We start from the raw sequence: 113,461 nt of genomic DNA on the forward strand, positions 1-113,461 counted from the left end.
CCGCCCCGGTCGCCCCGCCGCTGGCCGCGCTCAGCCCTGGCCCCACGCCGGCCCCGCGCGCGCGCAAGCGGCGCAAGGTGCTGCTGGCGGAAGACAATCCGGTCAACGTCGAAGTCGCCAGCGCCATGCTTGAAGGGCTGGGGCTGGAAGTGAGCCGCGCCTGCAACGGCGAGGAAGCGCTGCATTCGGTGCAGGCCGGCGAATTCGACCTGATCCTGATGGATTGCCAGATGCCGGTCATGGACGGTTTCGCCGCAACCACGGAAATCCGCCGCCACGAGCAGCAGCGCGGGCGCGCGCGCAACCTGCCCATCATCGCCATCACCGCCAACGCGCTGCAGGGCGACCGCGAATCCTGCCTGGCCGCCGGCATGGACGACTACCTGAGCAAACCCTTCACGCAGCAGGCGCTGGGGCAGACCATCGCCCGCTGGATCAGCCTGCCGCGCGCGCCTGCCGCGCAGGAAGCGCCCGTGCCGCCCGCGCCAGAGCCCGCCCCAGCCGCCACCGCGTTCGGCGGCGAGATCAACCGCCAGGCGCTGGACAACATCCGCGCCCTGAGCGCCAGCAACGGCAACGCGCTGCTGGAGCGCGTGCTGCAAGCCTATCTCGACGACACCCCCAGCCACCTGCGCGCGCTGCAACAGGCCATTGCCACCGGCAATACCGTGCAGCTGCGCAAGGCAGCCCACAGCCTCAAATCGAGCAGCGCCAACGTCGGTGCGGTCGCGCTGGCGCAGCACAGCAAGGAGATGGAGCAACTGGGGCGCAACGACACCACCGCCGGCGCCGCCATCCTGCTGGCCGAGATGGAACGATCTTTCCAGGCCGTGCGGCAGGCGTTGGGAGCTATCCTGGAAAAGGAAATATGACATGGCGACGCCCACCTCCCCCAAGCGCGGCCTGGTCCTGGTCGCCGACGACGATCCCGTGATGCGCCTGCTGATGCTGGAAATGCTGGCCCAGGTCGGCCTGGACGCGGTCGAGGCCGAAGACGGCCTGCAAGCCGTGGCCTGCTACCAGCGCCTGACGCCGGACCTGCTGCTGCTCGACGTCGACATGCCCGGCATGGACGGCTTTGCCGTGTGCCGCGAAATCCGCCGCATGGAAACCCAGTCCACCGTGCCCATCATCATGGTGACGGGCGGCGACGAGCTCGAATCCGTGACGCTGGCCTATGAGGCCGGCGCCACCGATTTCGTCTCCAAGCCGATCAACTGGCCCATCCTCGGCCACCGCGTGCTGTACGTGCTGCGCGCCAGCGACGCCATCACCCGCCTGCGCATCGCCGACGCCCACCACCGCGCCGTGCTGGCCGCCATCCCCGACACCTTCTTCCGCATGAACAAGGAAGGCTATTACCTCGACTACGAACAGGGCCACGAAGCGAGCAGCGTGTTCGCCAGCGAGCAGTGCGTCGGCCGCCACCTGAACCAGGTGCTGCCGGACGACATCGCCCAACACATGCTGGAACAGGTGCAGACCGTGCTCGACACCCAGCACATCCGCTCGCTCGACTACGAACTGCCCATCCCCGGCGCGGCCGCGCGCGTGCGCCAGGGCGAGCACGCGGTGCCGGCGCCGGTGCGGCACTTCGAAGCGCGGCTGGTGGCCACCGGCCCCGACGAGGTGCTGGGCCTGGTGCGCGACATCAGCGAGCGCAAGCGCACCGAGGAACAGATACGCCGCCTGGCCTACTGCGACAGCCTGACCGGCATCCCCAACCGCCAAGCCTTCCTGGAAACGCTGGAGGCCGAACTGGTGCGCTCGCGCAAGGGCAACAAGAAGTTCGCCGTGCTGTTCATGGACCTGGACGCCTTCAAGCGCATCAACGACACGCTGGGCCACGATGTCGGCGACCATCTGCTCAAGGCCGTCTCCGAGCGCCTGCGCGAAACCACGCGGCCCAGCGACCTGGTCTCGCGCACCGAAGTCGGCAGCAACAACCTGGCGCGCCTGGGCGGCGACGAATTCACCATCCTGATCCCCGACCTGGAGCGGGTGGAGAACGCCCTCAACGTCGCCCACCGCGTCAAGGAAGCGATGCGCCGCCCCTTCCTGCTGGACACGCACGAAATCTTCGTCACCGCCAGCATCGGCATCTCGCTATACCCCGAGGATGGCGAGGACTGCAACTCCCTGCTCAAGTACGCGGACACGGCGATGTACCACGCCAAGAACTGCGGCAAGAACAACGCCAAGCTGTACAGCTCGTCGCTGACGATGCAGATCATGAGCCACGTCCAGCTCGAAGTCGGCCTGCGCAAGGCCTTGCAGAACGACGAGCTCTACCTGCTGTACCAGCCGCAGATCGACGTCTCCAGCGCGCAGATCGTCGGCGTCGAGGCGCTGGTGCGCTGGCGCCACCCGGAGCGCGGCATCATCTCGCCGACCGAGTTCATCCCGCTGGCCGAGGAGACCGGCCTGATCGTGCCGATCGGCGAATGGGTGCTGCGCACCGCCTGCCAGCAGGCGATGGCGTGGCAGCAGATGGGCCAGCGTCCGGTGCGGGTGGCGGTCAACCTGTCGGCCAAACAATTCAAGGATGAGAACCTGACGCAGATCGTGCTGTCCACGCTGCACGAGACCGGCCTGCCGGCCGAGCTGCTGGAACTGGAGCTGACCGAGGGCACGCTGATGGACGATGCCCGCGCCACCATGGTCACGCTGGAGCAGTTGCGCGGCATCGGCGTCTACCTGTCGATCGACGACTTCGGCACCGGCTACTCGTCGATGAACTACCTCAAGCGCTTCGACGTGCGGGCGCTGAAAATAGACCGCAGCTTCATCAGCGGCCTGCCGCAGGATTCGGAAAACGCCGCCATCACGCGCGCCATCATCGCGATGGCGCATGGCTTGAAAATGGCGGTGGTGGCGGAAGGCGTGGAGACTGGCGCCCAACTGGTGCTGCTGGAACAGTTCGGCTGCGACATGGCGCAGGGTTACTACCTGGGCCACCCGTCGCCGCCGGAATCGATCCACCTGATGCTGGGCCAGCAGTTCGCGCTGAACGGCGTCATGAGCGGCGACAGCGGACGCTCGATGAAGTCCGCCCAGATCTAAAACCGGGCTAGAGCGCGCCGTCTTCCTTCATCGCGGCGATGTCGGCGGCGCTGTAGCCCAGCGACTGCAGGATCTCGTCGTTGTGCTCGCCCAGCGTCGGCCCCATCCACTTGGTGTGGCCGGGCGTGGCCGACAGCTTGGGCGAGATCGCCGGCAGCTTGACCGGCGTGCCATCGGCGAACTGGTGCTGCTCGAACATGCCGCGCGCCAGGAATTGCGGATCGACCATCATGTCGCGCACCGAGTAGATTTTCCCGGCCGGCACATCGGCCGCCTTCAGCACGGTCAGCGCGCTGTCGATGTCCTGCGTATCGCACCAGGCCTGGATCGCAGCGTCGATTTCCTGCGTGCGCTGCACGCGGCCGTCGTTGCGTTCCAGTTGCGGATCGCCGGCCAGGTCGATGCGGCCCATGGCCAGCATCAGCCGCTTGAAGATCGCGTCGCCGTTGCCGGCGATGACGATGTTCTCGCCGTCGCGGGTGGTGTAGGTGTTGGATGGCACGATGCCCGGCAACGCGCCGCCGGTGCGCTCACGCACCACGCCCGCGTGGTCGAACTCCGGCACCAGCGATTCCATCAGGTTGAATACGGATTCGTACAAGGCCACGTCAACCATCTGGCCCTCGCCCTTGAGCTTGCCGCCGGTGGCGTCGCGGTGGCGCAGCGCCATCATCGCACCGATCACGCCATGCAGCGCCGCCACCGAATCGCCGATCGATACACCGACCCGCACCGGCGGCCGATCCGCATGGCCGGACACGTAACGCAGCCCGCCCATCGATTCGCCGATGGCGCCGAAGCCGGGCAAGTCCTTCATCGGCCCGGTCTGGCCGAAGCCCGACAGGCGCACCATGATGGTGGCGGGATTGACGGCCTTCAACTGCTCGTAGCCGAGGTCCCACTTCTCCAGCACGCCGGGGCGGTAGTTCTCGATGATGATGTCCGCTTCCAGCGCCAGCTGGCGCGCGATGGCGCGGCCGCGCGCATGCTTCATGTTCAGCGTCAGCGATTTTTTATTGCGCGACTGGACCGACCACCACAGCGAGGTGCCGTCCTTCAGCACCCGCCATTTGCGGATCGGATCGCCGCCGTCGGGCGACTCGATCTTGATCACCTCGGCGCCGAACTCGCCCAGCATGCGCGCACAAAAAGGGCCCGCGATCAGCGTGCCCAGTTCTAGTACCTTGATGCCGGCCAATGGGCCGGAATTGTTCGTAGTCATGTCGCCCTTCGGTCCAGCATGGCGCGGGCGATGGTGCCCGCGTCCACGTACTCCAGTTCGCCGCCAACCGGCACGCCGCGCGCCAGCCGGCTCACGCGCAGGCCGCGCGCCTTCAGCATCTCGCTGATGTAGTGCGCGGTGGCCTCGCCCTCGTTGGTGAAATTGGTGGCCAACACCACTTCCGTCACCAGGCCGTCGGTGGCGCGCGCCACCAGTTTTTCCAGATGAATGTCCTTGGGACCGATGCCGTCCAGCGGCGACAGCCGTCCCATCAGCACGAAGTACAGGCCCTTGTAGGTCAGGGTCTGCTCGATCATCAGCTGGTCGGCCGGCGTCTCCACCACGCACAGCAGGCGGCGGTCGCGCTGCTCGTCGTTGCAGGTGTCGCAGACGTCTTCTTCGGTGAAGGTATTGCACAGCGCGCAGTGGTGCACGGCGTTGACCGCCTGGTGCAATGCGCGCGACAACATGTCCGCGCCTTCGCGGTCATGCTGCAGCAAGTGAAACGCCATCCGTTGCGCCGACTTGGGGCCGACGCCGGGCAGACGGCGTAACGCTTCCGTCAGAAATTCCAGCGATTTGGACATGGAGTGCTAAGCGGCAGCTGCCCTTAGAAAGGCATCTTGAAGCCGGCCGGCAGGTTCATGCCGGCGGTCAGGCCGCCCAGCTTCTCGGCGGAGGTGGCTTCGGCTTTGCGCACGGCGTCGTTGAAGGCGGCGGCGACCAGGTCTTCCAGCATGTCCTTGTCGTCGGCCAGCAGCGACGGGTCGATCAACACGCGCTTGACGTCGTTCTTGCAGGTCATCACGACCTTGACCAGGCCGGCGCCGGACTGGCCTTCGACTTCGATCAGGGCCAGCGCGTCCTGCGCCTTCTTCATGTTGTCCTGCATTGCTTGCGCTTGTTTCATCAAGCCGGCCAGTTGGTTCTTCATCATGATGGAATTCTCCGTGTATTGAAAGTTAAGGACGTGATCAGTTGGCTGCCGCTGCCGCGATGGCGGGCGGCGGCGTGATGGAGCCCGGCACCACCCAGGCGTCGAACTCGCGTATCAGGCTGTTCACAAAGGGATCGTTGGCGACGGTTTCCTCGGCGGCGCGCTGGCAGGCTTCGCGATGCGCCTGGGCTTCGGCGCTGGCGGTGTACCAGACGGCGCCCAGTTCGGTCTCCACGCGCACCGCGCGGCCGAAGCGTTCGGTCAGCGCGACGGTGAGCTTTTCCACGTTGCCCGGCGTGCGCCAGGTTTCGATCGGTACGCGGACCTTGAAGACGACCGCGTTGCCGTCGATGCTGCATTCGATGAGTTCGGCCTGCATGGCCAGTTGCTGGGCCACGCCGCGCAATGGCAAGGCGGCGGCCACAGCGGGCCAGTTGCCGTCCCAGTTCAGTTCCGGCACCGGCGTGATGACGTAGGCGTGCGGCGCCTTGGCCGGCGCAGGCGCGGCACGGGCCGGCATGACGACGGCTTGCGCTTCGTCGGCGTAAGCCAGCGGTGGCGGTGCCTGGTGGTGCGATGCCTGGCTCGACGGCTGTTGCTGCTGTGCGGCCTGTGGCGCATAGGGCTGCCCTTGCGATGGCGCGGACGAACGCGACGGCGCGTAGGCCGGTGCAGGCGCGGATTGCGCTACCGCGCTGTCGTCGGAAAATTCAGTGACCCAGGGTGGTAGGTCATCCTCTTCGTCGGCCTGCTGGGGAGCAGGCTTGGAAGCGGGCGCGGCTTGCGGCGCCACCTGCTGCGGCGCGACCTGGCGGACAGGCGCTTCCAGCACGGCAGCTTGCGAGTCGCCGCCCATGGCCATCGTTGGCGGCATGTCTTCCCAAGGCGCAGGGCGCGATGGCGCGACGGCAACCGGCGCGGCAGGCGGCGTGTACGCGGCGCTTGGCGCCTGCGGTTGCGAAGGCGCGCTGGACGCAAAGCCGGCAGGCTGCGAAGCCGCTCCCGCCCCGAAGTCCGATGGCGGCATTGAGCCGCCGGGCGCCGCTGGCGCAGAGCCGGGCGCGGATGCGGCCGGAGACGATGGCGCGGCAGCCGGCGTCACTGCCGGGGCCGCAGCAGCTGGTGCTGCGCTGGCCGACGACGAACGCGCACCCGGCTTGGATGCCGCGCGTGCGGCCTCCAGTGCAGCATTGATTGCAGCGCGTGCTGGACTCATCGGCGCAGATGATGCCGCCGGTGCAGGCACCGCTGCGGGTTCAGGCGCCGCCGGCGCCGCATGTGCCGGCATCGCCGACGGTGCGGCGACAGGTGCGGGCGCCGCTGGCGCGCTCATTACGGGCGGCATCGCACTGGCAGACGGGGCAGCAGCGGCCGGAGCCACAAACGCCGCCGGAGCAGGCGCCTCGCTGCGCGCCATCGCGGCCGCAGCACCGGCGACCACCGCAGCCGGCGTCACGCTGGCATGGCTAGCCTGCATATGCGCCGCCGCCCGCGCAGGCGGAGCCGCGGCAGCGCGTGCCGCCGCCACCGCACCCGAGCGCGACATGGCCGGCGCCGCCGCAGGCTGCCCCTCCGCGCCGCCTACGCCGGGCCGAAAGGCCAGCATGCGCAGCAAGGTCATCGAGAAGCCAGCATATTCATCCGGCGCCAATCCCAACTCATTCCGGCCATGCACAGCGATCTGATAATACAGCTGCACCTCTTCCGCATCGAAGGCGGCAGCCAGACGCACGATATCGGCATGCTCAGGCAAATCTTCCGGCAGCGCGGCCGGCACCGTCTGCGCCAGCGCGATCCGGTGCAGCAAGGTTCCCAGATCCTGCAAGGCGCCGTTGTACGACAGACTGCGCGTCGCCATCTCATCGGCCACGGCCAGCAGATCCGCGCCATCCTGCGCAGCCAGCGCATCGAGCAGGCGGATCAGATAAGACTGGTCCAGCGCGCCCAGCATGCCCTGCACCGCATCCAGCGTCACCGCACCGGCGGCGTAGGCGATCGCCTGGTCGGTCAGCGACAGCGCATCGCGCATCGAACCATGCGCGCCGGCGGCCAGCAGACGCAAGGCAGGCGCCTCGAAGCTGATGCCCTCCTGCCCCAGGATATTGTCCAGATGGCCGATGATGTGGCCCGGCGGCATCTGCTTCAGATTGAACTGCAGGCAGCGCGACAGCACCGTCACCGGTATCTTCTGCGGATCGGTGGTCGCCAGGATAAACTTGACGTGCTCCGGCGGTTCCTCCAGCGTCTTCAGCATCGAGTTGAAGGCGTGGTTGGTCAGCATGTGCACCTCATCGATCATATAGACCTTGAAGCGTGCATTGCTCGGCGCGTACACCGCCTGCTCCAGCAGCTGCGCCATCTCGTCGACGCCGCGGTTCGACGCCGCATCCATCTCGATGTAATCGACAAAGCGGCCGGCATCGATCGCGGTGCATGCTTCGCACACGCCGCACGGCGTCGGCGTGATGCCGCCGTTGCCGTCCGGGCCCACGCAGTTCAGCGATTTGGCCAGGATGCGCGACAAGGTGGTCTTGCCGACCCCGCGCGTTCCGGTGAACAGATAGGCATGGTGCAGGCGACCGCTGTGCAAGGCGTGCGTCAACGCGCGCACGACGTGCTCCTGGCCGACGAGCGTTTCGAAATTCTTGGGGCGGTATTTACGGGCGAGGACTTGATAGGACATGCTGGGATTTTACCGTAGATAGCGGGTGCAAAGGGCCTATCCTGCTCCGCCTAGCTGCTGCGGCGTCAGGGTCGCCAAAACGGCAATTGTAACAAGGCATGAGCAGATTTGGTAATCAGGCATAAGCGTCTTACAATTTGTTTTCCTTTTAACATGGAAACATATGATGAAACTTGTCTTGCTGCCGTTGCTGTTGCTGTCCCTCGCCGCCCACGCAGACGAACGCGAATGGGTGCCATATAAGAAGCTCGTGGAAGATACGCGCATCGACCGCTTCTACGCCCTGCCCGCCGCAGAGCGCGACAAGCTCAGCGTTTTCCTGGCCATCAAGCCCAAGAACAAGAACTACAAGCCATCCGATGTCGTACTGACCGTGGTCCATGGCGGCGAACGCCAGCAGCTGCCGCCGCTATCGGGCGACTTCCGCATGGCCCTGGTGCCGAATCCAAAATGGATGACAGACGACACCAAGATCATGACCAGCCTGCCGAAGGAAGAAAAGTCGGCCGTCGCGCTGGAGGTGCTGGCGCTGCTGCCGGAAGGCACGCAATGGAACTACGCGCAAGTCATGGGCAGCATAGGCCAGATGAATGCCGGCATCAAGAAGGTCGCCGGGGCCATGAGCATGTTCGTGCCGAACGTTAAGACGGTGGTGTTCAAGTTCAGCAAGCCGGCGCAGCTGAAGGTGGGCGCCACGGCCTACAACACGGATGCGAAGAACCTGATCAAGCTCAAGCCTGATGCCGCACTGTTGAAGGAGAACCCGCTGATGGTGGCGTCGGAACGGCCACTGGAAGCGGCGCTGGACGACGAATAAGGGAATGGACCAATAAAAAAAGCTGCCCTTGGCAGCTTTTTTATTTTCCCGAAGGAGGCGAGCCTGATCTGCGGCACTTATGGTTAATAGCCGTGGCTGCTTCGTTCCCGACCTGACCAGGTTAGCCATGCCACAATGCGCAGGGGCCCGCCGGGATCAATTATAACCTACAGCCCCAACTCCTGCCAAATCTGATCCACCCGTGCCTTCACGTCCGGCGACATGCTGATCACGGTGCCCCATTCGCGCGTGGTTTCGCCCGGCCACTTGTTGGTGGCGTCGATGCCCATCTTGCTGCCCAGGCCACTCACCGGCGAGGCGAAGTCCAGGTAATCGATAGGCGTGTTGTCGACCAGCGTGGTGTCGCGGGTCGGATCGACGCGCGTCGTGATCGCCCAGATCACCTCGTTCCAGTCGCGGATGTTCACGTCCTCGTCCACCACCACGATGAACTTGGTGTACATGAACTGGCGCAGGAAACTCCACACGCCGAACATCACGCGCTTGGCATGGCCTGCGTACTGCTTCTTGATCTGCACCACCGCCATGCGGTAGCTGCAGCCCTCGGCTGGCAGGTGGAAGTCGGTGATCTCGGAGAACTGCTTCTGCAGCAGCGGCACGAACACCTCGTTCAGCGCCAGGCCCAGGATCGCCGGCTCGTCGGGTGGCTTGCCGGTGTAGGTGGAGTGATAGATAGGATCGCGGCGCATCGTGATGCGGTCGATGGTGAACACCGGGAACGAGTCCTGCTCGTTGTAATAACCGGTGTGGTCGCCGTACGGGCCTTCCAGCGCATGCTCATAGCCGCTCGGATGGTTTTCATCAGGATAGATATGGCCTTCCAGCACGATCTCGGCCGACGCCGGCACGCGCAGCTCGCTGCCGATGGCCTTGACCAGCTCGGTGCGGCTGCCGCGCAGCAGGCCGGCGAACTGGTATTCGGACAGGCTGTCCGGCACCGGCGTCACCGCGCCTAATATAGTAGCGGGATCGGCGCCCAGCGCGACGCAGATCGGATAAGGCTGACCCTTGCTCTGTATGGCGTGCTCGCGGAAGTCCAGCGCGCCGCCACGGTGCGCCAGCCAGCGCATGATGACCTTGTTCGGACCCAGCACCTGCTGGCGGTAGATGCCCAGGTTCTGGCGCTTCTTATTAGGGCCCTTGGTAATCACCAGGCCCCAGGTGATCAAAGGCGCGACGTCGCCAGGCCAGCAGTGCTGGATCGGCAATTTCGACAAATCGACATCGGCGCCCTCCCAGACGATTTCCTGGCACGGCGCACCGCGCAGCTCCTTGGGCGCCATGTCCCACACGGCTTTGACCAGCGAGCCCATGCCCATCAAGTCCTTGAAACCCTTCGGCGGTTCCGGCTCCTTCAGGCGGGCCAGCACGTGGCCTATCTTGCGCAGCTCACTGACGCTGTCCGCTCCCATGCCGAGCGCGACGCGGCGCTCCGTGCCGAACAGATTGCCCAGCACCGGCATGCTGTGTCCGGTCGGATTCTGGAACAGCAAAGCCGGTCCGCCGGCCCGCAAAGTGCGGTCGCAAACCTCGGTCATCTCCAAATATGGTGAAACGGGCACCAAAATGGGCTTAAGTTCGTCCATCCGTTGCAGTTGAGAAATAAAATCTCGCAAATCAGAATATTTCATCGTTTTTTAATTTTTTCTTACAACGCAGCATACTGTTTAAAAAGACAGGTCAAGTAGTTGATTTTATTGGTTTTAGCCGCAATACAAGCAAAAAAGTAAGATTTAAAAGTTATAGCTTTCAATTGCGTTAGTATTGACTTGATATAAAACGGCTTCTACAATTTGCCCTACTTGAAGAGAACACGGTCCAGCACGGGTTGAACCCGGAACGCGGTCCACACAAATGTGTTGCTCATTCATTCACGGAGTCGGGGCTCCACATGACATTTTAAGGAGTGTTTTCAAAAGGCGTCTGCCTTACCCCCGAAAGAAGTTGTATTGCGACTGATCGAATACCACAGGGAAACATCAGCTCTAGCAAGCAATGACGGCGTCCAACGCGCGCTCCCAGCGGCGGCGGACGATGAGAAATTTCTGATGCACGGCATTAGCACCCGGTTAGCTGCGTTCAACGCTGGCGGGGACCCGCTTTTACGGACATTTCAGGGGAACTATATGATCAATCGCATCACCGGCGCAACGCAGTTTGCCCGCACCATGGCTCGCCAGCCAGCAGCGTGGTTTTCCACGACTCGCGTTTCGGCAAAAGGCGTGCTGACCACCGCCCAACACACTCTGACCATTCTGGGTGTGACCGCTTTAGTAGTAATGGCAGTACTGTTTGTCCGTCCCGACCTGGCCAAGGCACTGAGCAACAGCCTGAACCACGAACCGGAAGTCGAAACCGTTGCCGTCGTGGCGCCGCCGCTGTCGGCCCTGATGGAAACGCCGTCCTCCACCCCGGCCGCCAGCACCGCACCGCTGACCGCCGAAGAAAAAGCCCTGCTGGGCACGCAGAAGCAGCAGCAATGGGTTACCTCCTGGCTGTCCAAGCGTTACCGCGTAGCGGGCGACGCCGCCAACATGCTGGTGTCCACCGCCTACCTGACGGCACGCGAGATCAAGCTCGATCCGCTGCTGATCCTGGCAGTGATGGCGATTGAGTCGGGCCTGAATCCGTTCGCGGAAAGCCCGGTCGGCGCGCAAGGCCTGATGCAGGTGATGTCGAAGGTGCACCACGATAAATTCCAGGAAATGGGCGGCCTGCAAGCAGCGCTGAACCCGGTGGCCAACATCCGTGTCGGCTCGCTGATCCTGAAGGACTACGTCACCCGTGGCGGTTCGGTCGAAGCCGGCCTGAAGATTTATGTCGGCGCCGCGGCGTTCGAGCATGACGATGGCTACGGTTCGAAAGTGCTGGCCGAATACCAGCGCCTGAAGCAGGTTTCGGCAGGCAAGAAAGTACCGACCATTACCCCGATGATGGCGGCAGCGCCAGCCAAGCCTACCCCGCCGGTCGCGGCGGTAGACAAGTCGGTCAGCGGCACCCAGATCGCCGGTCTCTGATCTGATCGCAGATAAAACAAAGCCACCTTGCGAGGTGGCTTTTTTACGTCTGTAGCAATAGCAATCAGCGCGAGCAGGAGGTTATCTTGGTCTTGATGCCGTCGCGGAAGGGATCGCGGCCGCCGGTCACGCCGTTCGACTCCTTGACCGCGCAGAAAGTGCTGCCGTTCGCCATGCGTATCTTGGTCATCACGCGGCCGTCGTCGAGCGTGATGCTCTCCTGGGTCGTGCCTTCCCTGCCGACATAGGCGCTTCCCAACTTATCGGCCAGCACGGTGGTGTCGTTGGCGATCTTCTTGTCGCGCGGGTTCCAGGCTTCCTTGCGCAACTGCCGGTCGGCAGCGGCGGCGCCCTTGATCGAGCGCTGCAGCAGATCGTCGGACGGCTTGGCTGCCGGCAGCGCAAACGGGTCTGGAGGTGGCGTGGTCTGGGTGATCGCCTGAGGCGTCCGTGGCTCCACGGGAAGCGGAACAGCTTGCGGCGCAACGGGCGCCAGCGTCATGCGCGGCGCCACCGGTTCACGAACGGGCTGGGCCAGCCTGGGCAGCGGCTTCGGCCGCTCCGGCGGCGGCACAAACGGCGGCAGGATGTAAGTGATGCCCGGCTGCGGCGCCAAAGGCAGTGAGGGATGCAGCCGCTCGGGCGAGCGCCAGCAGATAAACCCCAGCACATGGACGCCGCCTATCAGCGCCAGCCAGCCACGGCGGCGCCAGGCCGGCGCCGCGTTCAAGGTATGCAGTTCGATAACGGGCTTTCGCAGTTAATTTAAAAACAATGCATGATGGGGCAAGGCCCTCTTGCCGTCAAATATGCCGGGCATCTACTTGCCGAAGGGTTTCGGGCAAGTGGCGACAAAGGTTTTGACGCCATCGCGGAAGGGATCGATGGCCGTGCTGTTGTTCGACTGCTTGGTGCCGCAGTAGGTGCTGCCGCCCAGCGTGCGCACCTTGGTCATCATGCGCCCATCCGGCGTGGTCAGGTTTTCCGTGGTAAAGCCCTGGTCGTTGCCGACGTAGGCGCTGGCCACGGCCGCGCTCAGCGGCGTAGCGTCGTTGGCGATCTTCTTCGCGTCCGGATGCCAGGCTTCCTTGCGCAATTGCCGGTCGACCGCAGCGGCGCTCTGGAGCGCGCGCTGCCGCAAGTCCTCGACCGGTTTTGCGGCCGGCAGCGCGAACGGGTCCGGCGGCGGCAAGGTCTGCGTGATCGCCTGCGGGGCCGGCGGCGCAGCGGGCTGCACCGCCGGCCCCGGCTGCGGCGTGGGCGTCCGCAGCGTCATGCGCGGCGCGGCCGCAGGACGAGGCGCCTGGACCGGCGCCGGCCGCTTCGCGGGCGCCAGAATATAAGTGATGGCCTCGTGGCGCCCCAAAGCGGCCGCCACGGACCGCTCAGGCGCGCGCCAGCACAGGAAGACCAGCAGATGCAGCCCGGCGATCAGCGCCAGCCAGCCACGGCGGCGCCAAGTCCGCGCCAAGCTCAGGGAATGCAGTTCGATGATGCGCCCTCGACATTGATTTAAAATCAATGGATTCTGCGGCGCAGCCCCCTCCCCGTCAAACCCCAAATAAAAAAAGCCACCACAAGATACCTTGGGTGGCTTGGCACAGTACCGAACGCTGCTTAGCGTTTTTTGTCGGCGGCGACTTCGTCCGGACGGACACGGGCGGCCAGCTTGTCCAGCACGCCGTTGACGTATTTGTGGCCATCGATACCGCCGAACGACTTGGTCAGCTCGACCGCTTCGTTGATGACGACGCGGTAAGGGATTTCCAGGTTGTTCTTCAGTTCGAACGCACCGATCAGCAGCACCGCGTGCTCGATCGGCGACAGCTCGCCCACGCCGCGGTCGACCAGCGGCGCGAAGCTTTCGCGCAGCGCTACGGAATCCTTGATCGCGCCGTACAGCAGCACGGTGAAATGGTCGCCGTCGGCCTTGTCGAAGCCGTGCGCGGCGCGGATGTTGTTCACCACGGTGGATGCGTCTTCATTGTTCAGCAGCCACTGATACAAACCCTGCAACGCAAACTCGCGCGCACGATGGCGCGGCGTGCGGTTCTTGCTGGGGTTGGCGTGCAAAATTTTATCTGTCATGGTTATACCTGTTCTTAAATACTTACAAAATCCGGCTCAGTGCGCCGGCGCATACCGGCACACTGCGCCGTTTCCTACTGGTTCTTACTCGTCGTCGCCTTGGTCCTGGTTCAGCTCTTCCAGGGCGATGGTCAGGTTGGCCATTTCCACCGCCACGCGCGCCGCATCGGCGCCTTTTTCGGCCATGCGGACTTCGGCTTGCTCGTCGTTCTCGGTGGTCAGGATGGCGTTAGCGATAGGAATACCATAATCCAGGCCGATGCGGGTGATGCCGGCGCCGGATTCGTTCGAGACCAGCTCGAAGTGGTAGGTTTCGCCACGGATCACTGCGCCCAGTGCGACCAGCGCATCGAACTGCTGCGACTCGGCCATCTTCTGCAGCACCAGCGGCACTTCCAGCGCGCCTGGCACGGTCACGTGCAGCACGTCTTCATCGGCCACGCCCAGGTGCTTCAGTTCGGCCAGGCAGGCCGACAGCAGGCCGTGGCAAACATCTTCGTTAAAACGGGCTTGAACGATGCCGATGCGCAGGCCGTCGCCGGACAAATTGGTTTCGTAGCTTCCTACAGTCATGGAGTGCCTCTTGTGTGTTGGTTGAATTAGTTGGGTTTGGCCATGTAGCCGGTCACTTCCAGATCGAAGCCCGTCATCGACGGCATCTTGCGCGGGCTGGCCAGCAGCTGCATCTTGCAGACGCCGACTTCGCGCAGGATCTGGGCGCCGATACCGTAGCTGCGCAGGTCCATGCTGGCAGCGCGGCCCTTCGGCTTGGTTTCCGGCTTGCCCAGCGCGTCGAACTGGGCGAAGAACTGCTCCGCCGTTTCCTCGCAGTTGAGCAGCACGATCACGCCGCGCTCGGACGCCTTGACCGCCGCCAGCGACGACGACAGGTTCCACGAGTGGGTGGTCGCTTCCGATTCCAGGATGTCGAGGATGGACACCGGCTGATGCACGCGCACCAGGGTTTCCTTGCTCTTCTCGATATCGCCGTGCACCAGCGCCAGGTGGGCCGAGCCGCTCGGCTTGTCGCGGAAGGCGATCATGCGGAAGTCGCCCTGGGCGGTCTTCAGCGGACGCTCGCCGATCTTCTCGACCAGCGACTCGTTGCGGCTGCGGTAGTGGATCAGGTCGGCGATGGTGCCGATCTTCAGGCCGTGTTCCTTGGCGAATTCCAGCAGGTCCGGCAGGCGCGCCATGGTGCCGTCGTCCTTCATGATCTCGCAGATCACGGAAGCCGGGGTCAGGCCGGCCATCGCGGTCAGATCGCAACCGGCTTCGGTATGGCCAGCGCGCATCAGCACGCCGCCCTTTTGCGCCTTCAATGGGAAGATGTGGCCGGGCTGGACGATGTCCGACGGCTGGGTATCCTTGGCGACGGCGACCTGGATGGTCTTGGCGCGGTCGGCCGCCGAAATGCCGGTGGTCACACCCTCGGCCGCTTCGATCGACACGGTGAAATTGGTGCCGAAGGCGGTGCCGTTACGGGCCGACATCATCGACAGGTTCAGCTGGTCGCAGCGCTCTTCGGTCAGGGTCAGGCAGACCAGGCCGCGCGCATGCTTGACCATGAAATTAATGGCTTCAGGCGTCACAAAGTCCGCCGCGAGCACCAAGTCGCCTTCGTTTTCCCGGTCTTCTTCATCGACCAGGATCACCATGCGGCCAGCGCGCAATTCGGCGACGATTTCTTCGGTGCTGGAAATTGACATTTTTAATCCTTTGTAGCGGAGCTAGAACAGGGCGCTATTTTAAAGGATTTACGCCCGTCCCACCGTAAAAGGCCGCTTTTATCCGCCAAATGACCGGCTTCGCAGCCCGTCCCATGGATTTCTTATCAACATTCCAGCGATTGCATTGAAAAAGTATTTGAATCCAATCACCTTCCTGTTGCGTACAAGCAATAAGAACAACTATTTGACGAGGAATGCCATGTTACCCACCACCCGCTTGCTGGCTCTGCTGTCCATGGCGCTGCTGTGCGCCATGGCCCGTGCCGAGCCGGACCGGCAAGTCGCCGAGGGGCAAAAACTCTGGCAGCAACGTTGTGCGGAATGCCACGCCGTCGACAGCAACGAAACCGGCCCCATGCATCGAGGGCTGGTCGGCCGCCGCGTCGGCAGCGTCAAAGGCTACGATTACTCGCCGGCGCTGCGCCAGGCCAAGGCGCGCTGGGATGCCGCCGCGCTGGACCGCTGGCTGACCGACCCCGAGCAATTCATCCCCGGGCAGAACATGGACTTCAAAGTCACCGACCAGGCAGAGCGCGCCGCCCTGATCGCCTACCTGAACACGCTGTCCGCGCCCCAGGTCGCCGGCGTACGCTAGACAGCAATATTACTCATCTGTAATAAAATTTACCGCCGGGACTCTGATACATAGCGATACAAACCGCTAGAATAAGGCTTGCAAAGCTAACAATGTATCTCATGATCAATTATCACATCTGCTATAAATCGTTTGAAGTCCGCTCGTTCAGCAGTAAAAATGAACAAGATAAATGGCAAGGCCACTGGGAGCTGTATCGGCAAATCGGCAGAATTGACTCCAGCACCGTCGTGACGGAGTTTGAAACGTCGGCGGAAGCCAGCCAAAACGCTTTGGCTGTCTGCTGCCAACTGATAGACGAAGGCCGTATCCGCAACCCAGCTTTGCTTGCCACCGGTTTTTAGGCGCCCCGGGCATTACACGGCTTATTTTCCCGCTGCACCGACCGAAACCATGCGTTCGACGTAGCGGGCGATCAGGTCGATCTCCAGGTTGACCTGCTTGCCCACTTCCAAGTGCTTGAGCGTGGTCATGGCGATGGTGTGCGGGATCAGGTTGATCGAGAACTGGCAGACCAGATCCTTGCCGGCGCCGATATCGGTCACGCGGTTCACCGTCAGCGACACGCCGTTGACCACGATCGAGCCCTTGAAGGCCAGGAACTTGGCCAGCTCATGCGGCGCTTCAATCACCAGCTCCCACGACTCCCCCACCGCTTCGAATTTGCGCACCACGCCCAGGCCGTCCACGTGGCCGGACACCAGATGGCCGCCCAGTCGCTCGTTGAGCGTCAGCGCTTTTTCCAGGTTCACTTCGGTCAGCGTATCGAGGCCGACGGTGCAGTTCAGGCTCTCGCGCGAGACGTCGACGCGGAAGCTGCTGTCATCCTTCTCCACCACCGTCATGCAGGCGCCGTTGATGGCGATCGAATCGCCCAGCGCGACGTCGGCCAGCGGCAGGCCGCCGGCGTGGATGTTCAGGCGCACGCCCGCGAACGAGCCGCCTTCGAGTGGCTTGACGGATTCAATTTTGCCGATAGCGGCGACAATTCCAGTAAACATGTGAGTGCTCTTATTGATGAGTGAATCGTGCAAGGATACGCAAATCTTCGCCGATCTGCTTAACCTCGTGAAATTTCAACAGCTGCTTGTGCGACAGGTCGGTCAACGCCGGCAAGGCGAACATGCCCTGCGCATCGCCCAGCAAGGTCGGCGCCAGGTAGACCAGCAGCTCGTCCACACAGCCCTCGCGGATCAGCGAGCCGTTCAGCTTGCCGCCCGCTTCGACGTGCAGCTCGTTGATCTGGCGCCGGCCCAGCTCGCGCATCAGCTCGGGCAGGTCGACCTTGCCGGAGGCATTGGGCAGCAGGATGATCTCGGCGCCCGCAGCGCGCAGCGCCGCTTCCTTTTCGGGATCGCTCACCGCCGCGGCGATCCACGTCCCACCGCCCTGCAAGACCTTGGCGGACGGATCGATATCGAGCTTGCTGTCGACCACGATGCGGCGCGGCTGGCGCGGCGTCTCCACCGCGCGCACGTTCAACTGCGGATCGTCGGCCTTGACGGTGCCGATGCCGGTCAGGATGGCGCAGGCGCGTGCGCGCCATGCATGGCCGTCGGCGCGGGCTTCCGGGCCGGTGATCCACTGGCTGACGCCGTTGTGCAGCGCCGTCATGCCGTCCAGGCTGGCGGCGGACTTCATGCGCACCCACGGCAGGCCGCGCGTCATGCGCGAGAAGAAGCCGATGTTCAGTTCGTACGCCTGCCCGGCCAACAGGCCGGTGCTGATCTCGATGCCGGCGGCGGCCAGCTTGGCCATGCCCTGCCCGGCCACCAGCGGATTCGGATCTTCCATCGCCGCCACCACGCGGCCCAGGCCGGCGCGCACCAGCGCATCCGAGCACGGCGGCGTGCGGCCGTGGTGGTTGCACGGCTCCAGCGTGACGTAGGCCGTGGCGCCTCGCACGTCATGGCCGCGCGCCTGCGCATCCTTCAGCGCCTGGATTTCCGCGTGGTCGCTGCCGGCCTGCTGCGTGACGCCGGCGCCGATCACCTGCCCGTCGCGCACGATCACGCAGCCTATGTGCGGATTCGGCGACGTCGTGTACAACCCTTTCGCGGCCCATTCCAGCGCCAGCGTCATGCCTTCGAGATCGTTGCTGATGTTCACGTTGTCCTTAGTCAGTCGCGCTGGCGCAGCTTGCACCGTCCACTGCCGGATCGCACACGCGCACCCGGCCCAGCATATTGATTTTGATGTTGCGCACGTTCTCGCCTTGCGTCAGCGACAGTGTGCCCCAGCGCGCGGCCAGGCTGTTGCTGGCGCTGCAAGCACGCCCTGCAGCATTATAAGCAAGGTAGAGCGGCGCTGCACCGGACGAGAAAACAGACGCGACGACTATGCCCTCGGCGATGGCGCCATGCTGGAACAGCAGCCGCTCGCCGGGATCGGGGCGGCGGTTGCCATTATCGTCGATAAACACGACCCAGCCGTGGCGCCACGAAGTGCCGGAAGCCTCCAGCGGCGCCAGCAGCACCTTGCCGCCGCGCGCCATCGCATGCGACCGCGTCAGGTTGATGGCGGCGACCAGGTCGTTGACGGCGATCTGCAGTTGCTGGCGCTTGAGCGCGACCTGATAGCTGGGCACGGCCACGCCGAACAGCAGCGTCGCCAACACCAGCACGACCAGCAGTTCGGTCAGCGTGTGGCCGTGGCGGGTGGCTAGTCCTGGCATCGCGCGCGTCTCACGGCCAGCAGCGGGTGGAGGGGCCGGTGGCGAGGCGCAGGCCGCTGCTGGTCAGCTTGAGCTGCCGACAATCCTCGTCGCGGAAACTGGCGTCGACCATCGCGGTGCCCGGCGTGGCGATCAGTTGCACGCACTGGGAGATCAGCTCGCCGTCGCAGGCCTTGCCCTCGATTTCGTAGGCGCTGGTCGATGCGCCGTTGCTGCTCCACCATTTGAACTGGTGGGCTTCCGGGTCCGTCGCGCCGGACGAGAAGGCGATGTAGGTATTGGCCTGCGTGTAGAAACGCTCTTCCTGCTGCATCAGTTGCAGCAGCGCGGCTTGCGCTTCGGAGCGGCGCGAGCGTATCACGTGCTGCCGGAAGCTGGGCAGCAGCTGCGCGGCCAGCACGGACAGTATCACCAGCACGACCAACAGTTCGATCATGCTGAACGCGCGGACATGGGCGCGCTTCATTTGACGGCCTCGTGCAACTCGCGCCAGTTGGCCACTTCGCGCCAACTAAGCCGGCCGGATCGCAAGCGTACCTTGACGCTGCCGACCACCGCAGTCTCGCGCGCCGACGCGTTGACGACCGCGTAGCCCTTCTCCACCACGACCAGTCCGGTCGGATCGGGCGGGCCGCGGCTCACCGACTGCTGCACAAGCGACGGAACGGCAGAGTAAGTCGGTTGCAGCACGCCGACGATGGGCGCAGCGGGCGCAACACTGGCCGCACTGAGCCCGCCGGGCAAGCCACTCAGCGCTTGCAGCACATAGCTTCGGCTGCGCGATGCATCGCACTTGTCCGCTCCCGGCAGCAAAGTGTTGAAGACGACCGCACCGCCAACCAGCCCGCCGCCGCCAATGCTGCGCTCCCCCGTGCGCGCGGACTGCAGAAAGTCGACATACCAGCCTTTGCTGCCGGCCTCCAGCGTGCCACCGCCGATGCTCAGCAGATCGCCGCCTGACGCCGCCAACATGCGCTCGGTGAGTTGACGTCGGCCGGAGACGACATCCATCGGCACGGACAGGCTGTCATGGATGGCATAGAACGATTGCGTGGTGAAGCTGGCCGCAGCCAGGTCGCTCCTGTCGAACAGCCTGCCCGTGCCGAACAGGACCAGGTAGCCGCCGCCCGATGCGTAGGCCACCATCGGCTGCTGCGCGATGGGTTGGCGATTGCCGTCGCCATCGCGGGCGATGAACAGCGCCTTGGCCGCCGCGCCCGGCCAACTGCTGAAATCGAAACGCCACAGATTGCCTTGCAGGTCGCCGGCATAGGCGTAGTTCAACGCGCCATCGCGGTCGGCGATCAACGCCGGGGCGCTCAGGCCGTTGGCCATAGCCGGATCGGATATCGGCGTGACCATCCGGAAGTAGTTGACGTTCAGCCGCCACGGCGCATCGCGTGCCTTGTCCAGCGCCAGCAGGAACAAGGCGCCCTTGCCCGCGCCGCTCAAGTGGCCGTCGCGGGCGTAATTATTCAGACCGCTGGAGACGACGGCGAAGTAGCGGTAAGTTGCCGCGCCCGCGCCACGGCTGGTGCGCACCTTGATGACTTGCGGCAGCGTGGTGATGTTGCCCATCATGGGATCGTCGCGGTCGGTGAACTCCCAGAGTACGGCGTGCTCGTCCAGCGCTTCGGGATCAGTGATATCCAGCGCGAACAGGCCTTGCGCACCGCCGCCCATCGCGGAGACAAGCACCGTGCGCCAGTTACCCGCGATCAGCGCGTCGCCGCTGCTGGCGGGGCCATCGACGTAGGCACGGTGTACATAGCCAGGGTCGGGCAAGCGGTTGAGCGCTGATATCAAGGCGTCAGGAACATAGGCGTAAAGTTCACCGCCATTGCCGGCATCGAAGGCGTGCAGCATGCCGTCGTTGGCGCCGAGGTAGATCACCGGGCGGCGGCTTTTGTGGCGTTCGAGGAAGGCAAGGTAGTCTGCATCCCGCGAGGCGCCGGATGGCGGGCCGACCAGCACCGGCGTGCTGTTGATGGAGTCGCCGAGTACGCTGGTGCGGCGGCGGAACAGCGTTCCTTCATCGCCCCGCTCGCCACGCAGATAGGCGACGCGGCGTTCACCCAGCCCGTCGGCGGCGTGCGACGACGGTGGTAGATCGAGCAACGCCCGCTGGCCATCCGACAAGGCCAGCCAGGAAAAGGGAATGCCGGTAAGTTTTCCATCGGCCTGCACGACGGCCGTGTACACCTTGCGCGCCTCAGGCGTCGGTGACGGTGCACGTCCAGCCACACCGGTGAGGAGCGCACCGGCATCCCATAACGCAGCGGCTGACGGCGGCAACGCGACGCCCGCCGCAGGCAAGGCAAAGCGCTCAAAGTGCCCGCCCCAGTCCACCGCGTCGAGCGTCGCGCCAAACAGGTCGCCGCCGGATGCCGCTGACGCCACAGCAGGCGCCGTGGCCAACAGCGACGCCCCAGCAATTCGCACGCCGCCCGGCGGCCGGCAAGCAGCAGTAAGCGGCTCGCTCGCCAGATCGAGCACCGGCGTCGCAGCGCGCACGCCGACCGCCAGCATCGGCAACAGCATCAACAGCGAGCCGATCAGCATCCACGACAACATGCGCGCCGCAGTCCGCAACCATCGCCTGCCATGCCTTGGCAGCGGACTATCGCTCGCAACTCGCATACCCACCTCCTCACTCCAGCTTGCTGTACACGGTTTGCAAAACCAGCTCCGTGCCAGGCCGCGCACCGAAGCCGATCACCGTCACGCGATAACAATGCGCAACCGCCCCGCCAGCCGACGCATCCTCGCCCGGTTGATGGCACTCCATCCGCTCCACCACATAGCGCGGCTTCTTGAACGGCAGCACACCTTCAGCCGTCAGCATCGCCGCGCCGGTATGCGCGCCGTAGCCGAGCGTGCACGCGCCGCCATCCTCCACGCCGGACAAATCCACCCGCTGCCAGACCGGCGGCGCATCGCAGGCACTGACCTCGCCCGTGCCATCCTGAATATCGTGCTCCGCATCCGCCAAGGCATCCTCCGCCGCCTGAAACGCCACGTCCCGATCCCGCTCGCCGCGCGTTGCCTTCTCACCCTGCAAGCTCATCTGCGCCGCCGAGACGCCCAGCAACATCGCCAGAAGCATCATCATCAGACACATCAACACCACCACACCGCGCTGCCGTTGGACCGCCATGATCTAGCCGCCCCGGTTGCGCAAAGCCACCGTCATGCCCACCACCCGCCGCGCCCGCGCCCGCTGCGCCGACGGCAAGCTCGCCTCCGTGACGCGCACGCCCTCGTCATCGCCATGCGCTTCGGAATACGCGGGGCCGAACAGATCGAAACGCGTCGCCACCGTATCGGCGCGGGTATTGCTGTCGCCGTGCAGCAGCAAGGCCACCTTGACGCTGCACACCCGTTTCCAGAAAGTCTTGCGGCGCAAATCGCGCAGGCGTTCGTCCGGCGTCGCGCCAGACAGCACCAGCGCGGCATCCATCGCATCGACGCCGCTGGCGTTGACATAGGCATTGGGAATATTGTCGGCAGGCGTATCGGTATCCACGCCATACAGCACCTGGAAGGAATCGACACCGCGCACGATGGCGTCCGCGCCCCAGCCGGATGCGCCGCGATATTTGCAGCGCAGCTCGGCCTCGCCGTCGCCATTGGCCGCGACATAGAAAATGCTCCAGCCACGACCATCCTCATCGTGCGGAACGGCGACGCCAAAGCCCGCGCAATTGAGGCTGGAACCATCGCCATTGCCGCCCTCGCCCGAGCCGGAAAAGCGCAGCGCCAGCACATCGCTGCCATGCGCCACAGCCGGCAGCACTTCCGAAATATCGGCACTGCTGCGGCCGATACTGTGGGCATCCAGGCCGGCAATCGGCGCCGGGGCGGCGTCATCCAATTCGATAGGCGCCACCTTGCTGTCCCAGTTGATGTAAGCGCCTTGCCGTATCGCCCGCGCCATGATGTCGAGCGCATGGCGGCCGCCGTCGTTGAGGCCGATGTTCTCACTGTGATTGCGATAACCGCTGCCGGCCGACAGCAGCAAGCCGCTGGCCAGCAAGACCACGATCAAGCCCAGCGCCAGCGCAATGGCGAACTCGATCACGGTCCAGCCGCGCGCAGAGCAAGGCCGCGCGCTCATCGCGTCGCTCCCACGGCGTAGGCCAAGGCAGGCGCGAACTCGCCGCCTGCATCCTTGCGTGGTGTGCCATCGGGATTCTTGTCATGCCATCCAACCTTGACCACCACCGGCGCTCCCGCACTGCCGCCGCACGCCCAGCGCAAGGTGGCGCCACCGTCGCGACACACCCGTACGCGGCCTGCGGGCAGATACAGACTCACCTGCATTTTGATTTCGTACAGATCGAACATCGCCAATTGCATGGCGTCGCACGCGGCGCCATAGCACAGCGACGACGGCGCCGGCGGCAACGGTTCGGTCAGCGCATCGTAGTCCAAGGTCAGATAGGGATTGGCGCCATCAGCCAGGCGCATTTGCACGGCGTTGGCGCGCATGCGTTCGGCCAGGCCTGTGGCCACATACGCCGCTTGCGACAACATCGCCGCCTGATGCCGCGCACGCAGCGCCGACAGCTGCATCGCCACGCCGCCCGCGATGCCAACCGCCAGCAACAGCACGGCGACCAGTATCTCCAGCAGTGTAAAGCCCCGCATATCAGCGCGTGCACGCACGGCACACCTCCGCAAGTCGACAAGACTGAGCTAGAAGTTAGCAGTGGCTACTGTAGGGAATATGAGGTGTATCAAAGGTGCGCCAGCCGTAGGCCGGCGTACAACATGCACGAAACTAAGCCTTGCGTGGCTTGCGTTCCTGCCCGACTTCGGCAATCGCATCCTGGAACTCGGCCAGGTCTTCGAAGTTTTTATAAACCGATGCAAAACGGATATACGCGATCTTGTCCAGACGCTTCAACTCCTGCATCACCAGCTCGCCGATGTAGCCGGTGTCGACTTCGCGCTGGCCGCTGGTCAGCAGCTTTTCTTCGATTGACAATATCGCCGCGTCAACGGCGGGCGCCGCCACGGGACGTTTGCGCAAGGCCAGCGTCAGGCTGCCGCGCAGTTTGGCGGCTGCGTACTCAGTACGGCTGCCGTTCTTCTTGACCACATACGGCATCACCAGTTCGATGCGTTCATACGTGGTAAATCGTTTATCGCATTTACCGCAGCGCCGGCGCCGGCGTATCGAATCCCCTTCCTCGGATACACGCGTATCGAGAACCTGGGTATCTTCATGCTGGCAAAACGGACATTTCATATGGGCGCTATTCGGTGACGCGACACCGGCACAGGCCGGTGTCGCGGTACTGCAGATTACTTGGCGTAGACAGGGAACTTGTCAGCCAGAACCTTCACGGCCGCTTTCACGCGGTCGATGGTCGCTGCATCGTGCGGGTTGTCCAGCACGTCTGCGATCAGGTTGCCGACTTGTTCCGCTTCCGCTTCCTTGAAGCCGCGGGTGGTGAACGCTGGCGAGCCCAGACGGATGCCGGAAGTCACGAATGGCTTCTGCGGATCGTTAGGGATGCCGTTCTTGTTGCAGGTCATGTGGGCCGTACCCAGGATCGCTTCCGCTTCCTTGCCGGTCAGGTTCTTTGGACGCAGGTCCACCAGCATGACGTGCGACTCGGTGCCGCCGGAGACGATGCGCAGGCCGCGCTTGATCAGGGTCTTGGCCAGCACGTCGGCGTTGATGACGACTTGTTGCTGGTAAGCCTTGAACTCAGGGGTCAGCGCTTCCTTGAACGCGACAGCCTTACCGGCGATCACGTGCATCAGCGGGCCGCCCTGGATGCCTGGGAAGATGGACGAGTTGATGATCTTCTCGTGCTCGGCCTTCATCAGGATGATGCCGCCGCGTGGGCCGCGCAGCGATTTGTGCGTGGTCGAGGTGACGAAGTCGGCGTGCGGCACAGGGTTAGGATACAGGCCAGCGGCGATCAGACCGGCGTAGTGCGCCATGTCGACCATGAAGTAGGCGCCCACAGCTTTGGCGACAGCGGCGAAACGCTCGAAGTCGATCTTTTTCGAGAAGGCCGACGCGCCGGCGATGATCAGCTTAGGCTTGTGTTCCTTGGCCAGCACTTCCATGGCGTCGTAGTCGATGTCTTCTTCGGCGGTCAGGCCGTAGGAAACGACGTTGAACCATTTGCCAGACATATTCAGCGGCATGCCGTGGGTCAGGTGGCCGCCTTCGGCCAGCGACATGCCCATGATGGTGTCGCCTGGTTTCAGCACGGCGAAGAACACGCCCTGGTTGGCTTGCGAGCCCGAGTTCGGCTGCACGTTGGCCGCTTCCGCGCCGAACAGCTGCTTGACGCGGTCGATCGCCAGTTGCTCGACGACGTCGACGTACTCGCAACCGCCGTAGTAGCGCTTGCCTGGGTAGCCTTCGGCGTATTTGTTGGTCAGCTGGGAACCCTGCGCTTCCATCACGGCTGGCGAGGTGTAGTTCTCCGACGCGATCAGTTCGATGTGATCGTGCTGACGGGTGTTTTCGTTTTGAATCGCGCCGAACAATTCCGGGTCAACGCTGGCGAGGGTGTGATCTTTTGCGAACATGTAAAAACTCCAATCAAATTGAGTAACTTGTTACTGGCAGGTTGGATCGAATGAGGGAAGCCGATAGCGGACAGGCAGCCTCTTCGTGCATTTCCATCGATGGCTGCCCAGGCGAACGGCTGTTGAAATCTCACGTTTCCCGGTGGATGCCCACCTTTCGCTGACCGATCGCCACGCACCAAAACGGTGACTATCGGAGCTTTTCGCCAGTTACGTGAGACGTAATGGAAGCCCGATTGTAATTTATGCGCCAGATTTGAGCAAGGAAATGATTGCTTAAAAGGCAATCTTATGCCGATTTTGATAGGAGAGATAAGCCATACTGCCATTTCGGCTACACTTGACCATCGTTTCCACTCTGGCTTTCACTTAACCGCAAGGATAGAACATGATCGTCTTCATCACCGGCGCCACTGCCGGCTTCGGCGCCGCCATGGCGCGCACTTTCGTCCAGAACGGCCACAAAGTCCTGATCAGCGGCCGCCGCGAGGACCGCCTGCAAGCCCTGGCGGCCGAGCTGGGGGCGGCAGCCCGCCCCATCGTGCTCGACGTCACCGACAAGGCCTCGATCAAGGGCGCGCTGGACAGCCTGCCGGCCGAGTGGTCGCAGATCGACGTGCTGATCAACAATGCCGGCCTGGCGCTGGGCGTCACCCCGGCGCACGAATCGTCGCTGGAAGACTGGGACACCATGATCGCCACCAATTGCAGCGGCCTGGTCGCCATGACCCGCGCCATCCTGCCGGCGATGGTGGCACGCGGCAGCGGCACCGTCATCAACCTGGGCTCGGTGGCGGGCGACACGCCCTACCCTGGCGGCAACGTCTACGGCGCGACCAAGGCCTTCGTCGAGCAATTCACGCTGAACCTGCGCGCCGACCTGGTCGGCACCGGCGTGCGCGCCACCAACCTGGCGCCCGGCCTGTGCGGCGGCACCGAGTTCTCCAACGTGCGCCTGAAGGGCAACGACGCGGCGGCGGCCAAGGTCTACGAAGGCACCGAGCCGCTGACGGCCGAAGACATCGCCAACACCGCCTACTGGATCGCCACCCTGCCGGTCCATATCAACATCAACCGCATCGAAATGATGCCGACCTGCCAGGGCTACGGCCCGTTGACGATCAAGCGCAATCTGTAACTGAGTTTCGGCCCCTCTTGTTTAAGAGGGGCTTAGCCAGCGTTTCATTCCTGAAGCGATTCGTAAGCGGTTGTTACAATCCTTGGCAAGTTGCTGGGAAAACGCTTTACTGTCGCAAGTGCAATCTTTTGCGCGCCAGTTGAAAAATCCGCACAAAGATCGGATTTGACGTGAATTACCCCGTCCTAGCTTCAACGAAAACAATAAAATCGCGTAGAATGTTGCTCAATCTCACTAGTAGTCAAAATAACATGCCAGCAGAGTTTATCTGGAACGTACGGGTCTATTACGAAGACACCGACGCCGGCGGTATCGTCTATTACGCAAACTACCTCAAATTCTTTGAGCGCGCCCGCACCGAATGGCTGCGCGCCATCCATGTCGAACAGCACGCTTTACTGCAGGAACATGACGTCTTGTTCGTCGTCAAAAGCGTCAGCGCGGAGTATCATGCGCCTGCCAAGTTGGACGATGAACTAAAATTAACACTTAGTATCGAAAAGTTAGGCCGCGCCTCGATCCAGTTTGTGCAGCAGGCGTGGTGTGGCGAACGTTTGCTGAACACTGCCCGCGTCAAGGTCGGCTGCGTCGGCTCGAACCTGAGCCCGCGCGCCGTGCCACCAGCGGTTGCTGAAAAAATGCGTAGTACCATCAAAACAGACTGAACACATACATGAACGTCACCCAAGACCTCTCCTTCCTGTCCCTCATCACCAACGCGCACCTGATCGTGCAGTTGATCATGGCGCTGCTGTTCGTCATTTCGCTGACCAGCTGGACCTACATCTTCAGCAAGATGTTCGCCGTGCGTTCGGCCCGCCGCCTGACCGTCGAATTCGAGAAGACCTTCTGGGCCGGCGGCAACCTGCACGCGCTGCACCAGAACGCCGGCAAGGACCGCGCCAACAGCGGCCCGCTGGCGCGCATCTTCGAAGCCGGCATGGGCGAGTTCATCAAGAGCAAGGCCGCCTACACCTCGGCCCGCGAAACCATGGACCATGGCGCCATCCTGGACGGCGCCCGCCGCGCCATGCGCGCAGCCTTCCAGCGCGAGATGGATGTGCTGGAATCGCACCTGGCCTTCCTGGCTTCGGTCGGTTCGGTGTCGCCGTACATCGGCCTGCTGGGCACCGTGTGGGGCATCATGAACGCCTTCCGCGGCCTGGCCAATGTGCAGCAGGCTACGCTGGCAGCGGTCGCCCCCGGCATTGCCGAAGCGCTGATCGCCACCGCCATCGGCCTGTTCGCGGCGATCCCGGCCGTGGTCGCGTACAACCGTTTTTCGCACGATATCGACCGTCTGGCGATCCGCTTCGAAAGCTTTGTCGAAGAGTTCTCCAACATCCTGCAACGTCAGTCGCGTTAAGAAGGCAGAGCAATCATGGCTTCCTCTTTCTCCAGCAGCATGCGCGGCGGCCGCGGCCGCAAGTTCAAGTCCGAGATCAACGTCGTGCCCTACATCGACGTGATGCTGGTGCTGCTGATTATTTTCATGGTGATGCCGTCGGCGAACGACCCGAGCGTGGTCGACCTGCCGAGCGCGGAAAAATCCACCAAGCCGCCAAGCGACTACGTGCAGGTGGTGATCAAGCCGAACGGCGCGCTGTCGATCGGCGTCAAGGGCAAGGGTGAAGAGGCGCCGGAAACCGCGCCCAACCGCGACGCGCTGGTCAAGAAGCTGCGCGCCATCCACAGCGACCATCCGGACTATCCGGTGCTGATCGCCGGCGACAAGGAAAGCAAGTACGACGACGTGATCCAGCTGATCTCGGAAGCGAAGAAGATGGGCATCAACCGGGTCGGCTTGTCGACCAAGTAAATCACAGTGCATACGATGAAACCCGCAACAGCAGGCGGCCCCTACAAAGTACCGCGACAGAATGAAGGCTGGCGCTCCGTCGTGCTGGCCGCGGCCATGCACGCCGTGCTGTTGCTGTTCCTGTGGGTGGGCGTGAGCTGGCAGAACAATCAGCCGACCGAAGTGCAGGCCGAGATCTGGGACATGAAGGTGCAGGACGCCGCGCCGCCGGCCCCGCCCGTCGTCAAGCCCGAGCCGGAACCCGAACCGGAGCCTGAGCCGGTGGTCAAGGCCGCCCCGCCGAAACCGGTGGAAGCACCGCCGACGCCGAAGGAACCGGACATCGCCCTCGAACGCCTGAAGGCGAAGAAGAAGCTCGAACAGGAAAAACTCGAAGCGGCCAAGGAAGCCAAGCTGAAGAAGGAAGCCGACGAGAAGCAGGCCAAGCTGGAAGCGAAGAAACTGGCCGACAAGAAGGCCGCCGAGCAAAAGCTGAAGGACGAAAAAGAACAGGCCGAGAAAGACAAGAAGGAACTGGCCGAAAAGGACAAGAAAAAACTCGCCGCTGAAAAGGCCGCCAAGGAAAAAGCCGAGAAAGCCGAGAAAGCCGCCAAGGACAAGGCCTTCGCAGCCGAGATGAGTCGCATCACCGGCAACGCCGCCAAGGGCAGCACCGGCACCGCCGCCACCTCGACCGGCGGCCGCGTCGACGGCGGCTACCAGGCCGCGATCCGGGCCAAGATCAAGAGCAACCTGGTGTACGGCACGGTCGACGATACGCTGAGCGCGACCTACCAGATCACCCAGCTGCCGACCGGTGAAATCATCGGCGTGCGCAAGATGAAGAGCAGCGGCTCTGCCGCTTACGATAGCGCGATTGAAAACGCGATTGCCAAATCGTCACCACTGCCGAAGAAAAAAGATGGTACGGTAGAGCGCGAGTTTGTCGCCGATTTCAACATGAAGGATATGCACTGATTATGAAAAACCTGAAACTAGCAATCCTCTCCGCCACGCTGGCGCTGGCCGCCGGTGGCGCCCTCGCACAGATGCGGATCGAGATTTCCGGCGTCGGCAGCAACCAGATCCCGGTCGCCGTGGCCGGCTTTGCCGACGAAAACATCGCCCCGCAACAGATCTCGGCCATCATCAAGGCCGACCTGGAACGCAGCGGCGCCTTCAAGCTGATCGACGCCGGCGTCATCACCAGCATGAGCAATATCGACTACGGCAACTGGAAAGCCAAGGGCGCCGACGCGCTGGTGGTGGGCACCGTCGCCAAGTCCGCCGCCGGCGACTTCGAAGTGCGCTACAAGCTGTTCGACACCGTCAAGCAGAGCGAGCTGTCGCAACTGAACGTCGCGCGCGCGCCGCAGTTCACCCGCCTGACCGCCCACAACATCGCCGACGATGTGTACCTGAAGCTGACCGGCATCCGCGGCGCCTTCTCGACCCGCATCGCCTACGTGAAGGAATACGACAAGCGCCACTACGAACTGCTGGTGGCCGACGCCGACGGCGAAGGCGAACAGATGGCGCTGCGCTCGAACGAGCCCATCATCTCGCCGTCGTGGTCGCCGGACGGCACCAAGGTCGCCTACGTGTCGTTCGAACAGAAGAAGCCGGTGGTCTACGTGCAGAACCTGATCAACCGCGCGCGCACCGTCGTCGCCAACGAAAAAGGCAGCAACTCGTCGCCGGTGTGGGCGCCGACCGGCAACAAGCTGGCGGTGTCGCTGTCCAAGGACGGCCATACGCAGATCTACACCGTCAACGCCGACGGCGGCAACCTCAAGCGCGTCTCCAACAGCGCCGGCATCGATTCCGAAGCCAACTTCGCGCCGGACGGCAGCATCTACTTCATGAGCGACCGCAGCGGCGGCCCGCAGATCTATCGCATGAACGGCGACGGCGGCGAAGCCAAGCGCGTCACCTTCACCGGCAACTACAACATCAGCCCGCGCGTATCGGCCGACGGCAAGACGCTGGCCTACATTTCCCGCCGCGACGGCAACTACCAGCTGTACGCGATGGACCTGGCCAGCGGCCAGGAACAGCGCCTGTCCGACAGCACCGACGACCAGTATCCAAGCTTTGCCCCGAACGGCAAATACATCATGTACGCCACTCAAGCCGGCGGCCGCAAATCGCTCGCTGTGGTCTCGGTGGATGGACGTGTGAAGCAACGCCTGACCACACAGGCGGGCAACATCAAGGAGCCCACCTGGGGTCCATTCATGCAGTAATTTTTACCCTTCATTACTAGGAGAATCAAATGCGTAAACTCAGCAGCTTAGCTTTCATCGTCACCACCGCCGCCATCCTGTCCGCTTGCTCGACTCCGGTCAAAATCGCCGAGCCGGCGAAAGTGGAAGAGCGTCAAGTCGAACAAAAACCGCAGCCGCAGCCGGACACCCGTACCGTCGCTCCGGTCGAAACCAAATCGCTGGATCCGCTGGACGATCCTAAAGGCGTGCTGGCCAACCGCAGCGTCTACTTCGACTTCGACAGCTACGTCGTGCGCGACGACGGCAAGCCAGTGGTGGAAAACCACTCGGCCTACCTGGCCAAGAACAAAGCCCGCTCGATCCTGATCCAAGGTAACACCGACGAACGCGGTGGCGCCGAATACAACCTGGCCCTGGGCCAGAAGCGCGCTGAAGCCGTGCGTAAAGCGATGACCACGCTGGGCGTGCCGGAATCGCAGATCGAAGCCGTATCGCTGGGCAAAGAGAAGCCTAAGGCATCCGGTTCGAACGAAGAGGCATGGGCACAAAACCGTCGTGCAGACATCGTCTACAAGTAATCGAAAGCACTACCCTTTTGCCGGGTCACAGGCATAATACGGGGCGGCGCGCGGATAACACCGCGCCCCGCCCCGTTTCCTTTTAGATTTGTGTGAAAGCGCCCGACATGATGAAACTCTCCAAATCCGGCCTGAGCGCCGCCCTGCTGGCCGCGCTGACCTGGCTGCCGCTGCAAGCCCATGCCGGGCTGTTCGACGACGACGAAGCCCGCAAGGCCCTGCTCGACCTGCGCGCCAAGGTCGAAGCCATGCGCAGCGAGCTGAACGCCCGCATCGACACCAAATCCGACAAGTCCAGCACGCTGGACCTGATCAATCAAAACGAAGTGACCCTGCAGGAAGTGGCCAAGCTGCGCGGCCAGATCGAAGTGCTGAGCAACGAGCTGGCGAACGCGCAAAAGCGCCAGAAAGATTTCTACGTCGACCTGGACGCCCGCCTGCGCAAGCTGGAGCCGCGCGAAGTGACCATCGACGGCAAGACCGCGCAGGTGGATCCGAACGAACAGAAGACCTACGAGGCGGCCTACAAGATCTTCCTCGCCGGCGACTACAAGGCCGGCGGTACGGCGTTCTCCGAGTTCCTGCAGCGTTACCCAGGGTCGAGCTACGCGGCCAACGCCCAGTACTACCTGGGCAGCTCCTACTTCGCGCAGCGCGACTGCAAGGGCGCGATCTCGGCCCAGCTGCTGGTGCTGAAAAACTACCCGGACAGCCCACGCGCGCCGGAAGCCATGCTCAACATCGCCAGCTGCCAGAGCGAGCTGAAGGACAAGGCCGCCAAGAAGACGCTGCAGGACCTGATCAAGGCCTATCCTGACTCGGCGGCAGCAGCGACGGCAAAAGAACGCCTCAGCGGCAAATAATTACCCGGGGGTATTTGACAGCAAGAGTCATTACCCCCTATAATCTCGCTTCTTCGGGGGTCGTTAGCTCAGCTGGTAGAGCAGCGGACTTTTAATCCGTTGGTCGCAGGTTCGAATCCCGCACGGCCTACCAATCGAAGAAAACCAAGGTTTCATACCTTTGGGTCGTTAGCTCAGCTGGTAGAGCAGCGGACTTTTAATCCGTTGGTCGCAGGTTCGAATCCCGCACGGCCTACCAAGAATACTCAAGGAAGCCCACGAATTTCGGTTCGTGGGCTTTTTTGTTGCCCATCGCCCAGCCTCGCGATTTGCCATAGCGCGTCGCGAGCGGCAGCGCGCCCGCGACGTTCTCCCTGATGCACAGGAACTTTACGCTGCTGCGGCAGCGGCCTTCGGCTTGCGCGGAGCGCGCGGCTTTTTCGGTTTCTCTGCAGGGGCAGCGGCAGCGGCCTCGCGGCCTTTGACCGCTTCGATCAGGGCATTGGCATAGGCGTTGCGAGCGGTCTGGGCGAAGGCAGTTTGTTGCTGCAAGCGGGCCAGTTCCGCATCGACGGCCTGGATGTTGGCGGCCTGAATCCTGGCAGCCTCGTTCAGGTTGGCGGAGGCGTAGGAGGTTCCATTGATGGTAACGTATTGCGGTAAAGTCATCTTCTTCCTTGATTATCGTATCCGGGCCGGAAGTCCCAGTCGGCCATGATTGTATGTCTAACCGGCACGCCTCGCCAAGGGCGCCTGAGCCTTCCTGCGACATTTTGGGCTTGTCAGATTCCGTTCCGCGCATTATGATGCTGGCCCCTTGGGTCGTTAGCTCAGCTGGTAGAGCAGCGGACTTTTAATCCGTTGGTCGCAGGTTCGAATCCCGCACGGCCTACCAAGAATTATCAAGGAAGCCCACGAATTTCGGTTCGTGGGCTTTTTTTATTTCCGGCCTTGTCCACAAAATCCTCATTGATTCCGGCAGGACGAAGTAACTGACGCGACTTCCCATCTCCAACAGGTCGCTGCATTGCGATGCCACAAGCCATCAGATCCCAACACTCAATACGCTAGCCAAACGTATATTTGAGGACCATCTTATGGAACAGAGTAAAGTCAGTGACGAGGAAGCGCTTTTCGAACGTACGATAAAGTCGCTGGAAAGTCAGATCACCAATGTTGGCGCCCATCTAACTATCGATACTCAGGCGCGCTTGCTCTATATTCGGGAAATCAAACGAATGGCGGACAACTTGCAGGCCAACGCGACTGCTGGCAGGATCACGTGGGCTGCAGCAGCCCGTGAGGCACAGGAAACACGCAATCTCATCATGGGTATCGTGCGTGCGCGGAGCACTCCCGTGGGACGGTCGTTTGCAGAAAAGATGAAGCTCAAGGGATATTCGTTAAATCAACTGATCGCAACCAAGACCATTGAATTACACGGCGAGAATGCTATTTTCTCTCGTCTATCGAACGCCAAACAGAATGGTATTTATGCGAGCATAGTTACATCCGCAGGCAAATCAAACTTGCGAGTCACCCGCGCAATGGCAAGTCTTACTTATGCTGGGCGAAGTGTGCTTTTTCTAGGTATAGCTCTCTCCGCTTATCACATCGCAGCTTCGTCAAACAAGGTAGCAGCATTTCGGAAAGAGCTTACAATAAATGGCGCCAGCGTCGCAGGCGGCATTGCTGGCGGGGCTGTGGCCGGCTTGGCGTGCGGCCCTGCTGCACCGGTTTGCGTTACAGTTGGAGCGTTTGCAGGGGGAGCGCTTGCAGCGTTTGCGGCAAGTTATAGCTGGTAGAACTTCAATGAAATTAGTACACGCGCCAGACTACTCAATACGCGTCATCACAGAATCGACCTCGGATGCGGAGCCGATGTGTGAAGTCATTATCGCAGGAGCAGCTACGGGTAAAGTCCTCCAAGGCGCCGTGTTTGAAGCAGGCCTTAGGTGGAACGAATATACCCTGCTCTTTATCACCAACGATGTGCCTTTTGAAGACACGCTGAACATCTATCTGCTCGACCAGCATTTGAATATCGCTGACTATGCGCGGATGTACTTCATGTACTCAACAGGTATTTTTTCCGATCTGGACCTGACGGAAGCAGATACCGTTCGCTTCAGATTCCTGGGGGAGATGACCTGGAAACTCAAGCTCTTCCCCGAGAAAAGGTTTGCCATCCCCATATTCTCAGCCCCCCTAGGAGTGCACCGTCCGTTTACATTTTCACAAAGATTTCAGCTATCGGCACATCCCTTACCCAAACATAGCAAGCCGCAGGATCATCAAACAATCCCGTCACGCCGCGCAACGCGGATGAGAGTTACGCCAAAGGGATAAGTGCATACGCCCGCTTCGCAGAAACGCAGCGCGCCCCCTCAGTGAGATAGCGTTCTGATCCTGCCTGGCCTGTGCTAAAGTTGGCAATTTCACAGCAAAAGTTCAACGCATGCACGCCATACCCGCCCGGATGACCTACCTGCGCAATGCCGAAGCAGTCTGCAGCTTCGCCTTGCCTGCCATCTTCTGCTACGACTGGCAGAGGTCGGGCGATCCAGTCACATGGGGGATGCGGGGAGCGGCGCTCGTGCTGATCAGCTACATCTTGCTGCAGGGCGTGCTGTACTGGCATCTCAAGTTGCAGTCGGTCGTGCAGCGCCAGCCATTGCCGGCGTATTTCCAGCCGCTGTACCGCTTCTTCAAATACTCGAACTTCCTGGCCATCGCTGCCGTGGCCGCGTTCATTGCAGCGATGAACGACGCCACCACCTCGACTGCGGACCTGTTGTGGTCGTATGGTTTGCTGACGCTCGCAGTGCTGGAGCAGATCAACTACTACCACTATCAACTGATGTACGACACGCGCGCCGCCTTCGCCTATCTGCGCCGCAACGGCCGCCTGCGCAAAGCAGCGCTGGGACTGGACCTTGAGCGGCAGAAAGCCATATAAGCGCTCCAAGGAAGTCACCAATATCATTTTCGGTATCAACCGATCATATTTCCGCTAGGAAGCGTTTTCGACGGCGGCGTAACCACCCTGTCATATGAGGCCACTACCTTGGTGCGTTTTCCACCATCGTACGGTCCTTATATGCAATTGTTTTCAACGCGTCCCCACATCCTGGCCCTGAGTATCGGGTTGGCCCTGAGCGCCTGCGGCGGCTCCTCCACGGAAGAACCGCTGGTGATTCCGGCTGCGCCAGCCGACCAGGGCACGGCTGAAGTGGCGTCGCTGCCATCCGCCACCGCCTTTGTCGACACCATCGCCACCAACCAGCGCGGCGATGCCCGCTACGCGACGTTGGCCACCAACGCCGGCGTGCGCATCCTGGGCGGCTTCCTCGATGTGTGGAAACCGCTGACCGAAATCGTCGATGCCGGCGTCACCGCACCCGCCGTCGACAGCTTCCCTGCCGTGGTCGCCTCCACCTGGACCGGCGTGCCCAACGACGGCACCCCGGATGGCAAAGTGGTCAACGCCGCCGTGCATCAGGCCAATATCGACTATGTCGTCAAAGCCACCGCCAACCGTACGGCGGATCAAGCCACGCAAGCCTATCTGGACGACCGCCGCGGCAAAGGCTACAGCGTCACCGACGGCATGGGTCCGCTGACCAGCGCCTGGCGCACCGCCGCCCAGCAGGCCACCAGCATCAACGGAGTCGCGGCCGACGCCACCAGCGTGCTGTACAACGACAGCGGCAACAACACCGGTGTCGCCGGCAGCGCCAACGCCAGCTTCGGCAGTGTGGTCGACCTGGTCAACCTCGTCGGCGGCAACGCCTCCACCGAGCCGGCCAAGCGCTTCTACAAATACGCTCGCCCTTACCGCTGGAGCAGCAGCGTGCAGGTATTGCCGACGCTGGTTCCGGCCAAGAGCAGCACGCCGGCCACCGACGGCGGCTTCACCAGCGGCCACTCGGCCGAAGCCGCGCGCGATGCGGTAGCCATGGCCTATGCGGTGCCGGAGCGCTTCCAGGAGATGCTGAGCCGAGGCCTGGAACTGGGCGAATCGCGCATCCTGGCCGGCATGCACTCGCCGCTGGATGTGTTGAGCGGCCGTATCCTCGGCCAGGCCAGCGCCGCCGCCAATCTGGCGGATCCGGCCAACGCGGCCAAGAAAGCCGCCGCCTTCATGCAGGCGCACGCCACGCTGATGGCCGCAACCGGCACCACCGCCGACAACTTTGCCGCTTACGCACAGTCCGGCACTGCGGCCAACGACCGCTTCGCCGACTACGCGACCAACAAAGCCAACTACCTGCGCCGCAGTACCTACGGCTTCGCGCCGGTCGCCGCCACCAATGTCGCCGCCGCCGTGCCGAAAGGCGCGGAAGTGCTGCTGGAAACCCGCCAGCCTTACCTGAGCGACGCCCAGCGCCGCGTGGTGCTGAAGACCACCGCGCTGCCATCGGGCTATCCGGTCATGGACGATGCTGAAGGCTGGGGCCGCTTGAACCTGTTCGCTGCGGCGGACGGCTACGGCGCGTTCAACGGCAACGTCACCATCGTCATGGACGCCAGCAAGGGCGGCTTCAACGCGGTGGACCGCTGGCGCAACGACATCAGCGGCACCGGCAAGCTGATCAAGCAAGGCACGGGCACGCTGAAGCTGGCCGGCGCCAACAGCTGGACCGGCGGCACCGAGCTGGCCGCCGGCACGCTGCAAGGCGATTCCGCCGCCGCGTTCGGCGCTGGCGACGTCTACGTCAGCGGCGGCACGCTGGTGGCCAACGCCCCTGCCCCGCTGAAGGTCGCCGGCAAATATACCCAGCTGAGCGGCAGCACCACGCTGGAGCTGGACCTGGGCGCCGCCGGCAGCCAGGGCAGCCTGGCCGTGGCCACCACCGCCACCATCGCCGGCGGAACGCTGCGCGTGAAATTCGTCAACGGCTACAAACCCAAGGCGGGCGACGTGCTGACCGTCATCACAGCGGCCAGCCTGAAGGGCAAGTTCACGACCATCGCGGTGGATGGCTTTGCCAACGTCACGCCCAACTACAGCGCCACCACGCTGACATTGACCGTCGGCAGCTAAGCCGCACGAAGCCCGGGCGCGAGCCGCCCGGGCAATTGCCCGATGCGTGACAATAGCTGCGTTTATCGGAGACGCCGACCATAAGGGACAGTAATGACATTGAAGCCCAAGCACATACGCGAAATGCTCTTGCTAGCCCTGTCACTTTTCTACCTCCTCCTGGCATCCGCCAGCGCAAGCACGTGTTACGGCACAATCGCCAACGGCCGCCTGCAAGATCAAACAGGTCATCTTCCAAAAAGAGCTCGTGACGCTGCTGCTGCAGACGAAACGCGGCAGCTACCTGCGCAACAACGTGGCCTTCATGAAGGCCACACCATGGATCAGGCACGATGAGCACTATCACGTGGACTTTTCCATACCCTGCCGCCGCCTTCAACCGCCATAACAACTGATGCACTTTGACAACAGCTAATTGTTAAAGTGAAAATCCGCGTGTATTGTGGTGCTCTTGATGTTGTTCAACACCCAACATGAAACAGCCCCTTTCCTTCCGCATGCAGCCCGGCCCAGGCTGGCTGTTGGCCTTGGCCCTGGCGGCCTGCCATCCCCTGACAGCCTCCGCGACCACGCCGGAAGACGAAGACCTGGCCCTGTACGGCATGGACCGCTCCGCCATCAGTCTGGCAACCGGCTCCACCCAGCTCCTGCGCCGTGCGCCGGCGGTGGCCTCCGTGGTGACGGCCGAGGATATCGCCGCCATCGGCGCCACCGACCTGAACCAAGTACTGGAAACCGTGGCCGGCATCCACGTCACGCGCGGGGCGCCGCTGTATCCGCCGCTGTACATCATTCGCGGCATCGGCAGCGGCGGCCCCACCAACCCGCAAGTGCTGGTCATGCTCAACGGCCTGCGGATGAGCACCGACTACACCGGCGACAAAGGCAATATGTGGGTCAGCATGCCGGTGACGAATGTGGCGCGGATCGAAATCATCCGCGGCCCCGGCTCCGCCCTGTATGGCGCCGACGCGTTCGCCGGCGTCATCAACATCATCACCAAGACGGCGGACCAGATCCCGGGCCTGCACGCGGGCGTGCAAGCGGGCTCGTTCAAAACGCGCAACGCCTGGCTGGAGTACGGCCACAAGCAAGACCAGCTGGCCATCGCGGCCTATCTGCAAGCGGGCCGCACCGATGGCCCGGACGGCGTCATCGAAGCCGACGCGCAAACGCTCAACGACAGCCGCTTCGGCACCCATGCCAGCAAGGCGCCCGGCAAGATGAGCGCAGGCTACAGCGCCTACGATGGCGGCCTCGACCTGTCCTATCAGCGCTGGCGCTGGCGCACCAACCTGAAATGGCGCGGCGACGTCGGCACCGGCCCCGGCGTCAACTCGGCGCTGGACCCGGACCACAAGACCCGCACCGGCATGGCGCTCAGCGAACTGGCCTGGACTGCGCCCGACTTTTCCGACGCGTGGAACGTGGGCGCTACGCTCAGCTACATGTTTTTCACCGAACAGTCGCCCGATGGGCTGGGACTGTTTCCGGCCGGCGCGCGCATCGGCCCCAACTTGTTCCCGAACGGGATGATCGGCGGCCCCAGCCGCTGGGAGCGCAATCTGCGCAGCGCGGCCTACGCCACCTACAGCGGCTGGAACCACCACGCGCTGCGCCTGGGCATCGGCCATGACGACCTGTATCTGTACCAGGTCAGCACGATGAAGAACTTCCTGCTCAACCCGGCGGGCGTGCCGATACCGACCGGCCCGGTGATCGACTACGGCGCCATCCAGCCGCACATCCTGCCGCAGCGCCGCAAGATCAACTATGCCTACATCCAGGACGAATGGCAGTTCGCGCGCGACTGGGCGCTGACGGCCGGCGTCCGCCACGACGATTACTCCGACTTCGGCGGCACCACCAATCCGCGCCTGGCGCTGGTGTGGGATGCCGACCTGAACGTCACAGTCAAGCTGCTGCACGGCCGCGCCTTCCGTTCGCCCAGCTTCAACGAACAGACCGGCATCAACCCGGTCAACATGGGCAATCTGAAGATCGAGCCGGAGACCATCGCCACCACCGAAGCGGCGCTGGCGTGGCAAGCGCGCCATGACCTGGCCGTCAACCTCAGCCTGTTCCGCTACAAGATGAAAGACCTGATACGCTCGGTGCCGAATCCGGCGCCGGCGCCGGGCGCCACCTACCAGAACAGCGGCAGCCAGGACGGCAACGGCGGCGAGGTCGAGCTGACGTGGGATGTGGACGCCAACCTGCGCTGGCAAGCGAACTACGCGCGCCAGAACGCGCGCGATCCGGGCTATGCGCCGCGCCATCACGCCAACACCCGCGTGGACTGGAGCTTCAGCCCCGGCTGGCGCCTGACGCCGCAGCTGAACTGGGTGGCCGGCCGCCGCCGGGCGCTCGGCGACGCGCGCGCGCCGATTGCAGACTACCGCACCGTCGACGCCACGCTGACGCGGCGGCTGCCGCATGGCTGGACCGTGTCGGCCAGCGTGCGCAATATGTTCGACGCCGACGCCCGCGAACCCAGCCTGACGCCGGGACTGGCGCTGCCGTTCGATATTCCGGTATCGCCGCGCGCGGTGGAGCTGATGCTCAGCGTGAAGCTGTAACGCGCCCGGTCAGCGCATCCGCTTTTTCAGGAAGGCAAAGATGCGCGGGTCATGCGCGTAGGCGACGTTGAAACGCAGGAAGCGCCCGGCGGTGTTGCTGACGCTGAAGACATTCCCCGGCGCGAACAATATATCGGCCTTCAACCCCGCGCCGGCAATCGCCGACGCATCCATGTCCGCCCCGCCCTGCACCCATAGAAACGGTCCGCCGGCCGGCTCGGCCCACGGCTCCAGCCCGCTGTCCCGCAAGCGCTTGCGCACCGACACCGAAGCCTTCCGCAAGCGCTGGCGGATGGCCTCGGTATGCTTGCGGTAGCTGCCGTCGAGCAGCAGCCTGGAGATCAGCCGTGCCGACAGTTCGTTGTTGCCGAACGTGGTGGCCAGCTTCAAATCCAGGATCGCCTCCACCCACTCCTGTTTGGCGACCAGGTAGCCGCAGCGCGTGGCGCCCGACAGCGTCTTGGAAAAACTGCCGATGTAGATCACGTTCTGCAACTGGTCCAGCGCGGCGAGGCGCACCGCCGGGCGTTCCTCCAGATCGGCAAAGGTGTCGTCCTCGATGATGGCGAAGCCGTGCTGCTGGCTCAGCAGCAGTATCCGGTGCACCACGGCCGCCGCGAAGGAAATGCCGGTGGGGTTTTGCAGCACCGTGTTGGTGATGTAGAGCCGGGGCCGATGCCGCGCCAGCTCGGCTTCGAACTGCTGCATGTCCGGCCCGTTCGGCGTGAGCGGGATGCCGACCACATGCACGCGGTGCGCGCGCAGGCTGGCCTGGAAATTGAAGTAGCACGGGTCGTCCACAAACACCGTGTCGCCGGGCTGCACCAGCAGGCGGATGGCCAGGTCCAACGCCTGGCTGCCGCTATCGGTCAGCACGATGCCGTCCAGCGGCGCCGCGACGCCACGCCCGTCCAGATGGCGCTGCAATTGTTCACGCAGCGGACGGTAGCCGGCCGGTTCGCCATAAGCCGTCAGGCCGTCGCCGGGATCGCGCCGCAAGGAGCCCAGCACGCGCCGTATGCCTTCGTCGTTCAGGTAGTCCGGCGGCAGCCAGCCGCAGCCTGGCCGCAAGGCATGCGGCGGCAATTGCAAGGCGTTGCGCAGCATCCAGAACTCATCGACCTGGCGCAGCGGCGCGGCGGCCGGGCGGCCGATCTCCAGCACCGGCCTCGGCGTCGACACGAAGAAGCCGGACTTGGCGCGCGATACCGCCAGGCCTTGCGCCACCAGCCTGTCATAGGCCTCCACCGCCGTGGACTTGGAGATGCCGCCGGCCAGCGCGAAGCTGCGGATCGACGGCAGCTTGGCTCCCGGCGTCAGCTCGCGCGCCTCGATGGCGGCGGCAAAGTAGTCGACCACCTGTTCGATGACGCTGAGTCCGGAAGCGGCGCTACGGCTGAATGCTTGCATCTGTCCCATCCCTTGTACCAGTACAGTATCGAGTATTGTACCCAATCTGTACCTTAACGACGGTAGCCGCGCGCGCCTAGAATCTGCGGCATCTGAACTCCTGGGGAATAGCTGTGCGTACGGAATACTTGAAGGGCATGGCGCTTTGCCTGACTGCGGCGGTGGCATGGGGCGTGTCGTTCCCCGTGATGGGGCTGGCACTGCAGCGCATGGACCCGTTCAACTTCACCGCGTTCCGCTACGGCGCGGCGGCGGCCATCATGCTGGCGATCCTGTTCTACCGGGAAGGCGGCGCGGCCCTGCGCCTGCGCGGCCAGCGCTACGTGCTGGCCTGGGCGCTGGGCTCGTGCGGCTTCTGCGGCTACGGCTTCTTCATCTTCCACGGCCAGCAGTTGGCCGGGCAATCCGGCGCCCTGTCCGCCTCCGCGATGATCGCGACCACGCCGATGCTGACGCTGCTCCTGAACTGGGCAATACGCCGCAAGCGCCCATCGGCCGTGGCGTTCGTCTGCATCGGGCTATCGTTCTTCGGCGTGCTGCTGGTGGTGTCGGGCGGCGCGCTGGACAGCCTGCTGCGCCAGGGCGTCGGCGGCGACTCGGCGGCCTTCCTGCTGCTCGGCGCGGCGTCGTGGGCGCTGTACACGCTGGGGGCCTCGTTCTTTCCTGCCTGGAGCGGCTATCGCTATTCCGCCATCACCACCGCCCTGGGTCTGACCACGATACTGGCCTCCGACCTGGCGCTGCAAACGCTGGGCTACATCCCCCGCCCCGCCCTGTCGGTGCTGCCTACACTGCTGCCGTACCTGGGCTATATGGTGCTGGTGGCCGGCGTGCTGGCGGTGCTTTGCTGGAACCTGGGCAACAAGATCATCACGCCGACCAACGGCGTGCTGTTCCTGGACGTGGTGCCGCTGACGGCGTTCGCGGTGGAAGCGCTGGCCGGCACGCCGATCACGCCGGGCCAGCTGGCAGGAGCTGCCTGTACCGCTGCGGCGCTGGTGCTCAACAATGTGTACCAGCGCCGCAGCCAGGCGGCTTAGCCTTCCGAATTGGCGCTGATGGTCATGTGGACTTGCAATTCATCCGCCACCGACGTCAGGAACTTGCTGACGCCGAAGTCGGACCGTTTCAGCGTCACCATCGCATCGAAGCCGGCCTCGCTGGCTTTGGCCATCGGGTCCATGTTGATCTTGTTGATCTTGCCGTTCAGGACCACCGGCCTGGTGACGCCGTGCAGGGACAAGTCGCCGCTGATCTTGAGGGTGTCCATCGGCCCCTTCTCGATGCGGGTGCTCTTGAACGTGATCTCGGGGTAGGCGGCGGCATCGAGGAACTCGGCGGTCTTCAGGCGCTGGTCGAGCGCCGGCACAGCGGTGTGCAGTCCGTCCATCGCCAGCTTGACCACGACCGAGGACTTGGTGACGTCCTTCCCATCCAACATCAGCTTGCCTTCGATCTTCTCGAAGCGGGCCACCGGGTTGGAGATGCCGTGGTGATTCCAGCTGAACGCCACGGCGCTGTGGCTGGGGTCTATCTCCAGCGTTTCCGCGTGGATGGCCGGGATGGCGGCGAGCAGGAACAACGGGAACAAAAGCTTTTTCATGCGGAACTCCTTGTGTGAGGTGAGCCCCCACAATGCGGCGGACGGCGCCGAAAGTCCTGAAAACGGTCTGAAAAAGTTCTGAAACTCTCTGAAAAAGCCCTGATCAGGGCGCGTTATAATCCGGAACTATCAAAAATACAAAACTATCGGAGCGGAATGGAAACCACTGCAAAGCTGCGTATCGGCGCATGGTGTCTCGATACGGTGTCGGGCGACATGACGCGGGACGGCGCAACGGTGCGGCTCGATCCGCGCAGCTTGCGCCTGCTGCTGTGCATGGCCGCACGCGCCGGGGAGACCGTCAGCGCCGAAGACTTGCTGAGCGAGGGTTGGCCGGGCGTCATCGTCACGCCGGATTCGGTATACCAGGCGATCGCGTCGCTGCGCCGCACGCTGGGCGACGATTCCCGGCAAGCCAGCTACATCACCAACGTGCCGCGCCAGGGGTACAAATTGGTGGCCGAGGTCGCGCCATGGGATGTCCCTGCCGCTGCGCCGACACCGGCCGCTGCGGACAGCGTCGCTCCGATGCGCAAAGGCCACGCCTCACGCAGCCGCCTGGCTTTTCTGGCGACGGCCTGCATCCCCATCGCGATCGGCATTGTTTTCTGGCTGCACAACACGCTGGCCAACGACCATCCGGCCGTCACGACTGCCCAGGCCGCGCCCAGCCCGACCTCCATCGCCGTGCTGCCGTTCGCGGATTTGACCGAAGGAATGAAGAACGAGGTCTTTGCCGACGGCATGACCGAAGAACTGATCGACCGGTTCAGCAAGCTGCCTGGCTTCAAAGTGCCGGCGCCCAGCGCCACTTTTTATTACAAGGACCATCAAGCCACAACGGCGGATGTGGCAAGCAGGCTGGGCGTGGTGTACATCCTCGATGGCAGCGTGCGCAAATCCGGCAACACCTTGCGTGTCGCCGCGCGCCTGATGAAGGCTGACAACGGCTTCATCATCTGGTCGGAAACCTACGACAAACCGTTCGACAATCTGCTGGCGGTGCAGGACGACATCGCCGCCGCCGTCACCAAGGCGCTGACGGCGACCATCGCCAAGGGCAACTAGGCTGGCACCGCCCGCGGCGCCAGTCGCCGCGAGGCGAACTGAAACACGCGGCCCAGCGGCGTCTCCACCCAGCGGAAGAAGACCGCGCCGGCGGCCAGGCTGGCGGCCCAGGCCGTCAGCATGCCAAGCCCCTGCCACAGCGGCTCGGCCGGCGCCAGGCGCGTGAACGCGGCGTTGACCAGCAGGCAGACCGGGAAGTGGATCAGGAACACCGAATACGAAATCTTGCCCAGGCCATTGACCGCCGACCAGGCGCGGCCGGTGGAAACCGTTTCGGCGCGGCCGAACAGGAACAGCAGGCAGGCGACCACCAGCGCCAGCGCGACGCGGCTGCGGAAGTCCAGGAACAAGGCCACGGAAACCGGCAGCAGCACCATCAACAGCAGCAAGGCCACGGCGCCGGGTTTGCGGCAACGGTCGCTCGCCCACCACGCCATCATGCCCAGGCCATAGCTGCCGAAGAAGTACGGCGCCCAGTTATCCCAGTCGGCGTCGAGGTTGAAGTACAGCAGCGACAGCGTCAGGCCCAGCGCGGCCAGGCAAGGCATCAACCAAGGCCGTGGACGGCCGCCGGCCACGCGCCCGCCCAGCCACAGCGCCAGCGCCATCAGCGCATACAGCTGGAAATCGATGGCGACATACCAGGCGCCGGCCGACAGCGATGGATAGCCCAGCACGCCGTGCAGCAGCAGCGCATGGGCGCTCAACTGGCTCAGCGTGGCGGGGGCGGAAATCGAACTGTGGCTCATCCAGCCGCCGGCCAGCGACGACGCGACGGCGGCCAGCAGCGTGGCGGCGATGAACGGCGGAGCCAGCTTGACGTAGCGGCGCCAGATCACGCCCAGCGGATAATCCATCCCGGGCTGGCCCGACGGCGACAGCGATTTGGCGGCCAGGAAGCCGCCGATGACGAGGAACACCTGCACGGCGATGCGCGCACTGCTCCCCAGCCAGTCTATCAACGCCGGCAACAACGGCCGCACGTGATCGGACATCGGTCCATAAAATGCCAGGTGATGCAGGACGATCAACTGCGCCGCACCGACCTTCAACAGATTAATCAAGCCAAACTGTGGCTGCACCGCGTCTTCCGCGCCAGCCTCTCCCCTTGCTACACCACTCATTCCCATCCCTAAACATCCAGCTTGCGCTAACCGGCCGTCATGATAGCCGAGCTTGGCTGCTTGATGTCGCCAGTTTGGTGACAAAGCGCGTATTTCTTTGGTGCACTAAAGTTGTATGATGCGGTCGGGAAATTATCAAAAAGGAAAAGCAATGCTATTTATTTGGGGCAAACGAAGCTACGGCTCGGTGCAAAGCGTGGGCAATACGTCGGTCAAAACTGTGTTCGGCCATTTCTGGTATTTGCCGTTGTTTCCGATGGCGAGCTACTACGTCGAGAGCAACAGCAAGGCCTGTTATAAACTCAATGGCTTCAACTGGCGCTCGGTCCTGTTCGGTTATCTGCGGGTATGGCTGCCGCTCATCGCTGCGATCGCGCTGTTCATGACGTACGCGGGCGACGGCAGCCTGCTCGTTGGCGCGGTGGCGGCACTGTGCATCGCCGCCTTCGTCAGCACCTACATTTACGACAAGAAGTCGCGCGAGCAAGATGTCGCCAAGCTGCGCGAGATGATGCAGCGCCATTTCGGCGTGGCCATCGATCCCTACGCATGCCTGGACAACCTGCAAGCGGAGATCGACCAGAAATCCCAGGCCGGCACGACGGAATCGCTGGAAGCCAACTGGTACAAGAGCGCCATCAAGGACGCCTTCGCCAGCAAGCAGACGCAGGAACTGGCGCTGCTGCGGGCGCGCTGCGACCAGCAAGACCAGCCGCTGCAACAGCAAGTGCTGGAGAAAGTCGCACGCGCAGCCTGAGCCGCTAACTCAGGACGTACGCCGCATCGGCTGCATGGTTCCGTACATCAGCGTCCGCCACAGCCATTCGAGTGGACCGAAGCGGTAGCGCCTCAACCACCAGGCGCTGATCGCCATTTGCGCGGCGTACACGGCGATGCCGAGAGCCAGCACGGGCGCCGCGCCCAGGCGTCCGAACTGGCCCAGGCCGTAGCCGAAGAATATCCAGCCAAAGATCAGCGACTGCGCAATGTAGTTGGTGAACGCCATCCGTCCGATGGCCGCGCAGCCTTGCAGCAGCCGGGGCGCGGACGAGAACTCCACCAGCGCGACGATCGCCGCCCCATAGCCTGCGGCCAGCAGCGTCTGGCCGACGCCGCCCATCACATCGAGCACGCACAGCGTCCCGCCCACCGCCACACCGAGCACGGCCACCGTGACGAACAGGCGCTTGTGCCGCTGCGGCTGCCGCATCACGCCGCTGCGCCAGGCCAGCGCGCCCAGCAGGAACAAGGCCAGCGTGCGCGGGAAAATATAGAGGTGCAAAGGCAGCAGCGCAGGCAATTCGTGCTGGCTGAATCGGACGATCTCGGCCATGCCGCCGGTCGCGTAGACCTGGCCGGCCAGCGCCACATGCTGTTGCAGCCACGCGGCCTCGGGCCACGGTATGCCGACCGGCACCACGCCGATGAACAGATACAGCGCATACATGGCAGCCGCGCCCACGGCCAGCACCCAGGCCGGTGCGGCCAGCATCGGCAGCACCAGCAGGCCAGCCAGCGCGTATTCGGTGAGGATGTCGCCGTTCCAGATCAGCAGCAGGTGCACCAGCCCGAACACCAGCAGCACCAGCAGCCGCCGCGTGAGCCAGTAGAACGGCCGCCCGGTCCGGCCCAGGCGCTCGAACTGCACCGCCAGTCCGACGCCGAACAGGAAGGAAAACAGCGCGAAGGCCTTCATCTCGAAGCCGACGTGGACGATGGCCTCCACCAGCCGGTCCCACATGCCCACGCCCGGGTCGGGCGGCAGGAACTGCTGGAATATCGACACCCGGAACTCGGTCACGAGATTCACTGCCAGCACGCCAAACAGCGCCACGCCGCGCAGGATATCGATCGCGCCGATGCGCTCGTCCGCGCTCAACGGCGGAACCTTTTCGGCTGCCGCTTGCGGGCGGCGGAATTTTGATCCTGCAGCATCGCGTCCACGCGCTCGGACGCCAGGCGCGACAGCTGCTGCGCCAGCGCCGTGTCGGGGAAGTAGTCGGGCTGGCGGTAGGCCAGCCAGGCGTAGGCCGAGTACAGGCGGCACGCATCCTCCACCTCCTGCAGCGACAGGTAGTGCAGCGGCGCCTGCTCCAGCTTCAGGTGCGTGATTTTCTTGGCGGCCAGCGAGGTGGCCCAATGCTCCCACGCGCGCTGCAGCGACGGCACCTTGGACGAGATCGGCACCAGCGACAGCGCGAACTTCTCGGCCACCGTCAGCGCCAGCGTGTCCAGCCAGGCTGCGCGTTCGAACTGGTCCTCGGTGATGCGCGGGTAGAAGAAGCCGTCCGGCACATCGATATTGTGGACGAAGCGCTTGAGCAGCTTGGCCAGCGCATGCTCGTTGGTGACGGACGAGATCCGGTGCAGATGCTCCAGCGTCGGCGCCACGGCGAAGCCGGTGGTCTTCAGCGGCACCGGCTTTTCCGCCATCAGCGAGCGCATCACGTTGTGGGTCTCGTTGTCGTAGCCGGCCACCAGGCCTTCCTCGTGCACGCCGAAGCGCCCCGCCCGGCCGGCGATCTGGCGGGCCAGCGCGGCCGGGATTTCTTCCTCTTCATAGCCGTTGTATTTGACCGAGGTGGTCATCACGATGCGCGCGATCGGCATGTTCAAGCCCATCGCAATCGCATCGGTGCCCACCACCACGTCGGCGGCGCCGTCGCGGAAACGCTGCGCCTGCGCGCGCCGCACTTCCGGCGACAGATTGCCGTAGACGGTGGCCACCGACAGCCCCAGTTCCGTCACCATGTCGCGCCACATCAGCACTTCGCGGCGCGAGAAGCAGATCACCGCGTCGCCCCTGCGCAGATTGCTCAGCTTGCGCACGGCGGTCGGCTCCATCGACAGCGGGCCTTTGCGCTTGAGCACATGGACTTCCAGCTCGCACTCCAGCCGCGCCGCCAGCACCTCGATGGCGCGGCGCGCTTCCGGTGCGCCCACCAGGTAGACGACGTTGGCCGGCGCTCCGCACACGGCGGCGGTCCAGGCGGAGCCGCGGTCGCGGTCGGCCAGCATCTGGATTTCATCGATCACGGCCACATCGACCGGCGTGCGCGTGTCCAGCATTTCCACCGTGCTGGCGACGTGGGTGGCGCCCGCCACCAGGCGGCGTTCCTCGCCCGTCACCAGGCTGACGGCCAGCGGCTTGCCGTGCGCCTCCATGCCTTGCAGGCGCTCGTAGTTTTCCAGCGCCAGCAGACGCAAAGGCGCCAGGTAGACGCCGCTGGGCGCCTTGGCCAGCGCTTCGATCGCCTGGTGGGTCTTGCCGGAATTGGTCGGGCCCAGCAGCGCGATGAACTTGCGCTTGATGCGCCGCGCCACCTCGAACGAGGCCGGATATTCGGCCAGGTTGATGCTCTGGCGGGTGCGTTCCGCGTGCTGTTCCTCCATGTCGCGCTCGACGGCGTGCTCCAGGCGCTGGCGGATGCGGTCGAAGACGATGCCGGCCGGCTCGGAAATGAGCATCTCCGCCAGCGCGCCCAGGAAGGGTTGGGCATCGAGGCCGCAATCGTCGCAGGCGTCGGCCATCTCCTGCACGAAGGCCTGGACGTAGCCGCGCAGCTCGGCGGCGACGGCGTCGCTGGCGCGCTCCAGCAGCAGCTGGGAGCGCACGCCCGGATCCATCTTGCGCCACTTGGACGATTTGGCCAGCACGCCCTGCGCCGGCACCAGGTCGTAGGGCACTTTCAGCCCGGCATAATTGACCACGCCGCGCAGCCGCAGGAAGACGCGGCCTTCCTGTCGCGCCAGCACCACACCTTTGTCGGCCAGCCCGAGGCGGCGCATCAATTCATCATCTTCGCCCTGATCGCTGTCGGTGGCGGTAGAGTGCGGCGCGGGGGAGGAAGTCATGGATGGGTACTCGGATGGATGGGCTGGAATTTTAGCAGATCGTTACAGTTGGTGAGAAAGCAGGCCGGGGCTCCCACCTATAATATTCCGCCTAGGCAAGCTAGCCTACAACAACAATACACAACAAAGGGAAAACATGGGCATGGTATTCTGCCGCGGTTGCGGCAAAGAAATTCACGAAACGGCGCCGAGCTGCCCGCATTGCGGCGCTCCGCAGCATTCATCAGGCGCTGCCGGCCCGCGTTCGGACAAGGATTACGTCGTCACCGTGCTGCTGTGCTTCTTCCTGGGTTTCCTGGGCGTGCACCGCTTCTACGTTGGTAAAATCGGTACCGGCATTCTGATGCTGCTGACTTTCGGCGGTTTCGGCATCTGGGCGCTGATCGACTTTATCATGGTCGTCCTGGGCAGCTTTACCGATAGCGACGGCCTGAAAATCACCAATCGCTGATATTCCCCTCCCCGGCAGGATTTTGTCTTTCCTGCCGATTTCTGGCACCATAGCCCGGTTTACACCGCCGCCGTGCCAGAAATCTCCCCGCCATGCCCTATTCCATCGCCGCAGCCGTTCACAGCGAATTGCTGATTAAAAAAAGCCGCTTTATTGCCTGCGTTCAGCCGATGACCGATCGCAGCGCCGCGCAAAAAGTGGTGGCGGAATTATGGGCGCAACATCCGGGCGCCGCCCACGTTTGCTGGGCATTATTAGCCGGCGGCCAATCGGCGGCCGTGGATGATGGTGAACCCAGTGGCACCGCCGGCCGTCCCATGCTCGATGTATTACGCCATCAGGATCTGGAAGGCGTTTTGGCAACCGTGGTCCGTTATTTCGGCGGCGTTAAATTGGGTGCCGGCGGATTAGTGCGCGCTTATACCGACATCGTGGCCCAGGCATTATTAAAATCCGAGAAAATCGCGATTATCAAGCTGCATTATCTGACCTGCACCGCGCCTTATGCGATGGAAGGCATGGTGCGGCGTGAAATTGAAATGGCGGGAGCCCATCTCGATCAAGTCACGCACGCCGACGAAGTACGGTTCGAATTCAGCCTGGCCGACAGCGCCGCCGCGCAATTAATCAGCCGATTGAATGAGGCCGGCCACGGCCGCATTCAATGGATCGCTCCCGACGACGAATAAGCCGTTCGCCCTTCACAAGCTGCTTTTTGGTATATTCACGCCAATATTTGGCACGGCTTCACTATGAGCACCGATCCAGGTGGCTTTGTGCCACAGCGTTTCGAGCGGTCCCTGCTTGTGACGCCGCAGCCACCAGGCGCTGAACTGTCTTTGCAGCAGCGCCAGCACCAGCCCGATCGCCAGCGCGAAACTGGCGCCCGTATATTGGTACATGCCGAGGCCGAAACCATAATATATCGACGTGCCGACGATGGATTGCACCACGTAACTGGTCAAACTCATGCGCCCCAGCGGCGAGAATATACCCAGCCAATTGCCGGAATAAGACAGCAGCGTAAAACTGGATACCAGCACCGCCATGAAGGCCACGTTGGACCACGAGGTAACAATCACCAATAAAGGCCGGCGCAAGGCCGCACCGATATGCCAGACCTCCGGCCAGGTTTTCAGCAGATACAGCGGAATAAATGCCAGCACCGCTATCGCCAGTGTTTTACGCCAGAATAGACGATTCGAATCGGAGGGAATAAACAGCGATTTTCGGCCGGCCAACATGCCCAGCATGAATAATGCGGGGATCTGGAATACCCGGCCATTTTCCCAGCTCCATCGAATAACACCGATTTTCCCGTTGGTTAAATTCCCATACCAGACTTCCCACGCCGAACCATGCGCCATATATTTTTCGGCACGGCCGAAATATGCCCATGAGGCGGGATCAGCGAGTTTCTCGTCCGGCGCCGGCAGTGCCTGGAAAAACTCTATCCACGCATGCGGTTGCAGCAATAAGAAGATGGCGATGGCGAATACCACGCCGCTGCGCAGCCGCGCCACCGGTATCAGCGCCAGGCCCAATACAGCGTAAATACTGAGGATATCGCCGTGGTAAAACATGGAATTAAACAGGCCGAATCCCAGCAATAACACCATGCGCCAGGCAAAGCGGGCGCGGAAATCTTCGCCGCGCTGTTCCCGCCGGTGGTCCTGCAAATAGAACGTCAAACCGAACAGCAGCGCGAAGATCGCGTAGGACTTGCCGCCGAACAGGAAGAACAGGCTATCCCAGATCGTCTTGTCCACCGCCATCAGCCAGGCCGGCAATCCAGACGGGACAAAGTAGAAATCGAAGTGTTCGATATTGTGCAAAAGCATGATCGAGACGATGGCGAAGCCACGCAATGCATCGATCGCATCCAGACGGGAAGAGTTGGCGCTCATGATGTTCCATCAACCTTGGCAAAAGTGAATAGAATGCCAAGTATAAATGGAAACGTTACCAGAACTATGGATTTTTAGCGGCGGCGCAGTATTTGGCCACCATGGCGACCATGTCTTCGAATTCGATGGGCTTGGAAATGAAATCGTCGACGCCGGCGGCGCGGCATTCGTCGCGCTCGGCCTCCAGCACATTGGCCGTCAGCGCCAGGATGGGCAGGCTGGCATGGCCCTGGGCGCGCAGCAGGCGGGTGGCCTCGTTGCCGTCCATGACGGGCATCTGCATGTCCATCAGCACCGCATCGTAGGGCGGGCTGCCCGCCACCCGGTCCACGCCTTCGCGGCCGTTGCCGGCCACGTCCACCTGGGCGCCCTCCAGTTCCAGCAGCGCCGATGCGACTTGCTGGTTGAGCGGATTGTCCTCCACCAGCAGCAGCCTCAAGCCCGCCAGCCGCCGCACCGGCGCCACGGCCTCCGGCGCCGGCGCGGCCGCCGCCAGGGCTGCGGCCGCGCCCTGCCCCGGCACGATCCCGCGCAGCGCCTCGTACAACATGGCCGGCGTCAACGGCTTCATCAGCACCAGGTCCAGCACCCCGGCCTGCTCCCGCATGCGCTGGTGCAGCGCATGCGAACCCTCGACATTGGCCAGCGCGACGAAGGCCGCCCCCGTGCGCCCGCGCAGCCGCAGCATCGCATCCCAGTCGTCCACGCCGTCGAGCAGCACCAGATCGTACGCCGCCCCTGGGTGGGCCAGCTGCTGCGCCGCGGCCGCCGTGTCGGCCGCGCTATCGGCCTGGCCGCCCATGCCCGCTATCATCGCCTGCAGCAGCTGGCTCGATTGCTCGCCTGCGCTGACCAGCAAGATCCGCACCGGCAAATCCGCGCGCGCCTGGCCCTGCCCCTGCGCACTGCGGCCGTAGGCGACCGCGAACGAGAACGTGCTGCCGACGCCGGGCGTGCTGTCGACCCGCAGCTCGCCGCCCATCAGCCGCACCAGCCGCTGGCTGATCGCCAGGCCGAGGCCGGTGCCGCCGAAGCGCCGCGTGGTCGAGCTCTCCGCCTGCGTGAAGGAATCGAAGATGCTGCTCTGCTGTTCCGGGTCGATGCCGATGCCGGTGTCGCGCACCGAGAAGTGCAGCCGCACCTGGAGCGCGTCGGCATACTGCAGCTTGACGCCCACCACCACCGAGCCGCGCTCGGTGAACTTGACGGCGTTGCCGGCCAGGTTGACCAGCACCTGGTTGAGCCGCAGCGCGTCGCCCACCACGTCCGGCGGCAGCGCGGGATCGAGGTCGAACAGCACCTCGACCGGCTTGCCCTGCACGCTGGTGCCGAGTATCAGCGCCAGGTTGCGCAGCATCTGCTCCAGGTTGAACGGCACCTGCTCCAGCACCAGCTTGCCCGTTTCCACCTTGGAGAAATCCAGGATGTCGTTGAGGATGCCCAGCAGCGAATGGGCCGCCGCATAAGTCTTGTCGACGTAATCGCGCTGCTGCGCGCTCAGCGCCGTCAGCCGCAGCAGGTGCTGCATGCCGAGGATGCCGTTCATCGGCGTGCGGATCTCGTGGCTCATGGTGGCCAGGAACTGGCTCTTCACGCGCGTGGCGGTCTCGGCCCGGTTGCGCTCGACCAGCACCGCGTCGCGCTCGCGCGACAGCTCCTCGGTGCGCTCGCGCACGCGCGCCTCCAGCGTCTCGCGGCCCTGCATGATCACCTGCGACATGTGGTTGAAGGCGCGCGTGGCCTGGGCGATCTCGTCGTCGCCCACCACCTCCAGCTGGCCGCCCAGCTGGCCGGCCGCGATCATTTGCGCGCCGTGCGTGAACTGGGCGATCTGGCGTATCAGATAGCGTCCCAGCAGCAGCGAGAACAGCGCCACCAGCACCATCTCCAGCGCCGCCAGCGACAGGCTCCAGCGCCGCGCCTCGGCCAGCGTCTGCTCCAGGCTGGCGACATCGAGCCCGATGCGCACGCTGCCGTAATTGACGCCGCCCACCGTCACCGGGCTGGCGACGGCGAACATGCCGTCGCTGGCCTCGTCCAGCGTGGCGTGCGGCACGAAGGGGCGGTCCAGCGCCGCCTGCTGCCCGGCCTCGGCCAGCACGCGCTGCTCGGCGTCGAGCACCTGCGCGTACAAGGTGCCTTCGGTGCCGCTGAGCTGGCGCGCGAACGATTGCAAGCTCTCCAGGTCGTGGCCGATGACGGCGTCGCGCGACATGGCGGCGAAGGTCTCGGCCGTCACGCGCGCATGGCGCAGCACCTGCTGTTCGTTGGACGCGCGCAGGAAATGCAGCACGCTGAACACCAGCACCCCGAGCAGCAGCGCCTCGATCAGCGCGATGCCGAGGATGGTCTTGGCGCGGAAACTCAATGCCACACGCATGCTATTCCTGTATCCGGGCGTCCGCCGGCGAAATGCCCAGGCGGCGCACATCGTCCCAATCCTGGTCCTGCGCCGGCTCGAAGCCGTCGAAGCCGATCTCGGCGAGCAGCTTGAGCTGCGCCGGTTCCAGGCTGATCTGCATCATCGCCGCCAGCACGCGGCTGCGCACGGCCGGGTCCAGCTGCGGCCGGGTGGCGATGGCGTGCGAGGTGTAGGGCTGGCTGGTCCACACCACGCGCAGTTCGCGCGAGATGTCGGGGTCGAGCAAGTCCAGCGTGCGCGGCACGCCGCCGCCGGCCGGATACAGGCCTTTGACCACGCCGCGATACACCGAATTGTGCGACTTGACGAAGGCCGCCTTGAACGGCAGGTGCTGGCGCCGCATCTCGGCCTGCACCAGCAGCGTCGCGCCGAACGCGGCCGGCGTCGGGAAGGCCAGCGTGGCGCCGGCCAGGTCTTTCATCTCGCGCACCGGACTATCCTTGCGCACCACCACCACGCCCCGGATGCGTTCGCCCTTGGCGCGCGCCAGCGCGCGGTAGCCGGGCTTGGCGTGGTAGACCACGAAATGGTAGGGATTCATGTAGGCGAAATCGTATTCGCCGGCCGCCAGCCGGCGCTCGAAGGTGGGCACGTCGGGCGCCGTCGCAAAGCTGAGCTTGATGCCGGATTTGTCGGACAAGGCCGCCAGCACCGGGCTCCAGTTGGCCGCCAGCTGCGACGCCGATTCCTGCGGCACCACGCCGAAGGTATAGCTGGTCTGCTGCGCGCAGGCCGCCCCGGCCGAAGCCAGCAGTAGCAGCGGCAGCACGGCGGCGTACAGGCGGCGTAATGGATGAGCCATGAGTCACCTTGGTTCGCGAGAAGACAGGAGCTTCGATCATAGCATAACGCCAACTGTTCAAACGGCATTTGTTGCCACAAGGTAAATCTTGATGTATATTAACGAAAATTGAAATATTGCATGATGGGCCGCCCAATCCCCGCGTCCACCATCTCCCTCCAGGCCGAATCCCGCCTGCGCGTCCTTGCACCCTGCGGCGGCACGCGCTTCCATCTTGAGCAACGACAAAACATGAACATGCGAAAAAATATCAAAGTAAGCACCCGGCTGGCCATCGGCTTTGGCGCCATCCTGCTGATGCTGGTCATCGGCAGCGTGAACAGCCTGATCAGCCTTGGCCAGCTCAACGCCGGCACCGATGTCATCGTCACCGAGAACTACACCAAGGTCCAGCAGGCCCAGGCCATCATGAACCACAGTAACAAGATCGCCCGCTCGCTGCGCAACGCGCTGCTGATCCGCGACGAAGCCAAGTCCGCCAAGGAAATGGCGGTGGTCCTCGAAAAACGCAAGGAAGTCGAAGCCGCCATGCTCAAGCTGGACGGCATGGTCAAGTCGGAAGCCGGCCGCGCGCTGTACACGCGCATGAAGGAGACGCGCACGCCCTACGAGGCGGCGGTGGACGAGGTGATGCGCAAGCGCAGCGCCGGCGACATCGAAGGCGCCGTCGACTACATGCTGGGCACCACGCGCGACCTGCAACTGGCCTATATGAACAGCGTCGACGCGCTGGTGGCGCACCAGAGCGAGGCCATGGAAAAAGGCCGGCTGAAAGCGGATGCCACCTACGTCCAGTCGCGCAACACCGCCATCGTGCTGGGCCTGCTATCGCTGGCCATCGGCGTGGCGGCGGCGGCGCTGATCTCGCGCCAGCTGCTGCGCCAGCTGGGCGGCGAGCCGGACTACGTGGCCGGCATCGCCGGCCAGATCGCCGCCGGCGACCTGGCGGTGGACATAGCCGTGCGCGAGGGAGATAAGCGCAGCCTGCTGTTCGGCATCCAGACCATGCGCGACAGCCTGGCCGAGATCGTCGGCCAGGTGCGTACAGGCGCCGATTCCATCGTCACGGCCGCCACCGAAATCGCGGCCGGCAACCAGGACCTGTCCTCGCGCACCGAGCAGCAGGCCGGCTCGCTGGAAGAGACCGCGTCGTCGATGGAAGAACTGACCGCCACCGTCAAGCAAAACACCGACAGCGCGCGCCAGGCCAACACGCTGGCCGCCAACGCCTCGCAAATCGCGGTCGAAGGCGGCGTGGTGGTGGCCAAGGTGGTGCACACCATGGGCGAGATCAACGACTCGGCGCGCAAGATCGTCGACATCATTTCGGTCATCGACGGCATCGCCTTCCAGACCAACATCCTGGCCTTGAACGCGGCGGTGGAAGCGGCGCGCGCCGGCGAGCAGGGACGCGGCTTCGCCGTGGTCGCCACCGAGGTGCGCACGCTGGCGCAACGCTCGGCGGCGGCGGCCAAGGAAATCAAGACGCTGATCGACGATTCGGTGAGCAAGGTCGCCGCCGGCACCGAGCTGGTCGGCGAAGCCGGCGCGACGATGGAAGACATCGTCTCCGCCGTCAAATCGGTGACGGAGATCATGGGCGAGATCAGCATCGCCAGCCACGAGCAGGAAGCCGGCATCGAGCAGATCAACCAGGCCATCGCCGAGATGGACACGGTGACGCAGCAGAACGCCGCGCTGGTCGAACAGGCAGCGGCGGCGGCCGAAGCGCAGCAGGACCAGGCGCATCAGCTGGTGCAGCTGGTGGGCGTATTCAAACTGGCGAGCGGACGCCGCGCCGCGCCGGTCGGCAGCCTGCTCAAGCGACAGCGGCCGAAGCTGGCATTAGCCGCTTAGCAAAACCGCGCTACAATTTATCGATGAGCCAACTACTTATCGAACAGCTGGAGCCTGCGGGCTTCAGCGATTTTCTCCTCTACCTCAACGATCACCTGTCCGACAACGGCCAGGGCGACAACGTGTATTTCCAGGCGCAACCGCGCGCCGACTCGCGCTACCCCGCCGACAAGGCCGACGCTTTCCGCACCGGCCTGCAAACGCCGCTGGACACGCCAGGCTGGCGGCGCCTCTGGCTGGCGCGCGCCGCCGACGGCCGCATCGCCGGCCACATCGACCTGCGCGCGCATCCCGAACGCTACGCCGCGCACCGCTGCCTGCTGGGCATAGGCGTGGACCGCGGCTTCCGTCAGCAGGGACTGGGCAGCCGCCTGATCGACCACGCCGCGCAATGGGCGCGCGCATCGGCGCAACTCGCATGGATAGACCTGCAAGTGCTGTCCGTGAACACGCCCGCAATCCGCCTCTACCAAAGCAAAGGCTTCGTTCAAACCGGCGAAATCCCCGACCTGTTCCGCATCGACGGCCACAGCTTCGCCTACACGGGCATGAGCAAACGCCTTGACACACAGACATGAGAATGATTATCATTCGCATATTTAACTGAGAAGCCCGCCGCCGCCAGCCCCACTCTCGTCTTTTTACGGGATACGGATGGACAAGCACAAGTTGGAACGGTGGGCGGTATTGATGGGGTTGGCCGCGCCCCTGGCGGCGCAGGCGCAGGTGGCGACGGAGCTGGCCACGGCGGTCCTGCCGCAGATTGAAATCCGCGGCCAGGGCCTGGGCAGCACCACCGAGGGCACCGGCTCCTACACCACCGGCAAGGCCAGGACCGCCCTGCCCCTGAACATGGCGCTGCGCGACACGCCGCAATCGATCTCGGTCGTCACCCAGCAGCGCATCGAAGACCAGAACCTCGTCACCGTCACCGACGTCGTCAACAACGTCACCGGCGTCTCCGTCAACCAATACGAAACCAACCGCGCCGGCTTCACCGCGCGCGGCTTCGACATCGACAACCTGCAGATCGACGGCGTGCCGACCACCTGGGACCAGCCGTGGAGCTCGGGCGAAGTGCTGGGCAGCCTGGCCACCTACGACCGCGTCGAGGTGGTGCGCGGCGCCACCGGCCTGATGACCGGCGCCGGCAACCCGTCCGCCGCCATCAACCTGGTGCGCAAGCGCGCCAGCAGCAAGGAACTGACCGGCTCGGCCGAAGTGGGCGTCGGCAGCTGGAGCGAACGCCGCGCCATGGCCGACGTTTCCACGCCGCTGAACCAGGCCGGCAGCGTGCGCGCGCGCGTGGTCGGCGAATACCAGGCCGGCGACAACTGGGCCAGGCTGATGTCCAAGAAAAGCCATACGCTGTATGGCACGGTTGAGGCGGACCTGGGCGCGAAGACGCTGCTGTCGGCCGGCTACAGCCGCCAGAAGAACGATCCCAAGGGACCGATGTGGGGCGGCCTGCCCTACTGGTACACCGACGGCAGCAAGACCAACTGGGATGTCTCGAAAACCTCGGCCGCGAGCTGGACCCGCTGGGGCTCGGAGTACGACAATTTCTTCGCCAACCTCGATCATGAATTCGACAACGGCTGGAAGCTGCGCGCCACCTACAGCCACGGCGACCGCAAGGCCGATTCCGCGCTGCTGTATTTGTCCGGCATCCCCGACCGCATCACCGGCCTCGGCATGGGTGCGTTTGCCGGCGCCTACCACACGCACACCAAGCAGGACGACTTCGGCCTGCACGCCAACGGCCCGTTCACGCTGGGCGGCCGCAAGCATGAGGCGGCGTTCGGCTACATCCATTCGAAACAGCAATTCAACACCGACAGCTACGACGCCGATTTCGGCCCCGGCGGCACACCGGCCGTGGGCAACTTCAACACCTGGGACGGCAGTTATCCGGAGCCGAAATGGAGCGCCGCCCAGTTCTACGAAAGCAGCGTCACCAGGCAGCAAGCCTTGTACGGCGTGGCGCGCTTCTCGCTGGCCGATCCGCTCAAGCTGATCGTCGGCGCCCGCCTGACCAACTACGACAAGACCGGCTACGGCCGCTACACTCCCGCCTACGAGCTCAAGCACGATCGCGAAGTCACGCCATATGCCGGCCTGGTCTACGACATCGGCGACAACTACTCGGCCTACGCCAGCTACACCAGCATTTTCCAGCCGCAGAACCTGAAGGACTACGGCGGCAAGATGCTGGACCCGGTCGAGGGCAAGAGCGCCGAGGCCGGCGTCAAGGGCGAGTTCTTCGACGGCCGCCTGAACGCCTCGCTGGCGGTGTTCCAGATCAGGCAGAACAAGCTGGGCCAGGAAGGCGGCATGGTCGACCGCGACAGCGACGGGCCGCTGGCGCCGGAAGCCTGGTACCGCGCGAGCACCGGCGCCACCAGCCGCGGCATCGAGTTCGACCTGGCCGGCCAGCTGGCCAAGGGTTGGAACGCCAACATCGGCTACACCCGCTTCCATGCCGAAGACGCGGCCGGTGTCGACGTCAACAGCGTCTATCCGCGCCAGCTGCTGCGCCTGTTCACCACCTGGCAGTTGCCGGGCGACTGGAAGGCGCTGACCGTCGGCGGCGGCGTCAACTGGGAAGGCCGCAGCTACACGGCCGATCCCAAGGCGCCGGCCAACACCAATGGCCGCATCGAACAGCCGTCCTACAGCCTGGTCAACCTGATGGCGCGCTACGACATCGACAAGCAATGGTCGGCGCAGTTCAACCTCAACAACGCGTTCGACAAGCGCCACTTCGGCATGTTCGCCGCCTACGGCGCCATCACCTACGCCGCACCGCGCAGCGCGGCGCTGTCGCTGAAGTACCGCTTCTAGGCAGACGGGCAAGCCGCCATCCAGGCGTCGACAGGAATTCATGCAATGTATGGATTCCCGCCTGCCCTTGAGAGTATGTGTATGGGGTCCCCCATCCCGCCCCTTGTGGAAAAAGCTCGATTTTCACCCCTGCTTTCTCCTATTTTTCCATCGATTGAACTATCTCCGCGACTACCGGTCTAACTTGGGGAAAGCAGAAGAAAATAGGGGAGAAAATCGGATGAATACCACAATGACCGTACAGCTGCCTACCGACACCCTGCTCAAGCTGATCGAAAAGCTGCGCCGCCGTGGCGGCTCGCAAGATATTTCGGAAGCAATGACCAAGGCCATCGAATGCTGGCTGGAGGCCCCGGCCAGATGTGCCCCCGGCGCAGACCCCGAGGGCCTGCATGGCTACCAATGGAAAACACTGTTCCTGCCCGAAGGCACGATCTTGAAATCGTGGAGCTACGGCGAAAACAACTACGCACGCGTTGAAGGCGACAAGATCATCCACAACGGCCATGCCGTCTCGCCGAACCAATTTGCGCAATCGTTCGCACGCTCGACGCGCAATGCCTGGCAGGATTTATTCATCCGCCGCCCGGGCGACAAGAACTTCAAAATAGCATGCCGACTGCGGGACGAACTGGCCGCGGCAGCCAAAGCGGCAGCGCCGGCGCTTGCGGCCAGGCCAGCCACTGAAGCGATGCCCATCCCTGCCGCCGCATCAACGGCAACCTTGCCAGCTCCACCGCCCTCGCCGCCCACCGCTGCGCTACCGCGCAACACCGACCCCGCGCCCGGTTGGGATCTACCGGAGCGCAGAAAATTCCGCTACCGACTGGAAGACGTCGCCTACTAGTTCGGCAATAGCTTCGGCCGCGGCTGTACGACGACACTCTTCAGGCACGGGCAATGTGCCTGGCCGGGGTGTCCGTTTCCGGACGGTGTTGAACGGAGACGGGCAGGCGCGCGCCACCGGCCCCACCGGCGGCCGCGCGCCAGAGCCTTGATTTGACTGGCTTTGCCTCCCGCCACGGCATGTGGCACGGCAATTGCAATGGAGAGCACAACTTCAGCTTTCTATTGCATCTCCATGGACCAGGCACTCAACCCTTCGATCATCTCCGGCCGCCGGCGCAAGACCGTCATGGTGCTGGCCGCAGCGCTGGCCACGCTGTGCGCCGCCGCCTGGGGCATCAACCGCGTGGTCAGCCCCAGCGTCGATGCCGACAGCCTGCTGATCGCGCAAGTCCGCACCGGCAACATCGCCAACACCATCAACGCTTCCGGCATCGTCATCCCGGTGCACGAGGAACTGGTGTCCAGCCCGATCCAGACCCACGTCGCCAAGGTCCACGCCAAGCTCGGCCAGCAGGTCAAGGCCGGCGAGCTGCTGCTGGAGCTGGACAACCGCACCATCGTGCTGGCCATCGACGGCCTGCGCGAGCAAGTGGCGCAACAGGAAAACCGCATCCTGGCGCTGACGCTGGAGATGGACCAGAAACGCAAGCAGCTGCTCAGCTCCATCGAATTGCTGGAGCTGGACCTGCAAGCCACCCGCGTCAAGCTGGGCCGCTACCAGACGCTGCGCAAGGCCGGCGGCGTCTCGGCCGAGGACTTGCTGACGGCGGAACTGAACGTCCAGCGCAACGAGATCCAGCTGCGCCAGCAACACGAACAGATCGAGGACAGCAAGCGCGTCACTTCCTCCGGCATCGAAGGCGCGCGGCTGCAAAAGAACATCCTGCAAAAACAACTGCAACAGCAGCAGGAGCTGCTGGCCCAGACCCAGGTGCGCGCACCGTTCGCCGGCATGCTGACCTGGCTGCTGGCCGACGAAGGCGCCAGCCTGGCCACCGGCCAGCTGGTGGCCAAGGTCTCCGAGCTGAGCAACTACAAGGTCGAAGCCTCGCTGTCCGACTTCCACGCCCGCTCGCTCAACGCCGGCCAGCCGGTGCGCGTAGAACAGGGCAATGTGCGGCTGGACGGCGTGGTGCAGACCATCCTGCCGGAAATCCAGAACGGCAGCGTCAAGCTGCTGGTCACGCTGGACCAGCCCAACCACGCCATGCTGCGCAACAAGCTGCGGGTCGAGGTCAACATCGTCACCGAGCAAAAGAAAAACACCCTGCTGGCCGACTACGGCCCCGCCTTCAACGGCCGCGGCCCGCAGGACATCTTCGTGGTGCGCGACGGCGTCGCCCGCAAGACCACACTCAACATCGGCGCCAGCGACGGCAAGGCCGTGGAGATTTTGTCCGGCGTGCGCGCCGGCGACCGCCTCATCATTTCAGACACCAGCCGCTACAAGGATCGCGACAGCATCCGCGTGGCGCAATAAACCGCATCGAAAGGACCATCATGATACGCCTGAGCAAAGTCAGCAAAACCTACCAGACCGACAAAGTCGAAACCCTGGCCCTGAAGGACATCGACCTGCACGTCGAGAAATCCGAATTCGTCTGCATCATGGGCCCCAGCGGCTGCGGCAAGAGCACGCTGCTGAACCTGATCGGCCTGCTGGACCGTCCAGGCAGCGGCGCCATCCACGTGGCCGGAGCGCCGGTGGCCTCGTACAAGGACAAGCACGTGGCCAAGCTGCGCAACAACACCTTCGGCTTCATCTTCCAGAGCTTCCACCTGATCAACGACCTGCGCGTGATCGACAACGTCGAGCTGCCGCTGCTGTACCGCGACCTGTCGGCCAAGAAGCGCCAGCGGCTGGCGCGCGAGGCGCTGGAAAAAGTCGGCCTCGGCGCGCGCATGGACCACTACCCCAACCAGCTGTCGGGCGGCCAGCAGCAGCGCGTGGCCATCGCCCGCGCCATCGTCGGCCAGCCGCAGGTGCTGCTGGCCGACGAGCCGACCGGCAACCTGGACAGCAAGATGGGCCAGGAAGTGATGGACATCCTGCTCAAGCTCAACAGCGAAGGCACGACCGTGGTGATGGTCACGCACGATGAGCAGGAAGCCAAGCTGGCCAGCCGCATCGTGCGCGTGTTCGACGGCCAGCTGGTCGCTTAAGGAGACGCCATGTTCAGGAATTATCTGCTGACCGCATGGAAGGTCTTCATGCGCCGCAAGCTGTTCACCGCCATCAACCTGCTGTGCATCGTGCTGACGCTGGTGGTGCTGCTGGTGGTGACGGCGCTGCTGCAAAATGCCTTCTATCCGACCGGCGTCGAAGGCAAGAGCGAGCGCTTCGTGCAAGCCGTGATGATCGAGGCGCGTCACAGCGAGAACAAGAGCATCCGCCGCAGCCCGCTCGGCTTCAAGCTGATCGACAAGTACATCAAGCCGCTGAAGGGCGTGGAGGCGGTATCGGCCGCCACCATGCCGGAGACCGTGTCGGTCTACCAGGAAGGCCGCGTCAGCGAACTGCTGATGCGCCGCACCGATGCCGAGTACTGGAAAATCCTCGACTTCAAGGTGCTGCAGGGCCGCGTGCCGGACCAGGCCGACGTCGACCAGGGCCGCTTCGTGGCCGTGGTCAACGCCAGCACCGCGCGCAAGCTGTTCCCGGGCCAGCAGGCGCTGGGCCAGAAGATCAGCATCGGCGGCCAGTACTTCAGCGTCATCGGCGTGGTCGAGGATGCGATGCACCTCAACGCCTTCTCCGACATCTGGGCGCCGATCACCACCTTCCCGTCCACCGACTACCGCAGCCAGATGTTCGGCAACTTCTCCTTCATGGTGCTGGCGCGCACGGCCGCCGACCTGCCGCGCATCCAGCGCGATATCGAAGCCGCCTCCAAGACCATGGTGTTCGACGATCCCAAGCAGTTCAACGTCGCCCATGTGTGGGGCGACAGCAAGATCGACCTGTTTGCCCGCATGCTGTTGCAGGAAGAAGGCGCCGACTCCGGCGCCGGCAAGCTGCTGACCGTGATCGGCTTGCTGATGCTGCTGTTCATGATGCTGCCGGCGCTGAACCTGATCAACCTGAACACCGGGCGCATCCTCGAACGCAGCAGCGAGATCGGCGTGCGCAAGGCCTTCGGCGCCACCAGCGCCCACCTGGTGCGCCAGCTGGTGCTGGAGAATGTGCTGCTGTGCCTGGCCGGAGGCCTGATCGGCCTGGCCTGCGCCCGCGTGGTGCTGTGGTGGCTGGAAGGCTCGGGCCTGATCCCCTACCTGCACGTGGAACTGAACCTCGCCGTGTTCGGCATGGGCTTGCTGCTGGCGACCATCTTCGGCCTGCTGTCCGGCGTGCTGCCGGCCTGGAAGATGTCCCGCCTCGATCCCGTCCACGCCCTGAAAGGAGCCGCATGATGCTGCGCCACTTACTGAAATTGATCTGGAAGCGCAAGTCGCGCAATATGATGCTGTCGCTGGAAATCCTGCTGGCCTTCGTGGTGGTGTTCGCCATCAGCGCGTTCGCGCTGCGCAGCTGGCAGCTGTACCAGATGCCGACCGGCTTCGGCTACCAGGACGTGTGGTCGGTCGGCATCAACGCCCGCACCGAGGGCGGCATCGAAGCCGATCCGCAAATCTACGACAAGCTGCGCCAGAGCCTGAAGGCCTTGCCGGAAGTGGAGGAAGTCAGCTTCACCAGCTTCCCGGTGTACCAGATGTCGAACTGGACCAGCGAGTTCACGCTGCGCGAAGGCAAGCGCAAGTTCGTCTCCAACCTGTTCGAAATGAGCGACGAGTTTCCCGCCGTGGCCGGCATGACGCTGGCCGAGGGCCGCTGGTTCTCCAGGGCCGACGACGGCGGCGCCGAACATCCGGTCATCATCAACCGCCGCCTGGCGCAGAAGCTGTTTGACGGCAAGCCGGCGCTCGGCCAGGTGTTCAGCGAGAACGAGGACCATCCCAAGAAGGCGCTCAGGCAATTCAAGGTGGTCGGCATCGTCGAGGAATTCCGCAGCCAGGGCGAGTTCATGTCGCCGACCGGCTTCATGCTGGTGCGCCATACCAGCGGCGCCGACGAAGGGTCGCTCGAAGCGATCCACCTCAGGGTGCGCCCCGGCACGCCGCGCACCTTCGAGGCCGCGCTCAACCGCCAGCTCAAGCTGGTGCGCAACGACTGGAGCTACACCATTTCGCCGCTGGCCGACATGCGCACCTCGATGCTCAAGGCGCAGACGATACCGCTGACGATACTGGCGGTGATCGCCGCCTTCCTGCTGGTGATGGTGGCCTTCGGCCTGTTCGGCGTGCTGTGGCAAAACACCACCCAGCGCATCCCGGAGATCGGCCTGCGCCGCGCCATCGGCGCCGATTCCGGCCACATCTACAGCCAGATCATCGTCGAGCAGATGCTGCTCAGTTCGGGCGCCATCGTCATCGCCCTGCTGCTGCTGGTGCAGCTGCCGCTGACCGGCGCGCTGGGCGACAGCCTGAACTGGGCGGTGTTTTTGATGGCGACCGCGCTATCGGCCGGCGTGATCTATCTGCTATCCTTGCTCTGTTCGCTCTATCCGGGCTGGCGCGCCGCGCGCCTGAGCCCGACCCAGGCGCTGCACTATGAATAAGGCTGTTTGAATCGATGGAATCATCCCCCAAGCAACGCATTCTGATCGTCGACGACGACAGCGCGGTACAGGTGTCGCTGGCGCTGCTGCTCAAGCAGTCCGGCTTCGACACCCAGTGCTGCGACGACCCGAAGCAGGCGCTGGCGCTGCTGGCCCGCCAGCCCGCCGACCTGGTGCTGCAGGACATGAACTTCTCGCTGCGCACCAGCGGCGAGGAAGGCTTGCAGCTGCTGGCCGATATCAAGCAATTGCAGCCGGCGCTGCCGGTGCTGCTGATGACGGCCTGGGGGTCGATCGCGCTGGCGGTCAAGGGCGTGCAGGCCGGCGCCGCCAACTTCTTCACCAAGCCCTGGGACAACGCCCAGCTGATGGAGCTGATCCGCACCACGCTCGACACTGCCGCGCCGGCGCCGGCCGCCTGCCCGACGCGCGCCGCGCTCGACGCCCAGTTCGATTTCAGCGCCATCGTCGGCGAGCATCCGCGCCTGCTCAAGGTGCTGGCCGCCATCGGCCAGGTGGCGGCCACCAAGGCGCCGGTGCTGATCCTCGGCGAGAGCGGCTGCGGCAAGGAGCTGATCGCCGACGCCCTGCACCGCAACAGCCCGCGCGCGGACCGGGCCATCGTCAAGATCAACATGGGGGCGATCACGCCCTCGCTGTTTGAAAGCGAAATGTTCGGCCACGTGCGCGGCGCCTTCACCGACGCCAAGACCGACCGCAAGGGCCACGTCGCCAGCGCCCACGAAGGCACGCTGTTCCTCGACGAGATCGGCGAGCTGAACCGCTCCGACCAGGTCAAGCTGCTGCGCGTGCTGCAAGACCAGACCTACCAGGCGGTGGGCGCCAGCCGCATGGAACGGGCCGACATCCGCGTGGTGTCGGCCACCAACCGCGAGCTGGCCGAGCTGGTGGCCGCCGGCGAATTCCGCGAAGACTTGTTCTACCGGCTCAACCTGATCACCATCCGCCTGCCGCCGCTGCGCGAGCGCCGCAGCGACATCCCGCTGCTGGCCCGCCACATCCTCGGCCAGGTGTCGGCCAGCTACGGCCTGGGCCCGGCCAGCATCGCGCCGGCCGCGCTGGAGTGGCTGGGCGCGCAGCCGTGGCCGGGCAATATCCGCCAGCTCAAGCAGACGCTGGAGCGCACGCTGCTCCTGGTCGGCAAGAGCGAACTGAAACAGGCCGACTTCGTCGCCGCCGAGCAGCACGAGCACGGCGGCGCGGTGGGCGGCCTGCGCCTGGGCGTCGACGGCATGACGCTGGAACAGGTGGAGCGCCACATGATCGCCAAGGCGCTGGAGCAGCACCAGGGCAATATCTCGCGCGTGGCCAAGGCGCTCGGCCTGAGCCGCACCGCGCTGTACCGGCGGCTGGAGCGGCACGGCCTGGGCGGCGGCGACGCGGCGGACGGCGAGCGCGCATGAAGCTGCGTCCCAGCCTGTACGCCTACCTCGGCTGCGCCCACCTGCTGTTCCTCGGCCTGACCATCACCTTGTTCCGCCAGGCGCCGCTGCTGATGCTGGGCCTGGAGCTGGCGGTGCTGCTGAGCTTTGTGCTGGGCGTGCGCCTGGTGCGGCGCGCGCTGGAGCCGCTGAGCTACACCCGCCACTTCCACGACCTGCTGCAAGACCAGCATTACGCGGCGCGGCTGCAGCACAGCGGCGATCCGCAGTTGAACGAGCTGGTCCAGCTGTTCAACACCATGCTGGGCGCGCTGTACCAGGAGCGTCTGCAACTGGGCGAACAGCAGGGCTTCCTCGACCGCCTGCTGGAGGCCACGCCCAGCGCGGTGATCGTGTTCGACTTCGATGGACGCATCAGCCTGCTCAACGCCAGCGCGCAGGCGCTGCTCAAACAGGACGACGCCCGGGGCAAGCCGCTGTCCGCCTGCCTGCCGGCCGACGCCGACCATGACTATCCCGGCCTGCTGGCCCAGCTCGACGCGCTGCCGCTGGGCGACAGCCAGCTGCTGACCGACACCGACGGCCGCCGCTACCGTGGCCAGCGCGGCCACTTCCACGACCGCGGCTTCGCCCGCCACTTCCTGCTGGTGGAAGAGTTGACGCAGGAATTGGAAAGTTCGGAGAAAGCCACGTACGACAAGCTGATCCGGGTGCTGGCGCACGAGGTCAACAACACCGTGGCGGCCACCGGCTCGGTGCTCGATTCGCTGCTGTACTACCGCAGCCAGCTGGCCGAGCGCGACGGCGAGGATTTCAGCACCGCCATCGTCGCCGTCAAGCGCCGCAACGTCAGCCTGGGCGAGTTCATCGAGCGCTTCACGCGGGTGGTCAAGATGCCGGCGCCGGAGCTGCGGCCCAACGCCGTGCGCGACATCATGGACGACATCCTCTACCTGTACCGCGAGCCCTGCCGCAGCCGCGGCATCCGCCTGGCCTGGCAGCGCTGCGACGACGTGCCGGCCATCGCCATGGACCGCCACCTGATGGAGCAGGCGCTGCTCAACGTGGTCAAGAATGCGATGGAAGCGGTGGAAGCCGGCCATGCCGACGGCGCCGGCGAGAAGGCGATCGAGTTCGTACTGGAGGCCGGGGCCGATGGCGTGCGGCTATCGGTGATCGACAGCGGCAACCTGCTGGGCGACGTGCCGGCGCGGCAATTGTTCACGCCCTTCTTCACCACCAAGAAAGGCGGCCAGGGCATAGGCTTGCTGTTCGTGCGCGAAGTGCTGAACCGGCACGGCTACACCTACCGCCTGGCCGCCACCGGCCAGGGCACTACCCGCTTCGATATCTGGCTGCCCGCAAATCCTACTTGACGCGCTTGACGCGCGGGGCGCTGCGGGCGCCGTCGATGTCCATGAAGATCGCGCCCATCAGGCCGCGCTCGATCTTGACCTTGGGATTGGTCAGGCTGAGGTTTTCCTGGCTGTCGTCGGCGATCATCCACACCTGGCCGTTGGCCAGGCGGATGCGCTGGTTGGGCACCCAGCCGTCGAACTCGCCGTTGATGCTGGTCTCGATGGAATCGATCTTGACCGGCGCCGCCAGCTGCTCCTTGCCGAAGCTGCGCTCCAGGTCGGCACGGGTGGGCGCCGCCGCCACCGCAGGCGCCGCGCCAACCGCAGCAGCAGCCGCCGCAACCGGTGCGCCCAGCTGGATCGCGTCGTAGCACGCCAGGCGGGCGGGGGCGTCGGTCAATTGGCGGCAGCGCAGCATGGCGCCGTCATCGGCCATCGCCGCGGTCGAAACTAACATCAGGGCCAACAGGGATTTCATCGCAGCGCTTCCATGGATATGAACGTGCTGCGATTATATAAGCGAAACGGACGCGACAGGGAAAGCTCAGAACGCCTCCCAGCCGCCCTCGCCGCCGGCCGCTGCGACCTTGCCGCCCAGCCGCTTCGGCGCCGGCCGCGCCGCCGCAGCCTTGCGCACCGCCGTCTTCAGCGGCCGCACCGCCGCCGCGCGCGGCGGCGCGCCGATCTGGAAGATGCTGACCACGCGCTCCAGGCTGGCGGCCTGCTGCTGCATCGATTCCGCCGCCGCGGCCGCCTCCTCCACCAAGGCGGCGTTCTGCTGCGTCACCGTATCCATTTCGCTGACGGCCTGGTTGATCTGCTCGATGCCCGCGCTCTGCTCGTCGCCGGCGCTGCTGATGTCGGCCATGATGTCGGTCACGCGCTGCACGCTGGCGACCACCTCGCTCATGGTCTGCCCGGCCTGCTCGACCAGCTTGGCGCCGATCTCGACCTTCTCGACCGAATTGCCGATCAACTCCTTGATCTCCCTGGCCGCCGAGGCCGACCGCTGGGCCAGGTTGCGCACCTCGGTCGCCACCACCGCGAAGCCGCGCCCCTGCTCGCCGGCGCGCGCCGCCTCCACCGCCGCGTTCAGCGCCAGGATATTGGTCTGGAACGCGATGCTGTCGATGACGGCGATGATGTCGACGATCTTGCGCGAGGAATCGTTGATCGCGCCCATGGTGTCGACCACCTGCGACACCACCGCCCCGCCCTGCTGCGCCACCGCCGACGCCGATTGCGCCAGCTGGTTGGCCTGGCGCGCGTTGTCGTTGTTCTGGCGCACCGCGCTGGTCAGCTCCTCCATCGACGACGCCGTCTCTTCCAGCGAGCTGGCCTGCTGCTCGGTGCGGGCCGACAAGTCCTGGTTGCCGCTGGCGATCTGGCTCGACGCCGAGGCGATGGTCTCGGTGCCGCTGCGCACCTCGCTGACGATGGCGGCCAGCGCATCGCGCATCAGCTTCATCGCGTGCAGCATGCTGTGCTGGTCGCCGCTGCGGGTGTCGACGCTGACGGTCAGGTCGCCGGCGGCGATGCGGCTGGCGATGCCGGCCGCGTAATCGGGTTCGCCGCCCAGCTGGCGCAGCAGCGTGCGGGCGATGACCACGGAGGCGGCCACGCCCACCGCGATGGCCAGCCCGCTCAGCGCCAGCATCAGCACGCGCGCGCTCTGGTAGGCGGCGGTGGCGGCGGCGGTGTCGGCCTGGTTGTTTTCCTTTTGCAGCGCCACGTACTCGTCCATCACATCCTGCCAGCGCTGCGTGGCCGGGCCGGCCTGCTTCATCAGCACCTCGGTGGCCTCGGCATCCTGGTTGGCCTTGGCCATCTCCACCACCTTGTCGGTCAGCGGCCGCGCCTCCTGGCCGGCGGCGGCGATGCGGGCGCGGATCGCCGCCCCCTTGGCCGTGGCCGGAAGCCGGCTCAGCGCCTCGGCCGCCTTGTTGTAGTTGGCGCGCGCCGCCTGCAGCTTGGTCAGCTCGCTCTCGATGGCGGCCGGCTCGGACAGCAGCACCACCGTGCGCGTGACCCGCGCCACGATGTGCACCGACTCCGACATTTCCTGCACCAGGTCGCCCCTGACCACGTTCAGGCTGACGATGCTGTCCAGCTTGGCATGGATAGTGCTCATGTTGTACACACCCAGCAAGGCCACGCCGAGCAGCAGCGCCAGGACCAATCCGAATCCCAGGCTGAGCCGGGTACCGACTTTCATGTTTGCTATGGCCATACAACACTCCCCAGTGGACAACGGCATGTAACAAATTGTACGCCTTCGTTTCCGCCAGTTTTATGGAAATTTCCAGAGGCAAACATGCGCCGATGCAACGCCTGTTGTTATGCAAAAATCGCATAACAATATAGCCAAATATTCGTCTTTTAGTGGATGGAGGCAGCCTGTATATCGGCAATCGCATATAAAATGACCGATTCATTACCGGCTCCAACTACCAGCTGCGACGCCCGGTGATGATGTGTGACTATTTAACCTGGCGGCAAAGGGCTATCTCATGACGATCAACGTAATTCTGAACCTGCTGGCGGCGCTGGCACTGCTGGGCTTGCTCTATGCGCAGCAGCGCAAGCATGCGTCCTTTTCGGTGCGCGTGTTCACCGGCATGGGGCTGGGCGTGCTGCTGGGGGCGGCGCTGCAGGCGCGCTACGGCGCCGGCGCGGCCGAGCTGAAGACCACCGGCGACTACCTCGACATCGTCGGTTCCGGCTACGTCAAGCTGCTGCAGATGATCGTCATGCCGCTGATCATGGTGTCCATCGTGTCCGCCATCCTCAAGCTCAAGGGCATCAATTCGCTGGGCAAGATCAGCGCGCTGACCATCGGCATGCTGATGCTGACCACGCTGATCGCGGCCGGCCTCGGCATTCTGATGGCCAAGCTGTTCCAGCTGAGCGCGGTCGGCCTGACCGCCTCCGCCGCCGACATCGCGCGCGGCGTCTACCTGCAAGGCAAGGTCGAGGCGGCGCAGGCGATCTCGCTGCCGGGCATGCTGCTGAGCTTCATCCCGGCCAATCCCTTCCTCGACATGACGGGCGGCCGCAAGACCTCGACCATCGCGGTGGTGATCTTCTCGGTCTTCATCGGCATCGCCGCCACCGGCATCCACGACAAGAAGCCTGAGCTGTACGCCTCCTTCGAGCACTTCATCCAGGTCGCCCACGCCATCGTCATGCGCATCGTCACGCTGGTGCTGCGGCTGACGCCCTACGGCGTGTTCGCGCTGATGGCGCAGGTGGTGTCGACCTCCAGCTACACCGACATCCTGCACCTGATCGACTTCGTGCTGGCCTCGTACAGCGCGCTGATCCTGATGTTCTGCGTGCACCTGGCCATCGTCGCCGGCGCCGGTTTGAATCCGGCGCGCTACGTGAAGAAAATCCTGCCGGTGCTGACCTTCGCCTTCACCTCGCGCAGCAGCGCCGGCGCCATCCCGATGAGCGTGCAGACGCAGACGCTGCGCCTGGGCACCTCGGAAGGCATCGCCAACTTCGCCGCCTCGTTCGGCGCCACCATCGGCCAGAACGGCTGCGCCGGCATCTACCCGGCCATGCTGGCGGTGATGATCGCGCCCACGGTCGGCGTCGATCCGTTCACGCTGGCCTTCATCGCGCCGCTGCTGGCCATCATCACCATCGGCTCGGTGGGTGTGGCCGGCGTCGGCGGCGGCGCCACCTTCGCCGCGCTGATCGTGCTGTCGTCGATGAACTTGCCGGTGGCGCTGGCCGGCCTGCTGATCTCGATCGAACCGCTGATCGACATGGGCCGCACCGCGCTCAACGTCAGCGGCTCGATCACCGCCGGCACCGTCGCCAGCCGCGTGCTGGGCGAGACCGACGTGCGCGTCTTCAACAGCGACGCCGATCTGCCCATCGACAGCGACCGCAAGGCCGCCTGAGCCGGCGAGATACCGGCGCTTATTTGGCGTCGATGGTGAAGCTGATGCCGCCGACGGTTTCCGTCAGCTGGATGCGGGTCAGCTTCGGTATGCCTGCCGCCGAGATGGTGTAGGTCGTGCCGGTAGAGCCCAGCGATTTATTCGCGGCGTCGTAAATATTGCTCAGCATTTGGAAATCGAGGCTGCTGCCGTCGCTGCCGGCGGTGGTGACATAGGTGATCTTTTGCGTGCTGGTCAGCGTGCGCTTGGTGCTGTCCGTGTAGCAGCTGAACGACGCCAGGTCGCCGGCCTGCCCGGCGGTGGCGGTGGCCGGATAAGCCGCCGTGCTGTTCGCAACGCAATAAGCGCCCGCCTCATACGAGCCGACCGGCGTGTACTGGGCATTCACGTACAGCTGGCTGGACGTGGTCAGCGGGCTCGTCGTGCCGTTGCCGGAAATGGTTCCGTTGATCGTTTCCGTGGCCTGTTGCACGGCGGCGCCATTGAACGTCGCATTGACGACCGCGCCCAGCGAGTACGTCAGCGTGCCCGTCAGCGGATAAGTGGTGGAACCATTGGTGGTGCTGCCCGAGACCGTCAGCGTCGACTGCAGGCCGTGCGTGAACGCGTAGGCCAGCCCTTGCTGGACCGGGAAGCTGGTGGCGACCGGCGCCGGGGGCACGGCCGCGTTCGATGCGCCGCCGCCACCGCCGCCGCCACCGCAGGCGGTCAAGGTCAAGGCGAGCAGGCCAGCCAGCGCCAGCGGCGCGCTTCTTTTCGATACATTCATGGTCATATGGGTTCTCTGGACAAAGAGTGCCAGCGTAGCATTGTTGCCGTATGCCAAATCTATTCAATAATAACAAGAGCGGGTCGAGGGAACCGCCGGCCGGCGGCGCGGTCTAATTTTCTCCCTGCGTTGAAAGGAAAAAATGATGACTACCCTTACCTCCGGTCTTTTACTGGGTGCGGCCATATCGCTCGCCTTGCTGGGCGGCTGCAACAAGCGCCCGGCCGACCAACCGCCCACGCCCAGCGTGACCACGCCGGCGGCTACCCCGCCCGCCACAGCGCCGGATACCGCTCCGCCGGCGCCTGCCGCGCCGCCGGCCCAGAACAGCAGCGCACCGCCGCCAACCACGAATCAATAGACGTAAAAAAAGGGCCCGAAGGCCCTTTGCGCTACGCAGTCCGGTATCAGAACTTGTAGTTGTAGGCGATACCGATCAGCGACAGATGGGTCTGATAAGTACCGCGGGTGGTTTCGCCGTTACCCGTGCAAGCGGTGGCCAGCGGGTTGCACTTGTTGGTGTAGTTGATGTTGGCGTCCTTGAAGTCCAGGAAGCTGTACGCCAGGTCGATCGACGAACGTGGGCTCAGCTTCCAGTTGGCGCCGATCGAGTACTGCATGCGGTCGCTGTCCGGCAGGGCTGGGTGGGTCAGCTCGGCGTTCTGGACCGGCGACTGGTCGTAGGCCACGCCGGCGCGCAGGGTCAGGTTTTCGTTGTAGGCGTAGTTGCCGCCCAGCGAAACGCGCACGGTGTTTTTCCACTGCTGGCGGATCACTTCGGCGCCTTCGGAGGTGCCTGGGAACTGGATGTCCAGGTCGCCCAGACGGTTGTGGCGCACGAAGGTCACGTCCGCCATGCCGGCCCACTTGGAGTCGAACTGGTGGAAGGCGTTGACCGACAGGGTCTCGGGGGTGCGCAGCTCAACCAGCGCGGCCGAGTTGACCTTGTGCGACGCGGCTTGCAGCACGCCGTTGACGATAGGATCGTCGGTCACTTTCGAGAAGTCCCACACGGTGCTGCCGCGCAGCTTGTGCACGATAGGCGAGCGGTACGACACGCCGAAGCGAGTGTCCTTGTCCAGCGTGAACATATAGCCCAGGTTGAAGCCCCAGCCCCAATCCTTGCCATCGTTCGAACCGTGGGCGTCGCGCGTCGCGCGCAGCAGCGCAGGATTGCCGCCCAGCGCAGCGATCTGCTTGGCCAGCGCGGCGGCATTCGGCGTACCCGCCAGCGCGGCGACCGAACCCGGCACGTCCACGGCCTGGCCCAGATTGGCTTTCATGAATTCGGCGTCGATGCCGAAGCCGAAGGCGTGGTGTTCGTTCAGCTTGAACGAAGCCGACGGGTTCAGCGTGACCGATTCCAGCTTGACGTCGGACAGCGCGTAGCGGCCGGTCCAGGTGTTGCCGTATTGGATCTTGGTACCGTATGGCACGAACATGCCCAGGCCGACGGCCCACTGGTCGTTCAGCTTTTTGCTTGCGTAGAACGATGGCGCCGTTACCGAGCTTGGCACGTAGTCGCTGGCTGCGGTGCCGCCGGTCGGGCTGCCGGTGAAGCGGGTCGAGCCGCTGTCGTTAAAGGTCGAGTGCGGTACGACCACGGTGGCGCCGGCGGTGATCTGCAGGCCATCCAGGCGGGACATGCCGGCCGGGTTGGAGAAGATGGTGGTTGCATCGTTGGCTTCGGCGGCATTGGATTCAGCCGTGCCTTGGCCGGCCACGCTTTGCGAGCCGAAGCGGTAGCCGGATGCGTGCGCGCCGACCGACATGGCGCTGAGCGCGGCGGCAATGATCAGGGGGAGGTATTTGTGTTGCATCTGTGGTCTCGCTTTATAAGTAGGCGTTCTACGCCAGGTTTTTCTGGATTCTTGCGCCAAAACCGGTGCAGGAAGGCCAGCAGCATACTACATTTATAAAACTATTCAAAAGGCAAGTCGTTAGAGTTAAAGCTCTAATTTAAACCTTGAAACCGAGCAATTGCTCTGCATACCAGAAGTAAAAAAAGGGCCCGAAGGCCCTCTTTTAGTATCGTAAAAACAACGACTTAGTGCGGATCCAGCGCGCCGGCGCGGATGGTGCGGCCACCCTTGCCGGTCACTTTGTAGACCACCCACATCACCATGCGGAACACCAGGCGCACGAAGATCAGCGTCAGCACGCCCTCGATCAGGGTCATGACCAGGGCCGGACCCGCCGTCCAGCGCACGGCGCGGCGGCGGAACTTGGCGATGGCGCGGTCCTTGGCGATTTCGATGCTGTCGTAGAAGGTCGGCACCACCAGCAGCGTCAGGATGGTCGAGGTGATGGTGCCGCCGATGATGGCGATCGCCAGCGGACGGTAGAACTCGCCGCCCTCGCCCAGGCCCAGCGCGACCGGGAACATGCCGGCGATCAGCGCGAACGTGGTCATCAGGATAGGACGCAGACGCATGCGGCCTGCATACATCAGCGCGTCTTCGCGGCCGTAGCCCTCTTCCTCGCGCTTGCGCGCCGCATCCAGCAGCAGAATGGCGTTCTTGGCGACCAGGCCCATCAGCATGATGACGCCGATAAAGCTCATCAGGTTCAGCGTGCTGCCGGTGATCAGCAGCGCCACCACCACGCCGATCAGCGACAGCGGCAGCGACAGCATCACCGCCACCGGCGCCGTGAACGAACCGAACTGCATGACCAGGATCAGGTACATCAGGCCGATACCCATGACCAGCGCGATGCCCATTTCCGTGAACAGCTCGGTCTGGTTCTTGCCGTCGCCGCCCAGGTCCAGGCCATAGCCCGGCGGGAAATCGATCGATTTCGCCAGCTTCATGGCGTCGGCGGTCACTTCACCCGGCGAACGGCCCTGCACGTTGGCCGACACGGTCACGGTACGCTTGCCGTTCTTGTGCTCGATGGTGGACGGGCCCTTGCCCATCGTGATCGTGGCGATCTGGTCCAGCGGCACCATCTGGTTGGTGCCCGTGACCGAGATCGGCAGGCGCTCGATGTTTTCCGAGTTGACGCGGTCTTCCGGCGCCAGGCGCACCGCGACGTCGCGCGATTCGCCGGTCGGGTCGACCCAGTCGCCCACTTCGACGCCGGCAAACGCCACGCGCAGCGATTGCGCCGCATCGTTGACGGAAATGCCCATCGAGTTGGCCAGGCCGCGATTGAGTTCGATCTGCAACTCGTTCTTCGGATCCTGCTGCGACAGGCCGACATCCACCGCGCCCGGAATCTGGCGCAGCTTGTCCATGTAGGCGTTGGTGATCTCCATCAGGCGGCGCGAATCCGGGCCGGTGAATTCGATCTGCACCGGCTTGCCCTGGTTGCCCAGGTCGTCGATCACCGAAATCTCGGCGCCGGCGATATGGCTCATCTTCTCGCGCAGCTCGGCGCCGATCTGGAAGGCGGTGCGCTTGCGGTACTGGCGCTTGCCGATATCGAGGTAGATGCGGCCGCCGCCGGCGTTGATGTTGGAGTTGGTGTCCTTGGTTTCAGGAATCGTGCGGGCAATCGCCGCGATGGTTTCCATCTTGCGGCGCGCGATCTCCACGCTGCCCGACGGCGGCATGCGCACGTCGACGGCGATGGTGCTGCGGTCGGCCGCCGGCAGGAAGCTCGAACCGCCCCACTTGGCGTGCAGCACGATGGCGCCGACGAAGGTGCTGAAGGCGATCACAGCCATCCAGCGGCGGTGATGCAGCGCCCAGGCGATCACATGGCCGTAGCGGTCGGACTGGTGGTCGAACCAGTCGTTAAACTTCTGCAGCATCTTGCCCAGGCCTTTTTTCGGCGCGGTGTGGTGGTCGACCGGGTCGCCCCAGTAGGCCGACAGCATAGGATCGAGCGTGAACGAGATGCCCAGGCTGACCAGCACCGAGCACGTCACCGTCAGCGCGAACGGACGGAACCATTCACCGGAAATGCCGGGCATGAAGGCCACCGGGATGAACACGGCGATGATCGAGAAGGTGGTCGCGGCGACGGCCAGGCCGATCTCGGCCGTACCATTGAGCGCCGCCGTGCGGCGGTCCGAGCCCATCTGCATGTGACGGACGATGTTTTCGCGCACCACGATGGCATCGTCGATCAGCACGCCGATCGCCAGCGACAGGCCCAGCAGCGTCATGAAGTTCAGCGTGAAGCCGCACAGCCACACGGCGATGAAGGCCGCCACCACCGACGTCGGCAGGCTCAGCGCGGTGATCAGCGTCGAACGCCACGAGTTCAGGAAGGCGTACACCACGAAGATGGTCAGCACCGCGCCCAGCACCAACGATTCGATCACGTTGTTCAGGCTGCGCTGCGAATCGTCGCCGCCGTCGCGGGTGATTTCCAGCTTGGTGCCTGGCGGCAGCGTGGCGTTGACCGCCTTGATTTCCTCGCGCAGCTTGATCGCCACCGACACCGTGCTGGCGTCGCGCGAACGGGAGATGGCGATACCGACGTTGGGCTTGCCGCTGCGGATGCTCAGGCCGTTGATTTCGGCGAAGCCGTCCTCGATGGTCGCCAGCTGCGCCAGGCGCACCACTTCGTCGCCGCGGCGCTTGACCACCACGCTCTCGAATTCGCGCGGGGTGATGATGCGGCCCACCAGGCGGATGCTCTTCTCGTCCAGCACGCCGCGCACCTTGCCCACCGGCGCATTGGTGTTCTGGTTGCGCAGCGCGTTGACCACCTCGCTGACCGAGACGTTATATTCACGCAGCTTTTCCGCGTGCAGCAGCACCGACAGCTCGCGCTTGAGCGAACCGTTGACCTGCACCTGCGACACGCCATCCACGGCGCGGAAGCGGTCCGACAGCGTGTCCTCGGCCAGGCGCGAAATCTCGGCGTGGCTCTGGCTGGTCGACGACAGCGAGATCTGCATCACCGGATCGGAGGCCGGATCGATGCGCTGCAGGATGGGCTCGCGCATCTCGGTCGGCAGCTTGTAGCGCACCGAGGCGATCGCGTTGCGGATCTCGTCGGACGCTTCGATCAGGTTCTTCTTGAAGCTGAACTCGATGAAGATCTGCGCCGAACCTTCGTTGGCGGTGCTCTCCAGCTTGGTCGCGCCGGAAATGGCCAGCAGCGGCTTTTCCAGGCGGTTGACGATCTCGCGCTCGACCGTGTCGGGCGAGGCGCCCGGATACGGCACGCTGACGATGATGAACGGCACCTCGACGTCCGGATTCTGGTTGACGCGCAGCTTCTTCAGCGCCAGCAAGCCCAGGCACATCATGGCGACGATCAGGACGATGGTCGCGATCGGCCGTTTGATACTGAAATCGGATAAGAACATGGATTAGTTCCCTTTCGGTGCGGTGCTCGGCGCCGGCGCGGCCGAGGCCTGGGCCGCGCCGTTGCCGGCCGGCGCCACTTTCGATGCCGCCAGTTCGACGCCCTGGCCCTCTTTGTAGCCGGAGTTCGGCACGCGCAGCACGCGGTCGCCGGCGGCCAGGCCGCTGCGCACTTCCCACTGGCCGGTGCGCGGATCGCGCACGCCAATGTTCAGCACCACCTTGTTCAGCGCCTTGCCGTTGACGCGCCAGGTGTAGCTCTGGTCGCCGTTGACCACCATCGCCGAGTCGGGAATCATCAGCGCATTGGAGATGTCGGACTCGACGCGGCCTTCGGCGTACAGGCCGGCCACGCCCGGCATGTCCTTGCCGGCGAACTCGACCAGCACCTCGACCTGGCGCGTGACGGCATTGGCCGACGGATCGACCCGCTTCACGCGGCCGCTGAAATCGCGGTTCTGGTAGCCGTTGATGCGGAAGCGCACCGGCTGGCCGACCTTGACCACGCCGATCTTGTCGGCCGAGACCAGGCCTTCGAAGCGCATGCTGGCCGGATCGATCACCTTGATCAGTTCCTTGCCGATGGCGGCGGTGTCGCCGTTGGATACCTTGCGCTCGCTGACGATGCCGTCGAACGGCGCGCGCACCAGCGTGCGGGTCAGCTGCTGGTGGGCCGCGACCGAGCGCGACTTGGCGCCGGCCAGCTCGCTCTGGGCGTTGTTGCGGCGGATCTCGGAATCTTCCAGCGCCTGGGTCGACACCATGCCCGACGAGCGCAGCGTCTTCTGGCGCTCGAACATGCGGGTGGCCTGCTCCAGCGACTGCTGGGCGGCGCGGGTGGCTTCGTCGGCCGAGTTCAGCGCATCGCGGATCGAGGTCTCGTCCAGGCGCACCAGGATGTCGCCCTTCTTCACGGACTCGCCGTTTTCTTTCATTACTTGCAACACCACGGCGCTGACTTCGGCGCGCAGGTCGGCCTTGCGCTCGGGCTGGACCGAACCGGTGATGACCGGCCCGGAGGCCAGCGCGTTCGATTCGATGGTCAACAGGTCCTCGGGCGCCAGCGACAGCACGGCCGGGGTGGCGTTTTTGCCATCCTTGGACGCGGTGGCGGTGGCCGAGGCGCTGGCGCCCGCCTTTTCAGGCTCCTTGGAGGACTTGCCGCAGGCAACCAAGGCTGAAGCGACGGCGAGAGCTAGAAGGGTTTTGCGCAACATACAGTTCTCCGGGAAATTGGCACGTGGGTGCACGAATGCTTCAAATTGTTAGCCAGACTACAGGGCGCAGAGTATCTCCGAGTGTCCGGAAACGGTCAATGAACGTGCGACTGGACGGCAAAATATGTGGCTGAATTGCCAAATACTGGGATGAACGGTGAAATCTCAGGATAGCCGGGAGCGGCTAAAAGAACAGGAAAACGGGAATGGAGGGCGCTCCCCCGCCGGGCGACAGGGGGACGATGACAGGGCTCAGCCGCGGCCGAACACGGCGTGGATGACGTGGGCGATGGCGATACCGGTGCACAGGCCGCCGGCGATCTCCACCAGCGTATGGCCCATGCGCTCGCGCAACCACTTGTGGCCGCCGTCCTCCTTGGCCAGGCGGTTGATCGCCGCCGCCTGCTTGCCGACGTGCTGGCGCAGGCTGTTGGCGTCGATAATCACGATAAAGCACAGCGTAACGGCCACGCCAAACGCGGGATGGCCTATGCCCTCGCGCAGCGCGATCAGGGTCGCCATGCTGGACACCACAGCGCTGTGGTTGCTGGGGAAGCCGCCATTGCCGACCAGGTTGAAAGCCCATTTGCGCGCCTTGGCGCTATTGATCAGAAACTTGATCGGCCCGACCGTGATCCAGGTAATCAGCGGGGTGACGAGATAAGCGATGTCCATCGGTGGTTCCTTTGCATTTTTGTGGCGCAATTATCGCAGATGGCCCCACAGCGGCGGAAGCAAGTAATATAAAATCCCCGCATTGTTCACATTTCTATAAAAACAACGATGCAACACTTCAGAGTCTCTTTCGCCGTCACCTTGGTCCTGATGGCGCTGGCCGCCTGGTGGGGCTACAACCATGGCGGCACCGCCGGCCTGCTGCAAGCGGTGTGGATAGCCGGCGTGCTGGGCGTGATGGAAGTGTCGCTCTCCTTCGACAACGCGGTGGTCAACGCCTCGGTGCTGCGGCATTGGGACGCGTTCTGGCAAAAGCTGTTCCTGACGGTCGGCATCCTGGTGGCCGTGTTCGGCATGCGGCTGCTGTTCCCGCTGCTGATCGTCTCGCTGGCCACCGGCCTCGGCCTGATGGACGTGTGGCAGATGGCCACCGCCAACCCGGCCGAGTACGCGCGCCACCTGACCGGCGCCCACGCCCAGGTGGCGGCCTTCGGCGGCGCCTTCCTGCTGCTGGTCTTCCTCAACTTCCTGTTCGACGACGACAAGGAACTGCACTGGCTGGGCTGGCTGGAAAAGAAACTGGGCCAGCACGGCACCGAGATGCTGGGCGTGCTGCTGGCGCTGGCCGCAGTGTTCGCCTGCGTCAGCCTGGTGCCGGTGGAGGAAAAGTACACGGTATTGGCAGCCGGCGTGATCGGCGTGGTGGTCTACCTGGCGGTCGGCTGGATCAGCACCCTGCTCGAAGAAGACCCGCCGGAAGACGACGATGACATCACCGAAGCCGGCGTCGGCGCGGTGGTGGCGACGGTGGCGCGCGGCAGCTTCGGCGGCTTCCTGTACCTGGAAGTGCTGGACGCCTCGTTCAGCTTTGACGGCGTGATCGGCGCCTTCGCCATCACCAGCGACGTCGTCATCATCATGCTGGGGCTGGCCATCGGCGCCATGTTCGTGCGCTCGCTGACGGTGTTCCTGGTGCACAAGGGCACGCTGGACGAATACGTCTACCTGGAGCACGGCGCCCACTACGCGATCGGCATCCTGGCGCTGATCATGCTGGCCAGCGTCAAGTACCACATCCCGGAATGGTTCACGGGATTGTCGGGCGTGGCCTTCATCGCCGTGTCGCTGTGGTCATCGATACGCCACAAACGCCGGCTGGCCGCGTGATAAGATTAAAAACATTGCACTCAACTCAAGCGATCCATGACCACCTCCAAACGCGTAACCCTCTACCTCATCGGCCTGGTGATAGCCGCCCTGCTGATCTTTGCCGCCTACACCTGGGTCATGCTGCACATGTCCTACTCGGAAGGAGAACGGGCCGGCTACCTGCAGAAGTTCTCCAGCCGGGGCTGGGTCTGCAAGACCTGGGAAGGCGAAATCCTGCTGACCTCGATGCCGGGCGCCATCCCTGAAAAGTTCGAATTCAGCGTGCGCGAGGATGCCGTCGCCCAGCAGCTGATGGCGGCCACCGGCAAGCGCGTGGTCCTCAGCTACGCCCAGCACAAGGGCGTGCCGAGCCAGTGCTTCGGCGAGACCGAGTACTACATCACCAAGGTCCAGATCCAGCCTTGATCATTGCCGCAGCGTCAACATGGCGCTGCGTTTGCGGCGTTTCCGGTAACGTCAGCGGCATTGCCTGCCGAAACCGGAAACGCCCATGTCCCTCCCCCGCTCCTGTATCCCGCTACTCGCAGCGCTGCTGACGAGCGCCGCCGCGCACGCGCAAGACTTGTCGATGCAAGGAGGCGCCCTGCGCGTCAGCGGCAAGAACCAGAACTCGTTCGCGGTCGGCGTCAACTACGCGCAGCCGGTCGGCGACTACCTGGCGCTCAGCCTGGGCTACCTGAACGAAGGCCATCCGAGCAACCACCACCGGGACGGCGTCTCCGGCCAGGTGTGGCTGCGCTCGCGCATCAACGAGCAAGGCTGGTCGTGGGGCGTGGGGGCCGGGCAGTACTATTTCTTCGACACCTCGCGTCCGCGCGGCGGCGGCGAAGCCTATATCAACGACCACGGCTGGGCGCCGATCTACAGCCTGCAAGCCACCTGGCACGATGACAGCCGCTGGTACGCGCAGGTGCAACTGAACCGGGTCGTGCCGAGCGGCGCCAAGGATCCGACCACCTCGCTGCTGGTGGGTGGCGGCTACCGTTTCGACAGCGTGCGCGGCGACAAGCTGCACCTGGACGGCGGCGCCAGCACCGACGACACGCTGACCGTGCTGGCGGGGCAAAGCATCGTCAACAGCCTGGAGTCGGAGCGGTCGCGGGCGGGCAGTGTCGAGTACCGGCGGGCGGTGGGGCGGTATGTGGACTGGACCGTCAGCGCGCTCCGCGAAGGCACGTCGGCCGGCACGCACCGCACTGGCGTGGCGACGCAGCTGTGGCTGATCCGTTCACTGAACCGGGAGCTGGAACTGGGGATGGGCATAGGGCCCTACCTGGCGTTCGAAGTGCACGACGTGCCGGGCACGCGCTCGCACAAGGCGGGGCTGGTGTCGGCAGCGGGGCGCTACCACTTCAGCAAGCGGCTGGTGGGCACGCTGTCGCTGAACCGCGTCGTCACCGACTACCACCGCGACGCCGACCTGTTGCTGGTCGGCGTGGGCTACAGCTATTAATCCGGCTTAGCGGGCGCGCCAGACGGCTTTGCCGGCCTCGGCGGGCGGGGCCAGGCGGGCGGCTTCCTTGCGGGCGCGGGCGGCGTCCAGCGTGGCGACGACTGCGCCCTCTTCCGCCTGCTTGCACTCGCCGGCCGCAGCAGCCACCTTGGCCTGCACCGCCGCCAGCGCTTTCTGCGCGGCTGCATGGCGACGGGTTTCCAGTTCCAGCAACTTCTGCTTGGCGGCAGTCATCGCGGCCGTGGTGTCGGCAACCTTGCGCTGCATCGCGGCGTGCGCTTGGGCGGTTTCCAACAAAGCCAGTTGCGCAGCGGCCTTGTCGGCCACGGCCTGCGTCGCGGCCTGCTCGGCCAGTTCGCGCTGATGCATCGCATCGGCTTCGGCCTGCTCGGCGTCGGCACGCTGACGCGCACCGCTTGCCACATTCCGCTCCGCTTCCAGACGGCCGGCGATCGCTTTCGATGCGCGGATTTCCGAAGCGGTGGTCAGGCGTTGCTGCGTCAGCTTCTGGTCGATCAGCGCCAGCGACTGGCGCTCGGTTTCGACGAACTCACGCTCGGCCAGCAGCAGCGCTTCCGCAGTGGCAGCCTTCTCCTGCTCGACGCGCGCACGCTCGGCATGCACCACGCCCAGCTCGACGGCCAGACGGGCCTGCGCCGCCAGTGCCTGCGCGGCAATGGCTTTCTGTTCGGCTTCCCGCGAGACCTGCTCCGCCATCATGCGGGCGGCTTCGGCTTCCTTGTCGGCGGCGGCGGCCAGGCGCTGCTCGGCTTCCTGCTGCTGACGATAGGCTTCGGTCTGCGCGCGCTCGGCGGCGATGCGGTGCTGGGCGGCGTCGCTGGCGTCCTGCTCGGCTTCCAGTTTTTCCTTCAGCGCGGCGATGGCTTGCTGCTCGGCGGCGGCACGCGCCTGCTCGGCTTGCAGCAGCACCTCGGCCTGCTCGGCCTTCTGCTGCGCCAGCGCGCTGGCGGCGTTCTGCGCTTCGACATGCAGCGCCAGCGTGGCGATTTCCTCTTGCTCGGCGGCGTTCTGGCTCGCACTCAGCTCGGCGGCGGCACGCGACAACGCGGCGCGTTCCTCGGCCTGCTCGGCGGCGCGCTGTTGTTCCAGCAGATCGGCACGGGCCGCTTCGGCGGCGGCCTGGTCGGCGGCCTGGCGCAGCTTGGCCTGCTCCAGCGCCTGCGCCTCGGCTTCGACCTTGGCATGGGTGTGCAGCTCGGCTTCCTGCTCGGCCTGCACGCGGGCCAGTGCGACGGCGCGCAGCTGGCTGTCCACTTCGATACGCGCTTCGGTGGCGGCCAGGATGGAGGCGTCCGCATCGCGGCGGGCCTGGGCGCTGGCGGCGGCCACCATTTCCAGGCGCTCGCGATGGATCGCGGCGTCGCGGATTTCTTTTTCGGTTTGCAGGCGCAGATGCAGCGATTGCGCGGCGCTGCGTTCGGACTCGGCCTTGGCCAGCGCGATCTGCTCGCGCTCCTGCTCCAGGTGAGCCAGGGCGCGGGCCTCTTCCAGTGCGCGCACTTCGGCGGCGGCGCGGTTGAAGGCCGATTCCAGCGCGATCTGGTCGGCGCGTTCGCGCTGCACGGTCAGGTCCAGCGCTTCGGCTTCGGCTTGCACCAGCATCTGCGCGGTCTGGCGGGCGGCGTAGGCGTGACGCTCGCGCTCGCGGGCCAGCGTCGCCACGCGGGCATCGGCGGAAGCGATGCCGACCACTTCTTCCTTGGCGGCCTGCACGGCGGCCACGCGCTCCACCGCTTGCAGACGGGCTTGTTCGGTTTGGGCTGCCAGTTCTTCGGCGGCGCGGGCGGCCTGCTCGGCCAGCTCGGATTCGGCGGCGATCTGTTCATGCGCGCGCTTGCGGCTTTCGCTCTCGACCTTGGCGCGCTGTTCGGCGGCCACGCGGATTTGCGTGTCGGCTTCGACGCGGGCGCGCAGTTCGGCGGTTTCCTGTTTGACGGCGTCCAGACGGGCGACGCTGGCCTGCGCGGCGGCGCGCAGCGATTCGAGGCGCTCGCGGTTGGCGCTGATCGCATCTTCCGACGCTTGCGCATTTTGCAGCGCGACGGCGGCGGCGGCGGCATCCATGGCGGCGCGGTCTTCGGCCAGTGCGCGGGCGCGGGCTTCGGCGTGGGCGCGGCTCTCGGCGGCGCAGGCGGCCTTGGCTTCGGCTTCGACCCGGGCGATGGCTTCCTGGATGGCCTTCATTTCCATCGCGGCGCGCGGGGTCGGGGTGGCGGTGGTCGGTTCGTCCGTGCCATGCAGCGACATCATGGGGAGCAGAGTGACGCTGTCTTGTGTGCTGTCTTGTTTGGTCAATTGTGCTTGCATGAGGTTCTCGCTAGACGATATGTCCCGGCACCAGCCGAGACTTCTGAGTTCTCATTATCAAGCAGGAGGCAGGCAAACCGAACCGCAAGCAGAGCGGGAAAAACCCGCCAATTCCCTAGATCGGCAATGGCGGCTCGTCCATCAGCGAGATCTGCTCCTTCAGCTCCAGGATGCGGTCCTGCCAGTAGCGCTGGGTGTTAAACCACGGGAAAGCCACCGGGAAGGCCGGATCGTCCCAGCGCCGCGCCAGCCAGGCCGAGTAATGGATCAGCCGCAACGTGCGCAACGCCTCGACCAGGTGCAGCTGGCGCGGGTCGAACTCGCAGAAATCCTCGTAGCCGGCCAGGATGTCACACATCTGGCGCACCTGGTCGGCGCGGTCGCCGGACAACATCATCCACAAATCCTGGATCGCCGGGCCCATGCGGCTATCGTCGAAGTCGACGAAATGCGGGCCGGCGTCGGTCCACAGCACGTTGCCGCCGTGGCAGTCGCCGTGCAGACGCAGTTGCGGCAGCTCGCCGGCACGGTCATAGCTGCGGCGCACGCCGTCCAGCGCCTGCGCAGAGACGCTGGCGTAGGCTTCCCGCAAATCGGCCGGGATGAACTGGTTGGCCTGCAAATACTCGCAAGGCTCGGTGCCGAAGGTGGCGATATCAATCGCCGGGCGCTCCTGATAGGGCTTGATCGCCCCCACCGCGTGAATGCGGGCGATGAAGCGCCCGGTCCACTCCAGCACCGACGGATCGCTGAGCTCGGGCGCGCGGCCGCCGTGGCGGGTGAACACGGCAAAGCGGAAGCCGTTGAAATGATGCAGCGTGGCCCGGTCCGGCCCCAGCGGCAGCGCCGGCACCACCGGAATCTCGCGCGCGGCCAGCTCCTCGGTGAAGGCGTGCTCTTCGAGGATGGCGGCATCGCTCCAGCGGCCGGGTCGGTAGAACTTCACCACCAGCGGCTTGTCGTCCTCGATGCCGACCTGGTAGACCCGGTTTTCATAGCTGTTCAGCGCCAGCAGGCGGCCGTCGCCGCGCAAGCCTATGCTGTCGAGCGCGTCGAGCACGCACTCGGGATTGAGCGCCGAATACGGATGCGGTGCCTGTTCCTGCGGACTGTCGCCCGCCCCCGCAAGCGGCTCGGCCATGCTGGCGGCCAGGGCCGCAGCGCGGGCGTCTTCTGCTTCGTCGTCGAAATGATCTTGGTTCATCCCCGCATTGTACGGGGCGCGGCGTGTATACTGTCGGCTTCAATCCAATAAAAAGAGCAAGCCATGCAACTCGACCAGCCACTGAGCGAAAAAGAATTCGACGAATTGGACAACTTCCTGTTGTCCGACCGCAGCCCTGAAGATGCAATGACGATGGATATGCTGCACGGCTATCTGACCGCCATCGCCATCGGCCCGGAACCCATCATGCCCGCCGAATGGCTGAAGCGCGTCTGGGGCCAGGAAGACACCGACATCCCGAAATTCAAGAACGAGAAGGAAGAGGAACGCATCCTCAACCTGATCATGCGTTTCATGAACGAAGTGCTGGTGACGTTCGAAGTGGCGCCGAAGGAATTCGAGCCGCTGTTCGTCGAGCATGAGCACGAAGGCCAGACCCTGATCGACGCCGAAGCCTGGTGCTGGGGCTTCTGGGAAGGCATGGAGCTGCGTCCGGGTTCGTGGGACGAGATCTGGGAATCGGACGTGCAGGAACTGATGAAGCCTATCTACCTGCTCGGCGCCGACGAGATCGAGGAAGAGGAACTGCCGCTGGTGGAAGATCCGGTCAAGGCGCACAAGCTGGCGCAGGAACTGGAAGCCAACCTGCCGACCATCTACAAGTTCTGGGTACCGCGCCGCAAGCCGGCCGTCACCACCCTGGTGCGCGAAGAGCCTAAAGTCGGCCGCAACGACGACTGCCCTTGCGGCAGCGGCAAGAAGTACAAGAAGTGCCACGGCGCGGAATCGGCGGAATAAGCCGATGACCTTGCGTGGTGCGGTCCTTGCGCTGGTGACGGCGCTGCTGGCGGCGACCTCTGCGTCCGCCACCCAGGCGGCGCTGAAGAACACCGGCATGTTCGTCGCCGCTGCGGCCTTCTCCGGCATCGCGCCGGAACGCGCCGCCGCAGCACAGTTGAAGGACTTGCCGCTGCTGCTGGTCCACGGCAATGCCGACACCGAGAACCCCATCGAAGCCGACCGCGCAATGTTCGCTGCCTTGCAGCGCCAACCGGGCGGCGCCAAGGCACGTTTCATCGAGTATCAAGGCATGGAGCACATGGTGCCGCCCGACATGCTGCTCTCCCCGGTCTGGCGCGACTGGCTGTTCGCCCAACACAAGGCGCGCTGACAAAAATTGTCAGCGCGCGGCCTGACAATTTTTGTCCGGCATCGACAAATTTCGTCGCCTCCCCACGCAAATCAAGCACTTAGCGCATGGCACAGATGTTGCCAGATGACTTCCGTCGCTTAAAAAAACAATGGGAGAAGTCGATGTCATTTTTACCAACACGAGTCTGGCCCGTCGCCTGCCTGCTGAGCCTGAGCGGATCGGTGTGGGCCGCCACAGCCACCGTCGAAAGCACCGCCAAAGGCCCTGTCGCACTGGGCAGCAAAGTCTGGTTCCTCGGCAAAGTCGACGGCCAGGGCGTCTACATGAATTTCGCCGTCAACGGCATCCCCGGCGGCAACGCCACCTACGGCAAGCTCAATTCGCAGAATGGCGAATACGTCGCGCCATCGGTGTTACCGTCCAACGTGGTCATCACGATCACCGGCACCACGACCAAGGATGCCAAGGTCGGCCCCAATCTGTCTGCCAGCACCACGCTGACTCTGAAAAAAGCGGCCACGCCGACGCCGACGCCGACGCCCACTCCGACGCCGTCACCTGAGCCGAGCCCGAGCCCAACACCAACGCCTGCTCCCACGCCGACGCCAACGCCCTCGCCAGTTCCGCCACCCATCGGCCAACAGCCCGCACCGGACGCCGCCAGGATCAGCGCCGTGCGCCTGCTGGAGCAAGCGACCTTCGGCGCCACGCCTGCCGACATCGCCGCGATCAAGGCCAATGGCCAGGCCGCCTGGCTCAAGCAGCAATTCGCCATGCCCGCCAGCGCCATCCCGGTGACGACCGACATGACCCTGCTGCAAAACACCTGGTACAAGAACATGGCCACAGGCCCGGATCAACTGCGCCAGCGCATGATCTTCGCCCTGTCGCAGCTGTTCGTCATCTCGGCCGACAAGAACCCCTACGCCAACGAAATCCAGCCCTGGCTGACGACCATCTCCAACAACGCCTTCGGCAACTTCAACACGCTGCTGCGCGAGATGACGCTCAATCCTGCGATGGGCAAATACCTCGACCTCGGCAACAGCATCACGCCATCGCCAAACGAAAACTACGCCCGCGAAGTGATGCAGCTGTTCACGCTGGGCCCGGTCCTGCTGAACCAGGACGGCAGCGTGCAGACCGACCGCAACGGCGATCCCATTCCCACCTACGACCAGGCGCGCATCAGCGACTTCGCGCGCGCGCTGAGCGGCTGGACCTACCCGGGCAGCAGCGCCACCGGCATCAACTGGGAAAACTTCACCGGCCCGCTGCAACCTCGCGACAAATTCCACGACAAGGGCAGCAAGACACTGCTGCTGGGCGCGGTGCTGCCCGCAGGCCAGACCGCCGTGCAGGATCTGGACGGCGTGATGCAGAACCTGTTCCAGCATCCCAACCTGCCGCCCTTCATCGCCACGCGTTTGATACGCGCCTTCGTCACCAGCAACCCAAGCCCCGCCTACATCACCCGCGTGGCCGACGTGTTCGCCTACGGCGCGGCCGGACGCGGCGACCTGCAAGCGACGCTGACCGCCGTGCTCACCGACCCCGAAGCGCGCCAGGACAAACCGGCCGCCACGCAAGGCCACCTCAAAGACCCGATGCTGCAATCGATAGGCCTGTTCCGCACCTTGGGCGCGAGCATCGCCGATCCGCGCAACCTGTTCTGGGACTACTTCCTGCTCGGCCAGAAGATCACCGCCGCACCGAGCGTGTTCAACTTCTACTCGCCGATGACGCGCCTGCCCGGCTCGCCGCAATACTACGGCCCCGAGTTCCAGCTGTACGCGCCCAGCCTGGCCGTGGCGCGCGCCAACTTCCTGTACAAGTTCATCTCCGGCGAATACAAGAGCATGGTCAACGTCGACATCGCGCCCTTCGTCAGCGTGGCCGGCGACGCCACCGCGCTGCTCAACCTGGTCGATTCCACCTTGCTGGCGGGCCGCATGTCGGCCACGGCGCGGCAAGCGATAGGCGGCGCCATCAACGCCTCCGCAGACCCGCGCCAGCGCGCCATCACCGCGCTCTACCTCGCCGCCATCAGCGCCGAATTCGCCGTCGCACAATAAGGACCGACCATGACCAAGCACTCCACCACCCGCCGCCGCTTCCTCGGCGCCAGCGCACAGACCGGCCTGATGGGCGCACTCTCCGCACTCGGCCTGTCCAGCGTGGCCGCGCCTGCCCGCGCCGCCGTCTCCGACTACAAGGCACTGGTCTGCCTCTACATGTTCGGCGGTAACGACGGCAACAATATGATCGTGCCGCTCGACAGCACCCGCTACGCGCAATACAACGCCATACGCGGCAGCCACGGCCTGGCTTTGTCGAGCGCGGCCAACACGCTGCTGGCCGCGCGCAGCGCTACCTTGCAGGCCACGGACCATCCCGTGACGCAGCCGTTCGGCTTCCACTACGGCATGCCGGAGCTGGACGCGCTGTACGGCCAGGGCCAGGTGGCCGCCATCCTCAACGTCGGCAGCCTGCGCCAGCCGCTGAGCAAGGCGCAATACCTGACCGGCGCCGGCGTACCGGCGCAACTGTTTTCGCATCCCGACCAGACCATCCAGAACCAGGCCGGCACGCCCTCTTCCGCCGCCACCGGCTGGGGCGGGCGGCTGGTCGATGTGCTCGGTACGGGCGGCCATCTGGACGCGATCGCGGTCGGCGCCGGCGGCCTGTTTGTCGAAGGCGCCAGCACCCACGGCAATCTGCTGCCGGGCAACGGCCAGCTCGACCTGGCCGGCATGAACTTCTGGCCGCAGAAGGAAGCGGACGCGCGGCGCGCGGCGCTGGTGCAGATCCTGTCGGCACAGAATCCCAACCTGATCGCCAGCGCCGCCAACAAGGCGCTGCTGAACGGCATGGACCTGGTGACGGACCTGAAGCAAGCCAACTCCGGCACGCCGCTGTCCACCGTATTCCCCGGCACCTCGCTGGGCCAGCAGCTGAAGACTGTCGCGCAGCTGATACGCATCCGCTCGCAGCAAGGGCCGGGGCGGCAGGTGTACTTCGTCTCACAGGGCGGCTTCGACACGCACGGCGGCCAGGCCTACCAGCAGTTCGACATGCTGCGCCAGGTATCGCAGGCGCTGGCCGCCTTCCAGCTGGCGCTGTCGGAAATCCACGCGCAACAGCAAGTGACCAGCTTCACGATGTCCGAATTCGGCCGCACGCTGCAACCCAACAGCGGCGGCACCGACCATGCTTGGGGCAACCACCATCTGGTGGTGGGCGCGGCGGTCAAGGGCGGCCTGTACGGCCAGTTCCCCGATTTCACACTCGGCGGCAAGGACGACGCCACCGGACGCGGCGCATGGATACCGCAATTCTCCAACCAGCAGTACGGCGCCACGCTGGGCCGCTGGTTCGGCGCCGATGCGGACATGCTGCAAAACCAGGTATTCAAGAACGAACTGGTCAATTTCCCGCAAGCCGACCTGGGCTTCATGCTGGGCTGAGCCGCCACGACGGGGAGTGGTAACGTTGCCACCTCCCCGCGTTATTTGTCGCGATTTTTTAACATTCCTGCCTTGGGCAAAAACTACATTCCCGCCAGCAAAACAACCCTGCTATAGTGAAATGATGCTATCAATTGAGGACCAGCATGGGGTCGGTGCGCATGCCGGAGGGACGGATGAAATACCTGCTTTGCTGCCTGCTCCTGGCTTGCCGCCTGAGTTCGGCGGAAACCATCACGCTCGGCGCGGAAGACGACTGGGCGCCCTATTCGTCTGCGGTGGAACGCAGCGCGCGCGGCTTCGCGGTTGACGTCATCCGCGAAGCCTTTGCGGCCGTCGGCGTCACCGTCAACTTCGAATTGCTGCCCTACGCCCGCTGCCTGGACGATACCCGTCGCGGCCGCCTGGTCGGCTGCTTCGACGCCGTGCCCAATGCCATGATAGGCAGCAGCTTCCTGTGGCACGACCATCCGCTGTTCACCACCCACATGAATGTGTACGCGCTGAGCGGTTCGCGCGAAAGCGGCCTGGGCGCGCGTCAGCTGGAAGGCAAGACCGTCGGCGTCGAGCGCGGCTACGAATACGGCGACGAATTCGACCTCGACACGAAAATCGTGCGCCGCATCGTCGACAAGAACGTGCAGGGATTCAGGATGCTGCTGGCCGGCCGCATCCAGTACATGGCGGCCGAGGAGCGCATCGCCAAGGCCCTGTTCACCAAGGAGGCTGCCGAGTTCGGTGGCAAGTTCAAACTGGTGGGCACGGTCGCCACGCCCGGCCTGTTCATCGCCTTCAGCAAGACGGGACCGGACGGCGCCAAGTATCTGCAAAAATTCAATCGCGGCTATGCCATCCTGCGCGACAGTGGCCGCTACAAAGCAATTGAAGCCGTCTGGTTCTGAGATGCCAACGGAGACCATGTGCAAGCACTGCCAGCCAAGATCGGTATGAGATCACCCAACGGTGAAGCCCCGCCTGCCGCGCCGCTGCTGTCCGGCGACTCGATCGCCGCGCGCCTGCTGCGGATCATCTTCTGCTGCTACTTCCTGGTGACGGTGGTGGTGACGCTGGTGCAGCTGGCGGCCGAATACAAGCACACCAAGGAGCGCGTGGTGCTGGAGATCCGCGCCATGCAGCAAACCTTCGGTCCCGGCATCGCCGACGCCATGTGGCGCTTCAACGAGGACATCCTGCGCGGCATCCTGTCGGGCATGAGCGAGCTGCCGGTGGTGGCCGGCATCAAGGTGGCCGACGATCACGGCAAGCTGGTGCGCGCCGTCGGCACCGTGCTCGACGGCGGCGCCAAGCTGCACGCCGGCGCCGATGGCCAGCTGCGGCCGGAGCCCGACAGCGACGCCCTGTTCGCCGAAGTGTTCAGCCAGGACTTCCCCATCGTCTTCAACGACGAGAACGGCCAGTCGCGCGTGATCGGCACGTGGACCGTGTATTCGAACCAGCGCATCATCGTCAAGCAGGTCGAGTACGGCTTCTTCCTGATCCTGGTGAACTCGGTCATCAAGACTTGCGCGCTGTGGTTCATCTTCCTGTTTGTGGTGCGGCGCTATTTGGGCCAGCCCTTGCGCCAGTTGAGCCAGTTCGTCGGCCAGCTGAACATCGACAACCTGGGCGACCGCGTCTTCGTGCTGAACGACCGCGGCCAGCACGAGCTGCATCAGCTGACCAACAAGCTCAACGAAATGGTGGCCAACATCAAGGCCTCGGTGGCGGAGAACGAGCAGCTGTACCGGCAGCTGCAGGTGGAGCAGACGGCCACGCGCCAGCTCAACGAAACGCTGGAGCGGCGCGTGGCCGAGCGCACGGCCGACCTGGTGACGGCCAACAAGGACCTGGCGCAGGCGCTGGACACGCTGCGCATCGCGCAGGGCGAACTGGTCAACAGTGAAAAGCTGGCGGCGCTGGGCTCATTGGTGGCGGGGGTCGCCCACGAATTGAATACGCCGATCGGCAACGGGCTGCTGGCGGCCACCGTGTTGGTGGACAAGACCCGCCAGTTCCAAAGCGACTACAGCAGCGGCCTGACGCGTCGCACCACCGAAGCCTACATCAGCGACATGTCGCAAATAACGGAACTGGTGGTGCGCAATATCGCACGATCGGCCGAGCTGGTCACCAGCTTCAAGCAAGTGGCGGTCGACCAGACCAGCTCGCAGCGACGCCGCTTCCTGCTGGCGTCCGTGGTGTCGGAGAACATCAAGGCGCTGCTACCGACGATCAACAAGACCGCCTTCACCGTCGAGCAGGCCGTGCCCGGCGACATCGACATGGACAGCTATCCCGGCCCCATAGGCCAGGTGTTGATCAACCTGGTCAACAACGCCATCGTGCACGGTTTCGAGGGGCGCAGCCGGGGCACCATCACGATCGACGCCGCGCTGGCCGAGCCGGGCTGGCTGGAGCTGCGCGTCAGCGACGACGGCATCGGCATCGCGGCCGAGCACATCGGGCGCATCTACGATCCCTTCTTCACGACCAAGCTGGGCGCGGGCAGTTCCGGCCTGGGCCTGAACATCAGCCACAACATCGTCACCGGCCTGCTGGGCGGAAAAATCCGCGTCAACAGCCAAGCCGGCGGTGGCACCACCTTTATCTTGCACTTGCCGTTGATAGCGCCGCAGCGGGACGGCCTGCCTGCCGAGTCAGTAGCATGACGCCCATATAGGACATGGCTTACTTGGATAACTTCAGCTTGGTGTATTCGATCGCAATTCGCTTGTATTCCGCCTCTGCGAAGCGTTTCAAAGCGTCTCGCATCAGCGGTTGGTAGCCGACACCATGAAACTCCGCGATCTTTTTGTAATCCTCAATCAGCTCCTTCTGCAGCCTGATGGAGATTAGTTGAAGGCCCAGAGCGTCGTCCACCTGCTGCTCGACGTCCTTTGGAACTGCTTTTGCGTGTGCAGCATTTCGCCCCAGCGCGCCCTCTTCCCAAGCCTCCGGCGTGCTTTCAATTTTCTTTGCTCTTGGTCTCATAGATACGGATCTCATCGTGGTTGGCCTCATAGGCAGTGAGAAGGTGAAACTTTCCATTTCGATTCTGGAAAACCACCTTGAGCAGGCGTCTATTCCTCGTCTCGGCGACAAACCACAACGTCGGAGGATTTCGCCTGTGCGCCTCCCGATCGTCGATCAAAAACGCACCATCTCGATTCTCAAAACACTCGAAGACTTCTTGCCTCGCTACGCCATGTTTTAGCTTCAGCTTGGCGCCAACAGCGGACGGAATGAAAAGCGATACCCCACCCCTGTATATACAAATTTACGCCGAATAGCCCCGAGAATCAAAGAGTTCTTCGAGACCACCAAGCTTTTATCGTATATACAGCATTAGAATCAGATTTGAGCGCCCACAATAGTTCAACTGTTTCTTACTCGACCGCCAGCTCGTCCGGAACGTTGTAGGCAAAGGCTTTGCTGTCGAACATCAGCTTCCAGCTTTTCGCTTCCATCGTGGCGCCGTACTGGCTGCCTTTGACGCTGACCGTCAACGGACCGGGCAGCGGGCCGATGACGTCGGCGGTGCGATAGGTCCAGCGGCTGCGCTCGCAACGCAGCGGTTCGGTGTCATCCATCGTTTCCGCTTCGTGCAACTCCTGCTCGCTCGTGTGCTCCTGGGCGCCCATCGCTTCCACCGCCTTGCGCCAGGTCTCGTGGTCGGCGTTGGCCTGCACGCAGTCGGCCGGCTCGGCATCCACCGAGGCCTTGAAGCGCGCCAGCAAGGCGATCTCATCCCCATGCGGCGCCAGCATCACGTTGCTGACCATGACTTGTTCCGACACCGGCCGCGTGCCGTTCTGTACCTTCAGCACCCAGCCCCAGGTGCGCTCGGACAGGGCTTCAAAGCGCACCTTCTCCGGCGTCACCGCCACGTCGCTCTCGTAGCGGTACGGCGAGCTGACCTCGACCAGGCCGCCGCCGGGCTTGGTGTCGGCGCGGATCTGGAACACGCCGTAGAAGTTGCGGCCATCGCCCTTGAGCGAGACGCCGCTGACGGCGAAATACAGCTCGTCGCTGGCGCCCACCGCTTCGATCTTGGCCTGCTGGATCACCCGCACCACGAAGGGATCGTTGCTCTCGTCCACATACACCCAGCCCTTTTTCTCCGGCGAGTATTTGCCGTAGGTGCGTGTCATCGCCTCGTCGATGGAGGCGGTCTCGTCGATCTTGATCAGCTGCGGCTCGCTGTTGGCCTTGATGAACGCCGCCGCGATCAGGCCGATCAACAGCACGCCCAGCACCGCCAGCGTGTACAGCACATAACGCCCCCACTTGCGGCGCTTGGGCGGCGGCGGTGGCGGGCTCTGGATGGTAGGATTTTCGGCTAGGCCGGGTTCAAGAAGGTCGGACATGGAGATTCCCGCAAAAGGATGACAATTTAATATTTGCAGAATAATAATACCAAAAGGAAAAATTACGGCGCACTGCTGATCGCGCCCAGTCACTTCACTACCGTGGCCGTCCATTCGCGCAACATGAAGCCGCCAGGCATGCCGCGGCACAGATTGGACTCCGCCACGTCGACCAGCTGGAAGCCCTGCGCCGTCCACACCCAGTCCCAGGCTGCGCCGCAATCGAACACTCCGCGCCCTTTGGCATAGCTGTTCAACTTGCCGTTTTCGAACGATGCATTCATCAGATCGCCGCCTTCCATGCCCGGCAAGGTCACGCGCTTGGCGGCGTACGGCTGCTTGTCGGCGGCGATCCACACGTTGAACCACGACTGGTACGCGGCGCGCCCGCACTCCAGCAACAACAGCACTTTCCCGCCGGGCAGGCGGTAGGCGCTGGTGTCGGCCGATGCGCCCTCGGTCTTGAAGTCGACATCGCAGTCGCCGGCGGGGATGGTCTTGACGATCGCGGCCAGCAGCCGCTCATCGCCCTTTTGCGCCGGCGGCATCGCCAGCGCGCGCACGGTCGGCGCCGCCAACGGCGGCAGCACCGTACTGGCCGCACGCGTGCCGGGCTTGACCAGCGCCGTGGTCGTGCCCACCCTACCCTGCAGATCGTCCATCTTCAGCAGCGCCGCCTTCAGGCCGGCCAGCGACAGCAGCCAATGCCATTTGCCGTCCGACACCTTGGCCGTCTCCGCGTCCAGCAACTGCGGCATCAGGCGCGCGATCTGCTCCGTCGTCAGCGCGGTGTCGGCCTTCAGGCCGGCCAGCGTCAGCTTGCCTACCACGATGGTCAGCGGGCCGGCGTCCTTGTCGTCTTCGGTGACGACGCTCAGCTTGGCCTCCAGCGCGGCGCCGGCGCCGGCATCGCGACCCAGCCACAGCGCCACCGGCGCGCTGCCGGATTCGTCCGTCTGGTAGCCGACCGCCTCGCAGCGGCGCGTATTGTCGCAGGCGGCCTCCCAATCCTTGACGCCGAAACGCATCGCTTCGGCCGTGGACGCGCCGGCCAGCGCCAGCATCACCAGAACAAGTTTCAATTTTTTCATGACTTTTCCCGCAGACGAAAAAAAAACAGGTTCGAAGGGAACCTGTTTCGGCATGGCGCGCAGCTTACAGCTTGATGAAGTGCTCGCGGTAGTATTTCAGCTCGTCGATGGACTCGATGATGTCGGCCATCGCGGTGTGCTTCTGGTGTTTCTTGAAGCCGCCGACGATTTCCGGCTTCCAGCGCTTGCACAGCTCTTTCAGCGTGGAGACGTCGATATTCCGGTAGTGGAAGTAGGCTTCCAGCTTCGGCATGTAGCGCACCATGAAGCGGCGGTCCTGGCCGATGGTGTTGCCGCACATCGGCGCTTTACCCTTCGGTACCCATTGCTTCATGAACTTGATCAGTTCCTCTTCCGCCTCGGCTTCGGTCACGGTCGACGCCTTGACGCGGTCGATCAGGCCCGAGCGGCCGTGCGTGCCCTTGTTCCAGGCGTCCATCTTGTCCAGCGTTTCGTCGCTCTGGTGGATCGCGAACACCGGACCTTCGGCCAGCACGTTCAGGTGCATGTCGGTGATGACCACGGCAACTTCGATGATGCGGTCGGTGTCCGGCTCCAGGCCGGTCATTTCCATGTCGACCCACACCAGGTTGAATTCATTCTGGCGCGGGGTGACGGCCTCGGGTGCGGAACCTTCTGGCAATTCATTAGCTTGTGACATAATTCTCTCTTGGCTCAATTTATCCGAATCCGCCATTTTCTCACAGGCATAGAATGTATTCACTCGCGTTTTCGATTTTGTTTGTATCTTTCATCGTTTTGACGCTGATCGTGCGCTTCTGGCTGGCCTCGCGCCATATCCGCCATGTGCTGACGCACCGCAGCGCCGTGCCGGCCGAATTCGCCGAGAAAATCCCCCTGGCAGCCCACCAGAAGGCCGCCGACTACACCGTCGCCCGCACCAAATTCGGCCTGCTGACGCTGCTGGTCAACACCGTCGTGCTGGTCGGCTTCACGCTGCTGGGCGGCCTGCAATGGCTGTCGGTCGAGCTGTTCAAGCTGACCGGCCCCGGCATGGTCTACCAGCTGGCGCTGCTGGCGGCCTTCGCCGCCGTGTCCGGCGTGATCGACCTGCCGTTCGACTATTACAAGCAATTCGGCCTGGAGCAGCGCTTCGGCTTCAACAAGATGAGCCGCGGCCTGTTCTTTGCCGACATGGTCAAGGGCATGCTGCTGGGCGCGGCCATCGGCCTGCCGCTGGTGTGGGTCATGCTGACGCTGATGGAAAAATCCGGCAACCTGTGGTGGCTGTACGCCTGGCTGGTGTGGAGCGGCTTCCAGCTGCTGATGATGGTGCTGTTCCCGACCGTGATAGCGCCGCTGTTCAACAAGTTCACGCCGCTGGAAGACCAGTCGCTCAAGGCCCGCATCGAAGGCCTGATGAGCCGCGTCGGCTTCGCCTCCAAGGGCCTGTTCGTGATGGACGGTTCCAAGCGCAGCGCCCACGGCAACGCCTACTTCTCCGGCTTCGGCGCCAACAAGCGCATCGTGTTCTTCGACACCCTGCTGTCGCGCCTGCAACCGCAGGAGATCGAGGCGGTGCTGGCGCACGAGCTGGGCCACTTCAAGCTCAAGCACATCATCAAGCGCATCACGATGATGTTCGCGATTTCGCTGGCCTTCCTGGCGCTGCTGGGCTACCTGAAGAACCAGCTGTGGTTCTACACCGGCCTCGGCGTCGATCCGCTGCTGCTGCCGGGCCAGGGCAACGACGCCATGGTGCTGCTGCTGTTCATGCTGGTGCTGCCGGTGTTCACCTTCCTGTTCGGCCCGCTGACCTCGATCAGCTCGCGCAAGCACGAGTTCGAAGCGGATGCCTTCGCCGCCAAGCACACCGACGCCCGCGACCTGGTATCGGCGCTGGTCAAGATGTACGAGGATAACGCCTCGACCCTGACGCCGGACCCGCTGCACTCGGCCTTCTACGACTCGCACCCGCCGGCCAGCGTGCGCATCCGTCACCTGCACGCGGCGGCCGCATGATCTCCACCCACGCAGACCTGCTGGGCCACAACTGCCACCCGGCCAAGGACGCGCTCAGCGCCGACGAGGCCGCGCGCCTGGCGCTACTGCTGCCCGGCTGGTCGCTGGAAGATGGCAAACTGGTCCGCACCTTCAGCTTCAACAACTACTATCGCACCATGGCCTTCGTCAACGCGCTGGCCTACCTGAGCCACGCCGAAGACCATCACCCGGAAATGACCGTGACTTACAAAAACTGCATCGTCCGCTACGACACCCACTCGGTCAACAATGGCCAGGGCGGCCTGTCGATCAACGACTTCATCTGTGCGGCCAAGGCCGGCCTGCTGTTCCATTCGGCGGCGGTGAAGCAATGAGCAAAGCCGCCCAACTGACTGCCACCATCATCGCCGCCCACGGCCGCCACTACCTGGCCGAGGCGGACGGCGTCAAGCTGCAATGCGTCACGCGCGGCAAGAAGACCAACGTCGCCGTCGGCGACATCGTGCACATCACGCTGACCTCGCCCGACCAGGGCGTGATCGACAAGATCGCCGAACGCCAGACCCTGCTCTACCGCTCGGACCAGTACAAGTCCAAGCTGCTGGCGGCCAACCTGACGCAGCTGTTCATCGTGGTCGCCACCGAACCCGGCTTCGCCGACGACCTGGTGTCGCGCTCGCTGGTCGCGGCCGAGGCGGCCGGCATCACGGCCCGCCTGATCCTCAACAAGACCGACGTCACCGAATCGCTGGAGCGCACCCGCGAACGCCTGCAACCGTATGCCTCGCTGGGCTACCCGGTGCACGAGGTATCGGCCAAGGCGCGGCCGGACGAAGCCATGGAAGTGCTCAAGCCGCTGCTGGCCGGACAATCGTCTATCCTGATCGGCCAGTCCGGCATGGGCAAGTCCTCGCTGATCAACCTGCTGGTGCCGGACGCCGACATCGCCGTGCGCGAGATTTCCGCCGCGCTCGACACCGGCAAGCACACCACCACCTTCACCCGCCTGTACCAGTTGCCCGAGCTGGGCGCCGGTTCTTCGATCATCGACTCGCCCGGCTTCCAGGAGTTCGGCCTGTACCACCTGAGCGAAGGCATGCTGGAGCGCGCCTTCGTCGACTTCGAACCGTATCTGGGCCAGTGCAAGTTCTACAACTGCCGCCACCTGATCGAGCCGCAGTGCGCCATCCTGACCGCCGTGGCCGAAGGCAAGATTGCCAAAATGCGCCACACCTTGTACGGCCAGCTGTTGCATGAATCCTCACAAACCCTCTATTAAAAAAAACAATTCTTGTAGCACACGCACAACGTGCATTTGGGGACTATAATTCCTCAAGGCAATTATGCGGCCCGGGGACACCGATGGACATGTTTGCGGTCGACGACGAAGTAGCGCAATGGGAAACGGCCCTGCTGCCGTTGCGCGGACCTGCGCGCCTGCCGGTGCTGGTGCCGCTGGCCTGGCACCTGCGCCAGCGCGACACCGTGCGCGCCGTCGCCCTCGCCACCGAAGGCCGCCAGCTGCTGCCTGCCACCGCGCTGTCGCAGGACGACATGCGGCTGGTGTCCGCCCGCCTGCTCCTCGTGCAGGCCGAATCCACCTGGCTGTCCGGCCAGCTCGACGACGCCGCCGTCCTCGCCGAACAAGCCTACGACCAACTGTGCCAACTGGGCGACCACCAGGGCTGCGCCGACGCCCACTGGCTGCGCGCCTGGATCGCCATCGACCGCGGCGACCACGCCACCGGTGACAGCGAGCTCGAACTGATGGCCGCCGCCGCCCGCCGCGCCGGCGACGAGCAGCGCGCCGACATCGCCGAAGCGGCCATCGCCCGCTGGGCCGTGCTGCAAGACCTGCCCACCGCCGAACGCCGCTGGGGCCAGCGCTTCGCCGCCGACCACGCACCGCAGCATCCCGGCGTGGCGGCGTGGGTCTACGACTTCTTCGGCCTGGCGGCCAGCCAGCACAGCGACCACGGCACCGCCGCGCGCCACTACATCCATTGCTACGAAACGGCGCTGGAGACCGGCCAGGTGCGCGTGGCCGTCACCGCCGCCATCAACATCGGCCTCAATTTCACCATCCTCAACGACCACCACTCGGCGCTGGAGTGGATGCAAAGCGCGCTCGATCTGGCGCGGCCCACCGGCTGGCCGCGCAGCATCGGCGCCTGCCTGATGCACACCGCCGAGACCATGCGCCGCCTGGGCCGCCTCGACGCCACCCAGGAGCTGCTGCATGAAGCGCTGCAGATCATGGCGCCGCTGCCGGGCGCGCGCAGCTACGCGCACGCCCTGTCCTACCTGGGCGACCTGGCGCTCGACCAGGCCGACTACAGCGGCGCGCTGAACGCCTTCCACCGCATGCAGGTGCGCGCCGACGCGCTGCGCCAGTCCGACTTCCAGTCAATCGCGCGGCGCGGCCAGGCCCACGCGCTGTGCTTCCTCGACCGTCCGCAGGAAGCGCTGGAGATGGCCATGCGCGCGGTCGACCTGGCGGCCGAACAGGCCAACCGCTACAACCACGTGGCGGGGCTGCGCGTGCTGGCGGTGATCCACGAACGCCACACGCTGCCGCCGCCGCCCGGCATGACACAGCAAAACGCCACGCTGCACTATCTGCACCAGGCGCTGGAAGTGGCCTCCGCCATCGACGGCTACACCCTGCCCGGCGACCTGCACGACGCGCTGGGCCGCGAGCATGCGCGCATGGGCGACTACGCCAGCGCCTACGCATCGGCGCAAGCCGCCGCCGCCGCGCGCCAGAAGACCCACAGCCAGGAAGCCACCAACCGCGCCATCGCCATGCAGGTGCACCACCAGACCGAACACGCGCGCGCCGAAGGCTTCCACCACCGCGAGCTGGCGGCCTCCGAAGCGCGCCGCGCCGAAGTGCTGCAGCAGACCAGCGCCACGCTGGAGCGCCTGTCGGCCATCGGCCAGGAGATCACCACCCACCTCGATGCGGCCGCCGTGTTCCAGGTGCTGAACCGCCACGTCCAGGGCCTGCTGCCGGCCAACACCTTCGCCATCTACCTGTGCGATCCGGGCGGCGAAACGGTCAGCCGCGCCTTCGGCATCGAGAACGGCCACGCGCTGCCGACCAACACCATCGCCGTCGACAACCCGCGCGCCAACTCGGCGCGCTGCGTGCGCGAGCGGCGCGAGATCTATGTCGAAGAAGCGGGACCGGACGATATCTTCCTGTCGCCCGGCACGCAGCTGATGGTCAGCGCGCTGTACGTGCCGCTGGCCGTGGGCGATCGCGCGCTGGGCGTGATGACGGTGCAGGCCATGCACGCGCGCGCCTACGGCGAACGCGAACGGCTGATCTTCCGCACGCTGTGCGCGTACGGCGCCATCGCGCTGGACAACGCCGAAGCCTATCGCCAGTTGAAGGATGCGCAAACCCAGCTGGTGTCGCAGGAAAAGCTGGCGGCATTGGGCTCGCTGATGGCCGGCGTGGCGCACGAACTGAATACGCCGATCGGCAACAGCCTGCTGATCGCCAGCACGCTGATGCAAAAGACCGAGGAGCTGGAAACGCAGATCAACGGTCCCGGCCTGCGCCGCTCCGAACTGGCGAACTACATGGCCGACGCCCGCAAGGCGCACGAACTGGTGATGCGCGGCCTGACCAGCGCCGCCGACCTGGTGAACAGCTTCAAGCAGGTGGCGGTCGACCGCACCACCGAGCAGCGCCGCGAATTCAATCTGCAGCAGGTGTCGCACGAGGTGATCGCGACCATGATGAACCGCATCCGCGCCGCCAGCCACCGCATCGAAATCGACGTGCCGGAACTGATCTCGATGGACAGCTACCCCGGCCCCTTCGGCCAGGTGATCGCCAACTTCATCAACAACGCCCTGCTGCACGCCTTCGCGCGCGACCGCAGCGGCAGCATGTGGCTGCACGCGTCCACGCCGGCCGAGGGCCGGGTGCTGGTCAGCTTCCGCGACAACGGCGGCGGCATCGCGCCCGAGCACATGTCGCGCATCTTCGATCCCTTCTTCACCACCAAGCTCGGTCAGGGCGGCAGCGGGCTGGGACTGTCGATCAGCTACAACATTGTCACTTCACTACTGGGTGGCCAGATCAGCGTCCAGAGCACGCGCGACGGCACCACGTTCACCCTCGATCTCCCTCTGACGGCGCCGCAGCACCAGACCGCAGCGACCACGCAAATCTACACTTAGCTATCGCCGCGTCGCATTACCTGTATAGACAGGAGATTCTGCGGCAATCCGACACATTGGCCGAATTGCCTTTATAATTGTTCGGCTAAGCCGGCCAGGCACCTCGCCCCACGCCCCGCTCTCCTGTCAGTTGTTAATATGTCTATCCAAAAACCGATCAAGCACTACCTGCAGTTTTCCGACTTTACGTTAGACGAATACGAATACGTCATCGAACGCGCGCACCTGATCAAACGGAAATTCAAGAACTACGAGATCTACCACCCGCTGATCGACCGCACGCTGGTCATGGTGTTCGAGAAGAACTCGACCCGTACCCGCCTGTCGTTCGAAGCCGGCATGCACCAGCTGGGCGGCGCGGCGATCTACCTGAACACGCGCGACTCGCAACTGGGCCGCGGCGAACCGGTGGAAGACGCCGGCCAGGTCATGAGCCGCATGTGCGACATCATCATGGTCCGTACCTTCGGCCAGGACATCATCGAGCGTTTCGCCGCCAACTCGCGCGTGCCGGTGATTAATGGCCTGACCAACGAACACCATCCGTGCCAGGTGTTCGCCGACATCTTCACCTACTACGAGCACCGCGGCCCGATCACCGGCAAGACCGTGGCCTGGGTGGGCGACGCCAACAACATGCTGTACTCCTGGCTGCAGGCGGCCGAGGTATTCGGTTTCCACGTCAACGTGTCGACGCCGAAGGGCTACGACATGGACATGTCGCTGGTCTCGACCGACCGCTACACCTTCTTCGAGAACCCGTCCGACGCCTGCCAGGGCGCGCACCTGGTCAACACCGACGTCTGGACCAGCATGGGCTACGAAGAAGAAAACGCCGCCCGCCTGAAAGCCTTCGACGGCTGGATCGTCGACAGCGCCAAGATGTCGCGCGCCGCGCCGGACGCGCTGTTCATGCACTGCCTGCCCGCCCACCGTGGCGAGGAAGTCTCGGCGGAAGTCATCGACGGCCCGCAGTCGGTGGTCTGGGACGAGGCGGAAAACCGCCTGCACATCCAGAAGGCGCTGATCGAGTACCTGCTGATCGGCCGCGTGGACACCCAAGCAGCCAACACCTAACACTTCACACCAATTGGAACTAGCATGAGCGATATTAAAAAAGTAGTCCTCGCCTACTCGGGCGGCCTCGATACCTCCGTCATCCTCAAGTGGCTGCAAGATAACTACCAGTGCGAAATCGTCACCTTCACCGCCGACCTGGGTCAGGGCGAAGAGCTGGAACCGGCACGCGCCAAGGCGATCAAGTTCGGCATCAAGCCTGAGAACATCTACATCGACGACGTGCGCGAAGAATTCGTGCGCGACTTCGTCTTCCCTATGTTCCGCGCCAACACCGTGTACGAAGGCGAATACCTGCTGGGTACTTCGATCGCCCGTCCGCTGATCGCCAAGCGCCTGATCGAGATCGCCAACGAGACCGGCGCCGACGCCATCTCGCACGGCGCCACCGGCAAGGGCAACGACCAGGTGCGCTTCGAACTGGGCGCCTACGCGCTGAAGCCAGGCGTGAAGATCATCGCTCCATGGCGCGAATGGGATCTGCTGTCGCGCGAAAAACTGCTGAAGTACGCGGAAGACGCGGGCATCGAAATCGACATGAAGCACAAGAACGGCGGCGCACCGTACTCGATGGACGCCAACCTGCTGCACATCTCCTTCGAAGGCCGCCACCTGGAAAACCCGAGCGCCGAAGCCGAGGAATCGATGTGGCGCTGGAGCGTCAGCCCTGAGGCGGCGCCGGACCAGGCCGAGTACCTGGACATCGAATACGAAAAAGGCGACATCGTCGCCCTGAACGGCGTGCGCATGTCGCCGGCCACCGTGCTGACCGAGCTGAATCGCCTGGGCGGCAAGCATGGCATCGGCCGCCTGGACCTGGTGGAAAACCGCTACGTCGGCATGAAGTCGCGCGGCTGCTACGAAACCCCTGGCGGCGCCATCATGCTCAAGGCCCACCGCGCCATCGAATCGATCACGCTGGACCGCGAAGTGGCCCACCTGAAGGATGACCTGATGCCGCGCTACGCATCGATGATCTACAACGGCTACTGGTGGGCGCCGGAGCGCGTCGCGCTGCAAACCCTGATCGACCACACCCAGGCCACCGTGAACGGCTGGGTGCGCGTCAAGCTTTACAAGGGCAATGTGATCGTGGTGTCGCGCGATTCGAAGACCGACTCCCTGTTTGATATGAACATCGCCACCTTCGACGAAGACGGCGGCGCCTACAACCAGGCCGACGCCGGCGGCTTCATCAAACTGAACGCGCTGCGCATGCGCATCGCCGCCAACGCACGCCTGAAGCGCGGCCAATAAGCCACACACACGCCGTGACAGGGGCCGCTCGATGAGCGGCCCTTTTTTTTGTCCTCCATAAAACGCGGCAAGGTGATACATTGCTCTCACGACCAGCGCCCCATAGGTGAATCATGTTGAATAATCTGAGTATCAAGAAAAAACTCACGTTCGGATTTGGCGCCATCATCGCCATCATTCTGGTGCTGCTCACCATGTCGTACAATAATTTCAGCCAGCTGTCGGCCGCCAGCGGGTGGGATCGGCACACGCTGGAAGTACTGCTGGAGGCGAACAAGATCGAAACCGCCCTGCTGCAGATCCAGACCTCGACCCGTGGCTTCATGCTGACCGGCGAGGAAAGCACCACCAAACAGATTCCCGCCGAAGAGGAATCGGTGCACCGCCACCTGGCCGCCATCAAGACGCTGACCGTAGACAATCCCGCGCAGCAGGAGCGCCTCACGCGCCTGGGACCGATGATGGATAGCTGGATCAACGATGTGATCCACCCGCTGCTGGACAAGCGCCGGGAACTGAACAAGCATGTCGGCGTGACGCAGCAGGTAGCGACAGCGGCCGATGTACTCAACGGCGCCAAGACCATCTCGGAAGTACGCGCGCTGATACGGGAGATCAGCGACGAGGAAAGCCGCCTGCTGGCGCTGCGCTCCAAGCTGGCCGGCGATCTGCAGCAGAACATGTCGCTGATACTGATCCTCGGCGGCAGCCTGTGCGTGGTGCTGGCCATCGTCATCGGCTACCTGCTGATCAAGGCGCTGCTGGCTCCACTCAACAACCTGACGCACGCGGTGGGCCGCATCGCCGCCGGCGAACAGTCGGCGCGGGCGGCGGTGCTGTCGGGCGATGAACTGGGCCAGGTGACGACGGAATTCAACCGCATGGCGCAATCGATCCAGGACAGCCAGGCCAACGAGCAGGCCGCCACCAACCTGCTCAAGTCCAAGGTCGATTCCTTGCTGGGCGTGGTCTCCAAGGCCGCCGCCGGCGACCTGACCGGCAAGATCGAGGTCGCCGGCAGCGACGCCATCGGCCAGCTGGCGCATGGCCTGGACCGCATGTTCGAAAACCTGCGCGCCCTGCTCAACAACGTGCAGAAGGCCGGCATCCAGGTCACGACATCGGCCACCGAGATCGCCGCCTCGGCCAAGCAGCAGGAGGCCACCGGCATCGAGCAGGCGCAGACCAGCGTCGAGATCCTCAGCACCACCAAGGAAATCTCCGCCAACACCTCGCAGCTGCTCAAGACGATGGAGGACGCCACCGCCGTCGCCGACTACACCACCAACGCCACCGCCGACGCCCAGAACAACCTGCGCCGTATGGACAGCACCATGCAGCACATGGTCTCGGCCACCGATTCGATCAACGCCAAGCTGGCGGCGTTGTCGGAGAAGGCTTCCAACATCAACAGCGTTTTGATCACCATCACCAAGGTGGCCGACCAGACCAACATCCTCTCGCTCAACGCCGCCATTGAGGCCGAAAAGGCCGGCGAGGCGGGACGCGGCTTCTCGGTGGTCGCCACCGAAATCCGCCGCCTGGCCGACCAGACTTCCGTCTCCACCTGGGACATCGAGCAGATGCTCAAGGAGATGCAGTCGGCGGTGTCGGCCAGCGTGATGGGCATGGACAAATTCTCCGAAGAGATACGCCGCAGCGTCGGCGAGGTGCGCCAGGTGACGGACCAGCTGTCCGGCGTGATGGACCAGGTGCAGAAACTGGCGCCGCAGTTCGACGCCGTCTTGCAGGGCATGCAGTCGCAGGCGGTGGGCGCGCAGCAGATTTCGGAAACCATGATGCAGCTGAACGACGCCACCCAGCAGACCGTGGAATCGCTCAAGGCCACCAGCGAAGCGGTGCACCAGCTGCAGTACGCGGCGGGCGACCTGCAATCGAGCGTCGCCAACTTTGCCGTCACGGCTTGAGCATGGGACAATGCCGCATCTATTGCGGTACCTGGAGAAAGAATGTTTAAAGACTTGAGCATCAAGAAGAAGCTGTACATGAGTTTTGGCGCCATCCTGGCCATCATCCTGTTGCTGCTGTCGATCGCCTACAACAAATTCAACAGCCTCTCCGATGCCAACGGGTGGGACCGGCATACGATGGAAGTACTCCAGGCCATCGACGGCCTGCGCAACGACCTGCTGCAAGTGCAGGTTGAAGCGCGCGGCTATTACCTGACCGGCGCCGCGGTCCGTCTTGAACGCACCCGCAAGGAAATGACCGATCTGCCGGGCTCCACGCAACGGCTGCAAAAACTGACCAGCGATAATCCCGGTCAGGTTGCGCGCTTCAAGAAGCTGGAGGAAATGATCGACATCTGGGCCAAGGAAGTCATCGCGTCGCAACTGACCATGCGCCAGGAACTGGGCGACAAGCCGGGATCCGCCGATGCAATGGGCCGCACCGCACCGCTGACCAACACCAATTCGCTGATCGGCCAGATCTACAAATTCATGGACGATGCCACCGCAGAAGAGCAGAAGCTGCTGGCCGAACGCTCAACAACCTCCAACAATCTGCAGGAGACGATGCGCCTGGTGCTGGCCGGCGGCGGCCTGGCTTGCGTGGTGCTGTCGGCGGTGATCGCCTGGCTGCTGGTGCGCGCGCTGGCGGAGCCCCTGAACAACCTGACGCACGCGGTGGGCCGCATCGCCGCCGGCGAACAGTCGGCGCGGGCGACGGTGCTGTCGGCCGATGAACTGGGCCAGGTGACGACGGAATTCAACCGCATGGCGCAATCGATCCAGGATAGCCAGGCCAACGAGCAGGCCGCCACCAACCTGCTTAAGTCCAAGGTCGATTCCTTGCTGGGCGTGGTCTCCAAGGCCGCCGCCGGCGACCTGACCGGCAAGATCGAAGTGGCCGGCAGCGACGCCATCGGCCAGCTGGCGCATGGTCTGGACCGCATGTTCGAAAACCTGCGCGCCCTGCTCAACAACGTGCAGAAGGCCGGCATCCAGGTCACGACATCGGCCACCGAGATCGCCGCCTCGGCCAAGCAGCAGGAGGCCACCGGCATCGAACAGGCGCAGACCAGCGTCGAGATCCTCAGCACCACCAAGGAAATCTCCGCCAACACCTCGCAGCTGCTCAAGACGATGGAAGACGCGACTGCGGTGGCCGACTACACCACCAGCGCCACCGCCGACGCCCAGAACAACCTGCGCCGCATGGACAGCACCATGCAGCACATGGTCTCGGCCACCGATTCGATCAACGCCAAGCTGGCGGCGCTGTCGGAGAAGGCTTCCAATATCAACAGCGTTTTGATCACCATCACCAAGGTGGCCGACCAGACCAACATCCTCTCGCTCAACGCCGCCATTGAAGCCGAGAAGGCCGGCGAGGCGGGACGCGGCTTCTCGGTGGTCGCCACCGAAATCCGCCGCCTGGCCGACCAGACCTCGGTCTCCACCTGGGACATCGAGCAGATGCTCAAGGAGATGCAGTCGGCGGTGTCGGCCAGCGTGATGGGCATGGACAAATTCTCCGAAGAGATACGCCGCAGCGTCGGCGAGGTGCGCCAGGTGACGGACCAGCTGTCCGGCGTGATGGACCAGGTGCAGAAACTGGCGCCGCAGTTCGACGCCGTCTTGCAGGGCATGCAGTCGCAGGCCGTGGGCGCGCAGCAGATTTCGGAGACCATGATGCAGCTGAACGACGCCACCCAGCAGACCGTGGAATCGCTCAAGGCCACCAGCGAAGCGGTGCACCAGCTGCAGTACGCGGCGGGCGACCTGCAATCGAGCGTCGCCAACTTTGCCGTTGCGGCCTGACGGGAGCGCGCGATGAAGCTGCTGATCTTCCACATCGGCGCCGACCGCTACGGCTTGCGCCTGCGCGACGTGGTGCGCGTGCTGCCGCTGCTGGAACTGAAGCACCTGCCGCTGGCGCCGGACGCCGTGGCCGGCCTGATGGACTTCCACGGCCAGTCGGTGCCGGTGATAGATTTGTGCCGCGCCAGCGGCCTGCCCAGCGGCGCCGATCATTTCGACACCCGCATCATCGTCGTGGACTATCACTCGCCCGAAGGCACGGCCCACCTGCTAGGCCTGCGCGCGGAGCGCGTGCTGGGCGTGCAGGAGGTAGCGGAGGCGCAGCTGGCCGACAGCGGCGTCACGGCCGCGCCCTTCCTCGGCCAGGTGGCCAGCGACGCGGGCGGCATGCTGCAACTGGTCGAACTTGAACAACTGCTGCCGGCGTCGCTGCGCGCGACGCTGTTCCAGACATGACTCCCGTCCAAGCCATGCTGCACGAGGCCACCGGCTTGACGCTGTCCAAGTCCTCGGTCGAGCGCGCGATCAGGCACCGCATGGAGCAGACCGCCGCCGCCAACCAGGATCTCTACCTGGAGCGCATGACGGCGGAAGAGCTGACGGCGCTGGTGGAACTGGTGGTGGTGCCGGAATCGTGGTTCTACCGCGACCCGCAAGCCTTCCAGGCCGCCAGCGAATTTGTCCGCGCGCGGCTGGCCGCCGACGCCGGCCGCATGGTGCGCATCCTGTCCATCCCCTGCGCGGGCGGCGAGGAGCCGTACACCATGGCGATGGTGCTGGCCGACGCCGGCGTGCCGGTGGACAGCTTCATCATCGACGCCTACGACATCAGCGCCGGCTGCATCGCCCGCGCCAAGAGCGGCGTCTACGGCCGCAACGCCTTCCGCAGCCAGGACCTGGGCTTCCGCGACCGCCACTTCAGCGGCGACGGCAGCAGCGACGACTACAGCATCGGCGACGCGCTGCGCAAGCAGGTGCGCTTCAAGCAGGGCAATCTGCTGGAGCTGGACCTGGGCGCGCGGACGGGCTACTACGACGTGATCTTCTGCCGCAATCTGCTGATCTACTTCGACAAGCCGACCACCAAGGCCGCCATCGCCCGGCTGAACGCCTTGCTGTCCGAGGACGGCCTGCTCTTCGCCGGCTATGCGGAAGTGCCGTCGTTCTGCCAGTATGGATTTATGCCGCTCCAGTATCCGCAAGCTTTCGGTCTGAGGAAGGAAAGCGCGCCGGCCGCCAAGCGGGCCGCAAAACCCGCCGCCAAGACGGCGCCGCGCCCGGCCCGCCCTGCTCCGGCTGCGGCTCCCGCTTCCGCTGCTGCGCCGGCGCCTGCTCCGGCGCCTGCTCCGGCGCGGGTGCGCGCCGGAGCGCCGACGCCTGTGCCGGCGCCGCACGCCCCCCTGACCGCCGCCGATCTGCTGGCCGACGCGCGCCGCCTGGCCGACCTGGGTCAGCTGAAGGAAGCCGAAAACAAAAGCCGCGACCATCTGGCGCAGTCGCCCGATTCGGCCGAAGCCTATTTCATCCTCGGCCTGGTCAACGAACTGACGAACAAGCACAAGCTCGCCGAAGACTACTGGAAGCGCTGCATCTACCTGCAGCCGGACCACTACGAAGCCTTGTGCCACCTGGCCCTGCTGGCCGAGACCAACAACGACCCGGCCGGCGCCCGCGCGCTCAAGGCCCGCGCCGCGCGCATCTACAAACGCCAGCAGGAATCATAAGGGCGCCCGACCATGACTACCACCACCTCCCCCATCGCCATCGTCAGCATCGACGACTGCTGGAACCGCATCGGCGTCGTCGGCGACCAAAGCTGCGAAAAGCTGGAACAGGCTGTCCACTGCCGCAATTGCGAAGTGTATGCGGGCGCCGCCCAGCGCAACCTTCAGCGCGCCGTCGGCGACGACTACAAGAAAGACTGGGCCGCCCACTTCCGCCAGGCCGCCACCGACGCGCAGCAGCTCGACGCCTCCTGCCTGGTGTTCCGCATCGGCCGCGAATGGCTGTCGCTGCCGACCAAAATGTTCGTCTCGGTGGCGCCGCAGGCCAAGCCGCACCGCCTGCCGCACCGCGCGGAGCGCGGCTTGAGCGGCATCGTCAACGTCGGCGGCACGCTGTATCCCTGCATGTCGCTGGCGGCGCTGCTGGGCATCGACGAAAACGAAGGCGAAGCCGCCACCAACCGCCACACCTTCGCGCGCCTGCTGCTGACGCAATGGGAAGACCAGGCCTACGCGCTGCCGGTGGCCGACCTGCACGGCATCCTGCGCTACGCCACCGCCTCGGTGCAGGCGCCGGCCGCCACCATCAACAAAGGGCTGTCGCGCTTCCTGTCCGGCGTGATAGCGCATGAAGACATGCACATCGGCGTGCTCGACTCGGCGCTGATCGGCTACCAACTTGCGAGGACACTGCGATGAGCCAGGACAACAACGGAGACCTCAGCCAGTTCTCCATGCTGGACCTGTTCCGCATGGAGGCGGACAGCCAGACCCAGATCCTCACCGACGGCCTGCTGGCCATGGAGCGCCTGAAGGATGACGCCAGCGCCGTCGAATCGATGATGCGCGCGGCGCACTCGATCAAGGGCGCGGCCGCCATCGTCGGCCTGGAGGTGGTGGTGCAGCTGGCGCACGGCATGGAAGACGCCTTCATCGCCGCCCAACACGGCAAGCTGGCTCTGACGCCCAACCGGGTCGACGTGCTGCTGGCCGGGGTCGACTTGATCCTTCAGCTATCGCGGCTGCAGGACAGCGGCGTCGACGCCTGGCTGGCCGCCAACTCCGCGCTGATCAGGAAAACCCTGGACTCCATCGCCAGCATCGCCTTCCTGCCCGAGCCGGTCAACCTGCAGGTGGAAGCAGGCCTGGCGCCGCCAGCGCCTGCACCGGCCGCGCCCATCGCCTTCCCGCCCGGCGAGCTGCCGATCGCCTCAGCGGCGACCGCGCCCGCGTCCGAAGACGCGCCGGCCATCGCCGCGCGCACGCCGGCCGCACTGAAGACGGCGCAGAACTTCGATCGCCTGCTGTCGCTGGCCAGCGAGTCGCGCATCAATGCGCACCAGATGCATCCCTTCATCCAGGACATGCAGCGCTTCAAACGCAACCAGAGCAGCCTGTTCGCGCTGATCGAGCAGCTGCACGAGGCGATCTCCAACAGCAGCGACGCCGGCCTGAAAGAGAAATCCCTGCTGGCGCTGCAAAAGACCCATCCGCTCAAGCAGTTCGTGCTGGAGCACATCGCCGACATCGAAGCCTACGAACGCCGCCTGCTGGCCGTATCGCAAGGCATGGTGGACGAAGTGCTGACGCTGCGCATGCGTCCCTTCCGCGACGGCGTGCAAGCCTTCCCGCGCATGGTGCGCGACCTCGCGCGCGGCATGGGCAAGGACGTGCGGCTGGAGATCATCGGCGAGGACACGCTGGTCGACCGCGACATCCTGGCGCGGATCGAAAGCCCGCTTAACCACATGCTGCGCAACGCCGTCGACCACGGCATGGACGCTCCGGAGCTACGCATCGCCGCGGGCAAGCCCGGCGCAGGCACCATCGTGCTGGAGGCCAAGCACCGCGCCGGCATGCTGAGCATCGAGATCAGCGACGATGGCAAGGGCGTGGACCTGGAAAAAATCCGCGCCCGCGTCATCGACCGCAAGATGGCCAGCCCGCAAATGGCGGCCTCGCTGTCGCCCGCCGAGCTGATGGAGTTCCTGTTCCTGCCCGCCTTCAGCCTGAAGGAAAGCACCACCGAGATTTCCGGGCGCGGCGTCGGCCTGGACATCGTGCACGAGACCATCCGTTCGCAAAACGGCACCGTGCGCATCGAGTCCGAACTGGGCGTCGGCTTCCGCACCTACATCACCCTGCCGCTGACGCAGTCGATCGTGCGCGCGCTGGTGGTGGACGTCAAGGGCGAGGCCTACGCCGTGCCCATCGTGCAGGTGGAGCGCGTGGTCAAGGTGCCGCAGGCCGCCATCCACACGCTGGAGAGCAAGCAGTTCTTCGATCTCGGCGGCGAGCATCTGGGCCTGGTCTCCGCCGCGCAGGTGCTGGAACTGGGCGACACCGACTCCAGCAGCGAAGAGCTGGCGGTGGTCGTCATCGGCAGCGGCGCGCGCCGCTACGCGCTGGTGGTGGAGTCCATACGCGGCGAACAAAGCCTGGCGGTGCAGGCGCTCGACCCGATCTTCGGCAAGATGCGCGACATCTCCTCCGCCGCCCTGCTCGACGACGGCGAGCCGGTGCTGATCCTCGACGTGCCCGACCTGCTGATCTCCATCGACAAGCTGCTGCACGAAGGCGGCCTGCATCAGCTGACCAAGTCCGACCAGGCCGAGCGCCGCAAGACCAAGCGCATCCTGGTGGTCGACGATTCGCTCACCGTGCGCGAGATGGAGCGCAAGCTGCTGCTCAGCCGCGGCTTCCTGGTCGATATCGCCATCGACGGCATCGACGGCTGGAACGTCGTGCGCAGCGGCGACTACGACCTGGTGATCACCGACGTCGACATGCCGCGCATGGACGGCATCGAGCTGGTGACGCTGATTAAAAAAGACATACACCTGCATAAGCTGCCAGTCATGATAGTCTCTTACAAAGACCGTCCCGAGGACCGCGCGCGCGGCCTGTCGGCCGGTGCCGACTACTACCTGACCAAGGGCAGCTTCCACGACGAGACGCTGCTGGACGCCGTCAGCGATTTGATTGGAGACGCCCGCAGATGAAGATCGCCATCGCCAACGATGTCGCCATGGCAGCCGAAGCGCTGCGGCGCGTGGTCGCCAGCACGGCGGAGCACCAGGTGCTGTGGATAGCGCGCACCGGCGCGGAGGCGGTGCGCATGTGCGCGGAAAACCGGCCCGACCTGGTCCTGATGGACTTGAACATGCCGGAGCTGGACGGCGTCGAGGCGACGCGCCAGATCATGGAACAAAGCCCGTGCGCCATCCTGGTCGTCACCGGCCGGCCGCAGGACAACGTCAACCAGGTATTCCGCGCGCTGGGCGCCGGTGCGCTGGACGTGACGGCGACCCCGGTCCTGCAGGGCAAGCCGGGCGGCGACACCGAGCTGCTGGCCAAGATCCGCACCATGGACAAGCTGATACGCCACAGCGGCGGCAGCCAGGCGATGATGCCGAGAACAGCGGCCAATGGCAACGGCCACGGCGCCGACGGTGCGGAAGCGGCGGAGCGCGTCACCTCGCTGCTGGCGATCGGCGCCTCCACCGGCGGCCCGATGGCGGTCTCCAAGATGCTGGCGGGGTGGAAGCCGCCGCGCGGCTGCGCGGTGGTGGTGGTGCAGCACATCGACCAGCACTTCGCCGATAATTTCGCCCGCTGGCTGGGCGAACAGCTGGAAATGCCCGTGCGCGCCGCCGAGGAAGGCGACGAGCTGGTGGCGGGCACCGTCCTGATCGCAAAGAGCAACGACCACTTAACGCTGGATCAAAACTATCGCCTGCGTTACGATGCAGAGCCCAAGGACTATGCCTACCGTCCGTCGGTCGACGTGTTTTTCCACTGCGTGGCGCAGCACTGGAAAGGCGAAGCAGTGGGCGTGCTGTTGACCGGCATGGGCCGCGACGGCGCCGAAGGCCTGCTGGCCATGCGCCGCGCCGGCCAGGCCACCATCGCCCAGGACCAGGGCAGCAGCGCGGTCTACGGCATGCCGCGCGCCGCCGCGGAGCTGGACGCGGCACAGATGATTTTACCGCTGGCGAAGATCGGTCCGGTCTTGCGCAGCACCCTGGGCGGCCGTTCCTGAACCCCGAACGGCCGCCCTATCGGCACTTCCCTGCGCCAGACATGCCCGGGTATCACTGAAAGAGAATACTGATGTCAGAAGCACTTGTAGTCCCAACCGATCCGGAACAATCGCTGGCCAGCTTCAAGGTCAGGGTACTGCTGGTGGACGACCAGCTGATCATCGTCGAAGCCGTGCGCCGCATGCTGAGCGACCAG

General features: G+C 64.4%; 101 protein-coding genes, 3 tRNA genes, 1 other RNA gene and 1 riboswitch (1 of these 106 cut by a window edge). Of the genes, 62 read left to right on the top strand and 43 right to left on the bottom strand.

Features of this window, described 5'->3' with window-relative positions; genetic code table 11:
* Window positions 1–872 (top strand): response regulator (locus tag GEV01_RS29705; RefSeq protein ID WP_152809911.1); only part of this gene is annotated, 872 nt, incomplete at its 5' end.
* Window position 873: 1 nt separating this feature from the next.
* Complete coding sequence (locus tag GEV01_RS29710; RefSeq protein WP_152809913.1) at window positions 874–3,063, top strand: putative bifunctional diguanylate cyclase/phosphodiesterase; 2,190 nt, start codon at window positions 874–876, stop codon at window positions 3,061–3,063.
* A gap of 7 nt (window positions 3,064–3,070) precedes the next feature.
* Here the strand turns inward: GEV01_RS29710 and GEV01_RS29715 are convergent, their stop codons facing one another.
* The 4 genes from GEV01_RS29715 to dnaX are packed head-to-tail and all read right to left on the bottom strand — an operon-like array spanning window position 3,071 to window position 7,905.
* A complete protein-coding gene (locus GEV01_RS29715; RefSeq protein ID WP_152809914.1) occupies window positions 3,071–4,285 on the bottom strand; it encodes a CaiB/BaiF CoA transferase family protein in 1,215 nt (404 codons plus the stop codon).
* Window positions 4,282–4,872, bottom strand: a complete 591-nt coding sequence (gene recR, locus GEV01_RS29720) for a recombination mediator RecR (RefSeq protein WP_008446752.1) — start codon at window positions 4,870–4,872, stop codon at window positions 4,282–4,284. Before recR ends, GEV01_RS29715 begins: the two co-directional genes overlap by 4 nt.
* Window positions 4,873–4,895: 23 nt before the next feature.
* Window positions 4,896–5,222 (bottom strand): YbaB/EbfC family nucleoid-associated protein, encoded by a 327-nt coding sequence (locus GEV01_RS29725; RefSeq protein WP_152809915.1) that lies wholly within the window; start codon window positions 5,220–5,222, stop codon window positions 4,896–4,898.
* A 37-nt stretch (window positions 5,223–5,259) separates the two neighbouring features.
* A complete protein-coding gene (dnaX, locus tag GEV01_RS29730; protein WP_152809916.1) occupies window positions 5,260–7,905 on the bottom strand; it encodes a DNA polymerase III subunit gamma/tau in 2,646 nt (881 codons plus the stop codon).
* A 163-nt stretch (window positions 7,906–8,068) separates the two neighbouring features.
* Here dnaX and GEV01_RS29735 point away from each other — a divergent pair, with 163 nt between their 5' ends.
* Entirely contained in the window at window positions 8,069–8,722 is a 654-nt protein-coding gene (locus tag GEV01_RS29735) for a DUF2987 domain-containing protein (RefSeq protein ID WP_152809917.1), read from the top strand.
* Window positions 8,723–8,775: 53 nt separating this feature from the next.
* Here the strand turns inward: GEV01_RS29735 and ffs are convergent.
* An RNA gene (ffs, locus tag GEV01_RS29740) (signal recognition particle sRNA small type) lies at window positions 8,776–8,874 on the bottom strand.
* A 15-nt stretch (window positions 8,875–8,889) separates the two neighbouring features.
* A complete protein-coding gene (gene ubiD, locus GEV01_RS29745) occupies window positions 8,890–10,374 on the bottom strand; it encodes a 4-hydroxy-3-polyprenylbenzoate decarboxylase (RefSeq protein WP_152809918.1) in 1,485 nt (494 codons plus the stop codon).
* A 537-nt stretch (window positions 10,375–10,911) separates the two neighbouring features.
* Here ubiD and GEV01_RS29750 point away from each other — a divergent pair.
* The gene (locus tag GEV01_RS29750; RefSeq protein WP_175023306.1) at window positions 10,912–11,760 is read left to right on the top strand and encodes a transglycosylase SLT domain-containing protein; all 849 of its coding nucleotides are present in this window, start codon (window positions 10,912–10,914) and stop codon (window positions 11,758–11,760) included.
* 64 nt (window positions 11,761–11,824) lie between these two features.
* On the opposite strand, the gene GEV01_RS29755 is transcribed toward GEV01_RS29750, so the two are convergent.
* The 5 genes from GEV01_RS29755 to ribBA form a co-directional block, all read right to left on the bottom strand.
* On the bottom strand, window positions 11,825–12,490 hold the full coding sequence (locus GEV01_RS29755; protein ID WP_152809920.1) for a hypothetical protein: 666 nt from the start codon (window positions 12,488–12,490) through the stop codon (window positions 11,825–11,827).
* A gap of 90 nt (window positions 12,491–12,580) precedes the next feature.
* The gene (locus tag GEV01_RS29760; RefSeq protein WP_235914637.1) at window positions 12,581–13,231 is read right to left on the bottom strand and encodes a hypothetical protein; all 651 of its coding nucleotides are present in this window, start codon (window positions 13,229–13,231) and stop codon (window positions 12,581–12,583) included.
* 146 nt (window positions 13,232–13,377) lie between these two features.
* On the bottom strand, window positions 13,378–13,848 hold the full coding sequence (gene nusB, locus GEV01_RS29765; protein ID WP_008446744.1) for a transcription antitermination factor NusB: 471 nt from the start codon (window positions 13,846–13,848) through the stop codon (window positions 13,378–13,380).
* Window positions 13,849–13,932: 84 nt separating this feature from the next.
* Window positions 13,933–14,421, bottom strand: a complete 489-nt coding sequence (gene ribH / locus GEV01_RS29770) for a 6,7-dimethyl-8-ribityllumazine synthase (RefSeq protein ID WP_008446743.1) — start codon at window positions 14,419–14,421, stop codon at window positions 13,933–13,935.
* Window positions 14,422–14,447: 26 nt separating this feature from the next.
* Window positions 14,448–15,557, bottom strand: a complete 1,110-nt coding sequence (gene ribBA / locus GEV01_RS29775; protein WP_152809923.1) for a bifunctional 3,4-dihydroxy-2-butanone-4-phosphate synthase/GTP cyclohydrolase II — start codon at window positions 15,555–15,557, stop codon at window positions 14,448–14,450.
* A 220-nt stretch (window positions 15,558–15,777) separates the two neighbouring features.
* Here ribBA and GEV01_RS29780 point away from each other — a divergent pair, with 220 nt between their 5' ends.
* Together GEV01_RS29780 and GEV01_RS29785 are read left to right on the top strand one after the other, a co-directional pair.
* Window positions 15,778–16,173 carry a c-type cytochrome gene (locus GEV01_RS29780; RefSeq protein ID WP_152809925.1) on the top strand — a complete coding sequence of 132 codons (396 nt, stop codon included), beginning with the start codon at window positions 15,778–15,780 and terminating at the stop codon, window positions 16,171–16,173.
* A gap of 101 nt (window positions 16,174–16,274) precedes the next feature.
* A complete protein-coding gene (locus GEV01_RS29785) occupies window positions 16,275–16,517 on the top strand; it encodes a hypothetical protein (RefSeq protein ID WP_217428535.1) in 243 nt (80 codons plus the stop codon).
* Between the two features lie 21 nt (window positions 16,518–16,538).
* Here the strand turns inward: GEV01_RS29785 and GEV01_RS29790 are convergent, their stop codons facing one another.
* From GEV01_RS29790 to glyA, 10 genes are all read right to left on the bottom strand, one after another.
* Entirely contained in the window at window positions 16,539–17,174 is a 636-nt protein-coding gene (locus tag GEV01_RS29790) for a riboflavin synthase (protein ID WP_152809929.1), read from the bottom strand.
* A gap of 10 nt (window positions 17,175–17,184) precedes the next feature.
* Window positions 17,185–18,282: a bifunctional diaminohydroxyphosphoribosylaminopyrimidine deaminase/5-amino-6-(5-phosphoribosylamino)uracil reductase RibD gene (ribD, locus tag GEV01_RS29795; protein WP_328595663.1), complete on the bottom strand. Its 1,098-nt coding sequence runs from the start codon at window positions 18,280–18,282 to the stop codon at window positions 17,185–17,187.
* 7 nt (window positions 18,283–18,289) lie between these two features.
* Window positions 18,290–18,847: a GspH/FimT family pseudopilin gene (locus GEV01_RS29800; RefSeq protein ID WP_152809931.1), complete on the bottom strand. Its 558-nt coding sequence runs from the start codon at window positions 18,845–18,847 to the stop codon at window positions 18,290–18,292.
* A 10-nt stretch (window positions 18,848–18,857) separates the two neighbouring features.
* Window positions 18,858–19,313: a type IV pilin protein gene (locus GEV01_RS29805; protein WP_152809933.1), complete on the bottom strand. Its 456-nt coding sequence runs from the start codon at window positions 19,311–19,313 to the stop codon at window positions 18,858–18,860.
* On the bottom strand, window positions 19,310–21,049 hold the full coding sequence (locus tag GEV01_RS29810) for a pilus assembly protein (RefSeq protein ID WP_328595664.1): 1,740 nt from the start codon (window positions 21,047–21,049) through the stop codon (window positions 19,310–19,312). Before GEV01_RS29810 ends, GEV01_RS29805 begins: the two co-directional genes overlap by 4 nt.
* 448 nt (window positions 21,050–21,497) lie before the next feature.
* Entirely contained in the window at window positions 21,498–22,004 is a 507-nt protein-coding gene (locus GEV01_RS29815) for a pilus assembly PilX family protein (protein ID WP_152809937.1), read from the bottom strand.
* Window positions 22,005–22,007: 3 nt separating this feature from the next.
* Window positions 22,008–22,964 carry a PilW family protein gene (locus tag GEV01_RS29820; RefSeq protein WP_152809939.1) on the bottom strand — a complete coding sequence of 319 codons (957 nt, stop codon included), beginning with the start codon at window positions 22,962–22,964 and terminating at the stop codon, window positions 22,008–22,010.
* Entirely contained in the window at window positions 22,961–23,515 is a 555-nt protein-coding gene (gene pilV, locus GEV01_RS29825; protein ID WP_328595665.1) for a type IV pilus modification protein PilV, read from the bottom strand. The genes GEV01_RS29820 and pilV overlap by 4 nt, the downstream gene beginning before the upstream one ends.
* Before the next feature lie 115 nt (window positions 23,516–23,630).
* Window positions 23,631–24,101 (bottom strand): transcriptional regulator NrdR, encoded by a 471-nt coding sequence (gene nrdR, locus GEV01_RS29830; RefSeq protein ID WP_043479966.1) that lies wholly within the window; start codon window positions 24,099–24,101, stop codon window positions 23,631–23,633.
* 56 nt (window positions 24,102–24,157) lie between these two features.
* Window positions 24,158–25,405: a serine hydroxymethyltransferase gene (glyA, locus tag GEV01_RS29835; protein WP_152809943.1), complete on the bottom strand. Its 1,248-nt coding sequence runs from the start codon at window positions 25,403–25,405 to the stop codon at window positions 24,158–24,160.
* Window positions 25,406–25,503: 98 nt separating this feature from the next.
* Window positions 25,504–25,629, bottom strand: a riboswitch (ZMP/ZTP riboswitch).
* A gap of 164 nt (window positions 25,630–25,793) precedes the next feature.
* On the opposite strand from glyA, the gene GEV01_RS29840 reads away from it, so the two are divergent.
* The 10 genes from GEV01_RS29840 (at window position 25,794) to GEV01_RS29885 (ending at window position 32,248) form a co-directional block, all read left to right on the top strand.
* Window positions 25,794–26,543: an SDR family NAD(P)-dependent oxidoreductase gene (locus GEV01_RS29840; RefSeq protein WP_152809945.1), complete on the top strand. Its 750-nt coding sequence runs from the start codon at window positions 25,794–25,796 to the stop codon at window positions 26,541–26,543.
* A 251-nt stretch (window positions 26,544–26,794) separates the two neighbouring features.
* Window positions 26,795–27,208, top strand: a complete 414-nt coding sequence (ybgC, locus tag GEV01_RS29845) for a tol-pal system-associated acyl-CoA thioesterase (protein WP_152810081.1) — start codon at window positions 26,795–26,797, stop codon at window positions 27,206–27,208.
* 8 nt (window positions 27,209–27,216) lie between these two features.
* Window positions 27,217–27,909: a protein TolQ gene (gene tolQ / locus GEV01_RS29850; protein WP_008446715.1), complete on the top strand. Its 693-nt coding sequence runs from the start codon at window positions 27,217–27,219 to the stop codon at window positions 27,907–27,909.
* Between the two features lie 15 nt (window positions 27,910–27,924).
* A complete protein-coding gene (locus tag GEV01_RS29855; RefSeq protein WP_008446713.1) occupies window positions 27,925–28,362 on the top strand; it encodes an ExbD/TolR family protein in 438 nt (145 codons plus the stop codon).
* Between the two features lie 15 nt (window positions 28,363–28,377).
* Window positions 28,378–29,319, top strand: coding sequence for a cell envelope integrity protein TolA (gene tolA / locus GEV01_RS29860; RefSeq protein ID WP_152809947.1), 942 nt, complete (start codon window positions 28,378–28,380; stop codon window positions 29,317–29,319).
* Between the two features lie 2 nt (window positions 29,320–29,321).
* Window positions 29,322–30,587, top strand: coding sequence for a Tol-Pal system beta propeller repeat protein TolB (tolB, locus tag GEV01_RS29865; RefSeq protein WP_152809949.1), 1,266 nt, complete (start codon window positions 29,322–29,324; stop codon window positions 30,585–30,587).
* Window positions 30,588–30,616: 29 nt separating this feature from the next.
* A complete protein-coding gene (gene pal, locus GEV01_RS29870; protein WP_008446706.1) occupies window positions 30,617–31,147 on the top strand; it encodes a peptidoglycan-associated lipoprotein Pal in 531 nt (176 codons plus the stop codon).
* A gap of 107 nt (window positions 31,148–31,254) precedes the next feature.
* Window positions 31,255–32,010 carry a tol-pal system protein YbgF gene (ybgF, locus tag GEV01_RS29875; protein WP_152809951.1) on the top strand — a complete coding sequence of 252 codons (756 nt, stop codon included), beginning with the start codon at window positions 31,255–31,257 and terminating at the stop codon, window positions 32,008–32,010.
* Between the two features lie 57 nt (window positions 32,011–32,067).
* Window positions 32,068–32,143: transfer RNA gene (locus GEV01_RS29880), tRNA-Lys, on the top strand.
* 29 nt (window positions 32,144–32,172) lie between these two features.
* Window positions 32,173–32,248 (top strand) — tRNA-Lys (locus GEV01_RS29885).
* Between the two features lie 131 nt (window positions 32,249–32,379).
* On the opposite strand, the gene GEV01_RS29890 is transcribed toward GEV01_RS29885, so the two are convergent.
* Complete coding sequence (locus tag GEV01_RS29890) at window positions 32,380–32,658, bottom strand: DUF6447 family protein (protein WP_070272957.1); 279 nt, start codon at window positions 32,656–32,658, stop codon at window positions 32,380–32,382.
* A gap of 150 nt (window positions 32,659–32,808) precedes the next feature.
* Between GEV01_RS29890 and GEV01_RS29895 the strand changes: the two genes are divergently transcribed.
* The 6 genes from GEV01_RS29895 (at window position 32,809) to GEV01_RS29925 (ending at window position 39,615) form a co-directional block, all read left to right on the top strand.
* Window positions 32,809–32,884, top strand: a tRNA-Lys gene (locus GEV01_RS29895).
* A gap of 202 nt (window positions 32,885–33,086) precedes the next feature.
* Entirely contained in the window at window positions 33,087–33,794 is a 708-nt protein-coding gene (locus GEV01_RS29900; protein WP_152809953.1) for a hypothetical protein, read from the top strand.
* Window positions 33,795–33,801: 7 nt separating this feature from the next.
* Complete coding sequence (locus GEV01_RS29905) at window positions 33,802–34,338, top strand: hypothetical protein (protein WP_152809955.1); 537 nt, start codon at window positions 33,802–33,804, stop codon at window positions 34,336–34,338.
* 109 nt (window positions 34,339–34,447) lie between these two features.
* On the top strand, window positions 34,448–34,948 hold the full coding sequence (locus GEV01_RS29910; protein WP_152809957.1) for a hypothetical protein: 501 nt from the start codon (window positions 34,448–34,450) through the stop codon (window positions 34,946–34,948).
* A 141-nt stretch (window positions 34,949–35,089) separates the two neighbouring features.
* Window positions 35,090–37,036 (top strand): phosphatase PAP2 family protein, encoded by a 1,947-nt coding sequence (locus GEV01_RS29915; RefSeq protein WP_152809959.1) that lies wholly within the window; start codon window positions 35,090–35,092, stop codon window positions 37,034–37,036.
* 473 nt (window positions 37,037–37,509) lie between these two features.
* Window positions 37,510–39,615 carry a TonB-dependent receptor plug domain-containing protein gene (locus tag GEV01_RS29925; RefSeq protein ID WP_152809961.1) on the top strand — a complete coding sequence of 702 codons (2,106 nt, stop codon included), beginning with the start codon at window positions 37,510–37,512 and terminating at the stop codon, window positions 39,613–39,615.
* A 9-nt stretch (window positions 39,616–39,624) separates the two neighbouring features.
* On the opposite strand, the gene GEV01_RS29930 is transcribed toward GEV01_RS29925, so the two are convergent.
* A complete protein-coding gene (locus GEV01_RS29930) occupies window positions 39,625–41,025 on the bottom strand; it encodes an aminotransferase-like domain-containing protein (RefSeq protein ID WP_152809962.1) in 1,401 nt (466 codons plus the stop codon).
* 113 nt (window positions 41,026–41,138) lie between these two features.
* On the opposite strand from GEV01_RS29930, the gene GEV01_RS29935 reads away from it, so the two are divergent.
* Entirely contained in the window at window positions 41,139–42,065 is a 927-nt protein-coding gene (locus GEV01_RS29935) for a DMT family transporter (protein ID WP_328595666.1), read from the top strand.
* On the opposite strand, the gene GEV01_RS29940 is transcribed toward GEV01_RS29935, so the two are convergent.
* Window positions 42,062–42,628, bottom strand: coding sequence for a YceI family protein (locus tag GEV01_RS29940; RefSeq protein WP_152809964.1), 567 nt, complete (start codon window positions 42,626–42,628; stop codon window positions 42,062–42,064). The genes GEV01_RS29935 and GEV01_RS29940 overlap by 4 nt on opposite strands.
* Before the next feature lie 156 nt (window positions 42,629–42,784).
* Between GEV01_RS29940 and GEV01_RS29945 the strand changes: the two genes are divergently transcribed.
* On the top strand, window positions 42,785–43,696 hold the full coding sequence (locus tag GEV01_RS29945) for a winged helix-turn-helix domain-containing protein (protein WP_152809966.1): 912 nt from the start codon (window positions 42,785–42,787) through the stop codon (window positions 43,694–43,696).
* Here the strand turns inward: GEV01_RS29945 and GEV01_RS29950 are convergent.
* Window positions 43,693–44,820: an acyltransferase family protein gene (locus tag GEV01_RS29950; protein ID WP_152809968.1), complete on the bottom strand. Its 1,128-nt coding sequence runs from the start codon at window positions 44,818–44,820 to the stop codon at window positions 43,693–43,695. The two genes, GEV01_RS29945 and GEV01_RS29950, sit on opposite strands and share 4 nt — an antisense overlap.
* Window positions 44,821–44,971: 151 nt before the next feature.
* Between GEV01_RS29950 and GEV01_RS29955 the strand changes: the two genes are divergently transcribed.
* Window positions 44,972–45,577: a hypothetical protein gene (locus tag GEV01_RS29955; RefSeq protein ID WP_152809970.1), complete on the top strand. Its 606-nt coding sequence runs from the start codon at window positions 44,972–44,974 to the stop codon at window positions 45,575–45,577.
* A 9-nt stretch (window positions 45,578–45,586) separates the two neighbouring features.
* Here GEV01_RS29955 and GEV01_RS29960 read toward each other — a convergent pair whose 3' ends face one another.
* Both GEV01_RS29960 and GEV01_RS29965 read right to left on the bottom strand, forming a co-directional pair.
* Entirely contained in the window at window positions 45,587–46,699 is a 1,113-nt protein-coding gene (locus tag GEV01_RS29960) for a DUF418 domain-containing protein (RefSeq protein WP_152809972.1), read from the bottom strand.
* Window positions 46,696–48,675 (bottom strand): helicase-related protein, encoded by a 1,980-nt coding sequence (locus GEV01_RS29965; protein ID WP_152809974.1) that lies wholly within the window; start codon window positions 48,673–48,675, stop codon window positions 46,696–46,698. The genes GEV01_RS29960 and GEV01_RS29965 overlap by 4 nt, the downstream gene beginning before the upstream one ends.
* 142 nt (window positions 48,676–48,817) lie before the next feature.
* On the opposite strand from GEV01_RS29965, the gene GEV01_RS29970 reads away from it, so the two are divergent.
* Together GEV01_RS29970 and GEV01_RS29975 are read left to right on the top strand one after the other, a co-directional pair.
* Window positions 48,818–49,126 carry a TM2 domain-containing protein gene (locus GEV01_RS29970; RefSeq protein ID WP_235914639.1) on the top strand — a complete coding sequence of 103 codons (309 nt, stop codon included), beginning with the start codon at window positions 48,818–48,820 and terminating at the stop codon, window positions 49,124–49,126.
* Between the two features lie 92 nt (window positions 49,127–49,218).
* The gene (locus tag GEV01_RS29975) at window positions 49,219–49,815 is read left to right on the top strand and encodes an IMPACT family protein (RefSeq protein ID WP_152809978.1); all 597 of its coding nucleotides are present in this window, start codon (window positions 49,219–49,221) and stop codon (window positions 49,813–49,815) included.
* A gap of 12 nt (window positions 49,816–49,827) precedes the next feature.
* On the opposite strand, the gene GEV01_RS29980 is transcribed toward GEV01_RS29975, so the two are convergent.
* The 3 genes from GEV01_RS29980 to GEV01_RS29990 form a co-directional block, all read right to left on the bottom strand.
* Window positions 49,828–51,033 (bottom strand): DUF418 domain-containing protein, encoded by a 1,206-nt coding sequence (locus GEV01_RS29980; RefSeq protein WP_152809980.1) that lies wholly within the window; start codon window positions 51,031–51,033, stop codon window positions 49,828–49,830.
* A 64-nt stretch (window positions 51,034–51,097) separates the two neighbouring features.
* Window positions 51,098–53,413, bottom strand: a complete 2,316-nt coding sequence (locus GEV01_RS31370) for an ATP-binding protein (protein ID WP_152809982.1) — start codon at window positions 53,411–53,413, stop codon at window positions 51,098–51,100.
* Window position 53,414: 1 nt separating this feature from the next.
* Window positions 53,415–54,257: a phosphate/phosphite/phosphonate ABC transporter substrate-binding protein gene (locus tag GEV01_RS29990; RefSeq protein WP_152809984.1), complete on the bottom strand. Its 843-nt coding sequence runs from the start codon at window positions 54,255–54,257 to the stop codon at window positions 53,415–53,417.
* A gap of 231 nt (window positions 54,258–54,488) precedes the next feature.
* Between GEV01_RS29990 and GEV01_RS29995 the strand changes: the two genes are divergently transcribed.
* The 10 genes from GEV01_RS29995 to GEV01_RS30040 all read left to right on the top strand — a co-directional run bounded on the left by GEV01_RS29995 (window position 54,489) and on the right by GEV01_RS30040 (window position 67,202).
* Complete coding sequence (locus tag GEV01_RS29995; RefSeq protein ID WP_328595667.1) at window positions 54,489–56,114, top strand: methyl-accepting chemotaxis protein; 1,626 nt, start codon at window positions 54,489–54,491, stop codon at window positions 56,112–56,114.
* 23 nt (window positions 56,115–56,137) lie between these two features.
* The gene (locus GEV01_RS30000) at window positions 56,138–56,692 is read left to right on the top strand and encodes a GNAT family N-acetyltransferase (protein ID WP_152809987.1); all 555 of its coding nucleotides are present in this window, start codon (window positions 56,138–56,140) and stop codon (window positions 56,690–56,692) included.
* 76 nt (window positions 56,693–56,768) lie between these two features.
* Entirely contained in the window at window positions 56,769–58,958 is a 2,190-nt protein-coding gene (locus GEV01_RS30005) for a TonB-dependent siderophore receptor (RefSeq protein ID WP_152809989.1), read from the top strand.
* A gap of 220 nt (window positions 58,959–59,178) precedes the next feature.
* Complete coding sequence (locus tag GEV01_RS30010; protein ID WP_235914641.1) at window positions 59,179–59,805, top strand: hypothetical protein; 627 nt, start codon at window positions 59,179–59,181, stop codon at window positions 59,803–59,805.
* Between the two features lie 234 nt (window positions 59,806–60,039).
* Window positions 60,040–61,287: an efflux RND transporter periplasmic adaptor subunit gene (locus tag GEV01_RS30015; RefSeq protein WP_152809991.1), complete on the top strand. Its 1,248-nt coding sequence runs from the start codon at window positions 60,040–60,042 to the stop codon at window positions 61,285–61,287.
* A gap of 20 nt (window positions 61,288–61,307) precedes the next feature.
* A complete protein-coding gene (locus tag GEV01_RS30020; protein ID WP_008446651.1) occupies window positions 61,308–61,970 on the top strand; it encodes an ABC transporter ATP-binding protein in 663 nt (220 codons plus the stop codon).
* A 9-nt stretch (window positions 61,971–61,979) separates the two neighbouring features.
* Complete coding sequence (locus GEV01_RS30025; RefSeq protein WP_152809993.1) at window positions 61,980–63,218, top strand: ABC transporter permease; 1,239 nt, start codon at window positions 61,980–61,982, stop codon at window positions 63,216–63,218.
* Complete coding sequence (locus tag GEV01_RS30030) at window positions 63,218–64,423, top strand: ABC transporter permease (RefSeq protein ID WP_152810085.1); 1,206 nt, start codon at window positions 63,218–63,220, stop codon at window positions 64,421–64,423. Before GEV01_RS30025 ends, GEV01_RS30030 begins: the two co-directional genes overlap by 1 nt.
* A gap of 14 nt (window positions 64,424–64,437) precedes the next feature.
* On the top strand, window positions 64,438–65,847 hold the full coding sequence (locus tag GEV01_RS30035) for a sigma-54-dependent transcriptional regulator (RefSeq protein WP_152809996.1): 1,410 nt from the start codon (window positions 64,438–64,440) through the stop codon (window positions 65,845–65,847).
* The gene (locus GEV01_RS30040; protein WP_152809998.1) at window positions 65,844–67,202 is read left to right on the top strand and encodes a sensor histidine kinase; all 1,359 of its coding nucleotides are present in this window, start codon (window positions 65,844–65,846) and stop codon (window positions 67,200–67,202) included. Before GEV01_RS30035 ends, GEV01_RS30040 begins: the two co-directional genes overlap by 4 nt.
* Here GEV01_RS30040 and GEV01_RS30045 read toward each other — a convergent pair.
* Together GEV01_RS30045 and GEV01_RS30050 are read right to left on the bottom strand one after the other, a co-directional pair.
* Window positions 67,195–67,641 carry a hypothetical protein gene (locus tag GEV01_RS30045; protein WP_235914642.1) on the bottom strand — a complete coding sequence of 149 codons (447 nt, stop codon included), beginning with the start codon at window positions 67,639–67,641 and terminating at the stop codon, window positions 67,195–67,197. The two genes, GEV01_RS30040 and GEV01_RS30045, sit on opposite strands and share 8 nt — an antisense overlap.
* Window positions 67,642–67,728: 87 nt before the next feature.
* A complete protein-coding gene (locus GEV01_RS30050) occupies window positions 67,729–69,414 on the bottom strand; it encodes a methyl-accepting chemotaxis protein (protein ID WP_152810001.1) in 1,686 nt (561 codons plus the stop codon).
* Window positions 69,415–69,694: 280 nt separating this feature from the next.
* Here GEV01_RS30050 and GEV01_RS30055 point away from each other — a divergent pair, with 280 nt between their 5' ends.
* Window positions 69,695–71,095 carry an L-cystine transporter gene (locus GEV01_RS30055; RefSeq protein WP_152810003.1) on the top strand — a complete coding sequence of 467 codons (1,401 nt, stop codon included), beginning with the start codon at window positions 69,695–69,697 and terminating at the stop codon, window positions 71,093–71,095.
* 19 nt (window positions 71,096–71,114) lie between these two features.
* On the opposite strand, the gene GEV01_RS30060 is transcribed toward GEV01_RS30055, so the two are convergent.
* Window positions 71,115–71,864: a hypothetical protein gene (locus tag GEV01_RS30060; protein ID WP_235914643.1), complete on the bottom strand. Its 750-nt coding sequence runs from the start codon at window positions 71,862–71,864 to the stop codon at window positions 71,115–71,117.
* 145 nt (window positions 71,865–72,009) lie between these two features.
* On the opposite strand from GEV01_RS30060, the gene GEV01_RS30065 reads away from it, so the two are divergent.
* Complete coding sequence (locus tag GEV01_RS30065) at window positions 72,010–72,225, top strand: hypothetical protein (RefSeq protein ID WP_152810006.1); 216 nt, start codon at window positions 72,010–72,012, stop codon at window positions 72,223–72,225.
* Between the two features lie 46 nt (window positions 72,226–72,271).
* Here the strand turns inward: GEV01_RS30065 and GEV01_RS30070 are convergent, their stop codons facing one another.
* The 4 genes from GEV01_RS30070 to GEV01_RS30085 all read right to left on the bottom strand — a co-directional run bounded on the left by GEV01_RS30070 (window position 72,272) and on the right by GEV01_RS30085 (window position 79,023).
* Window positions 72,272–73,684: an OmpP1/FadL family transporter gene (locus GEV01_RS30070; RefSeq protein WP_152810008.1), complete on the bottom strand. Its 1,413-nt coding sequence runs from the start codon at window positions 73,682–73,684 to the stop codon at window positions 72,272–72,274.
* 227 nt (window positions 73,685–73,911) lie between these two features.
* Window positions 73,912–77,133 (bottom strand): efflux RND transporter permease subunit, encoded by a 3,222-nt coding sequence (locus GEV01_RS30075; RefSeq protein ID WP_152810010.1) that lies wholly within the window; start codon window positions 77,131–77,133, stop codon window positions 73,912–73,914.
* Between the two features lie 3 nt (window positions 77,134–77,136).
* Window positions 77,137–78,348 carry an efflux RND transporter periplasmic adaptor subunit gene (locus tag GEV01_RS30080; RefSeq protein ID WP_152810012.1) on the bottom strand — a complete coding sequence of 404 codons (1,212 nt, stop codon included), beginning with the start codon at window positions 78,346–78,348 and terminating at the stop codon, window positions 77,137–77,139.
* 252 nt (window positions 78,349–78,600) lie between these two features.
* On the bottom strand, window positions 78,601–79,023 hold the full coding sequence (locus GEV01_RS30085) for a divergent PAP2 family protein (RefSeq protein WP_152810014.1): 423 nt from the start codon (window positions 79,021–79,023) through the stop codon (window positions 78,601–78,603).
* A 108-nt stretch (window positions 79,024–79,131) separates the two neighbouring features.
* On the opposite strand from GEV01_RS30085, the gene GEV01_RS30090 reads away from it, so the two are divergent.
* The 3 genes from GEV01_RS30090 to GEV01_RS30100 all read left to right on the top strand — a co-directional run bounded on the left by GEV01_RS30090 (window position 79,132) and on the right by GEV01_RS30100 (window position 81,646).
* On the top strand, window positions 79,132–80,190 hold the full coding sequence (locus GEV01_RS30090; RefSeq protein WP_152810016.1) for a DUF475 domain-containing protein: 1,059 nt from the start codon (window positions 79,132–79,134) through the stop codon (window positions 80,188–80,190).
* Window positions 80,191–80,226: 36 nt separating this feature from the next.
* The gene (locus tag GEV01_RS30095) at window positions 80,227–80,598 is read left to right on the top strand and encodes a hypothetical protein (RefSeq protein WP_152810018.1); all 372 of its coding nucleotides are present in this window, start codon (window positions 80,227–80,229) and stop codon (window positions 80,596–80,598) included.
* 85 nt (window positions 80,599–80,683) lie between these two features.
* Window positions 80,684–81,646 (top strand): hypothetical protein, encoded by a 963-nt coding sequence (locus GEV01_RS30100; protein WP_152810020.1) that lies wholly within the window; start codon window positions 80,684–80,686, stop codon window positions 81,644–81,646.
* A gap of 6 nt (window positions 81,647–81,652) precedes the next feature.
* Here the strand turns inward: GEV01_RS30100 and GEV01_RS30105 are convergent, their stop codons facing one another.
* Together GEV01_RS30105 and GEV01_RS30110 are read right to left on the bottom strand one after the other, a co-directional pair.
* Window positions 81,653–83,917, bottom strand: coding sequence for a coiled-coil domain-containing protein (locus GEV01_RS30105; protein WP_235914645.1), 2,265 nt, complete (start codon window positions 83,915–83,917; stop codon window positions 81,653–81,655).
* Between the two features lie 172 nt (window positions 83,918–84,089).
* Window positions 84,090–85,178 carry a serine/threonine protein kinase gene (locus GEV01_RS30110; protein WP_152810024.1) on the bottom strand — a complete coding sequence of 363 codons (1,089 nt, stop codon included), beginning with the start codon at window positions 85,176–85,178 and terminating at the stop codon, window positions 84,090–84,092.
* A gap of 63 nt (window positions 85,179–85,241) precedes the next feature.
* Here GEV01_RS30110 and GEV01_RS30115 point away from each other — a divergent pair, with 63 nt between their 5' ends.
* The 6 genes from GEV01_RS30115 (at window position 85,242) to GEV01_RS30140 (ending at window position 92,428) form a co-directional block, all read left to right on the top strand.
* Complete coding sequence (locus GEV01_RS30115; protein ID WP_070272895.1) at window positions 85,242–85,937, top strand: UPF0149 family protein; 696 nt, start codon at window positions 85,242–85,244, stop codon at window positions 85,935–85,937.
* 4 nt (window positions 85,938–85,941) lie between these two features.
* Window positions 85,942–86,310, top strand: a complete 369-nt coding sequence (locus GEV01_RS30120) for an alpha/beta hydrolase (protein WP_152810026.1) — start codon at window positions 85,942–85,944, stop codon at window positions 86,308–86,310.
* 143 nt (window positions 86,311–86,453) lie between these two features.
* On the top strand, window positions 86,454–88,367 hold the full coding sequence (locus tag GEV01_RS30125; protein ID WP_175023300.1) for a DUF1800 domain-containing protein: 1,914 nt from the start codon (window positions 86,454–86,456) through the stop codon (window positions 88,365–88,367).
* A 9-nt stretch (window positions 88,368–88,376) separates the two neighbouring features.
* Window positions 88,377–89,759 carry a DUF1501 domain-containing protein gene (locus tag GEV01_RS30130; protein WP_152810030.1) on the top strand — a complete coding sequence of 461 codons (1,383 nt, stop codon included), beginning with the start codon at window positions 88,377–88,379 and terminating at the stop codon, window positions 89,757–89,759.
* Window positions 89,760–89,935: 176 nt separating this feature from the next.
* A complete protein-coding gene (locus GEV01_RS30135; protein ID WP_152810032.1) occupies window positions 89,936–90,661 on the top strand; it encodes a substrate-binding periplasmic protein in 726 nt (241 codons plus the stop codon).
* A gap of 45 nt (window positions 90,662–90,706) precedes the next feature.
* A complete protein-coding gene (locus GEV01_RS30140) occupies window positions 90,707–92,428 on the top strand; it encodes a sensor histidine kinase (protein WP_152810034.1) in 1,722 nt (573 codons plus the stop codon).
* Window positions 92,429–92,447: 19 nt separating this feature from the next.
* On the opposite strand, the gene GEV01_RS30145 is transcribed toward GEV01_RS30140, so the two are convergent.
* The 4 genes from GEV01_RS30145 to orn all read right to left on the bottom strand — a co-directional run bounded on the left by GEV01_RS30145 (window position 92,448) and on the right by orn (window position 95,878).
* Entirely contained in the window at window positions 92,448–92,750 is a 303-nt protein-coding gene (locus GEV01_RS30145) for a hypothetical protein (protein ID WP_175023302.1), read from the bottom strand.
* A 395-nt stretch (window positions 92,751–93,145) separates the two neighbouring features.
* A complete protein-coding gene (locus GEV01_RS30155; protein WP_152810036.1) occupies window positions 93,146–94,126 on the bottom strand; it encodes a hypothetical protein in 981 nt (326 codons plus the stop codon).
* A gap of 89 nt (window positions 94,127–94,215) precedes the next feature.
* Window positions 94,216–95,217: a DUF1176 domain-containing protein gene (locus GEV01_RS30160; protein WP_152810038.1), complete on the bottom strand. Its 1,002-nt coding sequence runs from the start codon at window positions 95,215–95,217 to the stop codon at window positions 94,216–94,218.
* Window positions 95,218–95,281: 64 nt separating this feature from the next.
* The gene (gene orn / locus GEV01_RS30165) at window positions 95,282–95,878 is read right to left on the bottom strand and encodes an oligoribonuclease (protein ID WP_175023304.1); all 597 of its coding nucleotides are present in this window, start codon (window positions 95,876–95,878) and stop codon (window positions 95,282–95,284) included.
* 53 nt (window positions 95,879–95,931) lie between these two features.
* Between orn and GEV01_RS30170 the strand changes: the two genes are divergently transcribed.
* The 14 genes from GEV01_RS30170 to GEV01_RS30235 form a co-directional block, all read left to right on the top strand.
* Complete coding sequence (locus GEV01_RS30170; protein WP_152810040.1) at window positions 95,932–97,200, top strand: M48 family metallopeptidase; 1,269 nt, start codon at window positions 95,932–95,934, stop codon at window positions 97,198–97,200.
* A complete protein-coding gene (locus tag GEV01_RS30175; protein WP_152810042.1) occupies window positions 97,197–97,556 on the top strand; it encodes a 4a-hydroxytetrahydrobiopterin dehydratase in 360 nt (119 codons plus the stop codon). Before GEV01_RS30170 ends, GEV01_RS30175 begins: the two co-directional genes overlap by 4 nt.
* Window positions 97,553–98,461 carry a ribosome small subunit-dependent GTPase A gene (gene rsgA, locus GEV01_RS30180; protein WP_152810044.1) on the top strand — a complete coding sequence of 303 codons (909 nt, stop codon included), beginning with the start codon at window positions 97,553–97,555 and terminating at the stop codon, window positions 98,459–98,461. The genes GEV01_RS30175 and rsgA overlap by 4 nt, the downstream gene beginning before the upstream one ends.
* Before the next feature lie 83 nt (window positions 98,462–98,544).
* Window positions 98,545–101,379, top strand: coding sequence for an ATP-binding protein (locus tag GEV01_RS30185; RefSeq protein WP_152810046.1), 2,835 nt, complete (start codon window positions 98,545–98,547; stop codon window positions 101,377–101,379).
* 138 nt (window positions 101,380–101,517) lie between these two features.
* Window positions 101,518–102,456: an ornithine carbamoyltransferase gene (argF, locus tag GEV01_RS30190; RefSeq protein ID WP_152810048.1), complete on the top strand. Its 939-nt coding sequence runs from the start codon at window positions 101,518–101,520 to the stop codon at window positions 102,454–102,456.
* 24 nt (window positions 102,457–102,480) lie between these two features.
* The gene (locus GEV01_RS30195; protein WP_070360216.1) at window positions 102,481–103,713 is read left to right on the top strand and encodes an argininosuccinate synthase; all 1,233 of its coding nucleotides are present in this window, start codon (window positions 102,481–102,483) and stop codon (window positions 103,711–103,713) included.
* A 113-nt stretch (window positions 103,714–103,826) separates the two neighbouring features.
* On the top strand, window positions 103,827–105,641 hold the full coding sequence (locus GEV01_RS30200) for a methyl-accepting chemotaxis protein (protein ID WP_152810050.1): 1,815 nt from the start codon (window positions 103,827–103,829) through the stop codon (window positions 105,639–105,641).
* Window positions 105,642–105,683: 42 nt separating this feature from the next.
* The gene (locus GEV01_RS30205; RefSeq protein WP_152810052.1) at window positions 105,684–107,498 is read left to right on the top strand and encodes a methyl-accepting chemotaxis protein; all 1,815 of its coding nucleotides are present in this window, start codon (window positions 105,684–105,686) and stop codon (window positions 107,496–107,498) included.
* 12 nt (window positions 107,499–107,510) lie between these two features.
* On the top strand, window positions 107,511–107,954 hold the full coding sequence (locus tag GEV01_RS30210) for a chemotaxis protein CheW (RefSeq protein WP_152810054.1): 444 nt from the start codon (window positions 107,511–107,513) through the stop codon (window positions 107,952–107,954).
* On the top strand, window positions 107,951–109,222 hold the full coding sequence (locus tag GEV01_RS30215) for a CheR family methyltransferase (protein WP_152810056.1): 1,272 nt from the start codon (window positions 107,951–107,953) through the stop codon (window positions 109,220–109,222). The genes GEV01_RS30210 and GEV01_RS30215 overlap by 4 nt, the downstream gene beginning before the upstream one ends.
* Before the next feature lie 12 nt (window positions 109,223–109,234).
* Window positions 109,235–109,921, top strand: a complete 687-nt coding sequence (locus GEV01_RS30220; RefSeq protein WP_152810058.1) for a chemotaxis protein CheW — start codon at window positions 109,235–109,237, stop codon at window positions 109,919–109,921.
* Entirely contained in the window at window positions 109,918–112,224 is a 2,307-nt protein-coding gene (locus GEV01_RS30225; protein WP_152810060.1) for a hybrid sensor histidine kinase/response regulator, read from the top strand. Before GEV01_RS30220 ends, GEV01_RS30225 begins: the two co-directional genes overlap by 4 nt.
* Complete coding sequence (gene cheB, locus GEV01_RS30230) at window positions 112,221–113,264, top strand: chemotaxis-specific protein-glutamate methyltransferase CheB (RefSeq protein ID WP_152810062.1); 1,044 nt, start codon at window positions 112,221–112,223, stop codon at window positions 113,262–113,264. The genes GEV01_RS30225 and cheB overlap by 4 nt, the downstream gene beginning before the upstream one ends.
* A 71-nt stretch (window positions 113,265–113,335) precedes the next feature.
* Window positions 113,336–113,461: the start of a diguanylate cyclase gene (locus GEV01_RS30235; protein ID WP_152810064.1), read on the top strand. The gene runs 915 nt beyond the window's last position; only the first 126 of its 1,041 coding nucleotides appear in the window; its start codon is at window positions 113,336–113,338; its stop codon lies off the right edge, out of view.

The sequence above is a fragment of the Rugamonas rivuli genome, from assembly GCF_009380165.1.
Classification (GTDB): domain Bacteria; phylum Pseudomonadota; class Gammaproteobacteria; order Burkholderiales; family Burkholderiaceae_D; genus Rugamonas; species Rugamonas rivuli.

Excerpts from the sequence above, each read along its gene's own strand:
- GEV01_RS29725 (WP_152809915.1), bottom strand. The coding sequence starts at position 5,222 with ATGATGAAGAACCAACTGGCCGGCTTGATGAAACAAGCGCAAGCAATG.
- GEV01_RS30220 (WP_152810058.1), top strand. The coding sequence starts at position 109,235 with ATGACTACCACCACCTCCCCCATCGCCATCGTCAGCATCGACGACTGC.
- cheB (WP_152810062.1), top strand. The coding sequence starts at position 112,221 with ATGAAGATCGCCATCGCCAACGATGTCGCCATGGCAGCCGAAGCGCTG.
- GEV01_RS29930 (WP_152809962.1), bottom strand. The coding sequence starts at position 41,025 with ATGCAAGCATTCAGCCGTAGCGCCGCTTCCGGACTCAGCGTCATCGAA.
- tolA (WP_152809947.1), top strand. The coding sequence starts at position 28,378 with ATGAAACCCGCAACAGCAGGCGGCCCCTACAAAGTACCGCGACAGAAT.
- GEV01_RS29750 (WP_175023306.1), top strand. The coding sequence starts at position 10,912 with ATGGCTCGCCAGCCAGCAGCGTGGTTTTCCACGACTCGCGTTTCGGCA.
- GEV01_RS30025 (WP_152809993.1), top strand. The coding sequence starts at position 61,980 with ATGTTCAGGAATTATCTGCTGACCGCATGGAAGGTCTTCATGCGCCGC.
- GEV01_RS30040 (WP_152809998.1), top strand. The coding sequence starts at position 65,844 with ATGAAGCTGCGTCCCAGCCTGTACGCCTACCTCGGCTGCGCCCACCTG.
- glyA (WP_152809943.1), bottom strand. The coding sequence starts at position 25,405 with ATGTTCGCAAAAGATCACACCCTCGCCAGCGTTGACCCGGAATTGTTC.
- GEV01_RS29785 (WP_217428535.1), top strand. The coding sequence starts at position 16,275 with ATGATCAATTATCACATCTGCTATAAATCGTTTGAAGTCCGCTCGTTC.
- GEV01_RS29805 (WP_152809933.1), bottom strand. The coding sequence starts at position 19,313 with ATGAAGCGCGCCCATGTCCGCGCGTTCAGCATGATCGAACTGTTGGTC.
- GEV01_RS29965 (WP_152809974.1), bottom strand. The coding sequence starts at position 48,675 with ATGACTTCCTCCCCCGCGCCGCACTCTACCGCCACCGACAGCGATCAG.
- GEV01_RS30060 (WP_235914643.1), bottom strand. The coding sequence starts at position 71,864 with ATGAATGTATCGAAAAGAAGCGCGCCGCTGGCGCTGGCTGGCCTGCTC.
- GEV01_RS30125 (WP_175023300.1), top strand. The coding sequence starts at position 86,454 with ATGTCATTTTTACCAACACGAGTCTGGCCCGTCGCCTGCCTGCTGAGC.
- GEV01_RS29990 (WP_152809984.1), bottom strand. The coding sequence starts at position 54,257 with ATGGCTCATCCATTACGCCGCCTGTACGCCGCCGTGCTGCCGCTGCTA.
- nusB (WP_008446744.1), bottom strand. The coding sequence starts at position 13,848 with ATGACAGATAAAATTTTGCACGCCAACCCCAGCAAGAACCGCACGCCG.
- GEV01_RS30145 (WP_175023302.1), bottom strand. The coding sequence starts at position 92,750 with ATGAGACCAAGAGCAAAGAAAATTGAAAGCACGCCGGAGGCTTGGGAA.
- GEV01_RS31370 (WP_152809982.1), bottom strand. The coding sequence starts at position 53,413 with ATGCGTGTGGCATTGAGTTTCCGCGCCAAGACCATCCTCGGCATCGCG.
- GEV01_RS30015 (WP_152809991.1), top strand. The coding sequence starts at position 60,040 with ATGGACCAGGCACTCAACCCTTCGATCATCTCCGGCCGCCGGCGCAAG.
- pal (WP_008446706.1), top strand. The coding sequence starts at position 30,617 with ATGCGTAAACTCAGCAGCTTAGCTTTCATCGTCACCACCGCCGCCATC.
- argF (WP_152810048.1), top strand. The coding sequence starts at position 101,518 with ATGTCTATCCAAAAACCGATCAAGCACTACCTGCAGTTTTCCGACTTT.
- GEV01_RS30075 (WP_152810010.1), bottom strand. The coding sequence starts at position 77,133 with ATGTTCTTATCCGATTTCAGTATCAAACGGCCGATCGCGACCATCGTC.
- GEV01_RS30070 (WP_152810008.1), bottom strand. The coding sequence starts at position 73,684 with ATGCAACACAAATACCTCCCCCTGATCATTGCCGCCGCGCTCAGCGCC.
- GEV01_RS29715 (WP_152809914.1), bottom strand. The coding sequence starts at position 4,285 with ATGACTACGAACAATTCCGGCCCATTGGCCGGCATCAAGGTACTAGAA.
- dnaX (WP_152809916.1), bottom strand. The coding sequence starts at position 7,905 with ATGTCCTATCAAGTCCTCGCCCGTAAATACCGCCCCAAGAATTTCGAA.
- GEV01_RS30210 (WP_152810054.1), top strand. The coding sequence starts at position 107,511 with ATGAAGCTGCTGATCTTCCACATCGGCGCCGACCGCTACGGCTTGCGC.
- GEV01_RS29890 (WP_070272957.1), bottom strand. The coding sequence starts at position 32,658 with ATGACTTTACCGCAATACGTTACCATCAATGGAACCTCCTACGCCTCC.
- GEV01_RS30095 (WP_152810018.1), top strand. The coding sequence starts at position 80,227 with ATGACCACCTCCAAACGCGTAACCCTCTACCTCATCGGCCTGGTGATA.
- GEV01_RS30185 (WP_152810046.1), top strand. The coding sequence starts at position 98,545 with ATGGACATGTTTGCGGTCGACGACGAAGTAGCGCAATGGGAAACGGCC.
- GEV01_RS29975 (WP_152809978.1), top strand. The coding sequence starts at position 49,219 with ATGCCCTATTCCATCGCCGCAGCCGTTCACAGCGAATTGCTGATTAAA.
- GEV01_RS29970 (WP_235914639.1), top strand. The coding sequence starts at position 48,818 with ATGGTATTCTGCCGCGGTTGCGGCAAAGAAATTCACGAAACGGCGCCG.
- orn (WP_175023304.1), bottom strand. The coding sequence starts at position 95,878 with ATGTCACAAGCTAATGAATTGCCAGAAGGTTCCGCACCCGAGGCCGTC.
- GEV01_RS29840 (WP_152809945.1), top strand. The coding sequence starts at position 25,794 with ATGATCGTCTTCATCACCGGCGCCACTGCCGGCTTCGGCGCCGCCATG.
- GEV01_RS30215 (WP_152810056.1), top strand. The coding sequence starts at position 107,951 with ATGACTCCCGTCCAAGCCATGCTGCACGAGGCCACCGGCTTGACGCTG.
- GEV01_RS30130 (WP_152810030.1), top strand. The coding sequence starts at position 88,377 with ATGACCAAGCACTCCACCACCCGCCGCCGCTTCCTCGGCGCCAGCGCA.
- GEV01_RS30155 (WP_152810036.1), bottom strand. The coding sequence starts at position 94,126 with ATGTCCGACCTTCTTGAACCCGGCCTAGCCGAAAATCCTACCATCCAG.
- recR (WP_008446752.1), bottom strand. The coding sequence starts at position 4,872 with ATGTCCAAATCGCTGGAATTTCTGACGGAAGCGTTACGCCGTCTGCCC.
- GEV01_RS29820 (WP_152809939.1), bottom strand. The coding sequence starts at position 22,964 with ATGAGCGCGCGGCCTTGCTCTGCGCGCGGCTGGACCGTGATCGAGTTC.
- GEV01_RS30020 (WP_008446651.1), top strand. The coding sequence starts at position 61,308 with ATGATACGCCTGAGCAAAGTCAGCAAAACCTACCAGACCGACAAAGTC.
- GEV01_RS30115 (WP_070272895.1), top strand. The coding sequence starts at position 85,242 with ATGCAACTCGACCAGCCACTGAGCGAAAAAGAATTCGACGAATTGGAC.
- GEV01_RS30005 (WP_152809989.1), top strand. The coding sequence starts at position 56,769 with ATGGACAAGCACAAGTTGGAACGGTGGGCGGTATTGATGGGGTTGGCC.
- GEV01_RS30085 (WP_152810014.1), bottom strand. The coding sequence starts at position 79,023 with ATGGACATCGCTTATCTCGTCACCCCGCTGATTACCTGGATCACGGTC.
- GEV01_RS30045 (WP_235914642.1), bottom strand. The coding sequence starts at position 67,641 with ATGTTAGTTTCGACCGCGGCGATGGCCGATGACGGCGCCATGCTGCGC.
- GEV01_RS29710 (WP_152809913.1), top strand. The coding sequence starts at position 874 with ATGGCGACGCCCACCTCCCCCAAGCGCGGCCTGGTCCTGGTCGCCGAC.
- GEV01_RS30050 (WP_152810001.1), bottom strand. The coding sequence starts at position 69,414 with ATGGCCATAGCAAACATGAAAGTCGGTACCCGGCTCAGCCTGGGATTC.
- GEV01_RS30225 (WP_152810060.1), top strand. The coding sequence starts at position 109,918 with ATGAGCCAGGACAACAACGGAGACCTCAGCCAGTTCTCCATGCTGGAC.
- ribBA (WP_152809923.1), bottom strand. The coding sequence starts at position 15,557 with ATGTCAATTTCCAGCACCGAAGAAATCGTCGCCGAATTGCGCGCTGGC.
- GEV01_RS30200 (WP_152810050.1), top strand. The coding sequence starts at position 103,827 with ATGTTGAATAATCTGAGTATCAAGAAAAAACTCACGTTCGGATTTGGC.
- GEV01_RS30195 (WP_070360216.1), top strand. The coding sequence starts at position 102,481 with ATGAGCGATATTAAAAAAGTAGTCCTCGCCTACTCGGGCGGCCTCGAT.
- GEV01_RS29855 (WP_008446713.1), top strand. The coding sequence starts at position 27,925 with ATGGCTTCCTCTTTCTCCAGCAGCATGCGCGGCGGCCGCGGCCGCAAG.
- GEV01_RS29995 (WP_328595667.1), top strand. The coding sequence starts at position 54,489 with ATGAACATGCGAAAAAATATCAAAGTAAGCACCCGGCTGGCCATCGGC.
- GEV01_RS29735 (WP_152809917.1), top strand. The coding sequence starts at position 8,069 with ATGATGAAACTTGTCTTGCTGCCGTTGCTGTTGCTGTCCCTCGCCGCC.
- GEV01_RS30205 (WP_152810052.1), top strand. The coding sequence starts at position 105,684 with ATGTTTAAAGACTTGAGCATCAAGAAGAAGCTGTACATGAGTTTTGGC.
- ubiD (WP_152809918.1), bottom strand. The coding sequence starts at position 10,374 with ATGAAATATTCTGATTTGCGAGATTTTATTTCTCAACTGCAACGGATG.
- GEV01_RS30120 (WP_152810026.1), top strand. The coding sequence starts at position 85,942 with ATGACCTTGCGTGGTGCGGTCCTTGCGCTGGTGACGGCGCTGCTGGCG.
- ybgF (WP_152809951.1), top strand. The coding sequence starts at position 31,255 with ATGATGAAACTCTCCAAATCCGGCCTGAGCGCCGCCCTGCTGGCCGCG.
- GEV01_RS29780 (WP_152809925.1), top strand. The coding sequence starts at position 15,778 with ATGTTACCCACCACCCGCTTGCTGGCTCTGCTGTCCATGGCGCTGCTG.
- GEV01_RS29980 (WP_152809980.1), bottom strand. The coding sequence starts at position 51,033 with ATGAGCGCCAACTCTTCCCGTCTGGATGCGATCGATGCATTGCGTGGC.
- GEV01_RS30105 (WP_235914645.1), bottom strand. The coding sequence starts at position 83,917 with ATGATGTCGCTGCATGGCACGGACGAACCGACCACCGCCACCCCGACC.
- GEV01_RS29790 (WP_152809929.1), bottom strand. The coding sequence starts at position 17,174 with ATGTTTACTGGAATTGTCGCCGCTATCGGCAAAATTGAATCCGTCAAG.
- GEV01_RS30135 (WP_152810032.1), top strand. The coding sequence starts at position 89,936 with ATGAAATACCTGCTTTGCTGCCTGCTCCTGGCTTGCCGCCTGAGTTCG.
- GEV01_RS29815 (WP_152809937.1), bottom strand. The coding sequence starts at position 22,004 with ATGGCGGTCCAACGGCAGCGCGGTGTGGTGGTGTTGATGTGTCTGATG.
- GEV01_RS30090 (WP_152810016.1), top strand. The coding sequence starts at position 79,132 with ATGCAACACTTCAGAGTCTCTTTCGCCGTCACCTTGGTCCTGATGGCG.
- ribH (WP_008446743.1), bottom strand. The coding sequence starts at position 14,421 with ATGACTGTAGGAAGCTACGAAACCAATTTGTCCGGCGACGGCCTGCGC.
- GEV01_RS29900 (WP_152809953.1), top strand. The coding sequence starts at position 33,087 with ATGGAACAGAGTAAAGTCAGTGACGAGGAAGCGCTTTTCGAACGTACG.
- GEV01_RS30010 (WP_235914641.1), top strand. The coding sequence starts at position 59,179 with ATGAATACCACAATGACCGTACAGCTGCCTACCGACACCCTGCTCAAG.
- GEV01_RS30170 (WP_152810040.1), top strand. The coding sequence starts at position 95,932 with ATGTATTCACTCGCGTTTTCGATTTTGTTTGTATCTTTCATCGTTTTG.
- GEV01_RS30000 (WP_152809987.1), top strand. The coding sequence starts at position 56,138 with ATGAGCCAACTACTTATCGAACAGCTGGAGCCTGCGGGCTTCAGCGAT.
- tolQ (WP_008446715.1), top strand. The coding sequence starts at position 27,217 with ATGAACGTCACCCAAGACCTCTCCTTCCTGTCCCTCATCACCAACGCG.
- rsgA (WP_152810044.1), top strand. The coding sequence starts at position 97,553 with ATGAGCAAAGCCGCCCAACTGACTGCCACCATCATCGCCGCCCACGGC.
- GEV01_RS29905 (WP_152809955.1), top strand. The coding sequence starts at position 33,802 with ATGAAATTAGTACACGCGCCAGACTACTCAATACGCGTCATCACAGAA.
- GEV01_RS30100 (WP_152810020.1), top strand. The coding sequence starts at position 80,684 with ATGTCCCTCCCCCGCTCCTGTATCCCGCTACTCGCAGCGCTGCTGACG.
- GEV01_RS29800 (WP_152809931.1), bottom strand. The coding sequence starts at position 18,847 with ATGCCAGGACTAGCCACCCGCCACGGCCACACGCTGACCGAACTGCTG.
- GEV01_RS29945 (WP_152809966.1), top strand. The coding sequence starts at position 42,785 with ATGGAAACCACTGCAAAGCTGCGTATCGGCGCATGGTGTCTCGATACG.
- ybgC (WP_152810081.1), top strand. The coding sequence starts at position 26,795 with ATGCCAGCAGAGTTTATCTGGAACGTACGGGTCTATTACGAAGACACC.
- nrdR (WP_043479966.1), bottom strand. The coding sequence starts at position 24,101 with ATGAAATGTCCGTTTTGCCAGCATGAAGATACCCAGGTTCTCGATACG.
- GEV01_RS30065 (WP_152810006.1), top strand. The coding sequence starts at position 72,010 with ATGACTACCCTTACCTCCGGTCTTTTACTGGGTGCGGCCATATCGCTC.
- GEV01_RS29915 (WP_152809959.1), top strand. The coding sequence starts at position 35,090 with ATGCAATTGTTTTCAACGCGTCCCCACATCCTGGCCCTGAGTATCGGG.
- GEV01_RS29940 (WP_152809964.1), bottom strand. The coding sequence starts at position 42,628 with ATGAAAAAGCTTTTGTTCCCGTTGTTCCTGCTCGCCGCCATCCCGGCC.
- GEV01_RS30175 (WP_152810042.1), top strand. The coding sequence starts at position 97,197 with ATGATCTCCACCCACGCAGACCTGCTGGGCCACAACTGCCACCCGGCC.
- GEV01_RS30160 (WP_152810038.1), bottom strand. The coding sequence starts at position 95,217 with ATGAAAAAATTGAAACTTGTTCTGGTGATGCTGGCGCTGGCCGGCGCG.
- GEV01_RS29955 (WP_152809970.1), top strand. The coding sequence starts at position 44,972 with ATGCTATTTATTTGGGGCAAACGAAGCTACGGCTCGGTGCAAAGCGTG.
- GEV01_RS29910 (WP_152809957.1), top strand. The coding sequence starts at position 34,448 with ATGCACGCCATACCCGCCCGGATGACCTACCTGCGCAATGCCGAAGCA.
- GEV01_RS29925 (WP_152809961.1), top strand. The coding sequence starts at position 37,510 with ATGAAACAGCCCCTTTCCTTCCGCATGCAGCCCGGCCCAGGCTGGCTG.
- GEV01_RS29950 (WP_152809968.1), bottom strand. The coding sequence starts at position 44,820 with ATGAGTGGTGTAGCAAGGGGAGAGGCTGGCGCGGAAGACGCGGTGCAG.
- GEV01_RS30030 (WP_152810085.1), top strand. The coding sequence starts at position 63,218 with ATGCTGCGCCACTTACTGAAATTGATCTGGAAGCGCAAGTCGCGCAAT.
- tolB (WP_152809949.1), top strand. The coding sequence starts at position 29,322 with ATGAAAAACCTGAAACTAGCAATCCTCTCCGCCACGCTGGCGCTGGCC.
- GEV01_RS30110 (WP_152810024.1), bottom strand. The coding sequence starts at position 85,178 with ATGAACCAAGATCATTTCGACGACGAAGCAGAAGACGCCCGCGCTGCG.
- GEV01_RS30055 (WP_152810003.1), top strand. The coding sequence starts at position 69,695 with ATGACGATCAACGTAATTCTGAACCTGCTGGCGGCGCTGGCACTGCTG.
- GEV01_RS30140 (WP_152810034.1), top strand. The coding sequence starts at position 90,707 with ATGAGATCACCCAACGGTGAAGCCCCGCCTGCCGCGCCGCTGCTGTCC.
- GEV01_RS30035 (WP_152809996.1), top strand. The coding sequence starts at position 64,438 with ATGGAATCATCCCCCAAGCAACGCATTCTGATCGTCGACGACGACAGC.
- GEV01_RS30080 (WP_152810012.1), bottom strand. The coding sequence starts at position 78,348 with ATGTTGCGCAAAACCCTTCTAGCTCTCGCCGTCGCTTCAGCCTTGGTT.